Annotated in this window: 74 protein-coding genes, 4 tRNA genes and 1 other RNA gene; 53 read left to right on the forward strand and 26 right to left on the reverse strand. The window is 41.2% G+C overall.

Annotated features, from left to right (window positions below; all coding sequences use genetic code 11):
- Nucleotides 1–131: 131 nt before the first annotated feature.
- Nucleotides 132–1838, reverse strand: a complete 1707-nt coding sequence (locus AN395_RS10965) for a lysophospholipid acyltransferase family protein (protein ID WP_054983024.1) — start codon at nucleotides 1836–1838, stop codon at nucleotides 132–134.
- A 162-nt stretch (nucleotides 1839–2000) separates the two neighbouring features.
- Between AN395_RS10965 and AN395_RS10970 the strand changes: the two genes are divergently transcribed.
- Together AN395_RS10970 and AN395_RS19760 are read left to right on the forward strand one after the other, a co-directional pair.
- Complete coding sequence (locus tag AN395_RS10970) at nucleotides 2001–2921, forward strand: glyoxylate/hydroxypyruvate reductase A (RefSeq protein ID WP_054983025.1); 921 nt, start codon at nucleotides 2001–2003, stop codon at nucleotides 2919–2921.
- A gap of 96 nt (nucleotides 2922–3017) precedes the next feature.
- A complete protein-coding gene (locus AN395_RS19760) occupies nucleotides 3018–3149 on the forward strand; it encodes a hypothetical protein (protein WP_257125150.1) in 132 nt (43 codons plus the stop codon).
- Nucleotides 3150–3298: 149 nt separating this feature from the next.
- On the opposite strand, the gene smrA is transcribed toward AN395_RS19760, so the two are convergent.
- The 3 genes from smrA to AN395_RS10980 form a co-directional block, all read right to left on the reverse strand.
- Nucleotides 3299–3880, reverse strand: coding sequence for a DNA endonuclease SmrA (smrA, locus tag AN395_RS10975; RefSeq protein WP_024032280.1), 582 nt, complete (start codon nucleotides 3878–3880; stop codon nucleotides 3299–3301).
- Nucleotides 3881–4008: 128 nt separating this feature from the next.
- Entirely contained in the window at nucleotides 4009–4254 is a 246-nt protein-coding gene (locus AN395_RS19630; protein WP_083901815.1) for a hypothetical protein, read from the reverse strand.
- Between the two features lie 106 nt (nucleotides 4255–4360).
- Nucleotides 4361–4798, reverse strand: a complete 438-nt coding sequence (locus AN395_RS10980; protein WP_054983026.1) for a hypothetical protein — start codon at nucleotides 4796–4798, stop codon at nucleotides 4361–4363.
- A gap of 102 nt (nucleotides 4799–4900) precedes the next feature.
- Here AN395_RS10980 and AN395_RS10985 point away from each other — a divergent pair, with 102 nt between their 5' ends.
- Nucleotides 4901–5284 carry a response regulator gene (locus AN395_RS10985; protein WP_054983027.1) on the forward strand — a complete coding sequence of 128 codons (384 nt, stop codon included), beginning with the start codon at nucleotides 4901–4903 and terminating at the stop codon, nucleotides 5282–5284.
- A gap of 111 nt (nucleotides 5285–5395) precedes the next feature.
- Here the strand turns inward: AN395_RS10985 and rpsT are convergent, their stop codons facing one another.
- On the reverse strand, nucleotides 5396–5656 hold the full coding sequence (rpsT, locus tag AN395_RS10990) for a 30S ribosomal protein S20 (RefSeq protein WP_004588355.1): 261 nt from the start codon (nucleotides 5654–5656) through the stop codon (nucleotides 5396–5398).
- A 294-nt stretch (nucleotides 5657–5950) separates the two neighbouring features.
- Between rpsT and murJ the strand changes: the two genes are divergently transcribed.
- From murJ to AN395_RS11055, 13 genes are all read left to right on the forward strand, one after another.
- Nucleotides 5951–7489, forward strand: a complete 1539-nt coding sequence (gene murJ / locus AN395_RS10995; RefSeq protein WP_054983028.1) for a murein biosynthesis integral membrane protein MurJ — start codon at nucleotides 5951–5953, stop codon at nucleotides 7487–7489.
- An 84-nt stretch (nucleotides 7490–7573) separates the two neighbouring features.
- Nucleotides 7574–8500, forward strand: a complete 927-nt coding sequence (ribF, locus tag AN395_RS11000; RefSeq protein WP_004588357.1) for a bifunctional riboflavin kinase/FAD synthetase — start codon at nucleotides 7574–7576, stop codon at nucleotides 8498–8500.
- A 29-nt stretch (nucleotides 8501–8529) separates the two neighbouring features.
- Nucleotides 8530–11358: an isoleucine--tRNA ligase gene (gene ileS / locus AN395_RS11005; RefSeq protein ID WP_054983029.1), complete on the forward strand. Its 2829-nt coding sequence runs from the start codon at nucleotides 8530–8532 to the stop codon at nucleotides 11356–11358.
- A 12-nt stretch (nucleotides 11359–11370) separates the two neighbouring features.
- Nucleotides 11371–11871 carry a signal peptidase II gene (lspA, locus tag AN395_RS11010; protein ID WP_004588359.1) on the forward strand — a complete coding sequence of 167 codons (501 nt, stop codon included), beginning with the start codon at nucleotides 11371–11373 and terminating at the stop codon, nucleotides 11869–11871.
- A complete protein-coding gene (fkpB, locus tag AN395_RS11015; RefSeq protein ID WP_054983030.1) occupies nucleotides 11868–12308 on the forward strand; it encodes an FKBP-type peptidyl-prolyl cis-trans isomerase in 441 nt (146 codons plus the stop codon). The genes lspA and fkpB overlap by 4 nt, the downstream gene beginning before the upstream one ends.
- Nucleotides 12308–13237, forward strand: a complete 930-nt coding sequence (ispH, locus tag AN395_RS11020) for a 4-hydroxy-3-methylbut-2-enyl diphosphate reductase (protein ID WP_029774112.1) — start codon at nucleotides 12308–12310, stop codon at nucleotides 13235–13237. The genes fkpB and ispH overlap by 1 nt, the downstream gene beginning before the upstream one ends.
- A 40-nt stretch (nucleotides 13238–13277) precedes the next feature.
- On the forward strand, nucleotides 13278–14312 hold the full coding sequence (locus tag AN395_RS11025) for a sensor histidine kinase (protein ID WP_054983031.1): 1035 nt from the start codon (nucleotides 13278–13280) through the stop codon (nucleotides 14310–14312).
- Entirely contained in the window at nucleotides 14309–15013 is a 705-nt protein-coding gene (locus tag AN395_RS11030) for a LytTR family DNA-binding domain-containing protein (protein ID WP_054983032.1), read from the forward strand. The genes AN395_RS11025 and AN395_RS11030 overlap by 4 nt, the downstream gene beginning before the upstream one ends.
- Nucleotides 15014–15269: 256 nt before the next feature.
- Nucleotides 15270–15830, forward strand: a complete 561-nt coding sequence (gene pilV, locus AN395_RS11035) for a type IV pilus modification protein PilV (protein ID WP_024032271.1) — start codon at nucleotides 15270–15272, stop codon at nucleotides 15828–15830.
- Between the two features lies 1 nt (nucleotide 15831).
- Nucleotides 15832–16827: a PilW family protein gene (locus tag AN395_RS11040; RefSeq protein ID WP_054983033.1), complete on the forward strand. Its 996-nt coding sequence runs from the start codon at nucleotides 15832–15834 to the stop codon at nucleotides 16825–16827.
- Complete coding sequence (locus AN395_RS11045; RefSeq protein ID WP_054983034.1) at nucleotides 16815–17318, forward strand: hypothetical protein; 504 nt, start codon at nucleotides 16815–16817, stop codon at nucleotides 17316–17318. The genes AN395_RS11040 and AN395_RS11045 overlap by 13 nt, the downstream gene beginning before the upstream one ends.
- A gap of 1 nt (nucleotide 17319) precedes the next feature.
- Entirely contained in the window at nucleotides 17320–20562 is a 3243-nt protein-coding gene (locus AN395_RS11050; RefSeq protein ID WP_054983035.1) for a PilC/PilY family type IV pilus protein, read from the forward strand.
- 9 nt (nucleotides 20563–20571) lie between these two features.
- Nucleotides 20572–20994, forward strand: a complete 423-nt coding sequence (locus AN395_RS11055; protein ID WP_054983036.1) for a type IV pilin protein — start codon at nucleotides 20572–20574, stop codon at nucleotides 20992–20994.
- Between the two features lie 6 nt (nucleotides 20995–21000).
- Here AN395_RS11055 and AN395_RS11060 read toward each other — a convergent pair whose 3' ends face one another.
- A complete protein-coding gene (locus AN395_RS11060; RefSeq protein ID WP_054983037.1) occupies nucleotides 21001–21531 on the reverse strand; it encodes a GspH/FimT family pseudopilin in 531 nt (176 codons plus the stop codon).
- Between the two features lie 80 nt (nucleotides 21532–21611).
- Nucleotides 21612–22175 carry a GspH/FimT family pseudopilin gene (locus AN395_RS11065; RefSeq protein WP_054983038.1) on the reverse strand — a complete coding sequence of 188 codons (564 nt, stop codon included), beginning with the start codon at nucleotides 22173–22175 and terminating at the stop codon, nucleotides 21612–21614.
- Between the two features lie 179 nt (nucleotides 22176–22354).
- Here AN395_RS11065 and AN395_RS11070 point away from each other — a divergent pair, with 179 nt between their 5' ends.
- Nucleotides 22355–22693 (forward strand): P-II family nitrogen regulator, encoded by a 339-nt coding sequence (locus AN395_RS11070; protein ID WP_004588371.1) that lies wholly within the window; start codon nucleotides 22355–22357, stop codon nucleotides 22691–22693.
- Between the two features lie 236 nt (nucleotides 22694–22929).
- Here AN395_RS11070 and AN395_RS11075 read toward each other — a convergent pair whose 3' ends face one another.
- A complete protein-coding gene (locus AN395_RS11075; RefSeq protein ID WP_054983039.1) occupies nucleotides 22930–23298 on the reverse strand; it encodes a hypothetical protein in 369 nt (122 codons plus the stop codon).
- A gap of 57 nt (nucleotides 23299–23355) precedes the next feature.
- Between AN395_RS11075 and AN395_RS11080 the strand changes: the two genes are divergently transcribed.
- Both AN395_RS11080 and ggt read left to right on the forward strand, forming a co-directional pair.
- Nucleotides 23356–23892: a GNAT family N-acetyltransferase gene (locus AN395_RS11080; protein WP_054983040.1), complete on the forward strand. Its 537-nt coding sequence runs from the start codon at nucleotides 23356–23358 to the stop codon at nucleotides 23890–23892.
- A 95-nt stretch (nucleotides 23893–23987) separates the two neighbouring features.
- The gene (ggt, locus tag AN395_RS11085; RefSeq protein ID WP_054983041.1) at nucleotides 23988–25661 is read left to right on the forward strand and encodes a gamma-glutamyltransferase; all 1674 of its coding nucleotides are present in this window, start codon (nucleotides 23988–23990) and stop codon (nucleotides 25659–25661) included.
- Nucleotides 25662–25704: 43 nt separating this feature from the next.
- On the opposite strand, the gene AN395_RS11090 is transcribed toward ggt, so the two are convergent.
- Nucleotides 25705–26907: an aromatic amino acid transport family protein gene (locus tag AN395_RS11090; protein ID WP_095206649.1), complete on the reverse strand. Its 1203-nt coding sequence runs from the start codon at nucleotides 26905–26907 to the stop codon at nucleotides 25705–25707.
- A gap of 206 nt (nucleotides 26908–27113) precedes the next feature.
- On the opposite strand from AN395_RS11090, the gene AN395_RS11095 reads away from it, so the two are divergent.
- Nucleotides 27114–28001 (forward strand): DMT family transporter, encoded by an 888-nt coding sequence (locus tag AN395_RS11095; protein WP_054983042.1) that lies wholly within the window; start codon nucleotides 27114–27116, stop codon nucleotides 27999–28001.
- A gap of 13 nt (nucleotides 28002–28014) precedes the next feature.
- Here the strand turns inward: AN395_RS11095 and AN395_RS11100 are convergent, their stop codons facing one another.
- Nucleotides 28015–28893 (reverse strand): OmpA family protein, encoded by an 879-nt coding sequence (locus tag AN395_RS11100; RefSeq protein ID WP_054983043.1) that lies wholly within the window; start codon nucleotides 28891–28893, stop codon nucleotides 28015–28017.
- 361 nt (nucleotides 28894–29254) lie between these two features.
- Here AN395_RS11100 and rnt point away from each other — a divergent pair, with 361 nt between their 5' ends.
- Complete coding sequence (gene rnt / locus AN395_RS11105) at nucleotides 29255–29947, forward strand: ribonuclease T (protein ID WP_054983044.1); 693 nt, start codon at nucleotides 29255–29257, stop codon at nucleotides 29945–29947.
- Here rnt and AN395_RS11110 read toward each other — a convergent pair.
- Entirely contained in the window at nucleotides 29931–31556 is a 1626-nt protein-coding gene (locus AN395_RS11110; protein WP_054983045.1) for a DUF342 domain-containing protein, read from the reverse strand. The genes rnt and AN395_RS11110 overlap by 17 nt on opposite strands.
- 266 nt (nucleotides 31557–31822) lie before the next feature.
- Between AN395_RS11110 and ssrA the strand changes: the two genes are divergently transcribed.
- Nucleotides 31823–32179, forward strand: a transfer-messenger RNA (tmRNA) gene (gene ssrA / locus AN395_RS19370).
- An 89-nt stretch (nucleotides 32180–32268) separates the two neighbouring features.
- Here ssrA and AN395_RS19635 read toward each other — a convergent pair.
- The 4 genes from AN395_RS19635 to mnmC all read right to left on the reverse strand — a co-directional run bounded on the left by AN395_RS19635 (nucleotide 32269) and on the right by mnmC (nucleotide 37095).
- Nucleotides 32269–32877, reverse strand: a complete 609-nt coding sequence (locus AN395_RS19635; protein ID WP_235576570.1) for a hypothetical protein — start codon at nucleotides 32875–32877, stop codon at nucleotides 32269–32271.
- An 810-nt stretch (nucleotides 32878–33687) separates the two neighbouring features.
- Entirely contained in the window at nucleotides 33688–34323 is a 636-nt protein-coding gene (locus AN395_RS11125) for an NAD(P)-binding oxidoreductase (protein WP_054983048.1), read from the reverse strand.
- Nucleotides 34324–34492: 169 nt separating this feature from the next.
- Nucleotides 34493–34816, reverse strand: coding sequence for a hypothetical protein (locus tag AN395_RS11130; RefSeq protein WP_054983049.1), 324 nt, complete (start codon nucleotides 34814–34816; stop codon nucleotides 34493–34495).
- Between the two features lie 269 nt (nucleotides 34817–35085).
- Nucleotides 35086–37095, reverse strand: a complete 2010-nt coding sequence (gene mnmC / locus AN395_RS11135) for a bifunctional tRNA (5-methylaminomethyl-2-thiouridine)(34)-methyltransferase MnmD/FAD-dependent 5-carboxymethylaminomethyl-2-thiouridine(34) oxidoreductase MnmC (RefSeq protein WP_054983050.1) — start codon at nucleotides 37093–37095, stop codon at nucleotides 35086–35088.
- 181 nt (nucleotides 37096–37276) lie between these two features.
- Here mnmC and fabB point away from each other — a divergent pair, with 181 nt between their 5' ends.
- The 10 genes from fabB to purF all read left to right on the forward strand — a co-directional run bounded on the left by fabB (nucleotide 37277) and on the right by purF (nucleotide 51193).
- On the forward strand, nucleotides 37277–38491 hold the full coding sequence (gene fabB / locus AN395_RS11140) for a beta-ketoacyl-ACP synthase I (protein WP_004588393.1): 1215 nt from the start codon (nucleotides 37277–37279) through the stop codon (nucleotides 38489–38491).
- Between the two features lie 112 nt (nucleotides 38492–38603).
- A complete protein-coding gene (locus tag AN395_RS11145; RefSeq protein WP_054983051.1) occupies nucleotides 38604–39725 on the forward strand; it encodes a 4-phosphoerythronate dehydrogenase in 1122 nt (373 codons plus the stop codon).
- Nucleotides 39726–39770: 45 nt separating this feature from the next.
- On the forward strand, nucleotides 39771–40787 hold the full coding sequence (locus AN395_RS11150; RefSeq protein WP_004588395.1) for an aspartate-semialdehyde dehydrogenase: 1017 nt from the start codon (nucleotides 39771–39773) through the stop codon (nucleotides 40785–40787).
- Between the two features lie 351 nt (nucleotides 40788–41138).
- Nucleotides 41139–44963 (forward strand): FimV/HubP family polar landmark protein, encoded by a 3825-nt coding sequence (locus AN395_RS11155; protein ID WP_054983052.1) that lies wholly within the window; start codon nucleotides 41139–41141, stop codon nucleotides 44961–44963.
- 270 nt (nucleotides 44964–45233) lie between these two features.
- A complete protein-coding gene (gene truA / locus AN395_RS11160; RefSeq protein WP_054983053.1) occupies nucleotides 45234–46028 on the forward strand; it encodes a tRNA pseudouridine(38-40) synthase TruA in 795 nt (264 codons plus the stop codon).
- 140 nt (nucleotides 46029–46168) lie between these two features.
- Nucleotides 46169–47044, forward strand: coding sequence for an acetyl-CoA carboxylase, carboxyltransferase subunit beta (gene accD, locus AN395_RS11165; protein WP_024032247.1), 876 nt, complete (start codon nucleotides 46169–46171; stop codon nucleotides 47042–47044).
- A 25-nt stretch (nucleotides 47045–47069) separates the two neighbouring features.
- Nucleotides 47070–48335, forward strand: a complete 1266-nt coding sequence (folC, locus tag AN395_RS11170) for a bifunctional tetrahydrofolate synthase/dihydrofolate synthase (RefSeq protein ID WP_054983054.1) — start codon at nucleotides 47070–47072, stop codon at nucleotides 48333–48335.
- A gap of 11 nt (nucleotides 48336–48346) precedes the next feature.
- Nucleotides 48347–48982 (forward strand): SPOR domain-containing protein, encoded by a 636-nt coding sequence (locus tag AN395_RS11175; RefSeq protein ID WP_029772564.1) that lies wholly within the window; start codon nucleotides 48347–48349, stop codon nucleotides 48980–48982.
- Nucleotides 48983–49153: 171 nt separating this feature from the next.
- Nucleotides 49154–49648, forward strand: coding sequence for a CvpA family protein (locus AN395_RS11180; RefSeq protein WP_004586885.1), 495 nt, complete (start codon nucleotides 49154–49156; stop codon nucleotides 49646–49648).
- A gap of 18 nt (nucleotides 49649–49666) precedes the next feature.
- On the forward strand, nucleotides 49667–51193 hold the full coding sequence (gene purF / locus AN395_RS11185) for an amidophosphoribosyltransferase (RefSeq protein ID WP_004586886.1): 1527 nt from the start codon (nucleotides 49667–49669) through the stop codon (nucleotides 51191–51193).
- Nucleotides 51194–51292: 99 nt separating this feature from the next.
- Here the strand turns inward: purF and AN395_RS11190 are convergent, their stop codons facing one another.
- Nucleotides 51293–51892: a Yip1 family protein gene (locus tag AN395_RS11190; RefSeq protein ID WP_004586887.1), complete on the reverse strand. Its 600-nt coding sequence runs from the start codon at nucleotides 51890–51892 to the stop codon at nucleotides 51293–51295.
- A 215-nt stretch (nucleotides 51893–52107) separates the two neighbouring features.
- On the opposite strand from AN395_RS11190, the gene miaE reads away from it, so the two are divergent.
- Complete coding sequence (gene miaE, locus AN395_RS11195) at nucleotides 52108–52878, forward strand: tRNA isopentenyl-2-thiomethyl-A-37 hydroxylase MiaE (RefSeq protein WP_054983055.1); 771 nt, start codon at nucleotides 52108–52110, stop codon at nucleotides 52876–52878.
- 32 nt (nucleotides 52879–52910) lie between these two features.
- Here miaE and AN395_RS11200 read toward each other — a convergent pair whose 3' ends face one another.
- The 3 genes from AN395_RS11200 to AN395_RS11210 form a co-directional block, all read right to left on the reverse strand.
- On the reverse strand, nucleotides 52911–53711 hold the full coding sequence (locus tag AN395_RS11200) for an ABC transporter substrate-binding protein (protein ID WP_004586889.1): 801 nt from the start codon (nucleotides 53709–53711) through the stop codon (nucleotides 52911–52913).
- 52 nt (nucleotides 53712–53763) lie between these two features.
- Nucleotides 53764–54501: a UDP-2,3-diacylglucosamine diphosphatase gene (locus tag AN395_RS11205; protein WP_004586890.1), complete on the reverse strand. Its 738-nt coding sequence runs from the start codon at nucleotides 54499–54501 to the stop codon at nucleotides 53764–53766.
- Between the two features lie 84 nt (nucleotides 54502–54585).
- Complete coding sequence (locus AN395_RS11210; protein WP_024032242.1) at nucleotides 54586–55077, reverse strand: peptidylprolyl isomerase; 492 nt, start codon at nucleotides 55075–55077, stop codon at nucleotides 54586–54588.
- A 148-nt stretch (nucleotides 55078–55225) separates the two neighbouring features.
- On the opposite strand from AN395_RS11210, the gene AN395_RS19825 reads away from it, so the two are divergent.
- Nucleotides 55226–55390 carry a hypothetical protein gene (locus AN395_RS19825; RefSeq protein ID WP_353683221.1) on the forward strand — a complete coding sequence of 55 codons (165 nt, stop codon included), beginning with the start codon at nucleotides 55226–55228 and terminating at the stop codon, nucleotides 55388–55390.
- Nucleotides 55391–55490: 100 nt separating this feature from the next.
- On the forward strand, nucleotides 55491–56870 hold the full coding sequence (gene cysS, locus AN395_RS11215) for a cysteine--tRNA ligase (RefSeq protein WP_054983056.1): 1380 nt from the start codon (nucleotides 55491–55493) through the stop codon (nucleotides 56868–56870).
- A 78-nt stretch (nucleotides 56871–56948) separates the two neighbouring features.
- Here the strand turns inward: cysS and folD are convergent, their stop codons facing one another.
- Nucleotides 56949–57803: a bifunctional methylenetetrahydrofolate dehydrogenase/methenyltetrahydrofolate cyclohydrolase FolD gene (folD, locus tag AN395_RS11220; protein ID WP_004586893.1), complete on the reverse strand. Its 855-nt coding sequence runs from the start codon at nucleotides 57801–57803 to the stop codon at nucleotides 56949–56951.
- A 341-nt stretch (nucleotides 57804–58144) separates the two neighbouring features.
- Between folD and AN395_RS11225 the strand changes: the two genes are divergently transcribed.
- The 10 genes from AN395_RS11225 (at nucleotide 58145) to AN395_RS11270 (ending at nucleotide 67462) form a co-directional block, all read left to right on the forward strand.
- Nucleotides 58145–58211, forward strand: a tRNA-Pro gene (locus tag AN395_RS11225).
- 54 nt (nucleotides 58212–58265) lie between these two features.
- Nucleotides 58266–58342: transfer RNA gene (locus AN395_RS11230), tRNA-Arg, on the forward strand.
- A 24-nt stretch (nucleotides 58343–58366) separates the two neighbouring features.
- A tRNA-His gene (locus AN395_RS11235) sits at nucleotides 58367–58442 on the forward strand.
- Nucleotides 58443–58457: 15 nt separating this feature from the next.
- Nucleotides 58458–58534, forward strand: a tRNA-Pro gene (locus AN395_RS11240).
- A 355-nt stretch (nucleotides 58535–58889) separates the two neighbouring features.
- Nucleotides 58890–60194, forward strand: coding sequence for a trigger factor (gene tig / locus AN395_RS11245; RefSeq protein ID WP_054983057.1), 1305 nt, complete (start codon nucleotides 58890–58892; stop codon nucleotides 60192–60194).
- 163 nt (nucleotides 60195–60357) lie between these two features.
- Nucleotides 60358–60975 (forward strand): ATP-dependent Clp endopeptidase proteolytic subunit ClpP, encoded by a 618-nt coding sequence (gene clpP, locus AN395_RS11250; protein ID WP_024033798.1) that lies wholly within the window; start codon nucleotides 60358–60360, stop codon nucleotides 60973–60975.
- Nucleotides 60976–61110: 135 nt separating this feature from the next.
- Nucleotides 61111–62394, forward strand: coding sequence for an ATP-dependent protease ATP-binding subunit ClpX (clpX, locus tag AN395_RS11255; protein ID WP_004586896.1), 1284 nt, complete (start codon nucleotides 61111–61113; stop codon nucleotides 62392–62394).
- Between the two features lie 150 nt (nucleotides 62395–62544).
- Nucleotides 62545–64905: an endopeptidase La gene (lon, locus tag AN395_RS11260; protein WP_004586897.1), complete on the forward strand. Its 2361-nt coding sequence runs from the start codon at nucleotides 62545–62547 to the stop codon at nucleotides 64903–64905.
- 183 nt (nucleotides 64906–65088) lie between these two features.
- On the forward strand, nucleotides 65089–65388 hold the full coding sequence (locus tag AN395_RS11265) for an HU family DNA-binding protein (RefSeq protein ID WP_286247754.1): 300 nt from the start codon (nucleotides 65089–65091) through the stop codon (nucleotides 65386–65388).
- Nucleotides 65389–65560: 172 nt separating this feature from the next.
- On the forward strand, nucleotides 65561–67462 hold the full coding sequence (locus AN395_RS11270; RefSeq protein WP_054983058.1) for a SurA N-terminal domain-containing protein: 1902 nt from the start codon (nucleotides 65561–65563) through the stop codon (nucleotides 67460–67462).
- Between the two features lie 112 nt (nucleotides 67463–67574).
- Here the strand turns inward: AN395_RS11270 and AN395_RS11275 are convergent, their stop codons facing one another.
- From AN395_RS11275 to pspF, 6 genes are read right to left on the reverse strand one after another with little or no spacing between them, the layout of a single operon-like run.
- A complete protein-coding gene (locus AN395_RS11275; RefSeq protein ID WP_054983059.1) occupies nucleotides 67575–68336 on the reverse strand; it encodes an ATP-binding cassette domain-containing protein in 762 nt (253 codons plus the stop codon).
- On the reverse strand, nucleotides 68336–69328 hold the full coding sequence (locus AN395_RS11280; protein WP_004586901.1) for an oligopeptide/dipeptide ABC transporter ATP-binding protein: 993 nt from the start codon (nucleotides 69326–69328) through the stop codon (nucleotides 68336–68338). The genes AN395_RS11275 and AN395_RS11280 overlap by 1 nt, the downstream gene beginning before the upstream one ends.
- Entirely contained in the window at nucleotides 69329–70222 is an 894-nt protein-coding gene (locus AN395_RS11285; RefSeq protein WP_024033801.1) for an ABC transporter permease subunit, read from the reverse strand.
- Complete coding sequence (locus tag AN395_RS11290) at nucleotides 70209–71243, reverse strand: ABC transporter permease subunit (protein ID WP_004586903.1); 1035 nt, start codon at nucleotides 71241–71243, stop codon at nucleotides 70209–70211. Before AN395_RS11290 ends, AN395_RS11285 begins: the two co-directional genes overlap by 14 nt.
- A complete protein-coding gene (locus AN395_RS11295; protein ID WP_054983060.1) occupies nucleotides 71243–72850 on the reverse strand; it encodes an ABC transporter substrate-binding protein in 1608 nt (535 codons plus the stop codon). The genes AN395_RS11290 and AN395_RS11295 overlap by 1 nt, the downstream gene beginning before the upstream one ends.
- A 15-nt stretch (nucleotides 72851–72865) precedes the next feature.
- Nucleotides 72866–73930 (reverse strand): phage shock protein operon transcriptional activator, encoded by a 1065-nt coding sequence (gene pspF / locus AN395_RS11300; RefSeq protein ID WP_054983061.1) that lies wholly within the window; start codon nucleotides 73928–73930, stop codon nucleotides 72866–72868.
- Between the two features lie 186 nt (nucleotides 73931–74116).
- Between pspF and pspA the strand changes: the two genes are divergently transcribed.
- The 8 genes from pspA (at nucleotide 74117) to AN395_RS11340 (ending at nucleotide 80727) form a co-directional block, all read left to right on the forward strand.
- A complete protein-coding gene (gene pspA / locus AN395_RS11305; protein ID WP_004586906.1) occupies nucleotides 74117–74776 on the forward strand; it encodes a phage shock protein PspA in 660 nt (219 codons plus the stop codon).
- Nucleotides 74777–74843: 67 nt separating this feature from the next.
- The gene (gene pspB / locus AN395_RS11310) at nucleotides 74844–75077 is read left to right on the forward strand and encodes an envelope stress response membrane protein PspB (protein WP_004586907.1); all 234 of its coding nucleotides are present in this window, start codon (nucleotides 74844–74846) and stop codon (nucleotides 75075–75077) included.
- Entirely contained in the window at nucleotides 75074–75475 is a 402-nt protein-coding gene (pspC, locus tag AN395_RS11315) for an envelope stress response membrane protein PspC (protein WP_004586908.1), read from the forward strand. Before pspB ends, pspC begins: the two co-directional genes overlap by 4 nt.
- Before the next feature lie 57 nt (nucleotides 75476–75532).
- On the forward strand, nucleotides 75533–76957 hold the full coding sequence (locus AN395_RS11320) for a YcjX family protein (protein ID WP_004586909.1): 1425 nt from the start codon (nucleotides 75533–75535) through the stop codon (nucleotides 76955–76957).
- Nucleotides 76954–77982 (forward strand): TIGR01620 family protein, encoded by a 1029-nt coding sequence (locus AN395_RS11325; RefSeq protein ID WP_054983062.1) that lies wholly within the window; start codon nucleotides 76954–76956, stop codon nucleotides 77980–77982. Before AN395_RS11320 ends, AN395_RS11325 begins: the two co-directional genes overlap by 4 nt.
- A gap of 145 nt (nucleotides 77983–78127) precedes the next feature.
- Nucleotides 78128–79309 (forward strand): methionine gamma-lyase, encoded by a 1182-nt coding sequence (gene megL / locus AN395_RS11330; protein ID WP_054983063.1) that lies wholly within the window; start codon nucleotides 78128–78130, stop codon nucleotides 79307–79309.
- 237 nt (nucleotides 79310–79546) lie between these two features.
- Nucleotides 79547–80344 carry a phenylalanine 4-monooxygenase gene (gene phhA, locus AN395_RS11335; RefSeq protein WP_029774298.1) on the forward strand — a complete coding sequence of 266 codons (798 nt, stop codon included), beginning with the start codon at nucleotides 79547–79549 and terminating at the stop codon, nucleotides 80342–80344.
- Between the two features lie 38 nt (nucleotides 80345–80382).
- Nucleotides 80383–80727 (forward strand): 4a-hydroxytetrahydrobiopterin dehydratase, encoded by a 345-nt coding sequence (locus AN395_RS11340; RefSeq protein ID WP_004586913.1) that lies wholly within the window; start codon nucleotides 80383–80385, stop codon nucleotides 80725–80727.
- The last annotated feature ends 115 nt before the right edge of the window (nucleotides 80728–80842 follow it).

The raw sequence follows: 80842 nt of genomic DNA on the forward strand, positions 1-80842 counted from the left end.
TATTCTTACAGGGATGTAAGTCATTAGAATAACGCAGGAGCAGTTATCGAGCCCACTAGGTTACAAACCTCGCGCCGCGATTAAATCGCCCTTAGATTGAACAAATTTCAATCCGTAAAGTTCAACACGCCCTAACCTAAATAGCGCTTGGCTTTATTTTCTTTTACGTTTTGTAAATCTACCAGCACTAACCCATCAATACAGTTGTTAAAGTCGGGGTCGATACTAAAGCTTAAAAACTTTACGCCGCCTGGCTTGCACAGCTCAGTATATTGCTTAAATAGCGTAGGAACTTGTGCCCCCATATTGGCCAGTACATGTTTTAATTCTACAAAGTCTTCTTTTACATCGTTACCACTAAAAACAGTTTTACACTGAGTGAGTTGTTGCTCGCTTAATTTAAACTCGTTATTGGGGGTGGCGAGGTGTTGCTCTGATTTATAATAATGTTGATAGTAATGCACAAGCATGGCTTTTGCTTGTTCAGGCAAGGCGTTAGAGACGCTCACCGCGCCAAATAAGTAACGATATTGCGGGTAGTTTTTAATAAATGCGCCAATACCGTACCATAAATAGTCTAAGCTTTTACGCCCCCAATATTTAGGTTGCACAAAGCTGCGGCCAAGTTCTATACCTTGCTCTAAATACGGTTTCATTGCTTGTGTGTAACTAAATAAACTATCGGTGTATAAGCCTTCTCGACCATGTTTATCTATTATCTCCTTTGCACAAGCAAGGCGATATGCCCCCACTAATTCTAGCTGCGTAGGATCCCATAGCACTAAGTGTTGATAATCCATATCATATTTGTCGATGTCGCGGCGTTTTCCGCTGCCTTCACCTACCGCTCTAAAGGCAATTTCTCTCAGTCGCCCAAGCTCTCTAAACACTGGTGAGCTGCCAGTGTATTGATATAAATGAATATGCATGCCATCTTGTGTTTTGCCTAATAACTGACAACTCTCTATGGCTTTTTTAAGCTCTTTGCGGCACTCAGATATTGCAATAGGGGTTTGGGTTTTAAGGGGAAGGGGCTTTTTAGTGGTAAGGCGATAAAGTTGCTTGCGAATGAGATTAACGATTTCTTTATCTTTTAAGTTTTCGATTAAATATGACTCAGGCGGAATGGAAGCACCAATTTCAAATTCTAATGACTTTTGTCGCTGCTTAAACATTTCTTTTACTAATAATAAGCTCGCAAGTGGTTTGTAAATCATTGAGGTGCCATAAAAAAGCGGGCTGTTTTTGGCCTTTATATAAATAGGTAAAATAGGGCTGTTTGCTTTTTTAGCCATGCGTAAAAAGCCACTGTTCCACTTGCAATCTTTTATACCGGTAGGGCTTAAACGCGAGACCTCTCCCGCAGGGAAAATAAGTAACGCACCTTCATCTTTTAAGTGTTTTTGTATATTACTTAATTCTTGTTTTTTACTGGTTCCCGATAAATTATCTACTGGCAACAGCAATGAATGCATAGGGGTGACCGACATTAGCATGCGATTGGCAACCACTTTTAAATCTTGCCTAACGCTGGAAAGTACTTTTATCAGCGCAAGTGCGTCGAGCGAGCCAATGGGATGGTTAGCCACAATAACTAACTTACCTTCGCTGGGTATGTTTTCAATTTGTTTTGGTTTATAGCGGGTATCAAAGTCAAGCTCATCAAGCACTTGTTCAACAAACTCTAGCCCTTGTAAATGGGGGTAAGCATCGCCAAAGGCGACAAATTCTTGTTCATGTAATAAGTAGCCAAGCCCCTTTTTAACTAAACCTTTTACTTTAGGGGAGTTCTCTAATTGTGGTAAGTTTGCTGCTATTACTTTATCAACGCTTATCATATTAACCTCATTTACAATTTGGCCTATTCGCCATCCTGTTTAGAGTAAAAAAAGGGTGTGACATTTACTTTGCAGTTGTGTGACTTTTTAAAGAGCACATAACGAGCTGCTCAGTTGTTTATTAGTGTAGATAAAATTTATTCAATAAAATTAGGAGCTTCTATGTCGGTATTAGTAGCCATTACCGGGCGAGATAATACAAAGCTAATTGCAAAGCTAAAAGAGCTATTACCCAATGAAGAAATAATCCAATGGCCAGAGTGTCAAAAGCTCAACAATGTAGAGTTTGTATTAGCCTGGAATGCACCAGATGATTTGTGGCAGCAATTACCAAATTTAAAAGCGGTGTCATCGTTTGGGGCGGGTGTAGATAGTATTAATATGTCTTTATTGCCTGAAGAGGTAGACGTGGTTCGCATTGTTGATACTGAGCTTGCTCAAGATATGGCAGAGTACGTGCTAGGCCATGTACTTGCGCACAAGCTGCGTTTAAAAGAGTATTTTGTTAAGCAATCACAATGCAATTATAAACCTAAGCGCGCATATAAATATAATCACGTGGGTATTTTAGGCTTTGGTGAGCTAGGTAAAGCGTGCGCCAAAAAACTAACCCTGAATGGCTTTACGGTAAGCGCTTGGTCAAAAACTGAAAAAAGCGATGAGCAGGTGCATCTATATTCTCAGCAGCAAGGCCTTAATGAAATGCTGCCCACAATTGACTACTTGGTATGCCTACTGCCGCTAACAAAAGATACTAAGGGTATTATTAATGCCGATTTATTAGCTAAGTTACCGGCCCATGCCTGTGTAATTAACGTTGCCAGAGGAGAGCACCTAGTAGAGCAAGATTTAATAAACGCACTTAACAGTGAAATGTTAAGGGCTGCCACGCTCGATGTATTTACCCAAGAGCCGCTACCGCACGACCACCCATTTTGGCGTAACGCTAAAATAACGATTACACCACACTGCGCCGCGTTATCTGATTTAAATAGCGTAACAGCGCAAATTGCAGAAAATATTAATCGCCTAAAAAGCGGCCTTACATTAAATAATCGGGTTAATAGAACAAAAGGTTATTAATAGATAGCAAAACAGTTTAACAAACAGCTTGTTAACATTTGTAATTTTAATTATTGTGAAGTTTAGTCACTAAAATAAAAATAATAAGAGTAACGTATGAAATCAAGTCAAGGCGGAGTAAAACTAAGTTTAGTAGTGGTTTCTATTATAGTGCTAGGCGTGTCTGCTTGGTTTAACCAAGCGAGTGCCGATCAAGTGCCACAAAGCAAAACTTCACAAAGTGAATAGGCGTATTTGTAGGCACATTATAAAAAAGGGGGCTCTGTTAATTTGTTTTTGGCTTAATAAAGCCAGATAATTAAAGAGAACCCACCTTTCATTAGGTCATTTAATTACTAAAGTGCGCTTCGTTACTGGTATTTAGTAAAATAAGTTAATTAGTACCGTTTAGCATGGATCTCTCGGTTTTCATGCTTTTTCTCATCACTTTTTTTAAGCAACACATACGTTGCGCCACTGCCACCATGGTGCTTTAAAGCGGTATGATACGCTAATACCGCGGGTAGAGCCTGTAGCCACTTATTAACATAGCTCTTTAGTATACCGGGCTTAGCTTTATTTTTTATACCAATGCCATGGCGAACTAGTACAACGCGAATGTTTCGCTGGTGGCAATCAGTAATAAAGTTAAATAATGTTGTGCGTGCGTTTTTAAGTAATTGGCCATGCAAATCTAATGTGGCATCAACTTGGTATTTAGCTAAGCGTAAGTTTTTAAATACTGCGCTTTGTACGCCATCTTTTTTAAAACTGAGTAATGCATGTGGGTCTAAAAGCTCTACATGCTCAGATTGTAAGTAATTTTCGTCATTCGCAAGGCTAAGCTCGGCAGCTTTGCGTTTTTCTTGTTGGGCAAGGGTGGCACTGGGATTACTTGCAAGGGGAGTTACAGTATCGTGGTTTATAGGTTTTACATCTTCCATAGAAGATAAAAATAAATCGAAATCAGATAAAGACATAGTAAGACCTAAATGAGGATTAATACGAGATAAATTTTATCTTAGTTCAATCTGTTCCCCAAGCCTTTTAATTTTTCAAATAAAAAAGCCCAGCAAGGCTGGGCTATAAAATATTCTAAGGGGAAATGTTAACTCTGCGTTACATTAAATTGTCCAAACGTATATACTTTGAACAAGTAAAATGTATTGATCAACACTAAACTCATATTCGAAATAACACTCGACGACATTAAATCCAAGCTAAAAGACAAAAATAACAGACCACATGCACTAATCGCTGCAACACGCAGTATTGTTATGTGGTTAATAAAGAATGCACCTAAACCTAGTGCAAGTAATACAGTGTTTAAAAGCCAATCTAGCTCGTTTAGCATGGTCGTTTCAATAGTTCAGTTGTTGAAAAAAGGAGCGCCATTATGTTGATCTTTTGCACACCTTTCAACCAAGTAATTTTAAATTTTCAGATTAGTTTTTTTAATGCTAAATATAGCTAGCAAGTGCAGCAAAAAAGCCATTATTTTTTATTAGTTGGTACTTTTGACAGCTTTGCGGCGCCTTCATATCTGCGCATAAATAAAGGGCATTGCGCTTCTCGTCTAGCTGCGGGTGTAAGTTTGAATCAAGTAATGTACGGCCATACCCAAAGACCCCAGGCCAATAAATACTTTCGCTCACTAACCCTAATTTTTTATAGGTGAGCAAAGTAGGTTTTGGAAAAATAATGGCTACGGAAAAAATGACAGCCAGCGTAATAAGTAACCCTTTTTTAGACTTTACAGGCTGCTCTGCTGGGGTAGATGTTGGGTTAGCTGAAGATTGCGGTGCTGTTTGCGGCCTATTGCGGGGCTTTTTTACAGGGGTTTTTCTTTTTTGTGGTGTTTTACCAAGCAATGATTGTTTTTTTGTGTTGTTTGACATAAAGCAAATCTGGCCTTTTGAGCGTAGGTCTCTATAATAAAATGATTAAATATCTAGTTATATAATAACTTATACAATGCTTTTAGCCTACGAGGAAGATACATGGATACGCAGCTATCAATTTTAATAGTAGATGATGTTAGCACAGTGCGTAGTTTTTTGAGCCAAACGCTCATGCACTTAGGAATAGAAAACGTTAAAGAGGCTTCAACGGCTAAACAATGCATTAACGAATGCCAAGCAGCTAATTACAATATGATTTTTTTAGATATTGAACTGCCTGACGGCGATGGTAAAGAGTTAATCGCGCAAATTAATGATATTAACCCTGAAACTAATGTGGTGATGGTGTCGGCCCATTCAGCAGTCGAAAATGTTAAAGAAGCCATTGATAAAGGTGCTAAAGGATTTGTGGTTAAGCCATTTACGCCTAAAAAAATTGCGGCCATGTTGAAAAAGTTTTATCCCGATTTGGAAAACGTTTAACCAGCTTTAATAGTAATGCGTTAAATTAGCTTAAAGTTTAGCGGATTGCTAAATACCAAATTTTAGATATAAAAAAACCGGCCTAGGCCGGTTTTTTAATCATAAAACAAATTATAGCGCTTTAATTTTAGCTGCTAAACGGCTCTTATGACGAGCTGCTTTGTTTTTATGAATTAGACCCTTAGTTGCGTAACGGTCTAGGATAGGTGTAGCAACAGAGAAAGCTTGCTGTGCAGCTTCTTTATCGCCAGCTTCAATAGCAGCGGTTACTTTTTTGAAGTAAGTACGCATCATTGAACGACGGCTTGCGTTGTGCTGACGGTTTTTTTCGCTAGTGATAGCGCGTTTTTTTGCAGACTTGATGTTAGCCAAGGTTTGCTCCTAACAATCTTAAATAAAGCTTAAATTAAAGGCCGTGGAATATGCCTGTTTTTATCATGAATGTCAATTTAAATTTAACAACTCAAGAAAAACTGCTCCTTATAACGAACATCAATTTGCCGCTTTAGCAGTTAATATCGCTATTGTAACAAAGCACAGACGCCCAGCCTAGTGCTTTAAAGCGATTTATAAAAAAGACTGTGGCATAATTGCGCTAACTAAAGGTTTTTAAGTAGGTTTAAGGTGTCAAAAGGATTATTTCGCTCCGGTATGATTGTAAGTTGTATGACAATGATATCGCGTATTTTAGGGTTAGTACGAGACGCTGTCGTTGCAAACTTATTAGGTGCTAGTGCAGCTGCTGATGTTTTTTTGTTTGCTAACCGTATTCCCAATTTTTTACGCCGTCTATTTGCAGAGGGGGCTTTTGCTCAGGCATTTGTGCCTGTACTTAGCGAAATTAAAGAACACCATGGCGATGATAAAGTTAAGTTATTTGTAGCACAGGCTGCCGGTACGCTGGGCACTATTTTGCTTTGCGTGACTATTTTTGGCGTTATTGCCTCGCCTGTTATTGCCGGGTTATTTGGTACTGGCTGGTTTATAGATTGGTGGCAAGGTGGCCCTAATGCAGAAAAGTTTGTGCTGGCAAGCTCCTTATTAAAGTTAACTTTTCCGTATTTGTTATTTGTTAGTTTGGTAGCACTTAGCGGTGCAGTAATGAATGTGTATAACCGCTTTGCAGTGGCTGCTTTTACGCCCGTATTACTTAATGTTTCAATTATTACCTGCGCCATTTTATTGCACGACAAATTTAGCGTGGGGGCGTATGCGTTAGCTATTGGTGTATTTGTGGGCGGGGTGGTGCAATTGTTGTTTCAGTTACCATTTTTATACCGAGCAAAAATGCTGGCACGTCCTCGTTGGGCGTGGCAAGACGAGAACGTTAAAAAAGTGCGTAAGCTTATGCTACCGGCATTATTTGGTGTTTCAATAAGCCAAATAAACCTCCTGCTCGACACCATGATTGCCTCGCTATTAATGACGGGCTCTATCGCATGGCTTTATTACTCAGATAGGTTAATTGAGTTTCCACTTGGTTTATTTGGTATTGGTATTGCCACTGTTATTTTACCCGCACTTTCTAAATTGCATAGCAGTAAAAAGCTCAGTGATTTTCAGCATACGTTAGATTGGGGTGTGCGTTTTGTGATTTTTTTAGGCATACCCGCCATGGTTGGTTTAATGATTATAAGCCCGCTTATCATTACTGTGTTATTTGATCACGGCGCATTTAAAGACGCTGATGTTGATCATGTCAAAGCGGTAAGCTTAGGGGTGGTTGCCTACTCGGTAGGGTTAGTTAGCTTTATGCTTATTAAAGTATTAGCGCCGGGTTTTTACTCGCGTCAAGATACCAAAACACCTGTGCGCATTGGTATTATTACGCTGGTGCTTAATATGGTATTTAATATTATGTTAGCCCCGTTTATAGGATATTTAGGGCTTGCTTTAGCAACGTCTATGTCGGCCAGCTGCAATGCTTTTTTACTTTACAGGCAACTTAAAAAAGAAAGCGTGTATCAGTTTTCTGCAATGAGCCTGCGCTTTAGCGTAAAGTGCATAGTGGCAAGCTTGGTAATGGGCGCTCTAACGTGGTACGTCAGCAGCCGTTATTATTGGGCTACATGGCATTTTTCTGAGCAAGTAATGTTGTTAATTGCATTGCTAGTAATTGCCGCGATAAGTTACTTTGCGGTGCTGTTTTTACTTGGTGTAAGACTAAATACGATAAAAAGTGTAGCAACTACTGAATCAAACTAAAAAAAAGATTATAATCGGCAGCCCTGTGGTTTTGAACGATTTTAAAGTCGTTAATAATACTCGCTGAAAAAGGCATTTGGTGGCATGGAGTTAATTAGAGGTATACACAATATTCGAGCGCAACATTATGGTTGTGTGTTGACTATTGGTAATTTTGACGGTGTGCATTTAGGCCATGGCGAAGTGTTAAAAGGGCTGTTAGCGGATGCCAAAGCACATAACTTACCCAGTACTGTGATGTTATTTGAGCCGCAGCCGCAAGAGTTTTTTGCTAAAAACAATGCGCCAGCTCGACTTACTCGGTTACGTGACAAACTCAGATTACTAAGTAACTTAGGTATTGAGCGGGTTATTTGTATTAGCTTTAACCAACAATTTGCCAATATGCACGCTGAGCAATTTGTTAGTGATATTTTAATTAAAAAGCTAGGCGTTAAAGCACTCACAGTAGGTGATGATTTTAAATTTGGTAAACAGCGCCAAGGGAATTTTAATTTACTGCTCAGTATGGGCAAACAAGCGGGCATGGATGTAAAAAGCACCGCGAGTTTTCGCCAATTAAATGCTAGAGTAAGCAGCACACTAATACGTGAAGCATTAGCCGCAGGCGACTTAGAAAATGCTAAGTTAATGCTAGGGCATAATTATGCTATTTCAGGGCGTGTAATACATGGTTGGAAAAGAGGGCGAGAGCTTGGTTTTCGAACTGCAAATATAGCGCTTAAACGCCAAGTTTGCCCTGTAAATGGGGTGTTTGCCGTAAAAGCAAACATTGCCGGGAAACACGTTTATGGGGTAGCCAATATTGGTAACAAGCCCACTTTTAATGGAACTCGTGCTTTGTTAGAAGTTCATCTTTTTGACTTTGCACAAGATATATATGGACAGTTTATGCACGTGGAGTTAATAAAAAAACTTCGCGATGAGAAAAAATTCGAGACATTAACACAGTTAACGGCACAAATTGCAACCGATGTTGCCGCCGCAAAACAGTGTTTTGGTTTAAATTAGGTAGCCGATAGATACGGAAAGTAGGATTAATGAGCGACTACAAACATACTTTGAATTTACCGGAAACACAGTTTCCAATGCGTGGCAATTTGGCACAACGTGAACCAAAAATGCTTAAAGCATGGTATGAAGACGACCTGTACGGTCAAATTCGCAGCGCTAAAAAAGGTAAAAAGACCTTTATTTTGCATGACGGCCCTCCGTATGCAAACGGCGATATCCATTTAGGCCACTCAGTAAATAAAATTTTAAAAGACATAATTGTTAAGTCTAAAACTTTATCTGACTTTGATGCACCTTATGTGCCTGGTTGGGACTGTCATGGTTTGCCAATTGAGTTAATGGTTGAGAAAAAAGTAGGCAAGCCAGGCGTTAAAGTAACCGCGAGCGAGTTTCGTGAAAAATGCCGTGCTTACGCTAAAAAGCAAGTTGAAGGTCAAAAAGTAGACTTTAAACGTTTAGGTGTGTTTGGCGATTGGGACAAACCTTACTTAACAATGAACTATGACTTTGAAGCAAACGCTATTCGCGTGCTTGGTCGTATTATTAAAAATGGCCACCTTCATAAAGGTGCAAAGCCTGTGCATTGGTGTACAGACTGTGGTTCTGCATTAGCAGAGGCCGAAGTAGAGTACCAAGATAAGCAATCTCCAGCGATTGACGTACGTTTTACATTTGCAGATCAAGACGCAGTTGTTAACGCCTTTGATTTAGCCGATGGCCATAAAGGCCAAGGCAGTGTAGGTACTGTTATTTGGACTACAACACCGTGGACCTTACCCGCTAACCGTGCGGTAGCAGTGCATGCAGATTTAGAGTACGCCTTAGTACAAGTAGATGATGAAGGCTCACAGCAACGTTTAATTTTAGGCTCAGAGCTTGTTAAAGATGCAATGGACCGTTATGGCTTTAATCATTTCCACGTACTAGGTTATGTTAAAGGTGCAGCACTTGAAAACTTACACGTTGCTCACCCATTTTATGATTTTGATGTACCGGTAATTGTAGCAGACCACGTTACTACTGACTCAGGTACGGGTGTGGTACATACCGCGCCAGGCCATGGTCAAGAAGATTTCGCGGCAGGCTTAAATTACAATCTTGAAGTAGCAAACCCTGTAGGCGCGAATGGCGTTTACCTGCCTGATACAGAATTATTTGCTGGTCAGCATGTATTTAAAGCAAATGCCAGTGTAATTGACGTACTAACAGAGCGCGGTGCTTTAATGCATCATCATGCGCTTACGCATAGCTATCCGCATTGTTGGCGCCACAAAACGCCTATTATTTTCCGTGCTACACCGCAGTGGTTTGTAAGCATGGATCAGGCTAACTTACGTCAAGACTCGTTAAGCGAAATTAAAAACACCCAATGGTTGCCAGAGTGGGGCGAAAGCCGCATTGCGAACATGGTTGAAGGTCGCCCAGATTGGTGTATTTCACGCCAACGTACTTGGGGTGTGCCAATTGCTTTATTTGTTGATAAAGACACTGGTGCTTTACACCCAAATACGCAAGCGCTTATTGAGCAAGCTGCAGAGCTGGTAGAAAAATCAGGCATTCAAGCATGGTATGACCTAGAGCCTGCCACCTTGTTAGGCGAAGAAGATGCCAAGCAATACATGAAAGTACAAGATACGTTAGATGTATGGTTTGATTCGGGCGTAACACATGCGTGTGTTGTTGATGCACGTGAAGAGTTAGTTGGCCCAGCCGATTTATACCTAGAAGGTTCTGATCAGCACCGTGGTTGGTTTATGTCATCAATGATGACCTCAGTTGCTATTAACGGTCACGCACCTTACAAGCAAGTACTAACGCACGGCTTTACCGTAGATGAAAACGGCCGCAAAATGTCAAAATCGTTAGGCAACGTTATTTCACCACAAAACGTGATGAATAAACTTGGCGCTGACATTTTACGTTTATGGGTAGCTTCTACCGATTACACCGCCGAAATGACGGTATCGGATGAAATATTTAAACGCTCTGCAGATCGTTACCGCCGTATTCGTAACACTAGCCGTTACTTGTTAGCTAACCTAAGTGGTTTTGATCCAAAAACAGACCAAGTTGCTGTTGATGATATGGTTGAGCTTGATAAGTGGATTGTTGGCCGTGCAGCCCAATTACAAGAAGAAATTTTAGCAGCTTACGATAGCTACCAAATGCTATTAGTAACGCAAAAGCTAATGAACTTCTGTACAGGTGAGCTTGGTTCGTTCTACTTAGATGTAATTAAAGACCGCCAGTACACAGCAAAAAGCGACAGTCATGCACGTCGTTCTTGTCAAACTGCGCTTTATCATATTGCTGAAGCAATGACTCGTTGGATGGCGCCAATTATGAGTTTTACAGCTCAAGAAATTTGGGAAGCACTACCGGGCGAGCGTAGCGATTACGTATTTACATCGGTATGGTACGACGGTTTACATGCACCGACAAACAGCCAATTTAGCAACGATGACTGGCAAGCGATTCTAAATGTACGTGACGAAGTGAACCGCGTACTAGAAGCAGCCCGTAAAGAAGAAGTAATTGGCGCAACGTTACAAGCAAGCGTTAACTTATACGCCGAAAAAGCACTGGCTGATAAGTTAGCAGCATTAGGTGATGAACTGCGTTTTGTATTACTAACGTCTGCGGTCACTGTATCTGCAGTAGATAGCCAGCCAAGTGATACACAAACAACCGAAATTGAAGGTTTGTACATTAGCGTAGCAGCCACAGATGCAACTAAATGTGAGCGTTGTTGGCATTACAGCGATGATGTAGGTTCAGAGCCTGCACACCCTGAAATTTGTGGTCGTTGTGTAAGCAATGTTGACGGCGAAGGTGAAAAGCGTCAATTCGCTTAGGAGCTTTACTCAGTGAGCAAACTAGCCCAAAAAAGTGGTTTAGTGTGGCTTTGGTTAAGTCTATTACTGCTTGTAATAGACTTTGCCACTAAAACACTTGTTGTAAATACCATGGCTTATCAAGAGTCGATTAATTTACTGCCTGTTTTTAGTATTACCTACGTACATAACTATGGAGCGGCCTACAGCTTTTTAAGTGAAGCGGGTGGCTGGCAACGTTGGTTTTTAAGTTTTATTGCCATTGCTATTAGTGCGCTATTAGTGTGGTGGTTAAAGCGTTTACCAGCGACAAATAAAATATTATGTAGTGCTTATGCGTTAGTGCTTGCTGGCGCTATTGGCAATTTATATGACCGTGTTGCTTATGGTTATGTAATTGACTTTATACATGTGTTTTATAAAAACTCGCATTTTCCAGTATTTAATATTGCCGACTGTGCAATTTGTATTGGTGCCGCATTATTATTATTTGATGCCTTTACAGGCGAAAGTCCGAAGGAGCATAAAGCATGAGCCAAGCTTTAATTGGTGAAAACTCAGAGGTTATTTTTCACTTTTCTATTAAACTAGAAGATGGCTCTGCCGCAGACTCAACCAAGGTGCATAATAAACCAGCCAAGTTAACGATGGGTGATGGCAGCTTAACGGCTAATTTTGAAAAGTGCTTACTAGGTTTAAGTGCAGGCGAAAGCAAAACGTTTGAGTTAGAACCAGAGGACGCCTTTGGCCAACCTAATCCAGATAATATTTACTACGTAGAACGCAGTAAATTTGGTGCAGAAACGCCAGCTAAAGTCGGCGCAATTATTGCCTTTACTCAGCCAGATGGTACTGAGCTGCCAGGACTGGTACGCGAAGTACAAGGTGAGTCGGTTACTATAGATTTTAATCATCCGTTAGCAGGTCAACGTTTAACGTTTGAAGTAGATATTATTGAGGTGCAAGGCTAATGGATATTTTATTAGCGAACCCGCGAGGCTTTTGTGCAGGGGTAGACCGTGCAATTAGCATAGTAGAGCGCGCTTTAGATATTTTTGAAAAGCCAATTTACGTACGCCACGAGGTCGTTCATAACCGCTACGTAGTAGATGGTTTAAAAAACCGTGGTGCCGTATTTGTTGAAGAACTAGACCAAGTACCTGATGACAGCATTGTTATTTTTAGCGCCCACGGTGTATCGCAAGCAGTACGCTCAGAAGCTAAACGCCGCGATTTAAAAGTATTTGACGCAACATGCCCATTAGTTACTAAAGTGCATATGGAAGTAACGCGTGCGAGCCGTAAAGGTATTGAGTGTATTTTAATTGGTCACCATGGTCACCCAGAAGTTGAGGGTACTATGGGGCAGTATGACAATAACGACGGTGGTATTTACCTTGTGGAAACCGCAGAAGATGTTGCCAAACTTAACGTTAAAAATGCTGATAACCTATTTTATTGTAGCCAAACAACGCTCTCAGTAGATGACACTGCAGATGTAATTGATGCGCTGCGCGAAAAATTCCCAGCAATTGATGGCCCGCGTAAAGATGACATTTGCTATGCGACACAAAACCGTCAAGATGCTGTGCGTGATTTAGCAGACAAGGTAGATGTGCTATTAGTTGTGGGGGCAAAAAACAGCTCTAACTCTAACCGTTTACGTGAACTTGCAGATAAAATGGGCACAACCGCTTATTTAATCGATGATGCAACAAATGTTGAAGCACAGTGGTTTGGTGAAACTAACGCTGTGGGAGTAACTGCGGGGGCTTCTGCGCCAGAAGTGCTTGTACAACAAGTTATTGCACGCTTAAAAGAGCTAGGCGGCAAGCAGGTAGTTGAAAACCCAGGTGAAGAAGAGAATATCGTATTTGCCGTTCCTGTTGAGCTGCGTTAATCTATATAAATTAATTATTTAGATTACAAGGAGAGCCGTTATGAGCAAGGTGCCGCAAGGTGAAACATTGCTTTTTTCGGCTCTTTTTAATGAGCGCGGGGTACTTGCCACGCTTATTGTTACCCAAGTTGTAGCTACCATCTTAGCGTTTGCTCCTTTTGTTGAAGGGGATAGCTGGCAAAGCCTTGGCGTAATTAGTTTATTTTCTCATATGACCGTTTTGGTCAGTATTTCTGCTTTATACTCTTTTCGGGGTGTTTTAAAAAAAAAGCCGCAAACCACCCAACTTTTTGCTTTTTTTATTTCCTTTTTAGTTAGTACCGCTTTATTTAGTGTGCTGTGTGCCCGCTACTTTTTAGATATTACAAATAATGAAACGAGTATTTATTTTGTATTACGAAACTGCTTAATTGTTTTTTTGATCACGGCTTTATTTGTACAGTTTTTACTGATTTACTTTGAAAAAGAGCAGCAAACAAAAGCGCTCTCGCGCGCGGAGCTTGATGCTTTGCAAGCCAGAATTCGCCCTCATTTTTTGTACAATAGCCTTAATACCGCCGCTGAGCTAACACATCATGATGCCGATGCTGCAGAGCAAGCAATACTTGCGCTTGCGGCGCTGTCGCAAGCGGCTATGCGCTCGGGACAGCGCGTTTCTCTCGAAGATGAGCTGACCTTATCAAAACAATATGTTGCGCTGGAAACTTGGCGCTTTGGCAGTCGTTTAAAGCTTAATTGGCAAGTGCCTGCTGATTTACCAGATATTAGTATTCCGTGCTTAACCCTTCAGCCGTTAATAGAAAATGCGGTGTGTCATGGGGTAGAGCCCAGTGAAACAGGGGCCGTTATTAGTGTAGAGCTACACGTAACAACAGGGTATTTAACATTGATTGTTTCTAACCCTATCACTCATAATGAGGCGTTAAAAAGACCAAATAACGGCATGGCACTTGAAAATATTCGCCAACGATTGTTTATATATTACAAAGAAAAAGCACAACTAACGATCACACAAAAAGAGGATGTATTTAGAGTAAAAGTGGTGATCCCTAAGCAGTTTGAGAACCCCCAATGAATGTTGTAATTATTGATGATGAACCGCTAGCTCGCGCTAGAATAAAGCGGCTACTGCAGCACAACGAGCATATTTTAGTTAAAGGCGAAGGTGATAACGGCGCGCAGGGGCTTGCCATTATCAAGCAGGTTCATCCCGATTTGGTTTTTTTAGACATAGATATGCCGGGTATTAATGGTCTAAAGGTAGCGCAGCAACTCAATACGCTGAGCGTGCCACCTGCAATAGTATTTGTAACGGCTTACCCCGAGCATGCACTTGATGCGCTACAGCTCAGTGCCGCAGGATACTTAATAAAACCCGTTACTGAACAAGCATTAAATAAAGTGTTAGCGCAAGTAGGGCGTTTAAATAAAGCGCAAATGCAAAAGCAGCAATCTACAAAAATTAGTTATCAGCTTGGTGGCACAATAAAAAGTATTGAACTTGATCAAGTGTATTACTTTAATGCCCAAGAAAAATACACCAATATGGTATTTAAAGAAGGCGAGGCCCTAATTGAACAAAGCTTAAAACAACTTGAGCAACGCTTCCCAACGCAATTATTACGTATTCACAGAAACACGCTCATAAACAAACAAAAGCTTGTTGCCTTGCATACTCAAAGCCCTGGTGTACATAGCGTAGAACTAGCCGGATGTAAGGAGCAATTAAGCGTAAGTAGGCGAGAGCTAAAAACAGTAAAAAATGCGCTAAGTTAGAGCCTGTTATGTTTTAGGTTGAATTTTTAGTAGGTTGCTTGGCTTTTTAAGTAAGGCAGAGGCCGCTATTGAGCCCACTAAATTAGCAGCATTGCGCTGGAGTTAAATCGCCTCCAGATAGAGTAACTTTAATCATCAATTAGCTTGATGCTGTTAACCGTTTATCAACAAATTTAACCGCTTGTCCTAGTATATATTGCATCTACATTTTCAATGCATAAACTTATAATCAGATAAAATTTATTTGGTTTTTACTATGCATTCACCTCACAAAAAACCTCAAAAAGGCTTTACCTTAATTGAAGTGCTGATTGCGTTTATTATTTTAAGCTTTGGCTTATTAGGCGCTGTTGCACTGCAAGCAAAAGCTAAGCAGGCAAGCTTTGACTCTATGCAGCGGGCAGCCGCGGTAGCGTTAGGAAATGATATTATTCAGCGCATTAGAGCAAATGATACCGCACAGCTAGTTGCTTTATATACGCAAACTTTTACCAGTAAAACATCAACGTCTACCTCTACGGCTTGTTTTAGTGGGTCATGCACTGCAGCGCAAGTTGCAGCCCTTGATTTACAGCAGTGGAAACGCGCCATTCGTGCACGCGAAAACACCGGCTCTCTCGATGATGCCACTGTATGTATAAACCCTACGGCTGCAGCAGGTACGGGTGGGCGTGGGTTTAATATTGAAGTAATAGTGTCTTGGCAAGGCCGCCAAGAGTTTAATGCCAATGATGAAACCAAAGCGCTTAAATGCGGTACTGACGATAAAAAACGCCGTTTGGTTGCATTAAATAGCTATATATACCTAAGGAGCTAACATGAGAGAAAAAGGTTTTACACTAATAGAAATGATGATTTCATTATTTATTGGTGGGCTTATTTTAGGTGGGGTGATGTTTACCTATATTGGTATGAAAGTAACCACAAAAGACACAATGACAATAGGCGAGTTACAAGAGTCAGGCCGCTTAGCCATTAATATTATGCAGCGTGATATTGAGCAGGTGGGCTTTTGGGGAACTTATTATGATGATTCGTTTACTGCAGCAAACACACAAACGTTACCTACCCCCAGTGGTGATTGTTTTGAAGGGCTTAATAACGGCAGCTTTCCGGATTTAGCATCTTCAAGCAATTTCAGGACTATTTATGCAAAAGAAGCCAGTTCAACAAGCGAGCTTAATTGTATAAGTAAGCCAATTGCAGGGACTGACATTTTACAAATCAAGTTTTTACAAGGTGAGCAGCTCACCGTAAATGGCACCACTAATGAAACACAAGCGGATGAAAACTATTTTATAGCTGAGCAAGAAAGCGCTGAGTTTGCTCGAGGCGCTGTAGATTCGGGGAGTTTAAATGTTAATGCCACGGTGTGGCCTTATAGCCATCATGTTTATTACCTCGCAGAGCAAACTTATACAGTAAATAATAAAAGCCTTACAGTACCTGCATTAATGCGTAAACGCTTAAATGGTGCCAGCATGAAGGCCGAAACCATAATGGAGGGCGTTGAAAACATGCGCTTTGTATTTGGTTTAGATACAGACAGTGATAGCCGTGTTGATTCGTACCGAAGCATTGAGGACATGCAGCACTCTGACTGGGAAAACCGCAAAAGTATTCTAACAGTGCAGGTTTTTTTATTAGTTAGAGCATTGCAACCAGATCCGGGTCTTAAAATAAAAAATCAAACATATATTTTAGGTGAAGATGAAGACTCCCGAGAGCTCACTTTTACCGATACTTACAGAAGAACAGTATTTACCACCACCATTCGTTTAAATAACGTGGGAGCAAATTTATGGCGTATCTAAGTAAACACGCAAATAAACAACAAGGTGTAGTGCTTATTACAGCTCTTATTATGGTCATTGCTGTAACGGGAATTGCCGTTACATTAATGAGCAGCAGTAGTGTAGATATAAAAATTACCAATGCAGCTCAAGAGCGAGAAGTCGCTGAAAATGAGCTTATTGGAGAAGTACAGCGAATGATTTCTGATGAGGCAAGCAAAGGTGCTGCTAATCAGTTTTTTTTAACGCCAGATGAAGTATCAACTCATGCAGGCGCAGATGATGAAGGGATGGTAATAGCCACGCACGACGATATGCAAAGCAAAATGATAAACCTAAATCAGGGGGCGCTTGATTTAGAATGCCCACGTCGATTTAATTTTACTGCGGGTATATCGTGTAACATGCTGCAAATTTCTACCACTATTCAATATGGCTCTAAAGCAAAGCACGAACTTACAATTGTAACAGGTGTAGCTCAAGAAATGGCCAGTATAAGTAAGGGGATTTAAAATGAAATTTAATCTTAATAAGCCATTGGTCTATTTACTTGGTCTAGCACTGAGCGCCTCAGCATTGGCTGAAGACATAGAGCTTTATGTAAACCACGATGTAGATGTGGAAGAAAAGCCAAGGGTTTTACTTATATTTGATACCTCAGGCAGTATGGCGTTTTCATCTAACACAGGTCTTAGTTGTGGTTTCAATGAAAGTAGTAACCTGTATATTCCTTGCCCAGATAGCCGTCTTGCTGCTGCAAAGACTGCAATGAAAAAAGTAGTGAATGACAATGAAGGGATCGATTTCGGCTTAATGCGTTTTGTAGGAGCAGCTGGTGGCTATGTGGTTGAAGGCATAGGAAGCCCGCACTCGGATATTACTTCATCAATCGACAGGCTTCCTGCTAATGGGGGTACGCCATTAGCCGAGACTCTGTGGGAAGCATATCTGTATATTACAGGTGGCGGTTTAGAGTATGCGGAGCCAATAGATCAATCAGATAGAGACACCTCAATCGAAAACGAAGTATTAACTGGAAGAGAGCGTGTTCGTAAATGTAATAGATGGAGATGTTGGAACGAGTGGGAAAATACATATAGTTATAACTATATTTCTCCTTTCGCTGACTCAAATGCAGAGGCAAAACGTTGTGATAATTCAGTAAATATAATTTACATGACGGATGGAGACCCTTCACCCCGATATGTATATGATCGTTGGGGAAGACGTTACATTAACGAAAATAGCGATAATGGCAGTGATGCTTCAATAAGCGCAATACACAATAATTATTTTGGGCAACCTTTGGTCGAGGGGGACTACGTTTATAATAATTATTTGCATCAATTAGCTAAAATAATTCATGGCACCAGTAATACGACAGTTGATTTGTATCCATCAACACCTGATATTCATGAAACAGGCCGCATATACACCATAGGTTTTGGGTCAGGCATGAGTGACGAAGGGCAAGAGTTGTTGCGGCAAACAGCTTTATTAGGTGGCGGTGAAAACTTACCAGCGAGTACACCCGATGAGCTTTCTAACTCGCTAAATAGCGCTATTTCTCGCATTCGTGAAGTTAACGATAGTTTTTCTTCGCCTTCAGTTGCGAGTAACAACGTAGACCAAACACGTAGCCGTGATGCTATTTACTTTGCCATGTTTTACCCAGAAACAAACACTCGATGGGGTGGGAATTTAAAAAAATTAAAAGTATCAGGCAGTGAAATAGTTGACTCTGAAGATAATACAGCGCTTGATTCTAATGGCTTAATAGACACAGATGCTAAAACGTTTTGGCTGCCAGATGGCCAGTCTGCCGATGGTAACTTAGTTGCACAAGGGGGCGTAAACTATCATTTAGCTTCGCTCACAGGGACTCCAGCTGAAGATAGACGCAACCTCTATACAGATAAGCAAGGCGATATAGTTGAGTTTACTACTAATATTGTGAGCGATATTTTAGATTTAGTCACCAATAACCCGATTAGCCTAGCTAGTTCAGATATAAAATGGGCAATGGGGATAGATGTTGACGATGAAGATAACGATGGCTCAAACACCGATCAACGCAGCGATATTTTTGGCGACCCTTTACATTCTAAGCCCGTAGCAATCGACTATGGCAATGACGACATACGTATATTGATTGGTACTAATGCCGGCTTTTTACATATGTTTAAAGACGATGATACCAATAACCAAGTGACCGAAAGCTGGGCGTTCATTCCCTCTGATCTGTACGATATTATTAAGCCTTTACGCAATGAAGACACCGGTAAACTCTACGGGATGGACGGCCCAATCAGTGTTTACTTTAGTGATAAAAGCTTAAATGACGAAGGCATTAACGATGGTATTGTTGATGCAAGCGATGGTGATGACGTGTGGGCATTTGCAGGTATGCGCCGTGGTGGAAAAAACTATTACGCCTTTGATATTACTAACCCCGATCAGCCTAAAAAACTATGGGATAACCCTATAGAAGGCGGTACTGGCGATTTTAAAGAGCTAGCTCAAACGTGGTCAAAACCCCAAATAGCGTATATAAAAGCATTTGGCGATAAGCCATTACTCGTTTTTGGAGCAGGGTACGATACAAATAAAGATGCCGTGGTAAGAAGTGAAGACTCTGTTGGTCGCGGTATTTATATAGTAGAAGCTGAAACAGGTAAAAAAGTGTGGGCTTTAACGCCAAACGAAAATGGATTTAAAGGTAAGCACTCGATTGCAGCAAATGTTTCTACGCTTGATTCAGATTACGATGGTTACATTGACAGAATTTATGCTGCCGATACCGGGGGCGATATTTGGCGTATAGACATGCCAGGCACAAGCTCCAGTAATTTTACGCACTTTAAACTTGCAGAACTAGGTAGCAGTTTAGCAAGCCAAGACCGTCGCTTTTTTTACCAGCCGTTGGTGGCACGTACACTTTATAGCAAAGTAAGTGAAACAACAATTAATGGTGAAACAGTGATTACACGTTTAGATACGCCGTATGACGCTATTGTAATAGGCAGCGGAAATCGCTCAAAACCAACAGGTACAAATGAAGACGATCAGCTGTTTATGATAAGAGATGAAAATACAGTAACTCAGTCATTCACTAGCGCCCCTACAGCGATTAAACCAGCAGATTTAATGCTAATGAACAGCGACCCGTTTGGTAATGCACTTGATGATGTAGATGAGTTTGTTGATTTAGAAGTCGATTTAGCCAAATTTAAAGGCTGGCGCTATGAATTAGGCACAGGCGAAAAATCTTTAGCAGCAGCCACAGTGGTGGGCGGTGTCGCTTACTATACAAGCTTTACTCCATCATCAGAAACCTCTACAGAGAACCAATGTTCGTTAAGTGGCGGTGGCGGCTCGTTGTATGCGTTCCATTTACATTATGGCACCAAGGTATATGACGACTTAAAGTTTACCACTAGCTATGATGTACCTGATACACCACAATTGTACTTTGGTGAAGGCCCCTCTTGTGCCGATGGAAATGGCGACGGCTTTTGTGATGATAACCCAACCATTGAAGTGACCGAAGAAAGCCAGTTTTACCTAATTGGGCCGGGAATAAAAGGCGAAGATGCACAAAACCCAATGAAGCCAGTAGAAATAATGGGCCCAGGCTTAACGGTTGTAGATGGTACCGTACAATTAGTGAGTGACGATGATAGTGTAGGGTTTGGCTTTAAAACCCAACAAACCTATATTTATAAACGTGAAGAAAATGATGAAATTGATGATTAAGGAATGTTAATGAATAAACAAGCACGCGGATTCACGTTGATAGAGTTAATGATAGTCGTAGCTATTGTAGGTATTTTAGCCTCAATAGCACTGCCTAATTATACTGAGTATGTAAAACGCTCTTCTCGAGCCGAGGCCGCAGCGGCGCTTTTAGACGCTGCAAACAAACAAGAGCAGTACTTTGTAGATAATCGTGAGTACACAGAGACATTCTCAGACTTAGGTATACAAGAAACCACAGAAAACGGCCATTTTAAGCTGTCGATTGATGTGGGTGATGACGATAATACGTTTACAATTACTGCAAAACCTATTGCGGGTGCTGTAAAAGGGGATACTGATTGTAAAGAGCTTTCAATTACTGATATCGGTTTAAAAGGTGCAGAAGGCACTAAAGGAGATTCCGATGTTGGTTATTGTTGGGGCCGATAGTTCGAGCTACTTTTTCTGACATTTATCAGTTGATTTAATACGTATACGGCCTGTTTGACTGACAGATAAAGCCAGCCCCTCAAGGTTGGCTTTATCTTTATTTGGGCAATATATAAAAGTTCCATTTTGAAAACCATTTAAAGAGCCGTCGGGCCGAAAGGTAATTGCACTTCGGGGGTATTGAATAGAATCTGCATCATGGATTTTTTCAAATGTGCTTATTAATAAGTCGTCGGTGTCTAATGAGGTAGATTTGTCGTTATCAATAAACAGCGACATTTTCCCATCCCACTCATCTTTAGTGCATTGATTATCTTTTAAAGCACACAAAGTAACATAAGTGCCATTTTCAATGGCGTAAAGGCGGCCATAATTAATGTTTCTGTGTAGCAAACTAACATGATTGTCGGCTCGGGTTTTTGCTAAAAAATCAGGAAAAACCGATAGAGAAATTTGACTAACAATACTCACAATAGCAATAGATGCCATTAATTCTAAAAGCGTATAGCCAGCCTGAGTTTGGGTAGATAACCTCATCCCTGAAGCCCTGAATTAAAAAATGTATTAGCTCAGTGTAGTAAATGATACGAATATGACAAGATATGCCTGTCTGTTTTTTAATCACAATCCTCGGTGGTGTCACCAAGGTAAAAAGCAGTGCCAGATACTGATACATTTAGCGCTTTATTGTTTTGATTATCATTATTGGGGCAATATACAAAGCCAGAAAAGTTATCGCTGTTGCTTAGGGTTGTTGTAATGCGCCCACTAGTATTAAAGCGAAGGCTACTATTCCCAGTAAATTTAACCTTGTCGATACTATTTATTTGCTCCATTGTGCGTAAAATAGTGTCTTTTTGCCAGTTATATATTCCGTTATTATTGGTATCTACAAAGAGAGTAATTATGGACTCCCCCCCCCAAGAGCTCTGGCATTTAAAGTATCGATTACTCTCAACTTGATTTATAGGAGCTGGGCATATGATAACAATCTCATCTGTACTGGCGGCTTGGGCACGAGCAAAGCTAATATTGCGTTTTAGCTCAAGCAAAAAATTCTCAGCGCGGTTTTCTTCAAGCATATCGCTACTGTCCCAAAGAGCTATAGAGGCGATAATACCTACTATGGCTACTGCCACCATGAGCTCTAATAAAGTTAAACCGGTTTGGAATTTTTTCATAATATTTATACCTACTACATTTGTTATTATTATAGCTAGTTGAGAAAGATTTATAATTCAGACTTATAAGTAATTATACCACGCTTGGTTGTTTTATCATCGAATTCAATTGCTTTGTTTGCTATGAACTCCATGATTGTCTAAAATCGAGGCAACTAAAGCTTTAATAAGTAGTGAGCATGAAAAAAATAGAAGCAATCATCAAACCGTTTAAGTTAGACGACGTACGCGAAGCCCTATCAGATGTAGGTATCACGGGTATGACTGTAAGTGAAGTAAAAGGTTTTGGTCGTCAAAAAGGTCACACAGAACTTTACCGTGGCGCTGAGTACATGGTGGATTTTTTACCTAAGGTAAAGCTTGATATTGTGCTAACCGATGAAGATGTTGAACGCGCTATAGAAGTAATAGTAAAAACAGCGCAAACAGGCAAAATTGGTGATGGTAAAATATTTGTCACAGATGTTGAGCGTGTAGTACGTATACGCACCGCAGAAGAAGATGAAGAAGCGATTTAATTATCGTAATAAGCGCATAAATAAAAAGGCTGCAAATAATGTTATTTGCAGCCTTTTTTTGTAAATACTATTTAATACCAATCAGCAATAATAATTAAGTATTTTAAGGGGCTAAGCCCCACGCTAAGTGCGTTAAAAATGCTTGTTAAGCACACCTAAGTAGCAATTTTTACTTACTAAACGATGTTTTTACCTCAAAGCAAATTACTTAATTAAATGAATTAATATCAATAATATTACTGTTTTTCAGCGTGTTCTTCACGTGCTTCTTCAATTTCTTCAGCGATTTCTTGCGCTTTTTGCTTTGTTTTTTCGGTTAATTCACCCGCGGCTTCTTTGCTTTTTATCCATGCATCAACGGCAATCTCTTTGCCATCGTCGTACATGTCTAAGCCCATTACTTTACTTTGTTCAAGCAACTCATTTAATGACTCATCATTTTTAAGCTCTGTGGCTTTGTCTTTTACATCGTTCCATGTGTCACCAAGCTGCTCTTGCATTTGCGCGCTTTTATCTTTTGCATCTTCTTGTACTTCCTGAGCATCTTCACAGCCCGTTAGTGTAATTAAAGTGCCTAATAAAGCTAAACCTGCTAATTTGTTCATGTGCTATCTCTCCTTAGAGACAAATAATTAATTCCACTTAATAATAGAACAGCGAAGATGAACACACCTGTAACAACACGCTTAAATTTCAAATTAATGAATGAACACGATTGGCCGCTGCTGCATGAACTAGATCAAGACCCCGCGGTAATGAAATACATAAACCGAGGAACGCCTTCTACATTAAAACAAATTAAAGAAATAGGGATCCCCAGAATGCTTGCCTATAAAAATGCAAACAAAGGCTGGGGGCTTTGGAAAATCACCCTTAAAAAAGAGGGCTCTTTTATAGGGTGGGTGCTTGTTAGGCCTATGCACTTTTTTACTCAAACTCCCGATTTTACAAATATTGAAATAGGGTGGCGCTTTAAGCAATCTAGTTGGGGACAGGGTTATGCAACGGAAGCGGCTAGTGCATTATGTAACGCCTTAAAAATGCAGCCAGAGATAAAAACACTATCAGCAATGGCACTGGCCGATAATAAAGCCTCAATTAGCGTCATGCAAAAGCTGGGGTTTACCTGGGTCAAAAACTATATACACACTGATGAACAAGGCGATTTGGATGCCGTTTTATACGCAAAGGCGTTATAGCATACAAAAAATTACTTGTATAAACATTGACCTAACATTCTATGGTATGCATAAATGAGCCAAGCGAGATTCAAATAATAAAGTAAGGATGTTTTATGGGGTTATTCTTTCGACCAAGCCGGCTCATTGTTAAGAGTGTGTTGATTGCACAATTTTGTATATTTAGCGTGCAGGCAGAGCAAGTTACTAAAAGCGCTGTCGCAATGCCTGACTCGTTTAGTGCAGATACAGCACAAGCAATTTTAGAGCAAGGTGGAAATGCCGTTGATGCGGCTATTGCTGCGCAATTTGTATTAGCGGTAACGCTTCCCGAAGCCGGAAATATTGGCGGGGGAGGCTTTATGCTTATACAAAAAGAGGGAAAAGGCGACTTTATAGACTATCGCGAAACGGCTCCCCAAGCAGCGCACAGAGATATGTATTTAGATGCCAAGGGCGATGTAATTAAAAACAAGTCAATTTATGGTATTCACGCAAGTGGTGTACCAGGGAGCGTAGCCGGTATGTGGCTGGCGCATCAAAAACACGGCACCTTAAAATGGCAAACATTAGTACAGCCAGCGGTTACCCTAGCAGAGCAAGGCTTTAAAGTGCCGCCCAAATTGGCTCAAGGGGTCGCACAATACATTGCTCATTTAGACAAACAAAATATAAATGTAAATTTTAAACACTATTTTGCAGATATAAAAGCAAATCGGGTTTTTAAACAGCCCGAGCTAGCCGCTACTTTAAAGCGCATAAGAGATAACGGTCAAGACGGGTTTTATAAAGGCGAAACAGCCCGCATTATTGCCAACTTTATGCACCAGCACGGCGGCATTATTAACCAAACTGATTTGGCTAATTACACGGCTGTGTCGCGCACGCCGATTAAAGCTAACTGGAACGGTTATGAAGTATTAACCTCTCCACCACCAAGCTCTGGCGGAATAGCTATTTTGCAGTGGCTAAAAATGTTTGAGCTTAAAAAAAGTGAAATGGGGCTGGTACATAACTCTACTCAATACGTACATTTACTTGCTGAAATAGGTAAACGTGTGTTTGCCGATAGAGCAGAGTATTTGGGCGATCCGGACTTTTTTGATGTACCAGTGACTGAGCTTACTCATATTGATTACCTAAAAGCGCGCAGTAAAGATATTTCTTTAACAGCTATTTCAACGACCGAAAACATTAAACCAGGCCTCAAAGAAAGTGAGCAAACCACGCATTTTTCTATTATTGATAAAATGGGTAATGCGGTGGCCAATACCACAACGATTAATTTAAGCTTTGGTAGTGGCGTTGTGGTTGAAGGGGCAGGCTTTATATTAAATGACGAAATGGACGACTTTAGCGCTAAACCTGGGGTAATGAACGCCTTTGGTGCGCTCGGCGGTAAAGCCAATGAAATTCAGCCACAAAAGCGTATGCTTAGCTCAATGTCGCCAACCATACTGCTCAAAAACAACAGCGTTAAAATGGTCACAGGCTCGCCTGGGGGCACAACAATTATTAGCTCGGTGTATCAATCTATTTTAAATGCGGTTGAATTTAACATGGGCGCCAACGATATTGTTAATAGCACGCGGTTTCATCATCAGTTATGGCCTAAAAACGTGATCAGAACACACGCAGGGCTCAGTGAAAACACACAAGCTGAACTTATAAAAATGGGCTACACACTGGATGAGCGCCGCTTTGGTGATTTGCAGGTTATTGTAAATAAAGACGGTGAGTTACAAGCAGCTTCTCAGGCTACAGGCCGTGGTGAGGCTCGGGTATTTTAACATTTTTAACTAACCCCTTTAGCTAAAGGGGTTAGATTTTTTATTAACCAATAGCGGGTACTAAACCCAGCATTTGCATAAATTGGGCGACAATAATTACAATGCCGCACAGCCCTGCAACCGCTAATCCCATATTACCACTTCGCACTTGATATCCCGTTTGAGGGCCCGATTTACGCTGCCTATACACCATAGAAACCGGTAAAAATATTGCTAATACCACAAGGGCGATGGCTGCATAGCCTAGCGCCATTATAAATCCCTGAGGGTAAAATAACGCAAACCCTAAAGGGGGAATAAAAGTAATTAGTGCGGTTTTTATTCTTTCTGATTTGGTGTCGCCTTTATTAAATGCATCAGCAAAAAAATCAAATAACCCTAAGCTAACACCTAAAAAAGAGGTGGCCAATGCTAAGTCGGCAAACAGTGTAACAGCGCTTGTTACCTGCGGATTATGCGCAATATTTGCCACACTCTCTACAAAGCCTGTTAAGCCATTACTATTGAGTAAATCACTTTGCTGCATAATCCCTTGGCTAAGCAGTTGCCAAAAAATATAAATCACTAAAGGTAAAGCAGCCCCTGCAATCATTACCTTACGCAATACTTTTGTTTCTAGCCCCACATACTTAACAATTGACGGAATAGAGCCATGAAAACCAAACGAGGTAAAAATAACGGGTAAGGCAGATAAAATCAGCCCTTGCTCAACGGGCATTTCAAGTAAGTGCTTACCTTGTACATAGGGTGTAAGCATATAAAACAAGCTGCCTAGTACTAAAATTTTAATCGTAAATAACACGCGGTTAAGTTTATCTACTTTACTGGTGCCTAAAGTAACCACGCTACCTATTACAATGGCCAAAACAATAGAGGCAATTTGGGGCGCTATGTTTATGCTCAAATCACTACTAATACGCGACTGCAACTGCGCGCCACCCCCGGCTATATAGGCTGCGCACAGGGCGTAAAACAAAAATATCATCGAAAAGTTAGCAACGTACTGGCCGCGTTTTCCTAACCAGCGCTTTGCTAAGGTGTTTAACGTTGCATCTCTAGGGGCGTATTGGTGGAGCTCTAGCATTAATAAAGCGGTGTAGGTCATCAATAACCAACTGACTATTATCAGTGCAAGCGCGGTATTAAATCCAAGCCCTGCAGAGGCTATTGGCAATGCCAGCATACCTGCGCCTATGGTGGTGCCTGCAACAATTAACATGCTGCCTATTGTTTTATTTTTAAGCACTTAACTATCCTAAAATGTGTGAGAGGCACTCAAGATATAACTAGTTACTTAAAACATAAATAGTTTTGTAATAAATGCCGGTAAATAATAATGTAACTATGAATTTACAGCTGTATTTAGACGTTTATATATGTACTGCGTATTACTTTCGCGCGTATAATTTACTTTAATAGGGTTTCTACCTCATCAGTGCAAAGGAATGGCGTGTGCCAGTTAAATTATCTTATTTACTACTTGTCATTATTTGGTGTACTACGCCTTTAGGTATTGTATGGAGCAGTGAAACTGTAGCACCAACGCTCGCCGTTTTAATGCGCATGATTATAGGCTTATTTGTTGCTGGGTTAATTGTTGCTATAGCCAATATTCGTGTACCTTGGAGCAAAAACGCGTGTACGTTATATGCATACTCCAGTTTGGGTATTTTTGGCGGTATGTCATTAAGTTACATGGCTGCTACCACAGTACCTTCAGGTATTATTTCATTAGTGTTTGGCCTTGCGCCTATTCTCTCTGGCTTTTTAGCACAAAGGTTACTTAATGAGCCTAAATTTAGCCCTATTAAATTAATAGCACTGAGCTGTGCATTAATAGGTCTTTATTTTGTAAGTTATAACCAGCTACAAACCTCACAAACTCAGGGCATAGGGCTGATGTATGTGTTATTGGCGGTTACTTTATTTAGTCTCAGTGGGGTGATGATCAAACGTGTAAAAATTGCTATTCATCCTATGGCAACCACTTTTGGAGCGCTGGTTTTTGTTACTCCTTTATTTGGACTGTTGTGGTGGCTGGTAGATGGGCAAATAAGTATGGACTATTGGAGTGCTCGCTCGTTATGGAGTATTGCGTATTTAGGTATTTTTGGCTCGATTGTAGGGGCTTTAGCGTATTTTCATGTATTACAAAAGTTAAACGCCAGTACTGTAGCATTAAGTAGTTTAATTACACCTAGTTTTGCATTAGCGCTAGGCGCATTACTTAATAACGAGCCTTTAAGTCAGGAGCTTATTATAGGAGCCATAATTATATTTTTGAGCCTAACGTTTTTTCAGTTTGGCGATAAGCTCATAAAGCGGCGCAGCAGTAGTTAGCAGTTTAGGGCGGTTACATTTTTGCTATTTGAATAATTAAACGACGGTTTTTATTTCGCCCTAAAATATTTTCGTTAGTATCAACAAAACGTTTTTCACCTAGGCCTGTGGTTTCTACTTTGCCCTCATCAACCCCTAAGCTGACCATATAATCTTTTATAGCTTTAGCACGCTTACGCGATAAATCTAAGTTATTCCAACGGCCACCGTAGCTATCGGTATACGAATCAATACTTATAGACTCAATACTGGTATCATTTTTTAAATACTCAGCAATTTTATCCAAGCGCTTTTGCGACTCTTTAGTGAGCTTACTGCTATTTGATTGGTAGTTCATTACAGTAAATGAAATATCTTCAAAGCTGTATGGTAAAAGTTCATCGCGGCACTGTAAAAACGCCCAATAGGCTTGTTTAAAATTAACGCTTGAAATACCAACGGCAATTTTGTCGGCACTATTTTGCCAGTCCTGGTAGTAAAAGGTAGGATGAAACCCTTTTTCAAGTTCAGTTAGCATTTCCCATGCGGTTTTATTACCAAGCTCACCATCAAACTTTTTAAGTAACTTCATCGTGGTTATATCACGCGCGGGCAGGCCTGAACGCCATGCTGGTGGCACCGCCTTTAAACCGGCTATATCGTAATTGTCGGGGCGCACAACCATATCTAGATTAAAAGTTAGGTTTTTGTTTTTACTGGCCGATGCCTTAAATATGGCCTCACCGTAGTAGGGCACTTCGTGGTTTAATTGACACTGTAAGCGCGTTGTTTTTATAACTTCCCAATTGGAGTTATCTTGATTTGCGCTGTATTGGCGCATAGCCGCTTGCGATGAATAACTCATCAAGGCGGTGCCAAGGCTTACGCTAATAAAAAACAACTTACACTTCATAAAACGCTCCGGTTAATCTACTAAGCCAATATTTTGGCGTACGGCTAAAGTAGGGCTCTATACCAACTTAATTAAAAACATAATCTTTGTATCGTATTAAATAGCCCACTCACTGCGTTAAACTTACTGATGTAAAACAAAGCTATAAATAATTTCGCCTTGTTATTGCGCTATTTTTTAAGCGCCATACTGGTATCCGTAATTTAATGCGATGGGATTAATAACAGCCAATACAATTAGCAGTTATTTAAAAGCAAATAGCATGCCTACAATATATTAATTAAATAATTTATAAAGCCCTAGCCGAGTAGCCCCCAATTTTGACATAATAGTGAGCTTATCCTCATAAACCAAGAAGACTATGGCAAATACTGAGCAAACACTTTTCGCACAACGCTTTCGCGGCTTTTTTCCTGTTGTTATTGACGTAGAAACCGCCGGCTTTAATAAAGAAACCGACGCCTTACTTGAAATTGCCGTATCAATTTTAAAAATGGATGACGAAGGGTTACTCAGCATAGATCATACCGTTCATTATCATGTAGAGCCTTTTGAAGGCGCTAATATTGAACAAGCCGCAATTGAATTTAACGGCATAGACCCGTTTAGCCCGTTGCGCGGCGCTGTACCAGAAGACGAAGCAATTAAAGAAATTTGTAAAGCAGTACGTAAAGCGCAAAAAGCTGCTGGGTGTCAACGCTCAGTTGTAGTGGCACACAATGCCGCCTTTGATCATGGCTTTTTAAACGCAGCCATTGAGCGTAACAATATTAAGCGTACGCCATTTCATCCATTTGTGAGTTTCGACACAACCTCGCTTGCAGGGTTAGCGTTAGGCCAAACGGTACTGGCTAAAGCATGTAGAGCCGCGGGGATTGAGTTTGATAACAGCCAAGCACACTCGGCACTTTACGATACAGAACGCACAGCAGAACTATATTGTTTAATAGTAAACCGTTGGCAAGAACTAGGGGGCTGGCCACTAGCGCCACTACCTGAAAGTGACGCCCAAGAATCTGTAAACACCGAAGAGGATACTAAAACGACTGAGTGATTTTTCCCTCAGAAAGCTTTACTAAGTGGGGTGGGTAAATACGCGAAAACTGTTTTGTGTCTTTTGCTATTTTAAGCTCCACACCTGGGTGCATTATTTCGTTAATTTTAAGTCGGCTAGTTGCCAATAGCTGAGAAATTTTTTGCTTCACCAATCTTTTTTGACGTTGTACGTGCATAGCGCGAGTTTTTATATGCTGCTCATTAGCGGCAATTTTATCTAGTAGCTGTTGGCGTTGAGCAGCAACTGGAATTTTTATCGCTTTTTCTTTAGCTTGTTTAAGTGCAGATGTTTTACTTGCTAACACTTTTTCAAAATCAATTATTTGAGACTGCTTTGAGCGCAGTTCATGCCAGTTTTGAGCTAAAAACACACGGGTCTTAGTCCCTGCCGGCGCACCTAGCTCACCTGTTTCTATACGCATAGCATCAAGAATATTGCCCCCAATTATTTTGCCGCGAGGGTTACCTGCTTTACCAACACGTATTAAGCGCCTTGCACTTAAATTACAATGTAATGCTTGGCGTTCTATAAATAAATCTTGCGCACTTTTAATATTACAGTACTGGGCATAGCCAATAGAAATAGTACGCTGGGCTGAAATTTCGCACGTAAATGCTTCTTCATTTTCACGCTTACGGCCAATAGCGCCGAGCATAATAGTTACCGCGCTTTGGCTTTCAATCGTGCCTGATTCAACAAACCCCAATACAGTAATATCGCCATTGGCTTTAACCCGCATACCGTCTTTTACATCACCAGATATAATTACACTGCCATCAAAATCAACGTGGCCTGTACTTACATCTACGTTATGAAAACACAAAACATCGTCAACCCGCATGCCTCTAGGTAAGGCCACAGGCACACCTTTACAATCGGCAATGAGCATGTTTGGGTTATTAGGATCTATTTTTGTGCCTTCAAAGGGCTGTAATTGATGTTCTTTACCAGGTGTTGCCTTGATCATATCGCCAAAAACCGTATAGCCATCTTCACCTGGTGTAGCAGCTACTCGCTGCATTAAAGGGGTACCGGGTTTTACCGTAATAATCGCGCCAAGGTCTTTCATATCGACCTTGCCACCTTCTTTTGCTTGGGGGCTAAGTACGCGGTCTTGCGCAGTAGAGCAAAGACGAACAAACCTCGCATCACTGCCTTCTTTAGGGTTTCGGCCATGAGCCACAATAGCGCTGTATGATGTACCTGCAGGGTGAGAAAATTGTTGACCTAAAAACGTATCAAGTGCACGAGGACTAATGCCTTTTTTTACACCGGCTTTAACTAAAGCTGCTTGAGCTGCCTCCATAGAGAGTAATGCGCCGCCTTTGGCCGTGGTAAGCGTAGCCTCTGCAACCATGTTTTTTTCATCAACGTTAATAACAATGCTCGCGTCCGTAGCTTTGGCAATTACTAATGATTCTTGCTGATAATTTTTACTCGGTGAAAATAACTTACCAATATTGCCAGAGAGTACTTCAAACTCGCAATAATCCGACTGTTCAAGTAGCTCAATAAGTTGAGCACTCGTCACCGGAAATCCATTATCAATAGGGTGTGCAGATAACGCCAGCTCGCCCGTTTGTTCATTAAATAAAAAAACCGACATTTATAAATTCCCTACGTAATATGCCTGTTATTATGATTATTACTTTTACTACTAAAGCCTTATAGCTAGTGTAAAATTTAACTCCTTATTTGAGCACAACTTGACCGACATGTTAAGTAAATGTTCAGTATTTGTTTGCTTTTTTACAAACTTGTGCTTGTTTACTGTTCAGTTGATTCAGTTAGCTAAAATAAAAGTGTCACACCCCTTGAGTATCAGTCGTTTACTCAGCTATACTGCCCTCACTGAAAGAAATTCATATTTCAGGGGCTGATTAGGATTCGACGGAATTCAAGAAGCCTGAGGTGCATGTCGAGGTGCGGTTTGCCTCGTAAAAAAGCCGCAATTTAAAGTAATCGCAAACGACGATAACTACTCTCTAGCAGCTTAGGCTGGCTAGCGCTCCTTCCATGTATTCTTGTGGACTGGATTTTGGAGTGTCACCCTAACACCTGATCGCGACGGAAACCCTGGCCGGGGTTGAAGCGTTAAAACTAAGCGGCCTCGCCTTTATCTACCGTGTTTGTCCGGGATTTAAAGGTTAATTAAATGACAATACTAAACATGTAGTACCGACGGTCGAGGCTTTTCGGACGGGGGTTCAAATCCCCCCAGCTCCACCAATACAGGTATTTAAGTTCGTTACTTAAAAACCATAAAAAACCGCCAATTTGAGCAATCAGATTGGCGGTTTTTTTATGGTTTTAATTTATTATTTGCTTGCAGTGGCTAGCTTCATTTTTATCGACCTTACTTTCATTTTAATACTAATAATAATAAGCGTTAAAAACGACATTAAGCTAATTAGTAGAGTTAAATCTAATATCGGTGACTTGGCGAGTTGTGTGTTTGTAGGTGTGACGGGCAAAGCGTCAGGCTTATTTTGTTGTTGCCTAATGTAGCTTTGGCTTATCCAATCAACGGCGTTTATCCATTGAATTTTATCAGGGTTATCATTACCAAGCTTGCTCATTACATGGGCGTCGTTATTAAGCGATTTAGCAAGGTTAATTAATTGCTCCCAAAATACATGTTCAGTGCCTAGCGCATCTATTTCTTGTAGGTGCTGCTTTAATCTTTCTGCGCCCATGCTGTTTATATTTGGTTGCTTTAGAATTTTTGCGTAACTGTTTATATGCGTTGAAAATCGAGCAAAATAGCTATCAATTTTTCGCTGCGCCCCTTGGTTAAGCTCATCTGTGTTGTGGGTGTTAGGCAAGGTGACTTCTGGGTGCTTTTTTTGATTTGCTAAGTACTGCTTATAATGAACGTAATTTAATGTTGTTGAGGGCGAAGCTGATGAGCTGTCTATCATACTCATTTTAAGTGTGTTAAAGCTTATTACTGCTGAGCAAATAAGGCAGATGAATAATAAGCTATAACAAAAAAATAATGCGCTTTGCAGCGCTAATTTGGGCAAGGCGGTTGGGCTATTTACGCTGGACTTTTTAATGCTGGTTATTGTATTAGCTATGTTTTTTACTGCTGGCTCATTGCGAGCAACAACCAGTTTAGTACCCGCGGCACTTTGGGGTGCCCTTACACTTGCGTGCGGTTCTACTTTGGTGATTAAACCAAAACTTTTTAGTTTAGATTCTGTTTTAACTGCATCAATACTCGATAGGTCTTTGACGAGTGCGTAGGCTCGGCCATCAAATAATTTTACAGCGACATTATGGGGAATTTTTAAAAACTGACAGAGTTGCTCTTGTACGGTACTAATGTCAGCATTTTGGTGTAACTGACCATTAAAAATAATTTAAATGAGGCGCTCACGCTATGTCCTTATTCGTGCAACTTCCATTGAGGAATTTTTATTATTGTTTTAACACGCTGTTAATTTACCAGATAAAATAAGGGGTTTCTAGTATTTAACCTTATTAAACTAGTAAAAAAGCCTGAACAAAATTTACTCTGTTGAGTTTTTAACGCATTGTTTTGCGGTGATTTTAGTGGAAGTGCTTGTTTTTCATGTTGTTTTATTAGGAACGCGGTGTGTAGGCTTTTATAAAGCGATTTAAACGTGTTGTTTACATTTAATAAATATAGTGAAGCAAGAGAGGGCGCGTGCGATTTAGCATTTAAATACGTTGCCCTTTGTAAGGGGGTTTACAAAGGGCAACCAGAGTGTTTATTTTACAGCTGCTTTAATGGGCGTTTCGCCGTCAAATAGTTCAAAAACACGGTTGCCATTAAATGCGTTAGTAGCAATATGTAATAGGGCATTGGCAACGTTTTCGCGGCTAATTTTAGCTTTAGAACGATCGTTTGGTCGCTCGGTGGTTACTTTCATTGAGGCGCTTTCATCGGTCAGCCCACCAGGGCGCACTATGGTGTAGTTTAAGCCACTGTTGATAAGGTGCTCATCGGCCATATGTTTGGCAACTAAGTAAGGTTTTAAGTCGCTTTCAATTGAGTCTGGATCGTCAGCGCCAATAGAGCTAATCATAATAAAATGCTTTACGCCATGCTCTTTAGCATACGTTGCTGCTTTGGTGGCTGCCCATAAATCAATAAGCACGGTTTTGTCTGTGCCTGTACTTCCGCCCGAGCCAGCAGCAAAAATAACTTGATCGCAATCTTTTAGCGCGCCAGAAAAATCTCCTTCGAGATCTTGCTCCACAATGCTTAAAAATGGACTATCTAAATCATCTAACTTACTTTTATCACGCACTAATGCAGATACATTTTGCTCATTGTTTAAAAGCAACTTGGTTGCCATTTTACCAATTTGTCCGCTAGCGCCAATAATTAGGGTCTTACTCATAATTAATTCCTTCTCAATTTAGTGTAAAGGTATTTAGTACAAATAGACCTTGGGGTAGGCATTCGTTTTTAAAGGGTAAAATGCTGTTTTTCTCTACAAAGTGGTTATTTAAAAGTAAATAAAAATTGAGTCTGAACTGAGCATGAAAATTAGCCGCTTTTTACTGTGTTTATTCAATCATTATACTGACTTCGGTAACATAATTATGATGGTATAAACTGATGCGAACAGCATGGTTTTGGTAGTTATAGTAAAGGGTGCGGTAGTTATTATCGCCTTTGCTGTTAATGGGGTCACCAAGGGCCTGCTGATAAAATTTAGAAATAGCATCAATAGAAGCAGCTAAATACCCTGTTCTAACCAGCGGGTATTCGCCAGTTACATCCATGGTGGTTATGAATTCTTCAGGTAAGGGGATGGCGGTTACGTCTTGGCTAAATGTGCTAAACGATATAGCGGCGAGTAATATTACAGCACAAGTTAAAGCTTTCATTGTTATCCTTTTATTGATACCCATCCGCATTCATACATATGGTGCGCATTGGTTATATAATACCAGTGCGCAATAATACTTAATCATTTTGCGGTGCTAACCGTGTCGTTGCCTGTTTTAAAAAATTCTTATTTGGAACAACTAAATAGCGAGCTTTTTACCTAGCCATCAACACGTTTTTCCAGCCTCAAAATTGATCACTTAATTAAGCGGATTGGTATAAATTCCTTTTATGGTTATTATTTTACGCAAAAAATGAATGATGTCATTTAAATTTTATTTCGTATTAAATCACGCACAATAAAACGCGCAGGGTGAATGGCCTGGCTTACACGCTCGCTGAGTGGGCGTGGTTCATTATTTAACGTGCTAATAAAGTGCTCGCTTAATAACGGTGCGCTGCATAATGCACGCGCTCCAAACCCGGTAAAAATATGTAAGCCTTGTTGTGGCTTGCATAGAGGTGAGTATTGATAGCGTTTACCTAGGCGTAAATTAGCAAAGGCGGTGCTGTAATCGCTTTGCTCACACCATTGTCCTGCCATTGGTAAGTGATCTATAAACGTGCAGCGCACAGCTGCTTTAGCGCAGGTGATGTCACCTAATGTGGTGGCAAAGTCGCTTTGATGGTAAAAGCTAAGTAATTGCTCGTGGTTTAGCTGGTTGTCTTTTTCTGTAACGGCGCGACTTTTTGTGTTTTTTTCAAATGTAGCGCCCATACAGTGTTTACCTAAATAGGCGGGGGTAAAATAACCTTTATGGCACAACACGGTTTTAAGCTGCTTAGATTGTTCACTCGCTTGAATATGCGATACTTGACCACGTACCCCTACAATAGGTAATGCGTTTGTTTGTTCAAACGCATCGCTATGCTCACCTGCACATATTACTACATCACTAAAAGGGCCATATTGGGTATGCTTGTGGGTTAAATACCAGCCTGCATCGGTTTTAGTAAGCTGCTGTATATGGCAATTAAAATAGCTATTAATGGGGTTAAGGCTATTGGCCGCTTTTAGCATTGCCTCAACTAGCTGGGGTGGGTTTACCCAACCGCCTTGCTCAAAATAAACGCCGGGGTAGCCGGTTTTTACGCCTGCCAGTTTATCTCCTTGCTCTATAGTTACATTGCGCATTAAGGCTTGAGGCCATAACTGTTTTTGTTCTAAGTTTTGATGTTTATCGGCAAGAGGCTTTTTTACCGCATGTTGCAGTACACCGCACCAGCTATAATCAAAATTAAAGCCATTTTTTAGTAGTTGCTGGTAACTGCGTTTAGCGTATAAAAAGCTGTGCGCAAATAATTCACTATGAGGTGAGTTTTTAGCTTGCAGATGGGGGTAAACCGCGCCTTGTACGTTATGCGAAGCGCCCATAGCTGGTTTTTCATCTTGACAAAATAGGCTACTTTTAATGCCACGCTTAGCCAAACTGTGCAAAATACAGTTACTCGCAATCCCACCGCCAATTACAGCAACATGCTCTAGCTTGGCAGGGGGTTGTTCAAAGTACGGGGGTGATGACTGTGCACTATTAGCGTGTGCTAATTGGCCTATCAGCATTTCGCGTTTACGGCCAAAACCTTTCGCTTTTTGCATGCTAAAGCCTGCAGCTATTAAGCCTCGGCGTACAAAGCCTGCAGCGGTAAATGTGGCAAGTGTTGCATGCTTGCGCGATATATCAACCATGGCATTAAACACACTTTGTTGCCACATGTCAGGGTTTTTACTCGGTGCAAAGCCATCTAAAAACCACGCATCGACCACCCCTGATTGCGGGTAGCTCATTGCATTTATTGAATCAAGCACGTCGCCAAAATACAAATCAAGAATAACTTGGCCGTTATTAAATTCTATACGATGACAGCCGCCTAAGTTTATAGGGTAGTGCGTTATTAATTCGTCACTAAGCTTGTTTAATGTTGGCCACGCTTGCAGTGCTTTTTTTAGATCATCAGCATTAAGCGGGTATTTTTCAAACGAAATAAAATGCAACCGCTTAACCCGTTTGTCTACTTGATTTTGAACTTGTTGATTGGCAAGGTGGTCATTAAAGTGTTGCCATGCATTTAAAAAGTTTAAACCAGTACCAAAACCGGTTTCGGCAATAACAAAATGCGTTTGGTCATGATTTTGTAACCGCGCCTGTATATTGTTTTGTTGATAAAACACGTAATGCGATTCAGCAAGGCCGTCGTCATTAGAAAAATAAACATCGTCAAAGTTATCGGCTACTGGTGTGCCTACTTCATTAAAGTGTATTTGGGCGTTTTTTATCATGACTTATTAAATTTTTAGACAGTATTTTTTAATTATTTTACGGGTTTTCTTTGAAATAGTCTGGCGTTATTTATAAGCTATTAAATTCAGAGTACAGGTGTACGCTAGAAAGCTGACCACTTAACACCTAAAAACAGCGTAAAATACACAGTAATTTAGTATCAAGCTAAGGGAATTACCCATGAGAAGAGCCGTAATTACGGGTATCGGTGTTGTATCAAGCATCGGTAATAACAAACAAGAAGTATTAGAGTCACTAAAAGCGGGCAAAAGCGGTATTGCTTTTAACCAAGAATTTGCCGATTACAATTTACGTAGTAATGTATCGGGCAAAATTGATATTGATGTTAAAGAACACGTAGACCGTAAAGCAATGCGCTTTATGGGTGATGCTGCTGCTTACTCTTATATTTCTATGAAGCAAGCTATTGAAGATGCTGGCTTATCTGATGAGCAAGTATCTAATGAGCGCACGGGTTTATTAGTTGGCTCTGGTGGTGGCTCTTCAAAGTGGCAAGTAGAAGCGGCCGATATTTTGCGCGAAAAAGGCGTAAAGCGTGTAGGTCCTTATATGGTTCCGCGTACGATGGCAAGCACGACATCGGCTTGTTTAGCCACGCCATTTAAAATTAAAGGCGTTAACTATTCTATAAGCTCTGCGTGTGCAACATCTGCACATTGTATTGGCCACGCTGTTGAGCAAATTCAATTAGGCAAACAAGATGTTATTTTTGCCGGTGGTGGTGAAGAGCTCCACTGGACTCTTGCAATGGAATTTGACGCAATGGGCGCGTTATCTACCAAATATAATGAAACACCAGAAAAAGCATCTCGTACGTACGATGCAAACCGCGATGGTTTTGTTATTTCTGCTGGTGGCGGTATTGTTGTAGTAGAAGAGCTTGAGCATGCACTTGCTCGTGGCGCACATATTTACGCAGAAATTGTAGGCTACGGTGCTACATCTGATGGCTACGACATGGTAGCACCTTCAGGTGAAGGCGCAGTACGCTGTATGCGCCAAGCAATGCAAGGCGTTGATACACCAATTGATTATTTAAACACGCACGGTACATCTACGCCAGTAGGGGATGTTAAAGAGCTAGGCGCTATTCAAGAAGTATTTGGTGGTAACTCGCCGCTTATTAGTGCGACTAAATCATTAACGGGTCACGCACTAGGTGCTGCGGGTGTTCACGAAGCTATTTTCTCAATTTTAATGATGGAAAACGACTTTGTAGCGCCATCTATTAACGTAGATGAGCTAGATGAGCAAGCACAAGGCCTTAACATTGTAACTGAGCGCCGTGATGCACAGCTTAATACTGTTATGTCTAATAGCTTTGGTTTTGGTGGTACAAACGCCACATTAGTTATGAGCAAATATAAAGGTTAATTCGTTTTCTCTTTATAGTGATTAAAAGCCGAGCATTGCTCGGCTTTTTAGTTTGTGTAATGGCTCGGTTGTTCGTTACAATAGCGCCTCATTTTGCCATACGGACTCCCCAATGAAGATTCTTGCCGATCAAAACATGCCTTTAGTTGAGCAGTATTTTGCAGACTTTGGTGAGGTAACGCGCTTTGATGGACGAAACTTAACAGCCGATGCGTTAATTGATGTTGATGTATTACTTACGCGTTCGGTTACTAAAGTAAACAGTGACTTGCTTGCCCACGCTAATAAATTAAGCTTTGTAGGTACCGCCACTATTGGTGTTGATCATATAGATACACAGTTACTAAACGATAAAGGCATTGCCTTTAGTAGTGCCCCAGGTTGCAATGCAGTGGCGGTGGCTGAGTATGTAATAAGTAGCTTGTTTGCCTTAAGCCAAGAAAACGCAGCCCCTTTAAGTGGTCAAACAATAGGTATTGTTGGGGTGGGTAACATTGGCAGCTGTTTAGCACAAAAACTAAAAGCACTTAATGTTGATGTTTTATTATGTGACCCAATTAAACATGAGCAGGGCTTATTAGCCGAGCATGTTGAGCTTGACGAACTACTTGAGCGCGTAGATGCGGTTACCTTTCATGTACCGCTGATTAAAACCGGTGAGCACAAAACGCATCATTTAATTGATGAAAAACGCCTTAAAGCGTTAAAGCCTGGGTTAGCAGTTATAAATGCGAGCCGTGGAGAAGTAATTGATAATCAAGCTTTGTTATCGGTTATGGAGCAAGGGACAGACTTAGATTTGGTTTTGGATGTTTGGGAAAACGAGCCTAACATTTTAATTCCATTGCTTGATCATGTGCGCTATGCCAGCGTGCACATTGCCGGCCATACCCTTGAAGGAAAAGCCCGCGGCACACAAATGCTGTACCAAGCATTGTGTAAATTAGAAGGCGTAACCGCAGAAAAATCTCTCGCTGATTTTTTACCACAACCTGCTGTTACAAGCCTAAGTTTACAAAGCAGCTTTACTGAGGCTGATATTGCGCGTTTAGTACATTTAATTTACGACGTACGCCGTGATGATGGCATTTTGCTGCGTAACTTAGCAAAAGACGGGTTTGATAGTTTACGCAAAAACTACCCAGTCAGGCGTGAGTTTAGCACTTTAACGGTAAAAGGGAGTGCACAGCATACAGATGCACTCGCTCAGCTTGGCTTTAACACCGCAAACTAATTTAACTAGTAGTGTTGTTTTAACACTACTTAAAGAGGATAAAATATGTCGCAAAAATATAACGTTGCTGTACTTGGCGCTACAGGCTTAGTAGGTCGTCAAATTATTGAAACCCTGGAAGATCGTAAATTTCCGGTAGACCAACTTTTTTTACTAGCCAGTAGCCGCAGCGCAGGTGAAGACATAAAGTTTCGTGGCGAAACCATTGAAGTGCAAGACGTAGAAGGCTTTGACTTTAGCCAAGCACACATAGGTTTGTTTTCAGCTGGTGGCAGTGTATCAGAAAAATACGCGCCAATTGCAGCCGATGCGGGCTGTGTTGTAATTGATAACACCTCACATTTTAGAAATGATTTTGAAGTACCGCTAGTGGTACCAGAAGTTAATGCAGCCAGCCTTGAAGACTTTAGAAATCGCAATATTATTGCAAACCCTAACTGCTCTACTATTCAAATGATGCTAGCGCTTAAACCAATTTACGATGCTTATGGTATTGACCGCATTAATGTATCTACATACCAAGCTGTATCTGGTGCAGGCAAAGAAGCCGTAGATGAATTAGCAAAGCAAACAGCTAATTTAATGAATGCTCGCCCAATGGAAAACGAAATTTTTCCTAAGCAAATTGCATTTAACGTTATTCCTCAAATAGATACCTTTGAAGACAACGGCTACACGCGCGAAGAAATGAAAATGGTAAACGAGACGCATAAAATTTTGGGCGATACCACTATTGCTGTTAACCCAACCTGTGTACGTGTACCTGTATTTTTTGGCCACTCTGAGTCAATCAACATTGAAACACGCATGCCGTATGACTTTGAACACGTTAAACAGCTTTTAAATGATGCCCCAGGAGTCGAGCTTATTGAAGATGAGGGCGATTACCCAACCGCGGTTTCAGACGCCAGTGGTAATGATACAGTTTACGTAGGCCGCTTACGCGCTGATATTTCACACCCTCATGGTTTAAATATGTGGGTTGTAAGTGATAACACTCGTAAAGGGGCTGCCACTAATAGTGTGCAAATAGCAGAAGAGTTAATCGCTAACTACTTATAAATACCCGCTAATATTGTGTGTAAATTAAGCGGCAAACTTTTATAGTTTGCCGCTTTTGTATTTAAGGGAGCCAAATTATTGCCGCTTAGCGTTGCTACTAAACTAAACGCCTTGATCTATCACGATAAATAGTATTAAGAATAAAGTTTTAAGGTATTTATTTTCAAAGCGTTGCAATGGATATTAGGCCGCAACTGGTTTATAGTTTGTAACTGGAATAGAGCTTGCAATAAAAATAGATTGTAATAACAAATGTAGATCAGCTATTTGGCTGGTTACGGCAAGAATAATTAATGTTGAGCAGCTAAATAAATAGCAAAGCATTTAACATTTACACATTAAAGGATCAGCATGCGCGGTTTAGCTTCACTTATTATATTAGCGTCTGCATTGGTAGTAACTCCAATTTACTCTCAAGACAGCACCCAATTAAAGGGGCCAAAAGGCGCTGACTATGGTGCGCAAGGGCGATCAATAGGGCCTATAAAGCCAACCGATACACTATGGCGTATTGCTGCCAAAGTACGCCCAGATAGCTCAGTTAGTATCTATCAAGTTATGCAAGCCTTGTATAACAAAAACCCTAATTCTTTTTTAGAACAAAACCTAAACCACATGCAAAGTGGTGCATATTTAAAAATACCCACTTTAGCGGAAATTAGACGCGTAAATCCACAGCTTGCTAAACAACGCTCAGAGCAAGATGACGCGCTGTGGGAAAAAAAGAAAAATGGCACACTAACCACCAGTGAAATTAACGCCGCGCAAACTAAAGTAACACAAGCTCGTAAAGCCGATGTTGACGACGCTAAAAAAGAAATCCAAAAAGAATTAAATGAAATAAAAACGCAGCAAGGTAATAAGCTTGTAGAGCTGCAGCAGCAATTTAAAAGCTCGGTTAATAATGTAGAAGAAATATTAGCTGAAAATAATAATCTCAAAAAACAATTGTCGGGTATTTCAAAAGAGCTTGCCAATGTAAAAGAACAGCTAGGTCAAGACAGCGAAATTCAAAAACAGCTAAAAGAGCTAATAGAAAAACAAAACGAAATAATAGCTCAGCAAAAAGTGCAAGAAGTACCAAAAGAAGAACCTTTTGACCTAGGCGCTTTAATGTCTAACCCACTTGTGCTTATTTTATTAATGACCATTCCTGCGTTATTAATTATTTTTGCAGTGGTGATGTTTTTACGAAAGCGCGCCAATAAAGACGAAGAAACTCAAGATGACAATGATTTTCTGCCACAAACGCCCAGCTTTACCGAAGACGAGCCGCAAAGTAATGATGCGTTAGACGATCCAATCATTCCTGACCCTCTTGATGATTTAGATATTCAACTAGATGACAATCATAGCAACGATATTTTGCCAGAGGATGATATTGCATTTGATGATTCTCTCGATGATGCGTTAGACGATGAATTTTCTGATTCAGAAAACTTGCTCGATCAAGACGAATTAGAAAGCCTATTAAGTGATGATATTGTTTTTGATGACGAAGGCAGTGAAGGGGACGAGTTAGACGTTTTCATGCAGCAGGGCTTTGATGAACCTGTAGATGAAAAACAAGATGATGAAATTGACCTTGATTTAGATGATACAAAAGATTCGGGCGATATTTTAAGCAGTGACGACCTAGACGATTTATTTGATGAGGACGATAGCCTGCCTGAAATTGACTTGCCTGAGGTTGAGCAACCTACCGCAGATAGCAGCTTAGAAAGCAATGATGAGTTGGCCGCCTTAAGCGAAGAGCTAGCCCAAGAAGAGGATGATGACTTTGATATTGATGAATTATTAGATCAACAAGCTGATACAGAATCACCTAAAGACGATGACTTTGATTTAGACGACATAGACAGCTTAATTGATGAAGCGGGCGATACACCTGATGAAACCCCTGCTGATGCGCTAGTTGAAGAAAACGATGACTTTGATTTAGACGACATAGACAGCCTAATTGATGAAGCCGGCGATACAACCGAAGAAGCTCCTGCTGATGCGCTAGTTGAAGAAAGCGATGACTTTGATTTAGACGACATAGACAGCTTAATTGATGAAGCTGAAGATTCATCTGCCGCTCAAGTAGCAACAGATAATAATACTGAGCGAGATATTGATAGCGCATTAGCTGATTCAGTCGAAGATCTAGCTGATGCACAGGAAGATTTTGACGAAGATGATATTGAAACATTAGCGTCTTCACTTATTGATGAGCCAGAGCTTCTCGAGGAACCAGAGCTTGCAGAAGAGCCTGAGCTTTTAGAAGAGCTTGACCTCGAAGAGGAGCCAGATTTCGAAGAGGAGCCTGAACTTGTAGAAGAGCCTGTGCTTGAAGAGGAGCCTGAGCTTGAAGAAGAACCCGAGCTTGTAGAAGAGCCTGAGCTTGTAGAAGAGCCTGAGCTCGAAGAAGAACCAGAGCTTGAAGGTGAGCCAGAACTTGCAGATGAACCAGAACTTCTCGAGGAGCCTGAGCTTGATGCTGACTTGCTTGAAAACACTGACTTTACGGATAGTTCAGAAACGTTACTCGACCCAGAAGATGCACAGGAAGAGTACACTGACGATACCCTAAAGAGTGTTGATGAATTACTCAACGAGCTACAGCAGGCTACAGACGAAGACTATGTTGAAAACCCTGATTGGGCGTTAGATGATCTTGATGATGACATTGAAGAGGTAGAGGTTGATTTAGGTGACGATCCGCTTGATTCACAAGAAACACCAGCGAGTCCGCTTTTAGATACCCAACCTGAAAATGATGCTGTAAATGATACGCTTAGTGATGATATAGACTTTTCAGATGATAAGCCCGCGACGTTAGATGTAACAGAGCAACAGCAATATCTTCCTGATGAGTTATTGGGAGATGAGCTTGATGGTGATGCAATAGGCATGCAGCCAAGCCAAGCTGAACAAGACTTAGCAAACGCACTTTCAGGCAGTGAATTAGATAGCTTAGAAGACGACTTTGATGATGAGTTACTCATTGATAACGATTTTTCAGAGCCAGAGCTTGAGCCGAAGCATACCGATGATATAGGTGCAGATGATAACCACGCTCAAGTGACGTCATCACTAGATGAATTAACTGATGATGAAAGCCAGCTAGATTTATCTGAAAATACGGATGAAGACGAAGGGGTTTTCGATGATGATTTATTGCAAAGCGTTGATGAGCTAGATGACGAGCTCAATGCTTTATTAGATGAGCAAGTAACTCCAAGTGAAGAACTTGACGAGTACCCTGAGTTAGAGCTTGATAACGATGACGAAATTGATTTAGATGATCAGCAATCATATAGTCCGCAAGAGTTACAAGGTGATGAACTTGATGGACAAGCAAGCGGTATGGCGCCAAGCCAAGCTGAGCAAGACTTAGCAAATGCACTTGCTGGTAACACTGGTATTGATGCGTTAGAAGCCGACCTAGATGACGAGCCGCTGATTGACGATGAGCTTGATGCGCCTTTACCGCAAGAGGAACCTTTAGGTGAGGCGAAAACAACGGATAGTGCGCAGGAACAGCCTGATTTTGACGATGCAATTTTAGAGCAAGCACTTTCAGAAGACGTTGAAGATGAAATAACAAATTCGCAATTAGAAGCCGAGCTAACACAGGCTGCTGATGATCAAACTAATGAAGACGTTATACCCGACGAGCAGCTAGACGATGAGTTTATGGCTGACCTAACGCAAACCGATTTTGATGCGTTGCTTAGTGAGTTAGGTGAACCGGATGAGTTAAATTTAGAAGATAGCAGCGAATTTGATGTCGACTTTGATAGCCTATTAAACGAAGACTTAGACACTGAAGTTGAAGCGAAAGCGGTGCAAGAAGAGCCTTCGCAAAATGAACCGCAGGCTACAACCGATGACTTTGTTGATATTGACGCGCTACTTGAACAAAGCGATGACTCAGTACTTGAGCACGAACCCTATGACGAGGTTAATATGGACGTAGGGTTAAGTGACTTTGATTCGTTACTTGCAGGCGATAACCCAACAGATGTTGACTTAGAAAGCGGTGGTTATTCTGCCAAGCTTGATTTGGCACGAGCATACATTGAAATTGACGACTTTGACTCAGCCCTTAAAGTGATTGAAGATGTTATTGAAAGTGGCCCTGAAGATGTACAAGAAGAAGCGCAAAGTTTAAAAGCTAAACTTAACTAGAGCATTCATGATTATAAAAACCGCATTAGCTTTGTTAATGCGGTTTTTTTATAGGTACGAATAACTCTAACCTATAAAAGCACTTAATTAGTTTTAGATGTTTATTAAACCCAAGACGTTAAAAGCTCACTAACTTATCGCTGTGTTTTATTGGGGTAAAATAAATTACTTAATTTTGCGAATAACTATAAATAGACGAGGTTACTTTTATTGCACCGCGAGATAGCATAAAATGCCCCGTTCATTAGCACAGTAGGTAAAGCAGTAATTATGCGAGTAGCACTTGGAGTTGAATACAACGGCGCACGTTACAGTGGGTGGCAACGTCAGTCTCATGTAAATAGCGTACAACAAGAAGTAGAAAAAGCGTTGTCGAGCATTTGTAATCATCCGGTTGAAATAGTGTGTGCGGGCCGCACAGATGCAGGTGTACATGGCACTGGTCAAGTTGTACACTTTGAAACCCATGCTCCCCGGGAGATGGTTGCATTTACTATGGGAATGAACACGTTACTCCCTAAAGATATAGCGATTCGTTTTGCACAACCTGTTAGTGAAGACTTTCATGCACGCTTTAGCGCAACAGCGCGTCGTTATCGTTATGTTATTTATAATTACGCTTATAGAGGCGCAGTTATGAATGAAGGCGTTACGCATTTTCATCACCCACTTGATGAAACAAAAATGCAAGAGGCGTGTCAGTACTTAATTGGCGAGCACGACTTTACCTCTTTTAGAGCGCTGCATTGCCAAGCTAATACAGCAAACAGAACTATTCATCATTTATCGGTACAACGGCAGGGCGATTACGTTATTATTGATATTAAAGCGAACGCTTTTTTACACCATATGGTGCGTAATATTACCGGCTGTTTAATGGATATAGGCCTTCACAAGCACCAACCTGTATGGTTAAAAGAACTATTAGATTTAAAAGAACGTGCTAAAGCCAGTGCCACAGCAAAAGCCGCGGGTCTTTATTTAGTAGATGTAGATTACCCAGAACACTTTAATATTCCTAAAACCCCACTAGGGCCATTATTTTTACCTGACTCGGAATGTTAGTGTTGAATTTATAAGCGTTTATCTAACTACTAAGACCAGTTTTTTATACCGTGTTTGTGTAATTCATGTTTTAATTGAAAAAATCTGTCTGCTACTTATTAGCAGACTCGCGACACAGAACAGCATTAAGAGAGTTGCAAATGAGTTGGTTAGAAAAAATCTTACCTAAAACGACTAAGTCGTCAGGTCGTAAAGAAATTCCAGAAGGCGTTTGGGCTAAATGTACAGCTTGCGATTCAATTTTATATAAAGCTGAACTAGAAAAATCATTAAACGTATGTCCTAAATGCGACCATCACATGCGTGTGAGCGGCCGTAAACGTTTAGAGCACTTTTTAGATGAAGGTGACCGCACGGAGCTTGGCACTGAGCACGAGCCTAAGGATGTATTAAAGTTTAAAGACTCTAAAAAATACTCAGACCGTATTAGCGCAGCCCAAAAATCAAGTGGCGAAAAAGACGCGTTAGTAGCAATGAAGGGCCGCTTAAAAGGTATTCCTGTTGCCGCGGTTGCTTTTGAATTCTCATTTATGGGTGGTTCAATGGCTTCGGTTGTAGGCGCACGTTTTGTTGATGCCGTAGACCAATGTTTAGAGCATAACATGCCATTAGTGTGTTTTTCTGCCTCAGGTGGTGCACGTATGCAAGAAGCACTTATGTCGCTTATGCAAATGGCTAAAACCAGCGCTGCGCTTGCTAAAATGAGCGAAAAAGGCCTGCCGTTTATATCAGTAATGACCGACCCAACCATGGGTGGTGTATCTGCATCATTAGCGATGTTAGGTGATATTAACGTAGCTGAGCCAAAAGCCTTAATTGGCTTTGCGGGTCCGCGCGTAATTGAGCAAACAGTACGTGAAACCTTGCCAGAAGGTTTTCAACGCAGTGAGTTCTTATTAGAGCACGGTGCAATTGATATGATTATTGACCGTCGTGAAATGCGCGACACATTAGCACGCGTACTTGCTAAATTTATGAACTTGCCTTCTACCGAACAAGAGCATAGAGTAGCGTAAATTTCAGCTTTACTGATTACACGCTATGACAAATACAATTCCTAGCCAATCATCAAGCCTTGATGATTGGCTTTGTTATTTAGAGAGTGTTCACCCTGCAAATATTGAAATGGGACTCGAACGCGTTGCTACTGTTGCAAATAACATTGGCTTATTAAACACTTCCAGCAAAATTATTCTTATTGGCGGCACAAACGGCAAAGGCACAACTGCACGCTGTTTAGAATCGCTATTACTTGCGCAAGGTTACAGCGTAGGTACGTATGCCTCTCCTCATTTAATTAGATACAACGAGCGTGTGCGCATAAATGGCCAAGAGCTTGATGATCAATACCATGTGGATGCCTTTAACACGCTAGAGCAAGGTCGCGCTAGCACGGCGCTTACGTATTTCGAATATGGCACACTAGGTGCGCTGGCTATTTTTAAACGCTTTGAAGTTGATTATGTGCTGCTTGAGGTTGGTTTGGGCGGGCGCTTTGATGCCACCAATATTGTTACACCTTATGCAAGCGTGATCACCACCATAGATTTAGATCATAAAGAATACCTAGGCGATACACGAGAGTTAGTTGCTTATGATAAAGCAGGTATATTTCGTCAAAACACGCCGGCTATTATTGGTGATTTAAACATACCACATACAATGACCGATTACGGTGCTGAGATTAAAGCAGACATGGTTATATCCGGTACTGATTTTATATTCAAAGAGCACGAAGCGCATTTTACATGGCAATATAAAAATTATAATTTGCTTTTAGATAAGCCAGCAATCCCTGCACAAAATGCAGCAACGGCCTTAACAACCCTAGCTGTGCTAAATTTATTGCCAAGTGATGAGGTAATTAAGCATTGTTTAGATAACTTAGTTGTTGAGGGGCGCTTTGAGCAGTTAAGCACTGCACCTTTAGTGTTTACCGATGTAGCTCACAACCCCGAATCTGCTCGTTATTTAGCACTAAAGCTTGCAAGCTATAAAGATAAAGGCTTTAAAATTCATGCATTAGTCGCTATGCTTGCTGATAAAGATAAAGCGGGTGTACTTAAAGAGGTAAGCCATGTAATTGATCACTGGTCTCTTACTAGCTTGCACATACCGCGTGGCGATAACGTTGAAAATATGGCCGCGGCGTTGCAAACTATACCTCATACAGGCACGCATGAACGCTATAATAGTGTGCACGATGCACTTAATGTAATTATGCCTACACAGCAAAGTGATACGCTTTTAATTGTGTTTGGGTCATTTTTTACTGTTGCAGATGCTATAAACTACTTTAAAAAATAGAGAGAAAGTCGGTGAACTCAGGTTTTATAAATCGTTTAGTCGGAACCAGTATTGTGGTGATCGCAGCAATTGTGTTTATTCCTAATATACTCGATGGCGAAAAGGTCCACTACAAAGAGGGCTTTAAAGCTATCCCTGAACGCTCTGAGTTTAAAACTATTGACCTTCAAGAGTCTATAGATGAAAAAGTAGCGCAGGCTGAGCCTTTAAAACAAGAGCAAATTGAAGACATAGCTGCCGATGACGATGTGCTGACAAGCAAACAAAGCCAATACGCAGCTGAGCCTGAAATAGTCGAAGCAAGCATAGAGCCTCAAACTGCGCCAGAGCCTGTAGCTAAAGCGCCAGAGCCGGTAAAAGCAAAACCTATTGCACCACGTAAAAGTGAAGAGAACCTCACTGATATGGCCTATGTAATTCAGCTAGGTAGTTTTTCCCATGCGGCTAATGTTAAGGCCTTACAAGCTAAGCTTAAAGCGAAAGGTTTTAAAACGTTTACAAAACCAATTAAAACGCCAAACGGCACATTGACTAAAGTGTTTGTTGGGCCCTCGCTTGATAAGGGGGAGCTGACCAAAAAGTTACCCGAGCTTAAAGCGCTTACCAAGTTAAACGGCAAAGTCACTCAATACAGCGTCTCTAATTGATTTTAAAAGGCCTTACTATAGTAAGGCTTTTTTTGTTTCTAAGGGCTAAAAATAGCCGTTAAAGTGATAAGTTTTTGTACGTGCTAGTTGCTGGTTATCTCCCGCTTTAACTTGCATATTAACGAGGTTTGGGTATAGAATGCGCCCCAAAATAGCGACTAATTGGTTAATATGATCTGGGTTGATTACGCCATTCTTGGCATCATTGCACTGTCTACCATCATCGGTTTAATACGCGGCTTTGTTAAAGAAGCTATGTCATTAGCAGTATGGGCTTGCGCATTTATCATCTCTAGTTTGTTTTACCAATATTTAGCTTCCTTCCTAACAAGTATTTCTGAACCCCTTTTAAGAAATGCGGCGGCCATTGCCATACTCTTCTTTGCGACGCTACTGTTAGGCGGTTTACTAAACTACATTTTAGGTGAGCTTGTACAACGTACTGGTTTATCTGGCACCGATCGTGTCTTCGGCATTGTTTTTGGTGCGTTACGAGGCGTGTTGGTCGTGAGCGCGTTACTCTTCTTTCTTGATGCTTTTACTGGTGCACCAAACACGCACTGGTGGGGCAATTCTATTTTGATTCCAGAATTTGGCTTTGTTGTTGAATGGTTCTTTTCGTACCTAGAAAACAACTCGAGCTTTTTAAATTCAGTAAACCGTTAATCGGCGAGGATAAATTACATGTGTGGTATCGTTGGGATAGTCGGAACATCTCCTGTTAATCAGGCGATTTATGATGGCTTAACTGTTTTGCAGCACCGAGGTCAAGATGCCGCGGGCATCATTACCATTGAAAACAATACGTTTAGCTTGCGCAAAGCAAATGGCCTAGTAAAGGATGTGTTTCACACCCGCCATATGAAACGACTACAAGGTACAATTGGTATTGGCCACGTACGTTACCCTACTGCTGGCTCGTCAAGTTCATCTGAAGCGCAGCCGTTTTACGTTAATTCACCATTTGGTATTGCGCTTGCGCACAATGGTAATTTAACCAATGCTGAAACTCTAAAGCAGCAACTGTTCTCAGAAGCGCGTCGTCACGTTAATACAACGTCTGACTCAGAAATACTACTTAATATCATGGCACATGAGCTAAGTAAGTCTGACAAATTACATTTAGACGCTGAAGACATCTTCACTGCAGTAACCGAAGTAAACAACAAAGTAACCGGTGGCTACGCCGCTATTGCGATGATTATTGGCCACGGTGTTTTAGCATTTCGTGACCCTAATGGTATCCGTCCTTTGGTATTTGGTAAGCGTGAAACCCCTAAAGGCACTGAGTACATGTTTGCCTCAGAAAGCGTAGCATTAAAGCCAGACGGCTTTGAATTTGTGCGTGACGTTGCGCCAGGTGAAGCGATTTACGTAACTGAAGATGGCCAATTTCATTCACAAAGTTGTGCTGAAAAAGCCTCTTATGCGCCGTGTATTTTTGAGTTTGTTTATTTTGCTCGCCCTGATTCAACCATCGATCGTATGTCGGTTTACGCAACGCGTGTAAATATGGGTACTAAACTGGGTGAAAAAATTGCGCGTGAGTGGAGCGATAAAGACATTGATGTTGTTATCCCAATTCCTGAAACCTCATGCGATGTGGCGTTAGAAATTGCCCGCATGCTTGATTTACCTTACCGCCAAGGCTTTGTTAAAAACCGTTATATTGGTCGTACATTTATCATGCCTGGCCAAGAAATGCGCAAAAAGTCAGTGCGTCAAAAGCTAAATGCGATTGACCGTGAGTTTAAAGGTAAAAACGTTTTACTGGTGGATGATTCAATTGTACGCGGTACAACCTCGGCACAAATTGTAGAAATGGCCCGTGAAGCCGGAGCAAAAAATGTGTATTTTGCCTCAGCAGCACCAGAAATTCGTTTTCCTAATGTGTATGGTATTGATATGCCATCTGCCGCAGAGCTTATTGCGCATGGCCGCGAAGTTGAAGATATTAACCAAAGCATCAGTGCTGATGGCTTAATTTTTCAATCGCTAAACGATTTAATTGCCGCTGTAAGCCAAGAAAACCCAGAAATTACTAAGTTTGAAACCTCTGTATTTGATGGGCAATACATTACCGGTGATATCGATCAAGATTACTTAAACCATATTGATCAATTGCGTAACGACTCGGCTAAAAGTAACCGCGAAAACGCCATGTCATCAGGCCTTGAAATACACAATCAAGATGCCAACGAAGCTGATTAATGTGTGATTAAACATAATCAGACATAAAAAAAGGAGCTAATTAGCTCCTTTTTTGCGAAGGAAAGAAAGGGAACACTTCATATCAAACAACGTGGTTGATTAGGTAAACATTGGACTCACAATGCCGTTAGTCCAAAGTATTGCGGTTACAGCTAAAATTATTACCAATAAAATTAGCCCGCAGGTAACAACAGAGCTGGCATAAATAAAGCCGCGCTCTTGTGGAATATGCATTAGTATTGGCACGCCTGTATAAAGCAAGTACACCGAGTAGGCTAGGGCAATCATGCCTACGCAAACAACAAACCACAGCTCAGGTAAAAAAGCGGCTAAGGCCGACATAAACACGGGTGTGGCAGTATAAGCGGCAAGCTCTAGCGTTTGTGTAAAGGTAGGTTTAGCACCAAATGTAACGGCCATCCAATGGGCTAAATAGGCCAGTGCAAACACACCGGCTATTAACGCACCATACATAGCCACGGCAATTAGCAGTGCGCTTTCATGCGTTAAAAATACTGGGTTGCCCGCACCAATACTCCAGCCTAAATACACCGATGAGTAATACCCCATAATCGATGGAAATAATGCAATAAGTAAAATATGCGACAGGCTATAAGTCAGGCTTTCGTGGCGGTTATCTATTGTTTGCCATTCTTCGAGTGGATGAGCATAAATGCCCCACAGGTGGTTCAGTATCATAGCGGTACTCCATAAAAGGAACGTATTACTGTTGGTTATAATTTAGTTTTAGTTAGTTTGTTTTTTATACAGTATCTATATTTATGGTTTAGTTCATATACAAAGTCAAGTTAACTGCTTATTAACATTTTAAAGAGGTTGTTTTAGCTCGTTTTATTCTTCGTTATTTTTCGTGTTAAAATGGCTTTTTATTATTTGAAGTAACGAGCAGCCCTGTGCCACATAGCGAACTTTTAGCCCCTATTAATAATTTTTTATTGTGCGAAACCCCAAATGAATGGGTTGTTGAGGCAGTAAAAAAAGAAAATTTATCGATTATTTTAATCGATCACTTAATTTGTGAGTTAAAAGCAGCGCAAAGTGCAATGTTTTTAATTCGTAAGTACGCGGTAGATAAAGACAGCAGCGATGCATTACTTGAATGGCTAAAGCCCTTTGAAACACTTATTTATAAACGCGAAGGTAATTGGCGTGATTTAGCGGCTAAAAATAAACTTACAAAATCTATTATCCCAAAGTCTAACTCACCTTACGGGCAAGATTTAATAGATAAAATGGTGATGCTAATAAAAGAAGAATTACATCACTTTTATCAAGTGCTCGAAATAATGGACGAGTATGGGGTAGAGTACCGCAGTATTACACCGTGTCGTTACGCTAAAGGGATGCTACGTAACGTTAAAACATTTGAGCCTAATGCATTAGTCGATAAACTAATTGTAGGTGCTTATATTGAGGCTCGCTCATGTGAGCGTTTTGCAGCACTAGCTCCACATGTTGATAAACGCTTAGGCGATTTTTATATTTCATTGCTTCGCTCTGAGGCGCGCCATTATCAAGATTACTTAACACTGGCACAAGAAATTGCTGATTTTGATATTACTGAGCGAGTCGACTTTTTTGGTAAAATTGAGGCTGATTTGATCACTAGCCCTGATGAAGACTTTAAATTTCACAGTGGCGCTCCTGCACTAGTTACTAATTAAAGCTGTGTTATTTAGCTCTTCAAGCACACCGGTTAGTTAGGTGTGCTACTTCTTTCTATAAAGTCTATGAGCTCAAGCGCCGTGCTTTGAGAAAAGCCATGTTTTACTAATAGCTCTTTTGCGGTGCCATTGTATAAAATAGTAGAAAAGCCTTGTTCAAGCGCGTCTCTTTTTTGTTTTGCATCAGGGTCAGACTTTGGAAACATAACATGCAGTTGATGATGCTCTAAATCGGGCGAAATATATTCAACTTGTGGCGCGCCGGGTTCATTAAGTTTTTCGGTGTTTTTTAACCAGTATTCACCCACTTCTTTAGTGCCTGCTACTAAGTCTATTCGTCCTTTTTGAAGCATATATAAACTGTTAATTAACCCGCGAGTTGAGGTTACGGCCAGGCCATTACTTTCAGAAAAAACTTCACTTACTGCGTAGCCAACGCCTTTACAAATACTGTATGGCTGTAAAGAGTCCATACTGCCGTCATAGTTTATTTGTCTGTCTTTGAGCTTAAATAGTCCAACGTATACGTTAGCAAGTGGGCGAGAATAATAAAAAAGATCAGTACGCGACTTTGTATAAAAAGCGCCTAAAATTGCATCTTTTTTATTTATTTTGGTAAGCTCCAGCGCCCTGTTCCAGCTGGTAAACTCGATGTCGTTATTAATATTTTGATTAGCTAAGGCCGCTTTAGTTAAGGCAGTAACCCAGCCGTTATCAATTAAGCGCTCACCAATATAGGGTGGGGAGTTTTCGGCGACGAGCTGCCAATTTTCTGAGGCATATCCTTTGGAAAAAATGCAACAAAGCACCAAACAATAAATAGCTTTATACATATATCCTTATCCTATTACCAAAAAGTACTTAAATAATAGTCAGGATTTGAGATTATGCGAAGGGCGTATTAATGAGTTTTTGACCTTGCGGAGTAACCACTAAATATGAGCCTTGAGTATACCAATCACCAAGCACAGTGCGTGTTAGTGTTTGCTTACCTACAGAGTAAGTGTGTACGTTAGGGCGGTGGGTGTGGCCGTGTATCATGTTGCTTACATTATACTTGGCAAACATCGCTAGTACTGCGTCATCTACTACGTCTAAAATTTCTATGGGTTTGTCGGCTTGGCTTAATTTGCTTTTTTCTCTGGCATTGCGAGCAATTTTTTTTCTGTACCATAGTGGCATTGCTAACATTAATTTAGGCCACCACCAACCGCGACTTTTTTTACGAAACTTTTGATACTCAATATCTTGGGTACACATTTCATCACCGTGCAAAATAACAGTGGGAGTGCCATATAAATCTATAACCGTTTGCTCGTTTAGCAATACCATACCTGCGCGTTTAGCGTATTGCTCACGCATAATAAAATCGCGATTACCGTGTATAAAGTACACTGGTGTACCGCCATCTTTAACGGCTTTTAAATGCTTTGCTACCTCACTAGCCAATTCTGTTACGTAGTCATCCCCAACCCATACTTCAAAAAAATCACCTAAAATATACAATGCATCTACGGGCTTACCAATAATGTGCGTATTTATAAAGCGATAAAAGGCCTCGCTAATATCTGGGCGGTTTTCACTTAGGTGTAAGTCTGCAATAAAGTAGGTTTGAGAAGTCATAGAGGCATCTAGTTAGGTTAAATAAAAGCGGGCGCATACATAATGTACCATGCCCGCTTAATTACTCAGTATATGAGTAAACGTTTAGCTTACAGTAACGTTTTCGATGATTACATTTTCAAGCGGTACGTCTTGGTGAAAACCAGCGCTGCCTGTTGCTACACCTTTAATTTTATTTACTACGTCCATGCCTTCAACTACTTCAGCAAATACACAGTAACCCCAGCCTTGCGAAGTTTCGCTGCTGTGGTTTAAAAAGTCGTTGTCGTTAACGTTAATAAAAAATTGGGCTGTTGCTGAATGTGGATCAGGCGTACGCGCCATTGCTAATGTACCTACTTTATTAGATAGGCCATTATTTGCTTCGTTTTGAATTGGGTCGTTAACGTCTTTTTGTTCCATACCAGGTACAAATCCACCGCCTTGCACCATAAAGCCGTCAATTACGCGGTGAAAAATAGTGCCGTTGTAAAAACCTGAGTTTGCGTACTCTAAAAAGTTTTTAACTGTGTTTGGAGCTTCTTGCTCAAACATTTTAATGGTGATGTCACCAAAATTAGTGTGTAGAACAACCATGTGGTTTCCTATATCTGGTTTAATTAGTCGCGCTATTTTATCTTAGTTAACTAAGATAAACAAAGTGCTTGTTCAATATATCCAAAGCTGCCCAAGGTATATACTTGTGCGTTTTACAGGGGGTTAATATCGAGGCGGTATTTGGCCCTTGTGGTATTTTCTCTCAATATATAACCATGCACAGAGCAAGAGTCTGTTAAGCAATAAACAGGGTGGTTTGAAACTGATTTTTACAGTGTTATTAATTTTAACAACAGAACCTCTATTACATACAATCAAGGCCTTGCCTAAATTGGTTTTAATTCCAACTTAAACACGCGCATTGAGGTGGTTTGGGTATAAAAAGCGCTAGAGCGGGGGCTTTTCAAGTGTTAACATAGCCAACTCAGCAAACAGTCAAGGACTAAAAGTAAATGGTACAAATATACAACACACTCACGCGACAAAAAGAGCAGTTTAAACCTATGGTCGAAGGCAAAATCGACATGTATGTGTGTGGTATCACCATTTATGATTTTTGTCATATCGGTCATGCGCGTACATTTGTCGGGTTTGATGTTATTGTCCGCTACCTTCGCCACATTGGTTACGACTTAAAATACGTACGTAATATTACCGACGTAGATGATAAAATAATTAAACGCGCAAACGAAAATGGCGAGTCAATTAATGACCTAACTCTGCGTATGACCAAAGCCATGCACGAAGACTTTGATAGCCTAAACATGCTGCGCCCAGATATTGAACCTACGGTTACAAATCATATGGATGAAATTATCGAAATGGTTGAGCGCTTAATTGCAAAAGGCCATGCGTACGTAGCAAACGACGGTGACGTGCTTTTTGATGTTTCTACGTTTGAGCAGTACGGCGCACTATCGCAGCAAGATTTAAGTATGCTCCAAGCAGGCTCTCGCGTAGAGGTCGCCCAAGATAAAGACGATCCGCTTGATTTTGTATTGTGGAAAAAAGCAAAAGCAGGCGAACCTTCATGGTCATCTCCGTGGGGAGAAGGGCGTCCGGGTTGGCATATAGAATGTTCAGCAATGAGCTCAAAGCATTTAGGTGAGCATTTTGATATTCACGGTGGCGGCTCTGATTTACAGTTTCCGCATCATGAAAACGAAATTGCGCAATCATGCTGTGCAAACAATGGCAAGTATGTAAATACGTGGATCCATACAGGCATGGTACAAGTAAATAAAGAAAAAATGTCTAAATCATTAGACAACTTTTTTACTGTGCGTGAGGTATTAAAAACATATGACGCTGAATCAGTTCGTTACTTTTTAATATCAGGGCATTACCGTAGCCAGCTAAATTACTCGCAAGAGAATTTAGATCAAGCACGTTCATCGCTTGAACGTATTTACACAGCACTTCGCGGTGTTGGGCCAATAACGTGCGATATTGAAAACAATGAGTACGTGGCTAAATTTAGAAAAGCCATGAATGATGATTTTAATACACCAGAGGCGTTACCGGTTTTATTTGAACTGGCTAAAGAGCTAAACCGTGTTAAAGACACCGATACACAGCAAGCAGGGCAATTAGCATTTGTGCTACGCAGCATAGGCGAAGTGCTTGGTGTTGCCCAGCAAGCACCTGAATCGTTTTTGCAAGGCGGGCAAGATGATGATGAAGTGGCCACTATCGAAGCGCTGATTGTAAAACGTAATGAAGCGCGCGCAAACAAAGATTGGGCCGCTGCAGATGAAGCACGTGATGCACTTAATGCACTCGGTGTTGTGCTTGAAGACTCAGCAGGTAAAACAACGTGGCGTAAAGCGTAAAGCGTAAATGCGTTAAAGTAGCTTTTAAACTAAAAGGGTTGCCAGTTGGCAACCCTTTTTTAATGCCAAGGCATTAAATTAACTGTGGTATTTTTCACATGCTTCGAGGGTGTTTTCAATTAAACTTGCTACAGTCATTGGGCCAACGCCACCCGGTACAGGAGTAATAAAATCAGCTTTTTGCTCTGCAACACTGTACTGCACATCGCCCACTAACTTGCCTGTATCTAAACGGTTAATACCTACATCAATCACAATTGCACCTTCTTTTACCCACTCACCAGGTATAAATTCAGGTTTACCTACGGCCACTACTAATAAGTCAGCGCGGCGCACATGGGTTTCTAAGTCTTGTGTAAATTTGTGACATACCGTTGTAGTACAACCGGCAAGTAATAACTCAAGCGACATAGGGCGACCAACAATATTAGAGGCACCAACAACTACCGCATGCATCCCTTTGTAACGCACGCCCGTTGAGTCTAATAAGGTAATAATCCCTTTGGGTGTACATGGGCGCAGCGCCGGCATACGTTGCGCTAAGCGGCCAATATTGTAAGGGTGAAAACCGTCTACATCTTTATGTGGTGTAATACGTTCTAAAATCTTTTCTGCATCTAGGCCTTCAGGTAGCGGTAGTTGCACTAAAATACCATCTACTTCGCCATCGTTATTTAGCTCATCAATTAATGTTAGTAGTTCTTCTTCGCTGGTTTGCGCAGGTAAATCAAATGACTTTGAAATAAATCCTACTTCTTCACACGCTTTACGCTTAGAGCCAACGTAAACTTGGCTTGCAGGGTCAAGCCCTACCAGTACTACTGCTAAACCAGGTGCACGTAAACCGTTTGCAACGCGTTCGCTTACGCGCTCAGCCACTGCACTACGTACTTGTTTTGCGATTGCCTTACCATCAATGATGTTTGCCGTCATGGGGGACCTTTAATTGGGGTTAAATAAACTTCGATACTTATATTTTAAAAGCATCTGCATATAAAGAGGGGTGTATGCAAAAAATTAATTTTATTAATGCTTTTTTAATATGCAGGCTATTTTCGCAGAAAAGGCCCGAAGCGCCAAGTTGCTTTTAGGTTATAAACCGGTGTTTTCAAAAAAAGCGTCTAAATTTCAGCTTAGTTTTGCAATATTTAACCATTATGAACTAAAAATGACCGATTGATTTATTTTATGCAAAAAACGTTTGACCTCTCCCAGGCAAATCACTATTATGCACCCCGTTGTCAACGAGGTCACTCGCAGGCAATCGTAAGCATCGGCGATTAGCGCAGTTTGGTAGCGCACTTGGTTTGGGTCCAAGGGCAAATCCTGCATCGCCGACCACTTCTTTTATTTTTATAATAGAATAGCTTACAGGCAAACTATGAAGTTTTCGATGCGCCCGTAGCTCAGCTGGATAGAGCAACGCCCTTCTAAGGCGTTGGTCGAAGGTTCGAATCCTTCCGGGTGCGCCATTTGAAAACAAAGTAAATACCGTGGTGATTGTAGCTCAGTTGGTAGAGCCCCGGATTGTGATTCCGGTTGTCGTGGGTTCGAGCCCCATCAGTCACCCCAATTTACTTCGAGTATCGGCGATTAGCGCAGTTTGGTAGCGCACTTGGTTTGGGTCCAAGGGGTCGCAGGTTCAAATCCTGCATCGCCGACCACTTTCTTAACCTTAAAGAAAGTAAACGAGTAATCACTAAGCAATAACTTCTATTTACTTCCTACTAAAATATCGCTTTAACGTACCAGTTAGTCTGTTTTTTACGCAGTTGGTCTCGATCGTAGCTAAACTAGTCCAAATAATTGCCCCCTACACTCGACTATCATAATTATTAGGTTATAATGCCGCGTCTATTGTTTAACATAGTGCCCGAAGGGCAGAGCAGCAATGGGATCTCATGGTAGTGACGGATGCTTTTTAGTGAAAAATCGCTTTAAAATTTATCAAGACTCATGAAGATTACTTTGTTTGTAAGGAAGGCGAACAGTCGCCAAAATTGAATATTGAGGTAAATCATGCAAGTTTCTGTTGAGACGACTCAAGGCCTTGAGCGCCGTCTGACCATCACCGTTCCTGCAGAGAACGTTGAGACCGAAGTAAAAAAACGCTTACAACAACTGTCAAAAACGCAGCGTATCGATGGCTTCCGTGCTGGTAAAGTACCAGTTTCAGTAATTAACAAGCGTTTTGGACCTGCGGTTCGTCAAGAAGTAGCTGGCGAAGTAATGCAGCGTAACTACATTGAAGCAATTGTTGCTGAAAAAATTAACCCTGCTGGCGCACCATCATTTGCACCTAAATCACTTGAAGCAGGTAAAGATTTAGAGTTTACAGCAACGTTTGAAGTATACCCTGAAGTTGAAGTTCAAGGTTTAGAGAAAATTGCAGTAGAAAAACCAGCAGTAACAGTAACTGACGAAGACTTAGCAAACATGCTAGAAACACTTCGTAAGCAACACGCTTCTTGGGCTGATGTTGACGCAGCTGCTGGCGAAAACGACCGTGTAACAGTTGATTTCGTAGGTACTATCGACGGTGAAGAGTTTGAAGGCGGCAAAGCTGAAGACTTCCCACTTGAGCTTGGCCAAGGTCGTATGATCCCAGGTTTTGAAGACAACATCGTTGGTAAAAAAGCAGGCGAAGAAGTAGTTGCTGATGTAACTTTCCCTGAAGATTACCACGCTGAAAACCTGAAAGGTAAAGCGGCTCAATTCACTATCACAGTGAAAAAAGTTGAAGCACAAGAGCTACCTGAATTAAGCGAAGAGTTTGCAACTAAGTTCGGTGTTACCGAAGGCGGCGTAGACGCGCTTAAAGAAGAAGTTAAAAAGAACATGACACGTGAGCTAGACCAAGCGGTTAAAGCTAACGTGAAAGACCAAGCGATTAAAGGTCTTTTAGAAAACAACGAAATCGAAGTGCCTAAAGCACTTATTGATCAAGAAGTTGACGCACTACGTCAGCAAGCAGCTCAACGTTTTGGTGGCGACGCTAAAAACATGCCTGAGCTTCCAGCTGAATTGTTCCACGAGCAAGCTGTAACTCGCGTTAAAACTGGCCTATTACTAGGTGAAGTGATCAAAGCAAACGATATCAAAGTTGATGATGAAAAAGTTGAAGCATTAATTGCTACAGTTGCATCTGCTTACGAAGATCCAACTGAAGTAGTAGAATACTACAAAGCAAATGATCAACTTATGCAGCAAATGCGTAATGTTGCAATGGAAGAGCAAGCTGTTGAAGCTATTTTAGCTAAAGCAAACGTGTCTGACGTTGAAAAAGCATTTGATGACATCATGAATCCTCAGCAAGGTGCTTAATAAGTCATTGACTTAAGCGCTCGCTAACGATTAAATGGCTCGTGTTACTCTGTTTATGCAGTGTGCCCGGGCCATTTTAGTTTGTGCCCCATAATTTGCGAAAAATGATAACTATGCTTCCTTTAGTAAGAAAAAGCATAAGCGCATAAGGAATTAAAAAAGTATGAACACTGGTATGACAGATCCCCTAAATGCATTAGTCCCTATGGTTGTTGAACAAACAGCTAAAGGTGAGCGCTCGTATGACATTTATTCGCGTCTATTAAAAGAGCGAATTATCTTTTTAACGGGCCAAGTTGAAGACAACATGGCAAACCTAATTTTAGCGCAAATGCTATTTTTAGAATCAGAGAACCCTGAAAAAGATATCTTTTTATATATTAATTCACCAGGTGGTTCGGTAACCGCTGGTATGGCAATTTACGATACAATGAACTTCATCAAACCAGATGTAAGTACAATTTGTGTTGGCCAAGCGGCAAGCATGGGCGCATTTTTGCTTACTGCTGGCGCTAAAGGTAAGCGTTTTTGTTTACCAAACTCACGTGTAATGATTCACCAACCGTTAGGTGGTTTCCAAGGTCAAGCATCTGACTTTGAAATACACGCTAAAGAAATTCTGTCTATTAAAGACAAACTTAACCGCTTAATGGCAGAGCATACAGGCCAGCCATTAGATGTTATTTCACGCGATACTGACCGTGATAACTTTATGAGTGCATCACAAGCTGTAGATTACGGCCTGGTTGACTCAGTGTTTACAAATCGCGAAAGCAAGTAAGCGTGTAGGCAAGCAAATAATTGCTTGCCACTTTGAGTTACTATGCGAAAACCAGTAAATTTTGGTATAGTTAAAAGCGAATTTGAAATAGTTGCCAACCTTATTTGGCAGCCAACGTATAAAAGAGGTAGCTGAATGTCTGACACTCCTACAGACGGCGACAAAAGTAATAAATTGTTATACTGCTCTTTTTGTGGCAAAAGCCAACACGAAGTGCGTAAATTAATTGCAGGTCCTTCAGTATACATTTGTGATGAATGTGTAGAGCTGTGTAACGATATTATCAGGGAAGAAATCAAAGACATTGCTCCTAAGCATAATTCGTCTGATAAACTACCTGTGCCAAAAGAAATTCGTAATCACTTAGATGACTACGTAATTGGTCAAGACCATGCTAAAAAAGTATTGTCTGTAGCGGTATACAATCACTACAAGCGCCTACGCAACCAATCTACAAAGCAAGAAGTAGAACTAGGTAAAAGTAACATTTTGCTTATTGGCCCTACAGGTAGTGGTAAAACATTACTGGCAGAAACACTTGCGCGTTTACTTGATGTACCGTTTACTATGGCAGATGCAACTACACTAACCGAAGCCGGTTATGTAGGTGAAGATGTAGAAAACATCATTCAAAAACTGCTACAAAAATGTGACTACGACGTAGAAAAAGCGCAACGTGGTATTGTTTACATTGATGAAATTGACAAAATTTCACGTAAATCAGATAACCCATCTATTACACGCGACGTGTCGGGTGAGGGCGTACAACAAGCGCTGCTTAAACTAATTGAAGGCACGGTTGCCTCAGTACCACCACAAGGTGGCCGTAAGCACCCGCAGCAAGAGTTTTTACAGGTTGATACCTCTAAGATTTTATTTATCTGTGGTGGTGCATTTGCAGGCCTAGATAAAGTAATCGAACAGCGTAGCCATAAAAATACCGGAATTGGCTTTGGTGTTAACGTTAAAGAGTCAGCGTCGAGCCGCTCTTTAAGCGAAACATTTAAAGACGTAGAGCCAGAAGATCTAGTTAAGTACGGCTTAATCCCTGAGTTTATTGGTCGTTTACCTGTTGTTGCTACATTAACTGAGCTTGATGAAGCGGCACTTGTACAAATATTAAGTGAACCTAAAAACGCCATTACTAAACAGTTCTCTGTATTGTTTGGTATGGAAGACGTTGAATTAGAGTTCCGTGATGATGCACTAAGCGCTATTGCTCACAAAGCAATGGAGCGTAAAACAGGTGCTCGCGGACTTCGCTCAATTGTTGAAGGCGTACTCCTTGATACTATGTATGAGCTGCCATCAATGGATGATGTAAGCAAAGTGGTTATAGATGAAACCGTGATTAAAGGTGAATCTGACCCAATCTTGATTTATGAAAACAATAATCAAGATAAAGCTGCATCAGAGTAGTTTTTAAGCTATTTGTATAAAAAAGGAGCCTTAGGCTCCTTTTTTTATAATTAATTTGAACGAGTTGGGGAAAATTGTTGAACTTTAATTAGATTATCCCCATATACTTGAGTAATCTTTTAAATAAATGAAGTGCGAAGAGAAACTATAATGACGCTTGAGAGAACCGATCGAGTCGAAATCCCAGTGTTAGCACTGCGCGATGTTGTGGTATATCCGCACATGGTGATCCCGCTTTTTGTAGGCCGTGAAAAATCAATAAAATGCCTCGAAGCGGCAATGGATAAAGACAAACAAATTTTCTTGGTTGCACAAAAAGATGCAACTGTAGACGAACCTGAGCAAGACGATATTTACCGTATCGGTACTATTGCTACTGTACTTCAGTTATTAAAGTTACCAGACGGTACAGTTAAAGTTTTAGTTGAAGGTACGCAGCGCGCACAAATTGAAGAATTTGTAGATAACGATGAGTTTTTTGTAGCGAATGCTCAGTTCATCGAATCTGATTCAGTGGATGAGCAAGAGCAAGATATTTTCATTCGCAGCGCTGTTAGCCAGTTTGAAGGCTATGTAAAACTTAATAAAAAAATTCCACCTGAGGTATTAACCTCTGTTTCAGGCATTGATGAGCCAGCACGCCTTGCCGATACAATGGCAGCGCATATGCCATTAAAAGTGCCTGAAAAACAAAAAGTGTTAGAGATTTCAAGCGTTACAGAGCGCTTAGAATACTTAATGGCACTGATGGAAGGTGAAATAGACTTATTGCAAGTTGAGAAAAAAATTCGTACCCGCGTGAAAAAGCAGATGGAAAAGTCTCAGCGCGAGTACTACCTCAACGAGCAAATGAAAGCCATTCAAAAAGAACTTGGTGAGCTTGATGATGTACCTGACGAATTTGAAGCGCTTAAAAAGCGTATTGAAGAATCAGGTATGCCAGAAGAAGCGAAAGAAAAAGCATCAGCTGAGCTTAATAAGCTTAAAATGATGTCGCCAATGTCTGCAGAGGCCACTGTAGTGCGTTCATACATTGATACGTTAATTAACGTACCATGGAAAAAACGCTCGAAAGTGAAAAAAGACTTAGCAGGCGCGCAAAAAATTCTTGATAGCGATCACCACGGCTTAGATAAAGTTAAAGAACGCATAATTGAATACCTCGCGGTGCAACAACGTACTAATAAGCTCAAAGGGCCTATTTTATGTTTAGTAGGACCACCGGGTGTTGGTAAAACATCACTAGGGCAGTCTATTGCACGCTCTACGGGTCGTAAATATGTTCGTATGGCATTAGGTGGCGTACGTGACGAAGCTGAAATTCGTGGTCATCGTCGTACTTACATTGGCTCTATGCCAGGTAAGCTGATTCAAAACATGACAAAAGTGGGCGTTAAAAACCCATTATTCTTGTTAGATGAAATCGACAAAATGTCATCTGATATGCGCGGCGACCCAGCATCAGCACTATTAGAGGTGCTAGATCCGGAGCAAAACAGCCACTTTGCTGATCACTACTTAGAAGTAGACTACGATTTATCGGATGTAATGTTTGTAGCAACATCAAACAGCTTTAATATTCCTGGTCCATTATTGGACAGAATGGAAGTTATTCGCTTATCGGGTTACACCGAAGATGAAAAGCTAAACATTGCAAAAGAGCACTTAATTACTAAGCAAGTTAAACGCAATGGTTTAAAACCTTCTGAGCTAGTAATAGAAGACAGTGCAATTATTGGCATTATTCGTTACTACACGCGTGAAGCGGGCGTACGTAATTTAGAGCGCGAAGTATCTAAACTATGTCGTAAAGCCGTTAAAAATATCTTACTTGATAAAGAGACTAAAACAGTCACTATCAATCAAGATAACCTAGAAGAGTTTTTAGGTGTACAGCGCTACGACTACGGTAAAGCTGAAGACGGCGACCGCATTGGTCAGGTAACAGGCTTAGCGTGGACCGAAGTAGGCGGCGATTTACTGACCATTGAATGTGCGGCTGTGCCAGGTAAAGGCAAACTAAGCTACACAGGCTCACTGGGCGATGTAATGCAAGAGTCGATACAAGCGGCCATGACGGTGGTTCGTAATCGTGCTGATACGTTCCGTATTAATAACGATTTTTACGAAAAACGCGATATTCATGTGCATGTACCAGAGGGTGCGACCCCTAAAGATGGCCCAAGTGCCGGTGCAGCAATGGTAACGGGTTTAGTATCGAGCTTAACAGGTAACCCCGTTAAAGCCGATGTAGCAATGACAGGTGAAATAACACTGCGCGGTGAAGTACTGCCTATTGGTGGTTTAAAAGAGAAACTACTTGCTGCACACCGTGGTGGAATTAAAACAGTCATCATTCCAAAAATTAACGAACGTGACTTAAAAGAGATCCCAGATAACGTACTGGCAGGCTTAGATGTTCACCCAGTTACATGGATTGATGAAGTATTAAAGTTAGCTTTAGTGCATCCTGTTGAGAGTTTTTCAGTCGAAACACCGAAAAACCAATAAAAAACCCAAAAAAAGTGCTTTAAAGGGCTTTTCAAATCTAATCGGTATGATAAGTTAAGCACTGGTTTTCGAGCCTAGCCCTTATGGGGCCTAGGCTTAAGAAAAATATAATCATGTGAGCATTAAAAGTTTGCTCTAAAATTTTCAAAAAAGTGATGTTAGTTTAAAAAACAATCGCTCTTGATAATAACAATGAAAGAGGATGATATTGTGAATAAATCTCAATTAATCGATCAAATCGCAGCTGACGCTGACATTTCTAAAGCGGCTGCAGGTCGTGCACTAGATTCATTCATCGAGTCTGTATCTGGAGCGCTTAAAGATGGCGATTCAGTTGCACTTGTAGGTTTTGGTACTTTCTCAGTACGCGAGCGTGCTGCTCGTTCAGGCCGTAACCCACAAACTGGTGAAACTATCCAAATCGCTGCGGCAAATATTCCTTCTTTCAAAGCCGGTAAAGCGCTGAAAGACGCAGTAAACTAATCACTGTTTAAATACAGATTAGTTATGGCGAGTGTATATAAACTTAATTATCCTAATCGATGAATTAAGTAACTTCACCGCCAGTTACTTCAAGTGAAAAAGCGTATCTGGTAAGATACGCTTTTTTTACATATGACAAGGTAAAATACCTTGATCAATAAGAGATAAACAAATGCTTGAGAAAATCAGAGAGGGCTCACAGGGTCCTGTAGCCAAAATAATTTTAGGCGCGGTGATTTTATCTTTTGCCTTAGCAGGGATCGGTAGTTACTTAGGTCAAACCCCAGAACAACCCGTTGCTGAAGTAAATGGAATTAAAATTAGCCAAACCGAATTTAATCGTGCTTATCAAAACGAACGTAGCCGTTTAGAGCAACAATTTGGCGAATACTTTGCACAAATCAGTGCAGATCCAAATTACATGGCGCAAATTCGTCAAGGTGTAATTGACCGCTTAGTACAACAAGAATTGCAATCACAATTAGCGGCAGATTTAGGCCTTCGCGTAAGCGACGACAGCGTACGTAAAACAATTTTAGAACTACCGTACTTTCAAATTGGTGAAAAATTTAATAACGACCGTTACCTACAAGTAATTCGTCAAATGAACTTTCAACCAGATGCTTTTCGTGAGTACTTACGTAAAGACATGACACGCAGCCAATTAGTGTCTGCGGTTGCTGGTACTGAGTTTGCACTTGAAAACGAGCTTAAACGCGCTGCAGCCCTGCAGCAGCAAACGCGTAGCATAGACTACCTTGTGTTAAGCAAAGAAGCGTTACAAGCAAACGTAGACGTATCTGAGCAAGAAATTGCTGATTACTACGAGCTAAACGCATCACAATTTTTATCGCCAGAGCGTGTATCGGTTGATTACATTGAGCTTAAAGCACAAGATATCACCGTAGAGTCGGTAACAGAAGACGACGTAAAAGCGTATTATGAGCAAAATAAAGCACAATACATCGAGCCTGAAAAACGCCGTGTATCGCACATTTTAATTGATAACAGCGAAGATGATGATGCCGCGCTTGAAAAAGCCAACGCATTACATGAGCAGTTAGAGCAAGGTGCTGATTTTGCACAGCTTGCAGAGTCATCATCTGATGATGTTGTGAGTGGCGAAATGGGCGGCGACCTAGAGTGGATTGAGCGCGATGTAATGGACCCTGCTTTTGAAGATGCTGCATTTGCGCTTCAAAGCAAAGGTGATATTTCAGAAGTTGTAGCATCAGAGTTTGGTTATCACATCATTAAACTTACTGACTTACAGCCAGAGCAAGTAAAAGCGTATGACGACGTAAAAGCCGACTTACGTGCAGAGCTTGAGCAAACTGAAAAAGTAGATGCGTTTTACGAAAAGCAAACAGAAATGGGTGCCTTAGCATTTGAGATTTCTGACCGTTTAGACGATGCAGCAGAAGTGGCAGACGTTGAAGTTAAAACCACGCCACTTGTTGCACGTAATGCATTGCCAGAGCCACTTAATACACCTGCGGTAATTTCTCAGTTGTTCTCAGTAGAATTACTTGAAGATAAAGTAAACTCAGAAGTGATTGAGCTAGGTGATGAGCACGTTATTGTAGTACGTGTAAATAAATACGAGCCATCTGCAACTAAACCGCTTGCGCAAGTGAGTGAGCAAATCAAAACACGTTTAGTTAATGAAAAAGCATCAACACTTGCTAAAGAAAAAGCACGTGAGTTATTTGCACAAGTCCAAGCAGGTAAAACGCTAAGCGATGTGGCCAGTGAGCAAAACCTAACGGTACGTGAAGAAGCGAGCTTAACGCGTCAAAGCTACACGGTTTCGCCTGCTATTGTAACGCAAGCGTTTAAAATGCCTCGTCCTAATGATGCACCAAGCACAGACGTGGTTGATTTAAACAACGGCGATGCGGCAATTGTTGCACTTAAATCGGTAAGCGATGCGCAAGTAACCGCAAATATCGACCCGCAAGTACAGCAAAACATTACTATGGCGCAAGCTAACAAAAACTACTTAGCGTTTATTGAGTCTTTAAAGGCAAAGGCTGAGCTAAACCTACCCGTGGTAGAGCAAGCAGCAGAATAATCGCGACACATTAAAAAAGGCGCGTTACTTTATAAGTAACGCGCCTTTTTTATAACTTCAATGTGCTTAGTAAAATGATTAGGCAGTATTGCTTATAAATATAAGCTTAGAATTAACAGCATATTAGGCGCTGTGTTATTTTTGATTGCGGATTTTGAAACACCTCTTCGGTACGCCCATATTCTACTACCTCACCTTTTTCAAGCACCACTAGCTGATCGCTGATATGGCGCACTAAACTTAAATGGTGCGTAATGAGTACATAAGTTAGACCGGTTTCTTTTTGCAGCTTAAGTAATAAGTTAACTGTTTGCGCACGAACGGAGGGATCTAAAGCCGACAGCGCTTCATCAAGCACCACCACTTTAGGGTCTAAAATGAGCGCCCGCGCCAACGCTACACGCTGCAATTGGCCTACACTAAACATGTGAGGGTAATAATGTTGATGATCGATTAGCAGCCCCACTTTAGAAAGCGTGGCATCTATTTTTTCTTGGCGAGCCAGTTGGTCTGTATCGGTATTATACTGCAAGCAATCATCTAGCATATCACCTATGGTGAGGCCCGGATTGAGCGAGGCAGCGGAGTCTTGGAATATCATGCGGATATGTCGACATTGATCATCGCGCACGCCGTCATCTTCAATAATGTTACTTTCTAATAAAATTTGCCCACTGTCGGCGCTATCGGCCCCTGCGAGTAATTTAGCGAGTGTACTTTTACCCGCACCGGTTTCACCGATAACTGCGATTGTTTCGCCTTTGCCCACACAAAAAGAGATATTTTTTAGTACCTCAAATTTTTTGCGGCTAAATAAACCGGCACGTATGTTAAAGGTTTTACAAAGCGCTTGGACTTTTAATACCGGTTGCATTACTTCATCTCCTTAATAAGCGGAAAATGACACGCATAGCTATGCCCATGGTGCTTAGTAAGTGCAGGGGTAATTACACATTCTTTTTGTGCTTGAGGGCAGCGTGGGCCTAATCGGCAACCTATAGGTAAATGTTGCAAAGTAGGGATAGTGCCTTTAAGTGCATAAAAGGGTTCTTTGTGTGCTAAGCCTTGCTCATAATTGGGTAAGCTTTTTAATAACGCTTGCGTGTAAGGGTGGCGAGGCTGGCGAAAAATACGTTGCGTTGGGCCGGCTTCAACCATTTGCCCACAATATAAAACATGAATACCGTGCGACCAGTCGGCTATTTCTTCAAGCTCATGAGAAATCATCAAAATAGACATGTTTTTTAATTGATTTAAGCTTTTTAGCAACCTAAATACCTGTGCACGGGTGGTGCTTTCAAGCGCTGTAGTCGGCTCATCAGCAATTAGTAGCTTAGGAGTGCGCGCTATGGCCATGGCAATCATGACCTTTTGGCACACGCCTTCTGAGAGCTCGTGCGGGTAACTATCAAGCACAGCGTCGTGGTTTTTAATACCCACTTTATGAATAAGTGCTTTCACGCGGTCTTTACGTTCTCTATTGCGCTTTAAAAAAAAGCCTTTAGTGGATGTTTCAGGCAGTGTTTCGGCTATTTGGTCAAATATTTTAGCGGTTGGGTCAAGGCAGCGGCTAGGGTCTTGGTAAATCATCGCAATGTCTTGGCTGACTGTTTTTCTGCGTTGCTCTGGGGTTAAGCGCATTAAATCAACACCGCGCCAATGCATTCTATCGGCTGTTATATGCCAGCGTTCGTTAAGTACCCCAACAATGGCTTTGGCTATTAAGCTTTTACCAGAGCCCGACTCACCCACCAAGCCATGTACTTCACCTTCTTTTAGGCTAAAGCTGACTCTGTCTACAGCGCGAATTACTGTTTCTGAGGTACGCAGCTCTATGGTTAAATTTCTAACGTCGAGTAATTGCATTTAATCAGCCTTACGTGCTTTAAGCACTTTTCGTAGGCCATCACCTACTAAATTGGTAGACAAAACCGCTAAAAATAATAATACACCCGGTAGCGCAACGGTCCAAGGTGCTAAATATATAAGGCCTAAATTCTCTGCCAGTATGGCGCCCCATTCGGTAGTTGGGGGCTGTGCACCAAGTTTTAAAAAGCCTAAGGCGGCAATATCTAAAATAGCAGTAGAAAGCGCGGTGGTAAAAATAACCACAATGTGTTCATAAATATTAGGAAAAATACCCCGCGACAAAATATGCCAGTTAGAGGCACCATCAAGCCTAAAAGCGGTAATGTAGTCTTTGCTTAGCTCATCAACAATTAAATTACGAATAGAGTGAATAAATTGCGGTAATAACGCCAGTATAATGGCCCACACTGTATTCATTAAGCCCGGCCCAAGCACTGCAATAATAATAATCGCCAATAGCAAAGACGGAATAGAGAGCGTGATATCAAGCAAGTGATTTAAAAAGCTTGAGCGAAGGCCGCGGCTAATGCCGGCAAAAGTGCCAACAAGCACACCAATAATGGTGGTAATAAATGCAGCCACCACCGATAAGCCAAACGTGTAGGTTGCGCCATTCATCAAGCGCGAGAGTACATCGCGTCCTAAATCATCGGTGCCTAAAATAAAGCGCACATCACCCATTTCTCGCCATGATGGCGGTATAAGTAAAGCATCGCTATGTTGCTGGTTAACTCCATACGGCGCTAAAAAGGGCGCACTGGCGGCCAATAGCGCAAACGCCATAAAAATCCATAATCCCACCAAGGCGGGGTGATTGTTTTTAAATTTGCGCCAAAAACGCGCCAGCGGCGATTTATTCGACTCTTCAGAAAATAATTTAAACTTTACCATGTGCCTGATTCCGCGAAATTGGGTCGAACAGAGTATATGTAAGCTCGGCAACAATAGTGGCAATAATAACAAACATAGACACCGCCATTAAACCGCCTTGGATAGCAGGGTAGTCTCGTTGGTAAATACTATCGATTAGCCAACGGCCAATACCAGGCCAAGAAAAAATAACTTCGGTTATCATGGCAAGCGTAATAAGCGTACTAAATTGCAGTCCTATTTGTTTTATTACCGGCAATAGCGCATTGCGCAGCGCATGATGCATGATTAATTGGCGGCGATTAAGGCCTTTTGCCCTGGCTGTTTTTATAAAGCTTTGATCCATTACTTTAAGCATTGAGTCGCGGGTAAAGCGCACTAAAACAGTGGTAGGAAACATGGCCAGTACTATGGTTGGCAGTGTTAAGTGATGCAGTGCATCTATAAATGCTTCACCTTTGTAGGGGAAGCCTGCGAGCATAATATCGATCAATATAAACCCGGTATTAGGCGGTATTTCAAATAGTAACCCCATTCTACCCGACATAGGAAACCAGCCCAGTTTGAGCGAAAAAATCATAATAAGTAACAGCGCTAACCAAAAAACCGGAATAGAGTAACCAATCATGGTGGTAGAGCTAATTAATTTATCTGGCCAACGGCGTGTGTACGCTGAGGCCAAAATGCCCGCTGGTACACCTACCACAACCGATACAATAAGCGCATAAACACACAGCTCTAAAGTTGCTGGAATTAAATCTAAAATGTGCTGAAAAACGTTATCTCCCGAGGCAAACGACACGCCCCAGTCACCTTGAAATATACGCCCTAAAAACGCTAAATACTGCATAACGTAGTTGCTGTCATACATGTATTTATCTTCAAGCTCACTGTGCTGAGAAAAATTACCGCTAGGAATACCACTTAGGTTGCTAAGCGGATCCCCTGGGAACAAGTAGCTAAGCGAAAAGGTAAATATGCTTAGCATTAAAATCATGAATAAAAATAAGCCAAGGCGGCGTAATATATAATCAAGTATCATTATTTTTTCCTCGCATTTGCGAGTGAAATAGCCCCAAATGGGCCAAGGGTTATCCCTTCTACATCGGCACTATTTGCTTGAAAACGCATACCATGAGCAATAGGCACTAACGGGAGCTGATCAACAATCAGCGCTTGAACCTGATCGTAATACTGTTTGCGTAAACTTAAATCGGTGGTGTCGAGCGCTTGGGTAAGCAGTAAGTCAAACTGTGGGTTACACCAATTGGCTGGGTTTTTACCGCTAAAAGTGGCAGTGCAGCTTAGCAATGGGCTAAAAAAGTTATCTGGATCGGGGGTATCGGCAGCCCAGCCGAGTAATACGCTATCGTGGCGGTGCTCACCTATACGCTGAATAAAAGTATTCCACTCGTACTCAACAATACTCACGTTAACACCTATTTTTCGTAAATCGCTTTGCATCAGCTCAGCCATTTTACGGGCATTAGGATTGTATATTCGACTCACCGGCATTGCCCAAATGGTCATATCAAAGCCATTCGGTAACCCCGCTTCTATAAGTAGTTTTTTAGCCAGCTCTGGGTCAAACATAGGCAAGTTTTCTTGTGGTTCAAAGCCCCACGAAGTCGGCGGTAAAATAGATTGCGCGCGTATGCCATTACCGTAATAAACGGCTTGCATTATTTTGTCTATATCAATTGCATGCGCAAGGGCTCTGCGCACTCTAATGTCATCAAAAGGGGCGCGCTCAGTATTAAAGGCCCAATAACCAATATTTAAATTGGTTTCTTTTTCAACGTTTATATCGTCTCGTTGCGCTAAAATACTCAGTTGTGCGCTACTTGGGTGGGCGGTTACATCGCACTCTTTAGTGAGCATTTTTGCTATGCGCGTAGTGCCGTTTGTCGTAATGTCGTAAACCAGCTGTTCAAGGGCAACATCGTGCTTCCAATAAAGGGGGTTGCGGTAAAAGCGCACTAAGTGATCGCGTCGGTACTCTTTATAAATGTAGGGGCCTGTGCCAATAGGGTACTGATCGAATAAATTAGTTTGATCTCGCGCTTTTAATTGCATTGCGTATTCTTGCGACAGCACCACGGCAAAGTCGGTGGCCATGTTCGTTAAAAAACTGCTTTCTGGGTGAAATAGCTCAAAGCGCACTTGATAGTCAGACACGCGCACAATTTTACGAATAAGCTGATCGAGCCCCACACTTTGAAAATACGGATAGTTTGCATCGCCTACAAAATGGTACGGGTTGTACACGTCAAATAATCGGCTAAAGGTAAAAATAACATCATCAGCGTTAAAATCGCGAGTAGGGGTAAAGTACGAGGTAGAATGAAATTTTACGCCTTTACGCAGCGTAAAGGTGACCGACTTTCCATCGTTGCTAATTTTCCAATCGGTTGCCAGCTCACTTTTAAAATCTGCAGTAACAGGGTCAATACTAATTAAACGGTCAAATAACTGATTAGCAATAATATCAATAGTTGAGCCAGTGGTTGTTACTTGCGGATTAAACGACACAGGGTTCGCTTCGGCGCAATAAACGAGGCCTTGGTTTTTCTCTTCTATTATTTCTTCTTTACTATCAAAGCAGCCTGTTAAGGTGCTGGCTAGTAAAACAAGTAGTATTTTATGCACTCGCATAACCTCTAACTATTTATCTTCTAATAAATTGTATTTTTTAAGATAACCACGTAATTGATGATACGTTAAACCGAGTACTTCTGCAGTTTTCTTTTGATTAAATTGACTATGCTCAAGGGCTTTATTAATCATATTTATTTCAAATTCGTTAGAGCGCTCTTTTAAGCTACACGGAAATTCAATTGGGGCGCTAAGCTCGTTACTAAGCTCGCTAATAGGTGTGGCTAGTGTTGTAGGCTCCGCTGGGGCAAGCGGTGTTGCAATAGGAGCTTTAATGCGTGCTTTGGGTCTAAAACGGCTTTCAAATGGGTCTAAAATAATCTGGTGAACGGGAATATGTTCATTACCATGACGATACAAACTTCGCTCAACTACATTTTTAAGCTCGCGTATATTACCCGGCCAATCGTAATTTAGCAGGGTTTCGGTGGCGCTGCGGGTAAAGCCACTAAATAACTCCCACTCTAAATCGCGTGCCATATTCATGGCAAATTGCTCAGCGAGTAGCATAATATCGTCTTGACGTTCGCGCAGTGGTGGCAGGGTAATTACATCAAAGGCTAAGCGGTCAAGTAAGTCACTTCTAAATTCGCCCTGTTCAGCAAGGTGGGGTAAATCTTCGTTGGTGGCACACACTAAACGAGTATCTACCTTTACGGTGTGTTTACCACCGACCCGCTCAAATTCACCATATTCTATAACGCGCAGAAGCTTTTCTTGTACCATGGCCGACGTATTAGCCAGTTCATCTAAAAATAAGGTACCGCTGTTAGCGCGCTCAAAGCGACCTTCATGACGTTTACTTGCCCCGGTAAAAGCACCGCTTTCATGACCAAATAATTCGCTTTCGAGGAGGTTTTCGTTAAGGGCTGCACAGTTAAGCTTTACGTAGTTTTGATCCCAGCGCTTTGATAAAAAGTGTAAACGGGCGGCTATAAGCTCTTTACCGGTTCCTCGCTCGCCAATAATAAGCACTGGCTTATCTAAATTAGCTAACTGCGATACCTGATCAAGTACAGCTAAAAAGCTATCAGATTGGCCGAGTAAATTATCCTGTTGGCGATATTGGCTCATTTTTCCTAACTCTTGGTCATTTTTGCTAACAGTTAGTGTATTTCATAATCAAGGATAACTAAAGGAATTTGTATATTTAGTTTAACTTAATGAAAATAAAGTGTATTTTAGATTTTAAAAAGTTGGCAAGCATATTGATACTAGTTATAGCAGACCAACTAAGTTTATATTACAGAGGTAAATGTTATGGGAATTTTTTCGCGTTTTGCAGACATTGTTAATTCTAATATCAATGCCATTTTAGATAAAGCAGAAGACCCAGAAAAAATGGTTCGTCTTATTATCCAAGAGATGGAAGACACATTGGTAGAGGTGCGCTCTACGTCAGCGAAAACACTGGCTGAGAAAAAAGAATTAGTACGTCGTGTAGACACACTAAAAGCACAAGTAAGCGATTGGCAAGACAAAGCAGAGCTTGCATTAAGTAAAGACCGCGACGATTTAGCGCGCTCAGCGTTACTTGAAAAGCAAAAGTCGGCAGAAGCAGTTGCAGCAGTAGAGTCTGAGCTTGAGCATGTAGAGTCTCATATTGAGAAACTTCAGCAAGAAGTCACCACTCTACAAGAGAAGCTAGCCGATGCTAAAGCACGTCAAAAGGCAATTATTTTACGTCAACGTTCGGCTGAGTCGCGCCTTGAAGTGAAAAAAGCCCTTGATAGCTCTAAAGTAGAAGATGCACTTAATCGCTTTGAGCGCTACGAAACTAAAATTGATGGACTAGAATCTCAAATAGAGTCTTACGATTTAGGTAAAAAGTCGCTTGCAGATGAAATTGCCGACCTACAAAAAAATGAAAAGATAGATGATGAGCTTGCCGAACTTAAAAAGAAGCTAGCTGATAAATAACTTATAAAGGGGTACTTAAAGTGCCCCACTGCTTAAAACATCGATTACGGATTGTCAGGAGAGGATTATGTTTGATCCAGAGATACTAATTGCACCATTTATCTTGTTCATGATTTTTGTTGCGCCACTGTGGTTAATTTTGCACTACCGTAGCAAAAAGCAAGTGAGCCAAGGGTTAAGTGAGCATGAACATCGCCAGTTATTGGAACTTGCCCACAAGGCCGAAAAAATGGCTGATAGAGTAGAAACCCTTGAAGCATTACTCGATCAAGAGTCACCACAATGGAGACGCAAAGTATGAGTGCCAAACGCGAATTATTAAGAGACCCACAGCGCGGTAAAATTGCCGGTGTATGTGCGGGATTAAGTGACTACTTTAATATGGAGTTATGGTTAGTTCGCATTATTTTTGTTAGTGCGGTACTGCTAACGGGTGGCCCATTATTTGTGGTAGCGTATATTGCAGCGTGGTTTATTTTAGATAAAAAAGACCCCACAACTATACATACTAGTAGCTCAACTAAAACTGACGATCCGCTAGAAGTTAAATTTAAAGTATGGCAAAAAGGCGAGCCACCGCGCCGCGCATTGCAAGACTTAAAAGAGCGTTTAACGCGAATAGACACGCGTCTTCAAGATATGGAGCGCCATGTTACTTCAAGCGAGTTTACGGTTAGCCGTGAAATCAACAAACTTTAAAGGATTTAATAGCACTTTGTTCGGTGATTAACAGCATCAATGAAGTGCTAGCCCATTATGAGTAGCACTTCATTTGCCAAAAAAACCTTTAAAAGTATTAAAGGTTCAGCCCAAAAAGCCCTTCATCGCAGTTTAGATCAACACGTAAAATTGGCCGTAACCGGCCTAAGTGGCAGTGGTAAAACCGCGTTTATTACCGCACTTGTTAAGCACCTTACAACACAAAGCGATGATAAAAACTTACCGTTTTTTGATGTAATGCGAGAGCACCGCCATATAGCCACTAAAGTGGTGCCGCAAGAGGCGTTAAAAGTTCCTACGTTTGACTATCCGCGCGCGCTTAATGCCTTGCTCCCAACTGATGGGATGCCTACATGGCCTGCATCAACTGAGCGTATTAATACCCTGCGTTTAGCAATTAAATACCAAAGCGCATCTGGGTTGCGTGGGCATTTTTCGCCGCAATCTACGCTGTATTTAGACATTATCGACTACCCTGGTGAGTGGCTACTTGATTTACCTATGCTTGAGCAAAGCTATAGTCAATGGTGCGAGCAACAATACCCGCTGTTACTACAGCACCCACGTGTGAATACCTCTACTGAATTTTTAAACGCGCTTGAACAGCTTGATTTAAATGCGCCTGTAGATGAAGGCTTGCTTGCACACATTGCAGCGCTTTATCAAAGTATGCTGGTAGGGCTTAAAAAAGATACTAAGCTTGCCATGTTACAACCTGGGCGCATGCTAATGCCTGGCGACTTACAAGGTGCGCCGCTTTTATTGTTTTTTCCGGTAAATGCGCAGCATATTAAAAGTGATGAGGTAGTGCCTGGCTCTAACTTAGCGCATTTAATTAAGCGCTTTAACGCCTATGTAAAAGAGGTGGTTAAGCCATTTTATAATGAGCACTTTAAACACTTTGACCGCCAAATTGTGTTGGTAGACGTACTCAGCGCTTTAAATGAAGGCCATGAAACACTCCAAGAGCAAAGTAGTGTAATAAACCAATTACTCGCACATTTTAATTATGGCGAGTCGGGCTTTTTTAAGCGTTTATTTAAACCCAACATAGATAAAATACTATTTGCTGCAAATAAGTCAGATCACATAAGTGCAAAGCATCATAAAGATTTAGCACTACTACTTGACTCGCTAGTGCATGAGCAAAGTAATCACTTAAAGTTTGATGGCGTACAAATAGAAACCATGGCAATGTCGTCAATTGCAGCAACGCAGCCGCGCCAAGTGGCCGATAAAGGCCAAACGCTTGATTGTATTTATGGTAAACCATTAAACGAGCAAGATTGGCTTACTTATTTACCCCCACAGCCACCAAAGCGCATGCTGAATAAAAATGAGTGGCCAGCGCAGGGTTTTGAGTTTTTATCGTTTGCGCCTATGCCAAACCCCGATAAGCAACTTAAGCATATTCGCCTTGATCATGTGATGCAGTACTTGTTAGGAGACAAATTATCATGAACGACACACAGCAAACTTTTCAAGCAGGTAGGCGAATTGATAGCCAAGCTGATGAGCAGGTTGAGGCGACGCTTGCTCCTGCAAAAATAATTACCCAGGGTCAAAGTGAATACATTGAAGAGCCTGAAGATGAACTTCTTGATGATGAAATAGACCTAGAGCCGGTATATAAAAAGTCTAAATGGCAAACGCTTAAAGGGGTGTTTGCTGTAAGCTTTTTAGTGTTAGTGCTTTTAGAATTTGCGTATTCGTTAGTGTTTGCGTTTGAGCAGTCGGTCATTTTAGGCGGCGTGTATTTAACGGCGGTGGTCAGTGGTGTGTTGCTAATTGGGCGCATGCTATGGCGCGAATACAGAATGCTGCGCAGTTTAAAGCGTAATCAATTACACCGCCAAGAAGCCGACAGACTCTTAAATAGTGAGCAAGTAGGTGGCGCATTACCCTGGCTTGAAAAACTAAATAAGCACCAACAACTAGACAACTTCGAAGCATTTAAAAATCAAGTGGCTACCCATCATAGCGATAAGGAAATAATGACCCTTTACGCAAATAGCTTGCTTATAACGCAAGACACGCAAGCTAAAAAGCTTATAAACCGCTTTGCGACAGAGTCAGCGTTGCTTGTTGCCTTAAGCCCCCTTGCGCTGGTGGACATGATGGCGGTGCTTTGGCGCGGTACTAAGTTAATAGAGCAAATTGGTAAAATTTATGGCATTGGTTTTGGTTACGCAAGCCGCATTAAGCTCTACCGTATGCTTATAAAACAAGTGATGTTTGTAGGCAGTGCTGAGCTTGTATCTGATTTAGCAGCCACAGCACTCAGCGCTGAGCTTTTAGGTAAGCTCTCGGGACGTGCAGCGCAAGGTGTAAGCGCTGGTATTTTTACAGCACGTATTGGTTACAAAGCAATGGAGCTTAGCCGCCCATTACCACGGCTTGAAAATAAACGCAGCTTGTTAAAAGGCACAGTGCAAAGTATTGCCAGCAAAATCATGAGCCGTAAAAAGGCCGAGCCAACGTCCTAAAGTAGTAGTGGCAATATTTGTGTACAAAACCGCGCTGAGCGGTTTTTGCACAAATAGCCATCTGAGCATCCGGCATGCTTGTGATTTAAACTGCGGTGCGTTTTATTTATGTAATTGACACACATAATAAAAACGAGAGCACACAATGAGCAAGCAGCATATTAATACCCAATGTATTCATGGCCCGCAAAAAGCAAACGATCCGCATGGCGCACTCACGTCGCCTTTGTATCAAACCTCTACCTTTCATTTTGAAAATGCAGCACAAGGTGCCGCGCGTTTTGCAGGCGAAGAGCCCGGTTATATTTACACCCGCCTGGGTAACCCAACCACCACCGAACTTGAGCAAAAAGTAGCACAGTTAGAGGGCTGCGAAGCTGCTGCTGCTACCGCCACAGGTATGGGCGCTGTATCGGCGTCGGTATTAAGCTTTTTATCGCAGGGCGATCATTTAATTGCATCAAGTGCATTGTATGGATGTACTTTTGCGTTTTTTGCTCACATGTTACCGCGCTGGGGAATTGAAGTTACTTTTGTTGATATGACCAACGAGGGCGAGCTTCGCGCTGCTATAAAACCTAATTCAAAAATGATATTTGTAGAAACGCCAATCAACCCCACAATGGCAGTCATTGATTTAGCCTTAATTGGCGCGCTCGCTAAGCAACATAATTTAATTAGTGTGGTCGACAACACCTTTTTAACGCCACTGCTGCAATCACCTAAGCAGTACGGCATAGATATTATTGTGCACAGTGCCACTAAGTACTTAAACGGCCATGGCGATGTAGTAGCTGGGCTTGTGTGTGGAACGCATGAGCACATTACCTTAATAAAAATGACGGTACTTAAAGATATTGGTGCCACCATAAGCCCGCACGACGCATGGCTTATTAATCGCGGATTAAAAACTTTAGCTATACGCATGGAGCGCCATTGCCAAAGCGCGCAAACGGTTGCCGAATATTTAGAGGCGCACCCACAGGTTAATATTGTTTATTACCCTGGGCTTAAATCGCACCCTGGCAACAAATATATAGGCAAGCAAATGAAAGCCGCAGGCGGCGTTATTGCATTTGAAATTAAAGGCAGCCTTGCTCAAGGAGCGCAGTTTATAGATAGCATGAAGCTTTGCACACTTGCTGTAAGTTTAGGTGATGCCGAAACGCTTATTCAGCACCCCGCATCAATGACGCATTCCCCTTACACACCCGAGGAGCGAGCAGCCGCAGGCATAAGTGATGGCTTAATAAGACTCTCTGTAGGGCTTGAAGATGTTAACGATATTATTGACGACTTAAACCAAGCTTTTACATTAATTTGTTAGGTGTATTTATTTGTGTACAGTTTAATTTGCCCTTAACGCCTTTAATTTAGTGTTTGTATAATATTAATGCCGGTGGTGTAATTTTAACTATACACTTTAGGGGATCGTGCTAAATGTAGATATCCGCCTAACTATTAAACTTTTCTTCACTTTTGCATAGTATGGCTGCATTAGATATTCACTAATCTTGAGTATCACACTGACACACATTTAGGGCTTAACCCCAAGAAGGTTATTATGGCTAAAGCAAGTAAATACACCTCTAAAACACCTGATGAAAACGGTGTTATTCATTGGAGCGAAGAAGAAAACAAAATTTGGTCTGAGCTTGTTACGCGCCAACTTGCGTGCATAGAAGGCAAAGCTTGTGATGAGTACATGGATGGGCTTAAAAAAATAAACCTACCACACGATCGTATCCCGCAATTAAGCGAGCTTAACGAAGTGCTTCTTGCCACCACCGGTTGGCAAGTAGCGCCTGTACCTGCGCTTATCGATTTTGATGAATTTTTTAGGTTATTGGCAAACAAACAATTTCCGGTAGCGACGTTTATTCGTAGCCGAGAAGAGTTTGACTACCTGCAAGAGCCTGATATTTTCCATGAAATATTTGGCCACTGCGCTATGCTAACAAACCCTGACTTTGCCGAATTCACACACAAATACGGCCAATTAGGGTATGCAGCGCAGAAAAAAGATCGTGTATACCTTGCACGTATGTATTGGTTTACGGTTGAGTTTGGTTTAATGCAAACCGAAAACGGCCTGCGTATATATGGCGGTGGTATATTATCAAGCCCAGGTGAAACCCAGTACGTGTATTCAGATACACCAGAGATAACGCCTATGAGCGTAATTGATGTGCTGCGTACCCCGTACCGCATTGATATTATGCAACCACAGTACTACACCATAAATTCGATTCATGATCTGTTTGATATATCGCAAATGGATATTATGACTTTGGTTGAGCAAGCTAAAGCGCTTGGTTTGCACGACCCAAAATTTCCACCTAAAGAAAAATTAGCCGGTTAACTTTAATTTAAAAAGAAACGCTAAAGTAAGGATTTAAAATGTCTTCATTAAGTGAACAAAAATGCGAAGCCTGTCACGTAGATGCGCCAAAGGTATCTGAGGAAGAGCTTGCCCAACTTATTACAAAAATTCCAGACTGGGTACCAGAGGTACGCGACGGCATTATGCAACTTGAGCGTGTTTATAAGTTTAAAAACTTTAAGCAAGCTATGGCGTTTACCAATAAAGTAGGTGATATGGCAGAAGATGAAGGCCACCACCCTGGTTTATTAACCGAGTGGGGCAAAGTAACCGTAACGTGGTGGAGCCATTCAATTAAAGGCCTACACAAAAACGATTTTATTTGCGCAGCTAAAACAGACGACGTATTTAACGCGCTGTAATTAAAAAATTAATTGAGCAGATTAAAAAGGCACTTTTAAGTGCCTTTTTTATTGCATCAAATGTCTTGTCCTGAAATGTGTTTACACATTTAGGACTTATTTTATGAAAACAACT

Origin of the sequence: Pseudoalteromonas sp. P1-30 (genome assembly GCF_001400005.1) — a bacterium.
Taxonomy (GTDB): Bacteria; Pseudomonadota; Gammaproteobacteria; order Enterobacterales; family Alteromonadaceae; genus Pseudoalteromonas; species Pseudoalteromonas atlantica.

What these genes read in the sequence shown, in the direction of transcription:
- AN395_RS11075 (WP_054983039.1), bottom strand. Translation starts at nt 23,298, where the DNA reads ATGAACAAATTAGCAGGTTTAGCTTTATTAGGCACTTTAATTACACTA.
- AN395_RS11290 (WP_004586903.1), bottom strand. Translation starts at nt 71,243, where the DNA reads ATGATACTTGATTATATATTACGCCGCCTTGGCTTATTTTTATTCATG.
- AN395_RS19630 (WP_083901815.1), bottom strand. Translation starts at nt 4,254, where the DNA reads ATGCTAAACGAGCTAGATTGGCTTTTAAACACTGTATTACTTGCACTA.
- fkpB (WP_054983030.1), top strand. Translation starts at nt 11,868, where the DNA reads ATGAGCCAAGCTTTAATTGGTGAAAACTCAGAGGTTATTTTTCACTTT.
- pilV (WP_024032271.1), top strand. Translation starts at nt 15,270, where the DNA reads ATGCATTCACCTCACAAAAAACCTCAAAAAGGCTTTACCTTAATTGAA.
- AN395_RS11050 (WP_054983035.1), top strand. Translation starts at nt 17,320, where the DNA reads ATGAAATTTAATCTTAATAAGCCATTGGTCTATTTACTTGGTCTAGCA.
- AN395_RS11270 (WP_054983058.1), top strand. Translation starts at nt 65,561, where the DNA reads ATGCTTGAGAAAATCAGAGAGGGCTCACAGGGTCCTGTAGCCAAAATA.
- AN395_RS11110 (WP_054983045.1), bottom strand. Translation starts at nt 31,556, where the DNA reads ATGTCGGTTTTTTTATTTAATGAACAAACGGGCGAGCTGGCGTTATCT.
- AN395_RS11285 (WP_024033801.1), bottom strand. Translation starts at nt 70,222, where the DNA reads ATGGTAAAGTTTAAATTATTTTCTGAAGAGTCGAATAAATCGCCGCTG.
- pspA (WP_004586906.1), top strand. Translation starts at nt 74,117, where the DNA reads ATGGGAATTTTTTCGCGTTTTGCAGACATTGTTAATTCTAATATCAAT.
- AN395_RS10965 (WP_054983024.1), bottom strand. Translation starts at nt 1,838, where the DNA reads ATGATAAGCGTTGATAAAGTAATAGCAGCAAACTTACCACAATTAGAG.
- AN395_RS11210 (WP_024032242.1), bottom strand. Translation starts at nt 55,077, where the DNA reads ATGGTTGTTCTACACACTAATTTTGGTGACATCACCATTAAAATGTTT.
- accD (WP_024032247.1), top strand. Translation starts at nt 46,169, where the DNA reads ATGAGTTGGTTAGAAAAAATCTTACCTAAAACGACTAAGTCGTCAGGT.
- AN395_RS11080 (WP_054983040.1), top strand. Translation starts at nt 23,356, where the DNA reads ATGAACACACCTGTAACAACACGCTTAAATTTCAAATTAATGAATGAA.
- rnt (WP_054983044.1), top strand. Translation starts at nt 29,255, where the DNA reads ATGGCAAATACTGAGCAAACACTTTTCGCACAACGCTTTCGCGGCTTT.
- AN395_RS11070 (WP_004588371.1), top strand. Translation starts at nt 22,355, where the DNA reads ATGAAAAAAATAGAAGCAATCATCAAACCGTTTAAGTTAGACGACGTA.
- AN395_RS11150 (WP_004588395.1), top strand. Translation starts at nt 39,771, where the DNA reads ATGTCGCAAAAATATAACGTTGCTGTACTTGGCGCTACAGGCTTAGTA.
- phhA (WP_029774298.1), top strand. Translation starts at nt 79,547, where the DNA reads ATGGCTAAAGCAAGTAAATACACCTCTAAAACACCTGATGAAAACGGT.
- AN395_RS11125 (WP_054983048.1), bottom strand. Translation starts at nt 34,323, where the DNA reads ATGAGTAAGACCCTAATTATTGGCGCTAGCGGACAAATTGGTAAAATG.
- folD (WP_004586893.1), bottom strand. Translation starts at nt 57,803, where the DNA reads ATGACGGCAAACATCATTGATGGTAAGGCAATCGCAAAACAAGTACGT.
- AN395_RS11200 (WP_004586889.1), bottom strand. Translation starts at nt 53,711, where the DNA reads ATGTATAAAGCTATTTATTGTTTGGTGCTTTGTTGCATTTTTTCCAAA.
- AN395_RS11325 (WP_054983062.1), top strand. Translation starts at nt 76,954, where the DNA reads ATGAACGACACACAGCAAACTTTTCAAGCAGGTAGGCGAATTGATAGC.
- AN395_RS11025 (WP_054983031.1), top strand. Translation starts at nt 13,278, where the DNA reads ATGAGCAAGGTGCCGCAAGGTGAAACATTGCTTTTTTCGGCTCTTTTT.
- clpP (WP_024033798.1), top strand. Translation starts at nt 60,358, where the DNA reads ATGAACACTGGTATGACAGATCCCCTAAATGCATTAGTCCCTATGGTT.
- pspC (WP_004586908.1), top strand. Translation starts at nt 75,074, where the DNA reads ATGAGTGCCAAACGCGAATTATTAAGAGACCCACAGCGCGGTAAAATT.
- ribF (WP_004588357.1), top strand. Translation starts at nt 7,574, where the DNA reads ATGGAGTTAATTAGAGGTATACACAATATTCGAGCGCAACATTATGGT.
- AN395_RS11130 (WP_054983049.1), bottom strand. Translation starts at nt 34,816, where the DNA reads ATGAAAGCTTTAACTTGTGCTGTAATATTACTCGCCGCTATATCGTTT.
- fabB (WP_004588393.1), top strand. Translation starts at nt 37,277, where the DNA reads ATGAGAAGAGCCGTAATTACGGGTATCGGTGTTGTATCAAGCATCGGT.
- ileS (WP_054983029.1), top strand. Translation starts at nt 8,530, where the DNA reads ATGAGCGACTACAAACATACTTTGAATTTACCGGAAACACAGTTTCCA.
- AN395_RS11205 (WP_004586890.1), bottom strand. Translation starts at nt 54,501, where the DNA reads ATGACTTCTCAAACCTACTTTATTGCAGACTTACACCTAAGTGAAAAC.
- AN395_RS11060 (WP_054983037.1), bottom strand. Translation starts at nt 21,531, where the DNA reads ATGAGGTTATCTACCCAAACTCAGGCTGGCTATACGCTTTTAGAATTA.
- ggt (WP_054983041.1), top strand. Translation starts at nt 23,988, where the DNA reads ATGGGGTTATTCTTTCGACCAAGCCGGCTCATTGTTAAGAGTGTGTTG.
- AN395_RS11040 (WP_054983033.1), top strand. Translation starts at nt 15,832, where the DNA reads ATGAGAGAAAAAGGTTTTACACTAATAGAAATGATGATTTCATTATTT.
- pspB (WP_004586907.1), top strand. Translation starts at nt 74,844, where the DNA reads ATGTTTGATCCAGAGATACTAATTGCACCATTTATCTTGTTCATGATT.
- AN395_RS11065 (WP_054983038.1), bottom strand. Translation starts at nt 22,175, where the DNA reads ATGAAAAAATTCCAAACCGGTTTAACTTTATTAGAGCTCATGGTGGCA.
- AN395_RS11190 (WP_004586887.1), bottom strand. Translation starts at nt 51,892, where the DNA reads ATGATACTGAACCACCTGTGGGGCATTTATGCTCATCCACTCGAAGAA.
- murJ (WP_054983028.1), top strand. Translation starts at nt 5,951, where the DNA reads ATGACAATGATATCGCGTATTTTAGGGTTAGTACGAGACGCTGTCGTT.
- AN395_RS11320 (WP_004586909.1), top strand. Translation starts at nt 75,533, where the DNA reads ATGAGTAGCACTTCATTTGCCAAAAAAACCTTTAAAAGTATTAAAGGT.
- AN395_RS10985 (WP_054983027.1), top strand. Translation starts at nt 4,901, where the DNA reads ATGGATACGCAGCTATCAATTTTAATAGTAGATGATGTTAGCACAGTG.
- lon (WP_004586897.1), top strand. Translation starts at nt 62,545, where the DNA reads ATGACGCTTGAGAGAACCGATCGAGTCGAAATCCCAGTGTTAGCACTG.
- AN395_RS11155 (WP_054983052.1), top strand. Translation starts at nt 41,139, where the DNA reads ATGCGCGGTTTAGCTTCACTTATTATATTAGCGTCTGCATTGGTAGTA.
- AN395_RS11055 (WP_054983036.1), top strand. Translation starts at nt 20,572, where the DNA reads ATGAATAAACAAGCACGCGGATTCACGTTGATAGAGTTAATGATAGTC.
- cysS (WP_054983056.1), top strand. Translation starts at nt 55,491, where the DNA reads ATGGTACAAATATACAACACACTCACGCGACAAAAAGAGCAGTTTAAA.
- smrA (WP_024032280.1), bottom strand. Translation starts at nt 3,880, where the DNA reads ATGTCTTTATCTGATTTCGATTTATTTTTATCTTCTATGGAAGATGTA.
- megL (WP_054983063.1), top strand. Translation starts at nt 78,128, where the DNA reads ATGAGCAAGCAGCATATTAATACCCAATGTATTCATGGCCCGCAAAAA.
- purF (WP_004586886.1), top strand. Translation starts at nt 49,667, where the DNA reads ATGTGTGGTATCGTTGGGATAGTCGGAACATCTCCTGTTAATCAGGCG.
- AN395_RS19760 (WP_257125150.1), top strand. Translation starts at nt 3,018, where the DNA reads ATGAAATCAAGTCAAGGCGGAGTAAAACTAAGTTTAGTAGTGGTTTCT.
- AN395_RS11340 (WP_004586913.1), top strand. Translation starts at nt 80,383, where the DNA reads ATGTCTTCATTAAGTGAACAAAAATGCGAAGCCTGTCACGTAGATGCG.
- tig (WP_054983057.1), top strand. Translation starts at nt 58,890, where the DNA reads ATGCAAGTTTCTGTTGAGACGACTCAAGGCCTTGAGCGCCGTCTGACC.
- AN395_RS11030 (WP_054983032.1), top strand. Translation starts at nt 14,309, where the DNA reads ATGAATGTTGTAATTATTGATGATGAACCGCTAGCTCGCGCTAGAATA.
- AN395_RS11145 (WP_054983051.1), top strand. Translation starts at nt 38,604, where the DNA reads ATGAAGATTCTTGCCGATCAAAACATGCCTTTAGTTGAGCAGTATTTT.
- AN395_RS11100 (WP_054983043.1), bottom strand. Translation starts at nt 28,893, where the DNA reads ATGAAGTGTAAGTTGTTTTTTATTAGCGTAAGCCTTGGCACCGCCTTG.
- AN395_RS10970 (WP_054983025.1), top strand. Translation starts at nt 2,001, where the DNA reads ATGTCGGTATTAGTAGCCATTACCGGGCGAGATAATACAAAGCTAATT.
- AN395_RS19635 (WP_235576570.1), bottom strand. Translation starts at nt 32,877, where the DNA reads ATGAGTATGATAGACAGCTCATCAGCTTCGCCCTCAACAACATTAAAT.
- AN395_RS11275 (WP_054983059.1), bottom strand. Translation starts at nt 68,336, where the DNA reads ATGCAACCGGTATTAAAAGTCCAAGCGCTTTGTAAAACCTTTAACATA.
- AN395_RS10980 (WP_054983026.1), bottom strand. Translation starts at nt 4,798, where the DNA reads ATGTCAAACAACACAAAAAAACAATCATTGCTTGGTAAAACACCACAA.
- AN395_RS11045 (WP_054983034.1), top strand. Translation starts at nt 16,815, where the DNA reads ATGGCGTATCTAAGTAAACACGCAAATAAACAACAAGGTGTAGTGCTT.
- clpX (WP_004586896.1), top strand. Translation starts at nt 61,111, where the DNA reads ATGTCTGACACTCCTACAGACGGCGACAAAAGTAATAAATTGTTATAC.
- mnmC (WP_054983050.1), bottom strand. Translation starts at nt 37,095, where the DNA reads ATGATAAAAAACGCCCAAATACACTTTAATGAAGTAGGCACACCAGTA.
- AN395_RS11180 (WP_004586885.1), top strand. Translation starts at nt 49,154, where the DNA reads ATGATCTGGGTTGATTACGCCATTCTTGGCATCATTGCACTGTCTACC.
- folC (WP_054983054.1), top strand. Translation starts at nt 47,070, where the DNA reads ATGACAAATACAATTCCTAGCCAATCATCAAGCCTTGATGATTGGCTT.
- AN395_RS11280 (WP_004586901.1), bottom strand. Translation starts at nt 69,328, where the DNA reads ATGCAATTACTCGACGTTAGAAATTTAACCATAGAGCTGCGTACCTCA.
- pspF (WP_054983061.1), bottom strand. Translation starts at nt 73,930, where the DNA reads ATGAGCCAATATCGCCAACAGGATAATTTACTCGGCCAATCTGATAGC.
- truA (WP_054983053.1), top strand. Translation starts at nt 45,234, where the DNA reads ATGCGAGTAGCACTTGGAGTTGAATACAACGGCGCACGTTACAGTGGG.
- ispH (WP_029774112.1), top strand. Translation starts at nt 12,308, where the DNA reads ATGGATATTTTATTAGCGAACCCGCGAGGCTTTTGTGCAGGGGTAGAC.